General features: G+C 58.1%; 92 protein-coding genes and 6 pseudogenes. 40 read left to right on the forward strand and 58 right to left on the reverse strand.

The features are described from left to right. The first annotated feature begins 93 nt into the window (after positions 1 to 93). Positions 94 to 1,176: an aldo/keto reductase gene (locus FBZ97_RS31775; protein WP_145323936.1), complete on the forward strand. Its 1,083-nt coding sequence runs from the start codon at positions 94 to 96 to the stop codon at positions 1,174 to 1,176. A 40-nt stretch (positions 1,177 to 1,216) separates the two neighbouring features. Then, a complete protein-coding gene (locus FBZ97_RS31780) occupies positions 1,217 to 1,801 on the forward strand; it encodes an intradiol ring-cleavage dioxygenase (protein ID WP_145323938.1) in 585 nt (194 codons plus the stop codon). A 96-nt stretch (positions 1,802 to 1,897) separates the two neighbouring features. Here the strand turns inward: FBZ97_RS31780 and FBZ97_RS31785 are convergent, their stop codons facing one another. Beyond that, on the reverse strand, positions 1,898 to 2,635 hold the full coding sequence (locus tag FBZ97_RS31785; protein WP_145323940.1) for an SDR family oxidoreductase: 738 nt from the start codon (positions 2,633 to 2,635) through the stop codon (positions 1,898 to 1,900). A gap of 81 nt (positions 2,636 to 2,716) precedes the next feature. Here FBZ97_RS31785 and FBZ97_RS31790 point away from each other — a divergent pair, with 81 nt between their 5' ends. Further along, positions 2,717 to 3,397 (forward strand): TetR/AcrR family transcriptional regulator, encoded by a 681-nt coding sequence (locus FBZ97_RS31790; RefSeq protein ID WP_246661921.1) that lies wholly within the window; start codon positions 2,717 to 2,719, stop codon positions 3,395 to 3,397. Between the two features lie 44 nt (positions 3,398 to 3,441). On the opposite strand, the gene FBZ97_RS31795 is transcribed toward FBZ97_RS31790, so the two are convergent. Then, positions 3,442 to 4,380, reverse strand: coding sequence for an AraC family transcriptional regulator (locus tag FBZ97_RS31795; protein ID WP_145323944.1), 939 nt, complete (start codon positions 4,378 to 4,380; stop codon positions 3,442 to 3,444). 122 nt (positions 4,381 to 4,502) lie between these two features. On the opposite strand from FBZ97_RS31795, the gene FBZ97_RS31800 reads away from it, so the two are divergent. Then, positions 4,503 to 4,868 (forward strand): DUF1330 domain-containing protein, encoded by a 366-nt coding sequence (locus FBZ97_RS31800; RefSeq protein ID WP_145324099.1) that lies wholly within the window; start codon positions 4,503 to 4,505, stop codon positions 4,866 to 4,868. 29 nt (positions 4,869 to 4,897) lie between these two features. Here FBZ97_RS31800 and FBZ97_RS31805 read toward each other — a convergent pair whose 3' ends face one another. From FBZ97_RS31805 to FBZ97_RS31825, 5 genes are all read right to left on the reverse strand, one after another. Next, complete coding sequence (locus FBZ97_RS31805) at positions 4,898 to 5,545, reverse strand: rRNA adenine N-6-methyltransferase family protein (protein ID WP_145323946.1); 648 nt, start codon at positions 5,543 to 5,545, stop codon at positions 4,898 to 4,900. After that, positions 5,542 to 6,180 (reverse strand): VTT domain-containing protein, encoded by a 639-nt coding sequence (locus FBZ97_RS31810; protein WP_145323948.1) that lies wholly within the window; start codon positions 6,178 to 6,180, stop codon positions 5,542 to 5,544. Before FBZ97_RS31810 ends, FBZ97_RS31805 begins: the two co-directional genes overlap by 4 nt. A gap of 3 nt (positions 6,181 to 6,183) precedes the next feature. Beyond that, positions 6,184 to 7,167, reverse strand: coding sequence for an oxidoreductase (locus FBZ97_RS31815; RefSeq protein WP_145323950.1), 984 nt, complete (start codon positions 7,165 to 7,167; stop codon positions 6,184 to 6,186). A gap of 225 nt (positions 7,168 to 7,392) precedes the next feature. Next, positions 7,393 to 8,244 carry an SDR family oxidoreductase gene (locus FBZ97_RS31820; protein ID WP_145323952.1) on the reverse strand — a complete coding sequence of 284 codons (852 nt, stop codon included), beginning with the start codon at positions 8,242 to 8,244 and terminating at the stop codon, positions 7,393 to 7,395. Between the two features lie 64 nt (positions 8,245 to 8,308). Then, on the reverse strand, positions 8,309 to 9,532 hold the full coding sequence (locus FBZ97_RS31825) for an MFS transporter (protein ID WP_246661922.1): 1,224 nt from the start codon (positions 9,530 to 9,532) through the stop codon (positions 8,309 to 8,311). Positions 9,533 to 9,784: 252 nt separating this feature from the next. On the opposite strand from FBZ97_RS31825, the gene FBZ97_RS31830 reads away from it, so the two are divergent. After that, positions 9,785 to 10,708, forward strand: coding sequence for an AraC family transcriptional regulator (locus FBZ97_RS31830; RefSeq protein WP_145324101.1), 924 nt, complete (start codon positions 9,785 to 9,787; stop codon positions 10,706 to 10,708). Positions 10,709 to 10,985: 277 nt separating this feature from the next. On the opposite strand, the gene tehA is transcribed toward FBZ97_RS31830, so the two are convergent. Beyond that, positions 10,986 to 11,978 carry a dicarboxylate transporter/tellurite-resistance protein TehA gene (gene tehA / locus FBZ97_RS31835; RefSeq protein WP_145323956.1) on the reverse strand — a complete coding sequence of 331 codons (993 nt, stop codon included), beginning with the start codon at positions 11,976 to 11,978 and terminating at the stop codon, positions 10,986 to 10,988. A 159-nt stretch (positions 11,979 to 12,137) separates the two neighbouring features. Beyond that, positions 12,138 to 13,037, reverse strand: a complete 900-nt coding sequence (locus FBZ97_RS31840; RefSeq protein ID WP_145323958.1) for a LysR family transcriptional regulator — start codon at positions 13,035 to 13,037, stop codon at positions 12,138 to 12,140. 96 nt (positions 13,038 to 13,133) lie between these two features. Here FBZ97_RS31840 and FBZ97_RS31845 point away from each other — a divergent pair, with 96 nt between their 5' ends. After that, positions 13,134 to 13,970: an SDR family oxidoreductase gene (locus FBZ97_RS31845; RefSeq protein WP_145323960.1), complete on the forward strand. Its 837-nt coding sequence runs from the start codon at positions 13,134 to 13,136 to the stop codon at positions 13,968 to 13,970. Positions 13,971 to 14,071: 101 nt separating this feature from the next. Here the strand turns inward: FBZ97_RS31845 and FBZ97_RS31850 are convergent, their stop codons facing one another. The 5 genes from FBZ97_RS31850 to FBZ97_RS31870 all read right to left on the reverse strand — a co-directional run bounded on the left by FBZ97_RS31850 (position 14,072) and on the right by FBZ97_RS31870 (position 18,359). Continuing rightward, entirely contained in the window at positions 14,072 to 15,304 is a 1,233-nt protein-coding gene (locus FBZ97_RS31850) for an MFS transporter (RefSeq protein ID WP_145323962.1), read from the reverse strand. A 60-nt stretch (positions 15,305 to 15,364) separates the two neighbouring features. After that, positions 15,365 to 16,123: an SDR family NAD(P)-dependent oxidoreductase gene (locus tag FBZ97_RS31855; RefSeq protein WP_145323964.1), complete on the reverse strand. Its 759-nt coding sequence runs from the start codon at positions 16,121 to 16,123 to the stop codon at positions 15,365 to 15,367. Between the two features lie 139 nt (positions 16,124 to 16,262). Continuing rightward, positions 16,263 to 16,802, reverse strand: a complete 540-nt coding sequence (locus tag FBZ97_RS31860) for a carboxymuconolactone decarboxylase family protein (RefSeq protein ID WP_145323966.1) — start codon at positions 16,800 to 16,802, stop codon at positions 16,263 to 16,265. Positions 16,803 to 16,941: 139 nt separating this feature from the next. After that, positions 16,942 to 17,904 carry a GlxA family transcriptional regulator gene (locus tag FBZ97_RS31865; protein ID WP_145323968.1) on the reverse strand — a complete coding sequence of 321 codons (963 nt, stop codon included), beginning with the start codon at positions 17,902 to 17,904 and terminating at the stop codon, positions 16,942 to 16,944. 53 nt (positions 17,905 to 17,957) lie between these two features. Then, positions 17,958 to 18,359, reverse strand: a complete 402-nt coding sequence (locus FBZ97_RS31870) for a helix-turn-helix domain-containing protein (RefSeq protein WP_145323970.1) — start codon at positions 18,357 to 18,359, stop codon at positions 17,958 to 17,960. Between the two features lie 116 nt (positions 18,360 to 18,475). Between FBZ97_RS31870 and FBZ97_RS31875 the strand changes: the two genes are divergently transcribed. The 4 genes from FBZ97_RS31875 to FBZ97_RS31890 all read left to right on the forward strand — a co-directional run bounded on the left by FBZ97_RS31875 (position 18,476) and on the right by FBZ97_RS31890 (position 21,922). Beyond that, positions 18,476 to 19,489, forward strand: a complete 1,014-nt coding sequence (locus FBZ97_RS31875; RefSeq protein WP_145323972.1) for a zinc-binding alcohol dehydrogenase family protein — start codon at positions 18,476 to 18,478, stop codon at positions 19,487 to 19,489. Between the two features lie 84 nt (positions 19,490 to 19,573). Then, positions 19,574 to 19,882 carry a putative quinol monooxygenase gene (locus FBZ97_RS31880; protein ID WP_112345312.1) on the forward strand — a complete coding sequence of 103 codons (309 nt, stop codon included), beginning with the start codon at positions 19,574 to 19,576 and terminating at the stop codon, positions 19,880 to 19,882. A gap of 50 nt (positions 19,883 to 19,932) precedes the next feature. Further along, on the forward strand, positions 19,933 to 20,646 hold the full coding sequence (locus FBZ97_RS31885; RefSeq protein ID WP_145323973.1) for an SDR family oxidoreductase: 714 nt from the start codon (positions 19,933 to 19,935) through the stop codon (positions 20,644 to 20,646). A gap of 127 nt (positions 20,647 to 20,773) precedes the next feature. Continuing rightward, positions 20,774 to 21,922 carry an L-dopachrome tautomerase-related protein gene (locus tag FBZ97_RS31890; RefSeq protein ID WP_197044232.1) on the forward strand — a complete coding sequence of 383 codons (1,149 nt, stop codon included), beginning with the start codon at positions 20,774 to 20,776 and terminating at the stop codon, positions 21,920 to 21,922. 75 nt (positions 21,923 to 21,997) lie between these two features. On the opposite strand, the gene FBZ97_RS31895 is transcribed toward FBZ97_RS31890, so the two are convergent. Next, positions 21,998 to 24,547, reverse strand: a complete 2,550-nt coding sequence (locus FBZ97_RS31895; RefSeq protein WP_145323977.1) for an MFS transporter — start codon at positions 24,545 to 24,547, stop codon at positions 21,998 to 22,000. 195 nt (positions 24,548 to 24,742) lie between these two features. Here FBZ97_RS31895 and FBZ97_RS31900 point away from each other — a divergent pair, with 195 nt between their 5' ends. Then, positions 24,743 to 25,357, forward strand: coding sequence for a response regulator transcription factor (locus tag FBZ97_RS31900; RefSeq protein ID WP_145323980.1), 615 nt, complete (start codon positions 24,743 to 24,745; stop codon positions 25,355 to 25,357). 127 nt (positions 25,358 to 25,484) lie between these two features. Beyond that, positions 25,485 to 25,880, forward strand: a complete 396-nt coding sequence (locus FBZ97_RS31905) for a response regulator (RefSeq protein WP_245430497.1) — start codon at positions 25,485 to 25,487, stop codon at positions 25,878 to 25,880. Positions 25,881 to 26,057: 177 nt separating this feature from the next. Here FBZ97_RS31905 and FBZ97_RS31910 read toward each other — a convergent pair whose 3' ends face one another. Next, a complete protein-coding gene (locus tag FBZ97_RS31910) occupies positions 26,058 to 26,558 on the reverse strand; it encodes an AraC family transcriptional regulator (RefSeq protein WP_069610725.1) in 501 nt (166 codons plus the stop codon). Between the two features lie 444 nt (positions 26,559 to 27,002). On the opposite strand from FBZ97_RS31910, the gene FBZ97_RS31915 reads away from it, so the two are divergent. Further along, positions 27,003 to 27,812: an SDR family oxidoreductase gene (locus FBZ97_RS31915; RefSeq protein WP_145323982.1), complete on the forward strand. Its 810-nt coding sequence runs from the start codon at positions 27,003 to 27,005 to the stop codon at positions 27,810 to 27,812. 10 nt (positions 27,813 to 27,822) lie between these two features. After that, complete coding sequence (locus tag FBZ97_RS31920) at positions 27,823 to 28,257, forward strand: cupin domain-containing protein (protein ID WP_145323984.1); 435 nt, start codon at positions 27,823 to 27,825, stop codon at positions 28,255 to 28,257. Positions 28,258 to 29,165: 908 nt separating this feature from the next. Here the strand turns inward: FBZ97_RS31920 and FBZ97_RS31930 are convergent. From FBZ97_RS31930 to FBZ97_RS31940, 3 genes are all read right to left on the reverse strand, one after another. Next, positions 29,166 to 30,053 (reverse strand): N-acyl homoserine lactonase family protein, encoded by an 888-nt coding sequence (locus FBZ97_RS31930; RefSeq protein ID WP_145323986.1) that lies wholly within the window; start codon positions 30,051 to 30,053, stop codon positions 29,166 to 29,168. A gap of 113 nt (positions 30,054 to 30,166) precedes the next feature. Then, positions 30,167 to 31,390, reverse strand: a complete 1,224-nt coding sequence (locus tag FBZ97_RS31935; RefSeq protein WP_145323988.1) for an MFS transporter — start codon at positions 31,388 to 31,390, stop codon at positions 30,167 to 30,169. Between the two features lie 371 nt (positions 31,391 to 31,761). Next, positions 31,762 to 32,340, reverse strand: a complete 579-nt coding sequence (locus FBZ97_RS31940) for a TetR/AcrR family transcriptional regulator (protein WP_145323990.1) — start codon at positions 32,338 to 32,340, stop codon at positions 31,762 to 31,764. 427 nt (positions 32,341 to 32,767) lie between these two features. Between FBZ97_RS31940 and FBZ97_RS31945 the strand changes: the two genes are divergently transcribed. The 4 genes from FBZ97_RS31945 to FBZ97_RS31960 all read left to right on the forward strand — a co-directional run bounded on the left by FBZ97_RS31945 (position 32,768) and on the right by FBZ97_RS31960 (position 46,431). Then, positions 32,768 to 33,580, forward strand: a complete 813-nt coding sequence (locus FBZ97_RS31945; protein ID WP_145323992.1) for a LuxR family transcriptional regulator — start codon at positions 32,768 to 32,770, stop codon at positions 33,578 to 33,580. A 769-nt stretch (positions 33,581 to 34,349) separates the two neighbouring features. Further along, positions 34,350 to 43,361, forward strand: coding sequence for a calcium-binding protein (locus FBZ97_RS31950; RefSeq protein WP_145323994.1), 9,012 nt, complete (start codon positions 34,350 to 34,352; stop codon positions 43,359 to 43,361). A 5-nt stretch (positions 43,362 to 43,366) separates the two neighbouring features. Beyond that, entirely contained in the window at positions 43,367 to 45,121 is a 1,755-nt protein-coding gene (locus FBZ97_RS31955) for a type I secretion system permease/ATPase (protein WP_145323996.1), read from the forward strand. Continuing rightward, positions 45,121 to 46,431 carry an HlyD family type I secretion periplasmic adaptor subunit gene (locus tag FBZ97_RS31960; RefSeq protein ID WP_145323998.1) on the forward strand — a complete coding sequence of 437 codons (1,311 nt, stop codon included), beginning with the start codon at positions 45,121 to 45,123 and terminating at the stop codon, positions 46,429 to 46,431. Before FBZ97_RS31955 ends, FBZ97_RS31960 begins: the two co-directional genes overlap by 1 nt. 180 nt (positions 46,432 to 46,611) lie before the next feature. Here FBZ97_RS31960 and FBZ97_RS31965 read toward each other — a convergent pair whose 3' ends face one another. The 6 genes from FBZ97_RS31965 to FBZ97_RS31990 form a co-directional block, all read right to left on the reverse strand. Further along, a complete protein-coding gene (locus FBZ97_RS31965) occupies positions 46,612 to 46,911 on the reverse strand; it encodes a hypothetical protein (protein ID WP_113389690.1) in 300 nt (99 codons plus the stop codon). Beyond that, a complete protein-coding gene (locus FBZ97_RS31970; protein ID WP_145324000.1) occupies positions 46,911 to 48,542 on the reverse strand; it encodes an IS66 family transposase in 1,632 nt (543 codons plus the stop codon). Before FBZ97_RS31970 ends, FBZ97_RS31965 begins: the two co-directional genes overlap by 1 nt. Before the next feature lie 59 nt (positions 48,543 to 48,601). Further along, positions 48,602 to 48,952, reverse strand: a complete 351-nt coding sequence (gene tnpB, locus FBZ97_RS31975) for an IS66 family insertion sequence element accessory protein TnpB (RefSeq protein WP_145324002.1) — start codon at positions 48,950 to 48,952, stop codon at positions 48,602 to 48,604. Continuing rightward, the gene (locus tag FBZ97_RS31980; protein ID WP_233788628.1) at positions 48,949 to 49,338 is read right to left on the reverse strand and encodes a transposase; all 390 of its coding nucleotides are present in this window, start codon (positions 49,336 to 49,338) and stop codon (positions 48,949 to 48,951) included. Before FBZ97_RS31980 ends, tnpB begins: the two co-directional genes overlap by 4 nt. Further along, positions 49,322 to 49,831 carry a hypothetical protein gene (locus tag FBZ97_RS31985; protein WP_145324004.1) on the reverse strand — a complete coding sequence of 170 codons (510 nt, stop codon included), beginning with the start codon at positions 49,829 to 49,831 and terminating at the stop codon, positions 49,322 to 49,324. Before FBZ97_RS31985 ends, FBZ97_RS31980 begins: the two co-directional genes overlap by 17 nt. A gap of 75 nt (positions 49,832 to 49,906) precedes the next feature. Next, a complete protein-coding gene (locus FBZ97_RS31990) occupies positions 49,907 to 50,332 on the reverse strand; it encodes a PHB depolymerase family esterase (RefSeq protein ID WP_186449580.1) in 426 nt (141 codons plus the stop codon). A gap of 101 nt (positions 50,333 to 50,433) precedes the next feature. Between FBZ97_RS31990 and FBZ97_RS31995 the strand changes: the two genes are divergently transcribed. The 3 genes from FBZ97_RS31995 (at position 50,434) to FBZ97_RS32005 (ending at position 53,257) form a co-directional block, all read left to right on the forward strand. Next, a complete protein-coding gene (locus FBZ97_RS31995) occupies positions 50,434 to 50,751 on the forward strand; it encodes a hypothetical protein (protein WP_145324009.1) in 318 nt (105 codons plus the stop codon). A 66-nt stretch (positions 50,752 to 50,817) separates the two neighbouring features. After that, positions 50,818 to 51,801 (forward strand): alpha/beta hydrolase, encoded by a 984-nt coding sequence (locus tag FBZ97_RS32000; RefSeq protein ID WP_197044233.1) that lies wholly within the window; start codon positions 50,818 to 50,820, stop codon positions 51,799 to 51,801. A 100-nt stretch (positions 51,802 to 51,901) separates the two neighbouring features. Further along, the gene (locus FBZ97_RS32005) at positions 51,902 to 53,257 is read left to right on the forward strand and encodes a serine hydrolase (RefSeq protein ID WP_145324011.1); all 1,356 of its coding nucleotides are present in this window, start codon (positions 51,902 to 51,904) and stop codon (positions 53,255 to 53,257) included. A 171-nt stretch (positions 53,258 to 53,428) separates the two neighbouring features. Here FBZ97_RS32005 and FBZ97_RS32010 read toward each other — a convergent pair. Both FBZ97_RS32010 and FBZ97_RS32015 read right to left on the reverse strand, forming a co-directional pair. Beyond that, positions 53,429 to 54,040, reverse strand: a pseudogene (locus FBZ97_RS32010) (3'-5' exonuclease); the annotation flags it as partial. 393 nt (positions 54,041 to 54,433) lie between these two features. After that, a complete protein-coding gene (locus tag FBZ97_RS32015; RefSeq protein ID WP_145324015.1) occupies positions 54,434 to 54,700 on the reverse strand; it encodes a helix-turn-helix transcriptional regulator in 267 nt (88 codons plus the stop codon). 215 nt (positions 54,701 to 54,915) lie between these two features. Between FBZ97_RS32015 and FBZ97_RS32020 the strand changes: the two genes are divergently transcribed. Then, the gene (locus FBZ97_RS32020; protein WP_145324017.1) at positions 54,916 to 55,275 is read left to right on the forward strand and encodes a hypothetical protein; all 360 of its coding nucleotides are present in this window, start codon (positions 54,916 to 54,918) and stop codon (positions 55,273 to 55,275) included. 119 nt (positions 55,276 to 55,394) lie between these two features. On the opposite strand, the pseudogene FBZ97_RS34910 reads toward FBZ97_RS32020, so the two are convergent. Beyond that, positions 55,395 to 55,525 (reverse strand): annotated as a pseudogene (locus FBZ97_RS34910) (SOS response-associated peptidase); the annotation flags it as partial. A 437-nt stretch (positions 55,526 to 55,962) separates the two neighbouring features. Further along, a complete protein-coding gene (locus tag FBZ97_RS32030) occupies positions 55,963 to 56,166 on the reverse strand; it encodes a CsbD family protein (RefSeq protein WP_145324019.1) in 204 nt (67 codons plus the stop codon). A 189-nt stretch (positions 56,167 to 56,355) separates the two neighbouring features. Between FBZ97_RS32030 and FBZ97_RS32035 the strand changes: the two genes are divergently transcribed. Both FBZ97_RS32035 and FBZ97_RS32040 read left to right on the forward strand, forming a co-directional pair. Continuing rightward, a complete protein-coding gene (locus FBZ97_RS32035) occupies positions 56,356 to 56,556 on the forward strand; it encodes a hypothetical protein (protein ID WP_145324021.1) in 201 nt (66 codons plus the stop codon). A 38-nt stretch (positions 56,557 to 56,594) separates the two neighbouring features. Continuing rightward, positions 56,595 to 56,921, forward strand: a complete 327-nt coding sequence (locus FBZ97_RS32040) for a LysR substrate-binding domain-containing protein (protein ID WP_186449581.1) — start codon at positions 56,595 to 56,597, stop codon at positions 56,919 to 56,921. 131 nt (positions 56,922 to 57,052) lie between these two features. On the opposite strand, the gene FBZ97_RS32045 is transcribed toward FBZ97_RS32040, so the two are convergent. Then, entirely contained in the window at positions 57,053 to 57,946 is an 894-nt protein-coding gene (locus FBZ97_RS32045; protein ID WP_145324025.1) for a LysR family transcriptional regulator, read from the reverse strand. A 105-nt stretch (positions 57,947 to 58,051) separates the two neighbouring features. Here FBZ97_RS32045 and FBZ97_RS32050 point away from each other — a divergent pair, with 105 nt between their 5' ends. Together FBZ97_RS32050 and FBZ97_RS32055 are read left to right on the forward strand one after the other, a co-directional pair. Next, positions 58,052 to 58,897, forward strand: coding sequence for an oxidoreductase (locus tag FBZ97_RS32050; protein ID WP_145324027.1), 846 nt, complete (start codon positions 58,052 to 58,054; stop codon positions 58,895 to 58,897). Positions 58,898 to 59,094: 197 nt separating this feature from the next. Next, on the forward strand, positions 59,095 to 60,150 hold the full coding sequence (locus FBZ97_RS32055; protein ID WP_145324029.1) for a Gfo/Idh/MocA family oxidoreductase: 1,056 nt from the start codon (positions 59,095 to 59,097) through the stop codon (positions 60,148 to 60,150). Positions 60,151 to 60,472: 322 nt separating this feature from the next. Here the strand turns inward: FBZ97_RS32055 and FBZ97_RS32060 are convergent, their stop codons facing one another. After that, positions 60,473 to 61,396, reverse strand: coding sequence for a LysR family transcriptional regulator (locus tag FBZ97_RS32060; protein ID WP_145324031.1), 924 nt, complete (start codon positions 61,394 to 61,396; stop codon positions 60,473 to 60,475). Between the two features lie 137 nt (positions 61,397 to 61,533). On the opposite strand from FBZ97_RS32060, the gene FBZ97_RS32065 reads away from it, so the two are divergent. The 4 genes from FBZ97_RS32065 to FBZ97_RS32080 all read left to right on the forward strand — a co-directional run bounded on the left by FBZ97_RS32065 (position 61,534) and on the right by FBZ97_RS32080 (position 66,007). Continuing rightward, a complete protein-coding gene (locus FBZ97_RS32065) occupies positions 61,534 to 62,265 on the forward strand; it encodes a tripartite tricarboxylate transporter substrate binding protein (RefSeq protein WP_145324032.1) in 732 nt (243 codons plus the stop codon). Between the two features lie 268 nt (positions 62,266 to 62,533). Next, positions 62,534 to 64,246: a CocE/NonD family hydrolase gene (locus tag FBZ97_RS32070; RefSeq protein ID WP_145324034.1), complete on the forward strand. Its 1,713-nt coding sequence runs from the start codon at positions 62,534 to 62,536 to the stop codon at positions 64,244 to 64,246. A 25-nt stretch (positions 64,247 to 64,271) separates the two neighbouring features. Continuing rightward, on the forward strand, positions 64,272 to 65,213 hold the full coding sequence (locus FBZ97_RS32075) for a fumarylacetoacetate hydrolase family protein (RefSeq protein WP_145324036.1): 942 nt from the start codon (positions 64,272 to 64,274) through the stop codon (positions 65,211 to 65,213). A 23-nt stretch (positions 65,214 to 65,236) separates the two neighbouring features. Beyond that, positions 65,237 to 66,007 (forward strand): cyclase family protein, encoded by a 771-nt coding sequence (locus FBZ97_RS32080; protein WP_145324038.1) that lies wholly within the window; start codon positions 65,237 to 65,239, stop codon positions 66,005 to 66,007. A 36-nt stretch (positions 66,008 to 66,043) separates the two neighbouring features. Here FBZ97_RS32080 and FBZ97_RS32085 read toward each other — a convergent pair whose 3' ends face one another. The 3 genes from FBZ97_RS32085 to FBZ97_RS32095 all read right to left on the reverse strand — a co-directional run bounded on the left by FBZ97_RS32085 (position 66,044) and on the right by FBZ97_RS32095 (position 70,856). Then, a complete protein-coding gene (locus tag FBZ97_RS32085; RefSeq protein ID WP_145324040.1) occupies positions 66,044 to 66,361 on the reverse strand; it encodes a hypothetical protein in 318 nt (105 codons plus the stop codon). Positions 66,362 to 66,548: 187 nt separating this feature from the next. Further along, on the reverse strand, positions 66,549 to 67,634 hold the full coding sequence (locus FBZ97_RS32090; protein ID WP_145324042.1) for an alpha/beta fold hydrolase: 1,086 nt from the start codon (positions 67,632 to 67,634) through the stop codon (positions 66,549 to 66,551). A 39-nt stretch (positions 67,635 to 67,673) separates the two neighbouring features. After that, positions 67,674 to 70,856 (reverse strand): cytochrome P450, encoded by a 3,183-nt coding sequence (locus FBZ97_RS32095; protein WP_348642392.1) that lies wholly within the window; start codon positions 70,854 to 70,856, stop codon positions 67,674 to 67,676. 151 nt (positions 70,857 to 71,007) lie between these two features. On the opposite strand from FBZ97_RS32095, the gene FBZ97_RS32100 reads away from it, so the two are divergent. Then, a complete protein-coding gene (locus FBZ97_RS32100) occupies positions 71,008 to 71,628 on the forward strand; it encodes a TetR/AcrR family transcriptional regulator (RefSeq protein ID WP_145324046.1) in 621 nt (206 codons plus the stop codon). 649 nt (positions 71,629 to 72,277) lie between these two features. On the opposite strand, the gene FBZ97_RS32105 is transcribed toward FBZ97_RS32100, so the two are convergent. Continuing rightward, a complete protein-coding gene (locus FBZ97_RS32105; protein ID WP_186449582.1) occupies positions 72,278 to 72,490 on the reverse strand; it encodes a hypothetical protein in 213 nt (70 codons plus the stop codon). A 60-nt stretch (positions 72,491 to 72,550) separates the two neighbouring features. Between FBZ97_RS32105 and FBZ97_RS34915 the strand changes: the two are divergent. Then, a pseudogene (locus FBZ97_RS34915) lies at positions 72,551 to 72,697 on the forward strand (integrase); the annotation flags it as partial. Here the strand turns inward: FBZ97_RS34915 and FBZ97_RS32115 are convergent. The 3 genes from FBZ97_RS32115 to FBZ97_RS32125 form a co-directional block, all read right to left on the reverse strand. Beyond that, positions 72,696 to 73,481, reverse strand: a complete 786-nt coding sequence (locus FBZ97_RS32115) for a cyclase family protein (RefSeq protein ID WP_145324048.1) — start codon at positions 73,479 to 73,481, stop codon at positions 72,696 to 72,698. The pseudogene FBZ97_RS34915 and the gene FBZ97_RS32115 overlap by 2 nt on opposite strands. A 9-nt stretch (positions 73,482 to 73,490) precedes the next feature. Continuing rightward, a complete protein-coding gene (locus FBZ97_RS32120; RefSeq protein WP_246661923.1) occupies positions 73,491 to 74,195 on the reverse strand; it encodes a fumarylacetoacetate hydrolase family protein in 705 nt (234 codons plus the stop codon). A gap of 418 nt (positions 74,196 to 74,613) precedes the next feature. Continuing rightward, positions 74,614 to 75,222 (reverse strand): TetR/AcrR family transcriptional regulator, encoded by a 609-nt coding sequence (locus tag FBZ97_RS32125; RefSeq protein ID WP_145324052.1) that lies wholly within the window; start codon positions 75,220 to 75,222, stop codon positions 74,614 to 74,616. Positions 75,223 to 75,450: 228 nt separating this feature from the next. Between FBZ97_RS32125 and FBZ97_RS32130 the strand changes: the two genes are divergently transcribed. After that, entirely contained in the window at positions 75,451 to 76,773 is a 1,323-nt protein-coding gene (locus tag FBZ97_RS32130) for an alpha/beta hydrolase (RefSeq protein WP_145324054.1), read from the forward strand. A gap of 301 nt (positions 76,774 to 77,074) precedes the next feature. Here the strand turns inward: FBZ97_RS32130 and FBZ97_RS32135 are convergent, their stop codons facing one another. Then, positions 77,075 to 77,965 carry a LysR family transcriptional regulator gene (locus tag FBZ97_RS32135; protein ID WP_145324056.1) on the reverse strand — a complete coding sequence of 297 codons (891 nt, stop codon included), beginning with the start codon at positions 77,963 to 77,965 and terminating at the stop codon, positions 77,075 to 77,077. A gap of 67 nt (positions 77,966 to 78,032) precedes the next feature. Between FBZ97_RS32135 and FBZ97_RS32140 the strand changes: the two genes are divergently transcribed. From FBZ97_RS32140 to FBZ97_RS32150, 3 genes are read left to right on the forward strand one after another with little or no spacing between them, the layout of a single operon-like run. Beyond that, positions 78,033 to 79,388, forward strand: a complete 1,356-nt coding sequence (locus FBZ97_RS32140) for an MFS transporter (protein ID WP_145324058.1) — start codon at positions 78,033 to 78,035, stop codon at positions 79,386 to 79,388. Next, positions 79,375 to 80,520 carry a mandelate racemase/muconate lactonizing enzyme family protein gene (locus FBZ97_RS32145; protein WP_145324060.1) on the forward strand — a complete coding sequence of 382 codons (1,146 nt, stop codon included), beginning with the start codon at positions 79,375 to 79,377 and terminating at the stop codon, positions 80,518 to 80,520. The genes FBZ97_RS32140 and FBZ97_RS32145 overlap by 14 nt, the downstream gene beginning before the upstream one ends. Before the next feature lie 32 nt (positions 80,521 to 80,552). Further along, positions 80,553 to 81,272, forward strand: coding sequence for a ribonuclease activity regulator RraA (locus tag FBZ97_RS32150; RefSeq protein WP_145324062.1), 720 nt, complete (start codon positions 80,553 to 80,555; stop codon positions 81,270 to 81,272). Between the two features lie 414 nt (positions 81,273 to 81,686). Here the strand turns inward: FBZ97_RS32150 and FBZ97_RS32155 are convergent, their stop codons facing one another. The 3 genes from FBZ97_RS32155 to FBZ97_RS32165 form a co-directional block, all read right to left on the reverse strand. Next, complete coding sequence (locus FBZ97_RS32155) at positions 81,687 to 83,138, reverse strand: DHA2 family efflux MFS transporter permease subunit (protein WP_145324064.1); 1,452 nt, start codon at positions 83,136 to 83,138, stop codon at positions 81,687 to 81,689. A gap of 37 nt (positions 83,139 to 83,175) precedes the next feature. Further along, positions 83,176 to 83,676, reverse strand: a complete 501-nt coding sequence (locus FBZ97_RS32160; RefSeq protein WP_145324066.1) for an isochorismatase family cysteine hydrolase — start codon at positions 83,674 to 83,676, stop codon at positions 83,176 to 83,178. 88 nt (positions 83,677 to 83,764) lie between these two features. Beyond that, positions 83,765 to 84,202, reverse strand: coding sequence for a MarR family transcriptional regulator (locus FBZ97_RS32165; protein WP_145324068.1), 438 nt, complete (start codon positions 84,200 to 84,202; stop codon positions 83,765 to 83,767). A 221-nt stretch (positions 84,203 to 84,423) separates the two neighbouring features. On the opposite strand from FBZ97_RS32165, the pseudogene FBZ97_RS34920 reads away from it, so the two are divergent. Continuing rightward, positions 84,424 to 84,556, forward strand: a pseudogene (locus FBZ97_RS34920) (CopG family transcriptional regulator); the annotation flags it as partial. A gap of 25 nt (positions 84,557 to 84,581) precedes the next feature. On the opposite strand, the gene FBZ97_RS32175 reads toward FBZ97_RS34920, so the two are convergent. From FBZ97_RS32175 to FBZ97_RS32185, 3 genes are all read right to left on the reverse strand, one after another. Then, positions 84,582 to 85,817: a beta-propeller fold lactonase family protein gene (locus FBZ97_RS32175; protein ID WP_186449583.1), complete on the reverse strand. Its 1,236-nt coding sequence runs from the start codon at positions 85,815 to 85,817 to the stop codon at positions 84,582 to 84,584. A 59-nt stretch (positions 85,818 to 85,876) separates the two neighbouring features. Then, on the reverse strand, positions 85,877 to 87,190 hold the full coding sequence (locus FBZ97_RS32180; RefSeq protein ID WP_246661924.1) for an MFS transporter: 1,314 nt from the start codon (positions 87,188 to 87,190) through the stop codon (positions 85,877 to 85,879). Positions 87,191 to 87,273: 83 nt separating this feature from the next. Beyond that, a complete protein-coding gene (locus tag FBZ97_RS32185) occupies positions 87,274 to 88,323 on the reverse strand; it encodes an Ldh family oxidoreductase (protein WP_145324072.1) in 1,050 nt (349 codons plus the stop codon). A 136-nt stretch (positions 88,324 to 88,459) separates the two neighbouring features. Here FBZ97_RS32185 and FBZ97_RS32190 point away from each other — a divergent pair, with 136 nt between their 5' ends. Continuing rightward, positions 88,460 to 89,380 carry a LysR family transcriptional regulator gene (locus FBZ97_RS32190; RefSeq protein WP_145324074.1) on the forward strand — a complete coding sequence of 307 codons (921 nt, stop codon included), beginning with the start codon at positions 88,460 to 88,462 and terminating at the stop codon, positions 89,378 to 89,380. Between the two features lie 459 nt (positions 89,381 to 89,839). Here FBZ97_RS32190 and FBZ97_RS32195 read toward each other — a convergent pair whose 3' ends face one another. From FBZ97_RS32195 to FBZ97_RS32250, 12 genes are all read right to left on the reverse strand, one after another. After that, positions 89,840 to 90,562 (reverse strand): ParA family protein, encoded by a 723-nt coding sequence (locus FBZ97_RS32195; protein ID WP_145324076.1) that lies wholly within the window; start codon positions 90,560 to 90,562, stop codon positions 89,840 to 89,842. A 139-nt stretch (positions 90,563 to 90,701) separates the two neighbouring features. Further along, entirely contained in the window at positions 90,702 to 91,784 is a 1,083-nt protein-coding gene (locus FBZ97_RS32200; RefSeq protein WP_145324078.1) for a chemotaxis response regulator protein-glutamate methylesterase, read from the reverse strand. Between the two features lie 5 nt (positions 91,785 to 91,789). Beyond that, positions 91,790 to 92,641: a CheR family methyltransferase gene (locus FBZ97_RS32205; RefSeq protein WP_233788724.1), complete on the reverse strand. Its 852-nt coding sequence runs from the start codon at positions 92,639 to 92,641 to the stop codon at positions 91,790 to 91,792. Positions 92,642 to 92,653: 12 nt separating this feature from the next. Further along, positions 92,654 to 93,163, reverse strand: a complete 510-nt coding sequence (locus FBZ97_RS32210; protein WP_145324080.1) for a chemotaxis protein CheW — start codon at positions 93,161 to 93,163, stop codon at positions 92,654 to 92,656. After that, complete coding sequence (locus FBZ97_RS32215; RefSeq protein ID WP_145324082.1) at positions 93,164 to 94,993, reverse strand: methyl-accepting chemotaxis protein; 1,830 nt, start codon at positions 94,991 to 94,993, stop codon at positions 93,164 to 93,166. It abuts the gene before it with no gap. A gap of 190 nt (positions 94,994 to 95,183) precedes the next feature. Continuing rightward, positions 95,184 to 96,893, reverse strand: coding sequence for a methyl-accepting chemotaxis protein (locus tag FBZ97_RS32220; RefSeq protein WP_145324084.1), 1,710 nt, complete (start codon positions 96,891 to 96,893; stop codon positions 95,184 to 95,186). A gap of 25 nt (positions 96,894 to 96,918) precedes the next feature. Continuing rightward, the gene (locus tag FBZ97_RS32225; RefSeq protein ID WP_145324086.1) at positions 96,919 to 97,431 is read right to left on the reverse strand and encodes a chemotaxis protein CheW; all 513 of its coding nucleotides are present in this window, start codon (positions 97,429 to 97,431) and stop codon (positions 96,919 to 96,921) included. Further along, a complete protein-coding gene (locus FBZ97_RS32230) occupies positions 97,428 to 99,452 on the reverse strand; it encodes a chemotaxis protein CheA (RefSeq protein WP_145324087.1) in 2,025 nt (674 codons plus the stop codon). Before FBZ97_RS32230 ends, FBZ97_RS32225 begins: the two co-directional genes overlap by 4 nt. Then, on the reverse strand, positions 99,449 to 99,817 hold the full coding sequence (locus tag FBZ97_RS32235; RefSeq protein ID WP_145324089.1) for a response regulator: 369 nt from the start codon (positions 99,815 to 99,817) through the stop codon (positions 99,449 to 99,451). The genes FBZ97_RS32230 and FBZ97_RS32235 overlap by 4 nt, the downstream gene beginning before the upstream one ends. Beyond that, a complete protein-coding gene (locus tag FBZ97_RS32240) occupies positions 99,814 to 100,140 on the reverse strand; it encodes a hypothetical protein (RefSeq protein ID WP_145324091.1) in 327 nt (108 codons plus the stop codon). The genes FBZ97_RS32235 and FBZ97_RS32240 overlap by 4 nt, the downstream gene beginning before the upstream one ends. After that, the gene (locus tag FBZ97_RS32245; RefSeq protein WP_145324093.1) at positions 100,137 to 101,219 is read right to left on the reverse strand and encodes an HD domain-containing phosphohydrolase; all 1,083 of its coding nucleotides are present in this window, start codon (positions 101,217 to 101,219) and stop codon (positions 100,137 to 100,139) included. The genes FBZ97_RS32240 and FBZ97_RS32245 overlap by 4 nt, the downstream gene beginning before the upstream one ends. Positions 101,220 to 101,444: 225 nt before the next feature. Beyond that, on the reverse strand, positions 101,445 to 102,446 hold the full coding sequence (locus FBZ97_RS32250; RefSeq protein WP_145324095.1) for a helix-turn-helix transcriptional regulator: 1,002 nt from the start codon (positions 102,444 to 102,446) through the stop codon (positions 101,445 to 101,447). Positions 102,447 to 102,748: 302 nt separating this feature from the next. On the opposite strand from FBZ97_RS32250, the gene FBZ97_RS32255 reads away from it, so the two are divergent. Continuing rightward, a complete protein-coding gene (locus FBZ97_RS32255) occupies positions 102,749 to 104,407 on the forward strand; it encodes a hypothetical protein (RefSeq protein ID WP_145324097.1) in 1,659 nt (552 codons plus the stop codon). Between the two features lie 90 nt (positions 104,408 to 104,497). On the opposite strand, the pseudogene FBZ97_RS32260 reads toward FBZ97_RS32255, so the two are convergent. Beyond that, positions 104,498 to 105,051: pseudogene (locus tag FBZ97_RS32260) on the reverse strand (DDE-type integrase/transposase/recombinase); the annotation flags it as partial. On the opposite strand from FBZ97_RS32260, the pseudogene FBZ97_RS32265 reads away from it, so the two are divergent. Then, a pseudogene (locus FBZ97_RS32265) lies at positions 105,036 to 105,136 on the forward strand (SDR family oxidoreductase); the annotation flags it as partial. The pseudogenes FBZ97_RS32260 and FBZ97_RS32265 sit on opposite strands and share 16 nt — an antisense overlap.

Consider the following 105,136-nt stretch of genomic DNA (forward strand, 5'->3'; position numbering starts at 1 on the left):
CCCGGCCTCGGACGGATGCTAAAGACGGATGGCGGCTACGCCTGGGTACCCGCCAACTGGCAGTTCTGACGGCTGAGGAAAAGGAGAGATCGCATGGACCAGTCGAAGATTAACAGACGCGGTTTTCTCGGCACGATGGGCGCGGCCGCTACAGGACTGGCGCTTGCCACTCAGGCTACAGCGCAGACCCAGGAAACGAATGCTGCATCTCGAACCCCAGAATCAAGCCAGAATATAGTAACTCGCACTTTGCCGCGCACCGGCGAGAAGGTCACAGCCCTGGGCCTCGGCACCTTCCTGACCTTTGACCTCAAGCCCGGGGATCGGCGCGACGCGCTCCGGCAGGTCTTCGAACGGTACGTCGCCGCAGGCGGTCGCGTCGTGGACACGTCGCCCCTCTACGGCTCGGCCGAAGTCAGTGTCGGCCAGTTCATGGGCGAGTTCGAAGGATCCTCCGAAATGTTCCTCGCCAACAAGGTCTGGTCGACGGGAGAATATCTCGGGGACGAAAGCCACGCCGTTGAAAGCTTTCGCCAGTCGCGCCTGCGGACATGGCGTGACACGATCAATCTGATGCAATGCCACAGCATCACCAATGCGCCGGTCGTCATTCCGCTGATGAAGGCATGGAAGAAGGAAGGTCTCATACGCCACGTCGGCGTGACCCACCACGAGTCGGCTGCGCAGGACCAGTTGCTGGCGATCGTTCAACGCGATGATGTCGATTTCATCCAGACGAACTACTCGATCTTCAACCGCGACGCCGAGCGCCGCCTGCTGCCCGCCGCCGCCGACAAGGGCGTCGGAGTCCTCATTAATCTGCCGCTGGAAAAGGCGCGGCTCATGAAGGTGGTCGAGGGGCAGCCGCTTCCCGGCTTCGCGCAGGAGTTCGGGGCCAACAGCTGGGCGCAGTTCTTCTTAAAATGGGTCATGGCACATCCGGCCGTCACGAGCGTGCTCTGCGGCACATCTAATCCTGATCACATGAGTGATAATGTGCAGGCGATGACAGGCCCGCTTCCGGACGAGCGCATGCGTGCGCGCATGGTTGTGCATATGGAAACCATCCCGGGTTTCGGCTCCATCGGCACGATGCCGTGGTATCCCGGCAAGGAGAATATGTATTCCGGCCTGATCCGAGAGGCACAGGCAAACGCCGCGCAGCGCCTGCAGTAACGGCGCGTCGATAACCCGCTATCACACTGGGAGACCGGCCTTGTCCTCTACCAGACGCTCGCTTCTGACGGCCTTTCTGACGCTGCCTCTCCTCGAGGCGGCGAGAACGAGAGCGTTTGCGCAGGCCGCTCCCGAACTGCCGCTCACCCCCGCATGTGACGATGGAGACGAACCGACCCTGGAACGGGAAGCCGGCCCCTTCTTCAAGCCGAACTCGCCGCTCAAACGCGATCTCTATCCAGATTCACCCCACGGCGAACGGATAACCGTCGCAGGGTTCGTACTCGACACGCGCTGCCGGCCACTCAGCGGTAGCCTCGTCGAGATCTGGCAAGCCGATGAGAACGGCGACTATGACAGCGTGGGGTTCCGCCTGCGCGGACACCAGTTCACCGACACGCAGGGACGCTGGTGGTTCAACACCATCGTGCCCGCACTTTATCCCGGTCGAACGCGCCATTTTCATTTCAGGGTCCAGCGTCCCGGGGGGCGCCTCCTGACCACCCAACTCTATTTTCCCGCTGAGGCCAGAAACGCCGGAGACAGGCTGTTCCACGAGACATTGCTCCTCGACATGAAGCAAACCGGCGACGGAGGGTTCGGACGATTTGATTTCGTGACGTAACGAACGAAGGCCGCCGGACAGGGTAGGGCTCCGTCGCGCTCCAATTTGAAATCCGGACGCCATGAAACACGACGTCCGGACGATGCGAGGCAAAAATTAGGCGTTAAAGCCTGCATCGACACTGAGAACTGCGCCCGTAATTAGATTCGCGCCCGGACCTGCCAGAAACGCGACGGCACTGGCCACTTCGCGGGGCTCGCCAAAACGACCGAGCGAGGTGAGGCTGCGCTGATAATCCGCATTCTCGCCATCGGCCGGATTCATTTCGGTGTCGGTCGATCCCGGGAGAACGAGATTGACGGTGATGCCTTGAGGGCCGAGTTCGCGTGAAAGGCCACGTGTAAATGACAGAAGTGCCGACTTCGACATGGCATAAGCCGTAACCCCGGGGAAGGGGACACGCTCCGCCAGGGAGGAGCCGAGAGAGATGATCCGGCCACCGGATGACAGATGCGGGATGGCAGCCTGCGCAAAAAGAACGGGAGCGCGAACGTTCACATCTAGCATGGCCTGCAGGTCGGCGAGGGCCAGATCCGCGGTCATGCCGGCGGTCCCAATACCTGCGCTGTTGACCAGGATATCAAGCCCTCCAAGCGCGTCGACCGTTTGGCTGACGGCGCGCCGAATGGCCTCGGGGTCGGCGCTGTCGGCCTGAATGGCAAGCCCGCGTCGGCCTTTTTCCTCGATAGTCTTGACCACCGATGCGGCCCTCTCTGCCGAACGCTGATAAGTGAAAGCTACGTCCGCCCCCTTCTCAGCAAGGGCGATCGCGATTGCTGCCCCTATTCCTCGCGAGCCGCCATTTATCAAGGCACGTTTTCCAGATAGTTCCATGACTTTCCCTTTATGCAGTGATCGATGCATAAATACGTAACGAGGTTGCAAACTTCGGTCAAGTGATTTATGCAGTGGTCGATGCACAATAAACTTTTGAGACCTCCACACAGTCCACCACCGCCTCGCGCTCCACGCGGACGGCCGCGGGAGTTCGATCGCCAGGCCGCGCTTGCCACCGCCACAAGACTGTTCTGGATCAAGGGATATGAGGCGACTTCGATCTCTGATCTGACGGAAGCGATGGGGATAGGTACGAAGAGCCTTTATGCTGCCTTTGGTTCGAAGGATGAGCTCTATGCCGAGGCGCTTAAATATTATTACACGACCTATGAAGGGTTGGTCTGGACGCGCTTCCGGAAGGCGTCAACCGCGAGAGAGGCGGCGTTGGCATTCCTCGAGGATTCCGCGATCGCCATGACTGGCGGAGATTGCGGCCTGCCGCACGGGTGCATGGCGACACTCGCGTCGGTGGGCAGCGAAGGACACGACGAACTAGCCGAACTCATGCGAGCGACTCGCGCAGGTGGTTTCGATCTCCTGAAGACGCGCTTCGACGCCGCGAAGAGCGACGGTGATCTTGAGCCCACGGTAGACACGACCAAACTGGCGAGGTTCGTGCAGATCGTCCAGAGTGGCATGGCGATCCGCGCCCGCGACGGAGCCGATCGCGCCGAACTGCATGCCGCGGCGGAATTTGCGCTTTCCGGCTGGGACAACATCACCGGTACCGTCGGTCAAGGCATGCAGCGCAAGGCTTGATCCCTTTGACGGTGATGGTCCCCTGCAAACTTTGAGGCTACTCCCTATTCAGAGCGAGACGAGCTTTCTGCGAAGCGGCTTGGTGAGCATCCGACGGAATGCGTGAAGGCGGTGCTGAACGCACTCGCCGACTTATAGCCGATCGAAAGGGCGATCTCCTCAATCTTTGCCGTACCAGATTTAAGTGCCTCCTTGGCAAGCGCCATGCGCCACCGCAACAGGTACGACATCGGGCCGATTCCGACGACGGCACGAAAGCGCGTGGCAAATGCGGATCGCGAGACACCGCAAAGCCTCGCCAGAGACTCGACCGTCCATTCCTGCCCGGCATTCTCGTGCATGGCACGAATGGCTTTAGAAGTAACGTGATCGCAAAGGCCGGCTAGCAGGCCCGAACTGGCGGCTCCAAGAGTATACTCCGGAAAATCCGCGGCCGGCATCCTGAGAATCTCGACGAGCGCCAACTCGACGAGACGGAGGATGATGAACTCGCTTGCTGGTCCGGGATCGCGGCCTTCGGTTTCCATTAGCGTGAGCAGGTTTTGGAGCCGATGAAGTCTAGGCGAACGAGAGGGGATATGAACGATAGGTGGGAGGAGCCCCGCCACGAGGTCCTCGTTGGCGGTGGAGAACAGAAATTTGCCCATTTGAAGCGAAATCGGTCTTTCCTGACCTGAGCCCAGCTTCAACCGCCCCTTCCGCTTGGCGGCCACGGCCGCAACGCTATCCAACGGCTCTTCTTCCTGACTTGAGGCCAGCGTAAAAGGCAGCGTTGTCCGCAGCAGCACGAAGTCGCCCTTTTTCAGCAACAGCGGAGCGCAGCCAGGTCGTATTAGCAGGCAATCGCCCTCTTCCAGCCAGAAAAACAAAAGATCTCCAAGCGCTGGAAAGCTCAGGCCCCAGTCGCCTGCGGCGTCCATGCCGCGACCGAGAAGAGCGGCACGCGGCCGCAGCAGTCGAATTAGATCAAGAAAGGGATCCATTTTTGGGCTTTACATAAAGTCTTCTGGGGTCTGCATTATGGAGCGTGCGGAAGCGATAGCATAGATTGCCGGAGGATTTCACGAGACCCCTATACCTCGGGGCCATTCACCGGAGATTGATGATGATCAAAGTCGCCCCTGCGGATACTGACGTTTTTCTGGCCGAAGATGATGGCCAGCCTGTCGTCATGCTGAACTTGCTTCGGTTCAAAGTTGATGGCGGAAGGCAGCGTTATCTCGACTACCTTGCCATGGCCGGTCCGATCGTTGCCCGCTATGGCGCGGAAATCCTTTTCGCCGGCGACGGGGCGACGGCACTTTGCGCCGAACCCGGCCAATCCTGGGATGCGGTGGCGCTGGTGCGCTACCCAAAACGGTCAACTTTCGTCGAGATGATCGCCGACCCGGCCTACGCCGTTGCCGATCCAATCCGGATGTCGGCCCTGGAAGAAGCGGTGCTGCAGCCGATTAGCGCGATGAAGCTTTGAGGCAAATGGCGCTCCGGCATCCGGAAGGCTCAGGATCGTGCCGCTAAGTCCTCCGACCATGAGGTAACAGATCCAGATGCGTCCGATCGCACGCCCTGTCGCGGTCTTCGTCGCGTGATGCGATAGACGGCCGCGGGCGGTATATTGGCTAGGGTGCAGCCGACATACGTTGCTTTCAGGCCCAGGCGGTCGAGCAAGGGTCTGGCGATCGGACATCGCGGTCCGTAGGTGAATTGGTAGAATGCTCCACCATGGCGAAGATGCGAGAATACTCCCTCCAGGATCGCAAGCACTTTGCGCAACGGCATCGATAGAAGAGGAAGGCCACTGACGACAGCGCCCACGGGCACTGAGGCGTGAAGCCGCAACTTGCGCAACTGAGAGGCATCCATCCGGACGGTTTTTGCGGCTGGAAAACGGTCGCTGAGCTGGTTCGCGAATTCCACACCGTATTCGACCAGCACGAGATTTTCTTCGGCGACACCCCGTTGCAGCAATGCCTCGGTAAAGACCCCGGTTCCAGGACCCAACTCGATAACCGCGCCTGTCTCCGCGGATATCTCAGCGGTCATAAGGGAAGACAACGCGCGCCCCGATGGAGTGATGGAGGCAACGCGAAGGGGAGCGGAAAGCCACGCCCGAAAAAACAAAAATGCATCTGCGGTTCGGTTCGTCATCGTTTGCTTGCTCCAAAAACTGGGGGCGTCCGAAATCGCCGCTGAAGCCGCCATACCAAGGCAATGATCAGTTCCGCGGAAACAAGCAGGACCAGTATTTTCAGCGCGAGTGCGGATGAATTAACGCCGGGGACGGCCAGCACGGCGAGGTAACCGGCGGCAATAAACAGCCCGTTCCACAGAACAATGCCGACCGATACGCCAGCGATAAATCGCAGCGTACTGGTACCTAAAAGTCCTGCCGCCACAGGCGAGATCAACCGCACGGTGGGAATGAGTTGCGACATGATCGTGAGCGCACGTTCCCGTTCACGCAGGGAGGACAGTGTCCAGTCGATACGCGGTCGTGGTAACCCTACCCAGCGGCCGACAGAGTATAGAAGGGATGTCGTCCGTTTTTTTCCGATTAAACGCACAAGAAGATAGAGACCGAGAGCTCCGATCGAGCTTCCAACCGTCGTGCCGATAACGGCAGTGTGGAGCGACCAGACCTCATCGTCGGCCGCAATCCCAATGGCGACGAGAACTCCGTAGGAGGGCAGGGCAGGCAGGAAACGCTCCGCAAGCCCGATCGCGAAGAGACCAAATATGCCGTATATCGCAATCCATTCGACAAGATGTCCGAGCGGGTCCATCTCTCACCCCTCTCGCGCGAGCGTTGCTTCGCCCGGGCCAGAGAGTTCAAATGTCGGAGCCCGCGCGGCGAACGACACCCCGGTCAGCTTTTCCGAGATTTCCCACAGCTTGTGCGCCACATGCTTCTCCATCGCTTGCTTCGGAACTTGTGCCTCGGTGGGGTGGCCACGGGTTTCCCCGAACCTATCAGGGCCGTAATAGCGTCCACCTTTGGCCTTTGGAGAGGTGGCCGCGAACAAGGTAGGCAGCGCGCCTTGTGCAACGGGCTGGAACAGGAACCACATCAGCGACCTGAGAAGGCCTTGGGCGCTGCGGCGACCAGGGCCGTTGTGAAGCAGCTCGGTGCGAGATATTCCGGGATGTGCCGCGATACTGGTGACACCCCATCCCGCTTCTTCGCTTCGTCGCTGCAGTTCGAAAGCAAACATTAGACATGCCAGTTTCGACTGCGTGTAGACCGGCATCGGTTTGTAATGCCGTTCCGCCTGCAGATCGTCGAAGTTAATTGCGGCGCTTGCGCTCCGAACAGCGATGCTGGATAGCGTCACGACGCGCGGATGTTGCGCTCGCATGAGCAGCGGCAGGAGTTGGCCCGTCAGCGCAAAGTGACCGAGGTAGTTGGTGCCGAACTGCAGTTCGAAACCGTCGCTCGTTGTCTGACGTGCCGGCGGCGTCATCACGCCGGCGTTGTTGATGAGAACATCGATGTGATCGCGCGTTTCGTTGAGCCTTTTTGCGAGAGCCTCGATCGAGGCGAGGTTGCCCAAATCAACAATCTCGAAAGCGACCGATGCGTGGGGTACCTTTTCCTTAATGCTCCGGATAGCCTCGGCGCCCTTCGTCGGATTGCGTCCTGCGACAATAACGTCGCCACCGGCTCTGGCCAGCGCAAGCGCGTCTTCGAAACCCAGGCCACCGGTTCCGGTGATTAAGATCGTCCGGTCCGTTTGGGACGGCATGTCGTCAAGTGTCCATGAATTTGGCATTGTCGGTTCCTTTTTTGGGGCAAGTTTGTCCGCCGAAGACGCAAAGTTCGGGGGCGCGTCTCCGGCGGACAGAAGGTCGCCGTGAGTAGAGCGACCTTTCACGGATCCGGCACGGGGCGGTTCCGGGTCCGAGCCAATTCAATGGCATCGACCGGCCCGCCGGGGGCGCCTGATCCAGGCCGGATGGCCGACGTCATCGCCACTGGACGCTGCGGCGGTCATCCATCAGGCGATGCCACCATTCGCGAAGACGTTTTGGCCATTGATCCACGCCCCGTCCTGCGAGCAGAGAAGGCCTATGACATTGGCGATATCTTCTGGTTGGCCCAACCGACGAAGCGGGGTCGCTTCCGGTATGCCGCGAAGTGCCTCTTTCCCATGCTGGCGCAGGAGTTGGGTATCGACGGCGCCGGGCGATATCGCGTTAACTGAGATGTTGCGACCGCCCAGCTCCTTGGCAAGGACGTTTGAGTAGATCTCCTGCGCAGCCTTGGTCGCGGCGTAGGCTGCCGTGGAGGGAGGGCTCATTTTGATGATACTTGAGCTGAGGCTGATGATCCGTCCGCCATCGCGGACCCGTCGTGACGCCTCGCGCAACACGTTGAAACTTCCTTTGACGTTGGTGGCTATCATCCGGTCAAACGCCTCGTCGGTCATCTGAGCGAAAGGACCAACGTTCATGATACCGGCATTGTTGACGACGATGTCGACGCCGCCGAAGGCTTCGTCATTGGCGTCGAAAAGAGCTTTCACCGCAGCAGGATCCGCAACGTCCCCTTGCCGAACAATGGCGCGACCGCCGGCCGCCTCAATGTCGCGAACGACGGCGTCGGCAAGATCTCGGTTTGTCAGATAGTTCACTGTCACAGCATACCCGTCCCGCGCCAGGCGTCGGGCTGTCGCGGCGCCAATGCCGCGCGAAGAGCCGGTGACCACCGCGCCACGCTTGTCATTTGGTTGCGCGATAGCGCTAGTATCGGACGATTGGGCCGATGCAACGCGCGTCATGGCGAGAGCTGAAGGAACAGCGGCGGCCATGGCCAGGAATGCGCGGCGAGAGTTATCGGTGTCGGACATCTTGGTATCTCCTTTGAGAAAGTTTCTAGGTGCTGCAGACGTCGCCCGCAGCCGCGCTTCGCGCTCAGCGCTGGCGAAGGAAATTCGCGATCTGCTGGTTTGCGATCAGGTAGACAATCCCCGCCACGACGCTCGCCAGGGGTACGATGAGTAAACCGAGCGCAAGGCCATTGGGAATGTCGGCTGCTGTGGCCGCATCGCTGACGATGCCGACGATCAGGGGGCCAAGTGCCGGACCGGCAAGACCGGAACCGATCATGACAAGGCTGGTAGCCTGTGCCTGGCGCCCAGGACCGGCAATAAGATGCGCGGCGCCGAAACCCCACGGCAACATGAACGAAAATGACAGCATCCCGGGCACAAAGAGTGCGATGGACATCCAGCCGGTCGGTGCAAACAGCGCCGCAGTCGTCGTCATACTCGCGATCAGGAACAAAATTGCCGGGGGGGCGAGCACCTTACCGGTGCCTGAGCGGACAGCGCGATCAAACCAGCGTCCGCCGCCCAATGTCCCGATAATCCCCATCAACCCTTGCAACATGCCGAACGAAACGCCGACCTCGGTCGCGGTAAAGCCATGGGTGCGGATCAGAAACGGAATCGAAAAAGCATAGAAAGGGGCTCCCGCAAACCCTAGGAAAACAGCGCCCGTGAACAGCCAGCGAAACGCCGGGGACGATAACAGGTCGAGACTGGTTCGCAGAAAAGGTTCGTCGCGAGAGGCTGTCGTCGGAGGAGAGGGCGTCGGACCGGCAACAAGAATGGTCAACAGACCGATCAAAACGCCGATGGCTCCAGCTCCGATCAAAACGACGCGCCAGCCGAAGACATCGGCAATCGCGCCGCCTCCGGCAAAGCCCACCATCGTGCCCAACGGAATGCCCATTGCAAAAAGGCCGATCGCAAGACCGCGCCGTTCAGGAATGACTTTTCGGACGATAAGAGCATGGCCGGCCGGAACCGCGCCGGCTTCCCCAAATGCCACGCCGAAACGTGTAAGGGCGAGGAACATGAAACTCGCGGCGAAACCACCGAGCGTCGTCATGGCACTCCAGATCAGGACGCACGAAACCAATACGAGCCGGGGCGATCCCCGATCTGCCGCACGGGCAAGCGGTAATGAGAGAAGTGTGTAGCAGACCGCAAAGGCAAGGCCGGTGAGCAGGCCCATCTCGGTGTCGGTCAGCCGCAGCTCTGCCTTAATCTTTTCCGCCAGGATGAACGGAAGTATCCGATCGATCTGCGAGAACGCGTTGATCAGCAAAAGTACAATGCATATGGCCGCCATTCGCAGACCTTTGACAAAGTCCGGGCTGGAGGCAGCAGGCGGTCCTTGTGTCTCCAAAGGGTCTATTGACCGAACGACAATTTCTGTCATCTTGAGGTCACTCCTCGCTTGGTTGCACCCTTAAGCTAGATGGAGTGACCAATGACCAGAATGCCCGAACCCTCAAGAAACTTGCCTATTCCTACAAGGGAGGCGATAGTGCCGGCGAGGAGCCACGTAGTGCCGTGGCCTCTGAAGCAACCGGAGCCCCGCTTGAACACCCCATTGCTCTCGGCCGTTACCGCCTACATCGAAGACCAGGGCGGTGGGCAAGGCCTGTTCCCGACGGCCATCGAAGGCTTCAATATCGTCCGCTCGTTTCAGTCGATGATGCCGATGCGAAACATCTATCGGCCCTCGCTATGCGTGGTGCTGGAGGGCGCCAAGGAGTTGCAGTTCGGCGACGAGCATCTCAACTATCGCAGCATGGAGTGCCTCGTTGTCAGCGTCGGCGTCCCGGCGACCGGAAGGATCGTTGAGGCCAGTGCTGAGACACCCTATGTCGGCGTCATGATCGACTTCGACGTAGCAACTGTGCGCGAAGTTCTCGAACAGCTGGACGCACCACCAGCGCAACCTGAAACGACGGGTCCTTGCGCTTTTGTCGCCAAAGTCGATCAACCGCTGGCCGACTGTATCCTCCGCCTGGTTCGGTTGCTGGAGACGCCAAAGGCAATCCCGATCCTGGCGCCTTCGATCGTGCGCGAGATTTGCTATTGGCTGTTGAGTGGCCCACATGGCGGAGAAATCTGCAAACTTGCCTGCCCGGAATCAAACATCGAGCGTGTTGTAAGAGCCGTAGCCCATTTGCACACCAACTTCGCTGATACTCTACGCGTTGAGCAGTTGGCCGATGTGGCGCGAATGAGCCCATCGTCGTTTCACCAGCATTTCAAGGCGTTGACCTCAATGACGCCGCTGCAGTTTCAGAAGCAACTCCGGCTTCTTGAGGCTCGACGCCTCATGGTGACGAAAGCTGCCAATGTTGCCGAAGCAGCTTACAAGGTTGGGTACGAGAGCGTGTCTCAGTTCAGCCGAGAGTATTCAAGGACCTTCGGCGTCGCGCCTAAACAGGATGCTTTGAACCAACAGCGCCTCCACAACGAATATGCGAGCCGCACTGTCAGATCCGCGTAATCTCTTCCGGAAGAGCTGCAGCTCGGCGCGCAAAGGTCTCAAGCATAGCAATGAGCCTGCTTTCCGGCTCCGATTGGTCATTCCAAATGGGCGAGGTTGATGTCCACTACGAAGGAAATTTCAATTGGATACTCTATGACAACTGGGCCGGTGGTTCGCATCCCTTCAAGAGCGAGAAAATTTACAAGTCTCTGTGCTTTCAGGTCCCGGAGTTCACTGGCAATCCACGTGCAGCGATCGCTAAGCCGCTTGGATATTGTCCCGGAGTATCGAAGGCTCACCGCGGGAAGAGCTTGTGCCGGAAAAGCGCGACAATGCTGAGGATGACCAGAAGCGCAATCGCAGCATTGACCAGGATGAAGATCGGCAGCGCGAGGCTTAAGACAATTCCCGTGTCGCCGCGATCCGCCATGCGAATGGTGGCTGTCGCCAGCGCCGTCAACCCGAAGGAATAGGCCCAGTAGGACGCCGTGAAAGGCTGCTTCAGCACCCAGGGCAGGGTGCGGACCATCAGCAGCAATTGGAGAAGCGCATAGCCCAGCATCGCGTGAGCCAGCATGTCGGGCAGACCCGTTGTCGCGCTGAGATAGGCCACCGAACCTACGGCCGGAGGTGCAAGCTGGATGCCGGTGGTGGGGCGCAGCGCTTCAACCAACGTCGGTGCTGTCAGCAGTCGGTTCAACAGTACGGATTCGATAGCAAGCCAGGAGAAGAAGCCGGCACCAAATGCAAGCTGGGCGATATCAGGATAGCCGAGCGGTGCGGCAACAATGGCGACCACATAGGAACCGGCAACCGTCGGCAGATAGAGAACCGCCGTCGTCGTGGCCGGCTCTCTCCCGCCGGCCCATAGGCCACCGGTGCGCCACACCGCAAAGGCCACCGTCCACAAGGCACCGAGCCAGAAGAGCAACTGTGCGGCCGTTGCGGAATAGGTCAGGCTCAGACCGCCGACCAGCATGGTCGAGACGCCGATGAGGCCCACGAAACAGCATTGAACTGGATGCTCGACCTCCTGCAGCGCCTTATCGCGCAGGTAGACCCACTTCGAGAGGTAGCCCACCAGCAGCAGAGCCCAGATGATGATCGCGAAGACGGAGATCGCTTGTCCGGCAATTGGCGAGACATGCCACAAGCGTTCCGCAGCCCGCCAGGCATTGGCCATTCCGCCGAGCCCGAGGACGATGCCGAAGGCAGCTGCCGGAATGACCGGCAGGGGTGATGCTGCAATCGGTTCCGGTGCTTTGGTATTGGAGGGGATTGCATTCATGGCGGCTCTCCAGTGTATTGCAGCCTTCGTAACAAAGCCTAACAAGACCCGATTGGACGATTGCGCCGCGTTCGAGCGCAGCGCCGGTTGCCCGCTGCAAAAGAGCGTATTCGACAATCCGGCAGGGGCGCTTCCAGTCCCTTCAAGAGCGTAAGCCTCTCAGGCTAACTCGCTCCTTTTCACCACATCGATGAACGCTCTGAGCGCGGGTGGGACGAGCCGGTGGCCCGGATAATAGAGGCACAGACCGTCGTATGATGAGGACCAGTCGTCTAACAGCGACACAAGGGCGCCGGTCTCGAGATGAGTTCGGCAAAGTCGCTCCGGAAGGCAGGAAACCCCCAAGCCGCGGATAGCAGCTCGGAGAGCAAGCTCCGATCGATTGACAGTGAATGGGCCCTTAGGCTCGACAGAAATCTTCTCGCCTCCCCTCTCGAATTCCCAACGATAGGGAACACCGGTCGCCGGCCTGGACCGAACACAGTCTAAAAGGTCCAATTCTCCCGGAGAGGCAGGAAGATGACGGCCTTTCAAGTATGCTGGCGATCCAACCACCTTCATGCGCGACGTCGCCCCGAACTTCAGAGCGATCATGTCCTTGGGAATATCATCGCCCAACCGAAAGGCCGCATCGAACCCCTCGGCAACGATGTCGACAAAAGCGGAGTTCGCAACCAGTTCAAGCTGTACGTGGGGATACTCGCTGAGAAATGTCGGTACAACGTCGTCCATCAGCAGGGTTGCCACAACGTCAGACGCCAGCACACGAAGAACGCCTCGCGGGCTGTTCCTTGAATTCGATGCCTCCACCAGCGCTTCATCCAGATCGTGGATCAGCGGGGACAGTCGGCTGGCAAGCGCTTCTCCGGCCGCGGTAAGCGAAACACTTCGTGTGCTTCTGTGAAGGAGACGTGTCTCAAGGCGGCCCTCAAGTCGCCGGATAAAATGGCTGAGGGTCGACGGCGCGATATCCAGTTCGTCGGCTGCTTTGCGAAAGTTCCGATGGCGCGCGACAGCGAGGAACGCGCCCAGTTCAGCGAAGGTCGGCTTCTCATTCATGGCCAGGTTGCTAACAGTCCATCCAACATTGTGCAATTCTCCTTCGTAAACTTACTCGCTATTTGAGGGGACGTTACAAATGTGAGGGCCTTTAATATGCATAAAGTCTGGTTCATAACTGGAATTGGTCGCGGGCTGGGACGCGAACTGGCCGAGCAACTCCTTGCGGCAGGGCACTTTGTTTTCGGTACTGCCCGCGACCCGTCGGATCTGCGGGGGCTGATTGCGAAATATTCTGATGCCCTTGCGATTGAGCCGCTGGACCTTGCCGATGATGCGCCGAGATTTGCCGCTGTCGTTGAAGCCGCCGCTAAGCGGTTCGGCGGGATTGACGTCCTCGTCAATAACGCAGGCTATGGCCTCTTTGGTGCGGCCGAGGGCATAGAGGAAGGGCAGTTGCGACGGCAACTCGAGGTCAATTTGATCGCCCCCATGCTCCTCACCAAGTATGCCCTCCCGCATATGCGCGCACGAGGGAAAGGGACCATCATTGCGATTTCGAGTTACGGTGGCCAGGCCACACATCCCGGGGCATCCGCGTATCATGCGAGTAAATGGGGCGTCGAAGGCTACTTTGAATCACTTTCGAAGGAGATCGGCTATTTTGGGCTCCGGGTATTGATCGTAGAACCTGGTGCGGCGCGAACATCCTTCCGTGGCGCGGCAGCCGAGCATCTGTCGAACACGCCTCCGGGATATGATCAAACTCCCATCGCCTCTCTCGGATCGGTGCTGCGAGATCCTGCTCGCAACCCAATCGGAGACCCAACAAAGATGGCCGCCGCTATCATCGAAGCAACCGACAATTCCACTGACGCGCTACGGCTGGTTCTGGGTAGCGATGCTTATACCAATATCACGACCGCGCTGTCCCAGAGGCTGAACCAGGTCGAGGACCAGCGGCTCTCGGCCGCGTGGACGGATTTTACGTAAATCCCCAGCGGATATGCGAGCTTTTGCGGTCTCTTCACTGATGGCGCCCCCACAGACATCTGCGGTGACGCCATCTCTGATCCTGTTTCACGTCGTTCCCGTCAGGTTTGTCTTCGTCTCCAGATTTCGTCGAGAGCCAAGGCAACGATTTCCATCGAGGCAGCCGCCGCACCGATCATCCAGACATTGCCAATCGCGATGATCCCGGCGCCGGTAGCGCTGCCGATGGAAAAGCCGAGATACATGGTGGATGTGTTGAGGGAGAGTGCGACCGAGGCGTGGCTCTGTCCTCCGGCACCAATCAGACGTGCCATTTGAGCGGGGAAGAAGGACCAGACGCTAAAGCCCCATCCGGCAACGGCGAGAAGTGCCACGACAACGGCAGCCGACCCCGATAGCGTCGTGGCAATCGCCAGCGCAGCGAATGACAGGGCGAGTGCGACAAGTGAGAAGCTCGCGACCTTGAGCGATCCGAACCGATCGTTCAGTGCGCCGCCGCTGAAGACGCCGAGCGCTGCGAATACGCCCCACAGCGTGACGGTTGCCGCAATGCCCCAGTCGGCAAATGCGAGCGTCCGCGATAGATAGGGTGCAATATAGGGATAGGCGGTATAGGCGCCCATCGACCAGAACAGCGTCACCGACAGCAGTTTCAACACGGGTGCCTGACGGATCACGTCGATACGCTCGCCAAGGCTCGCAATGGCCATATGAGCACCGGCGTTGCGTCCGACACCTGCCAGGATGCCGATGATCGCAGCAGCCCCCATCGCGGCGACCATCAGAAATGTCGAGCGCCAGCCAAATGCATGGCCGATAATCGAACCAAGCGGCAGGCCGAGTGCGATCGCGATCGTCATACCGCCGCTGACGATGGCAAGCGCGCGTCCCCGCTTTTGTGTTGGCACGATCATTCCGGCAAGCGCGTTGGCGTTCGGCGCATAGAGACCGGCGGCGACCGCCATCAAGATGCGGGCAAATATCAGCGTGCCGAACCCGGGAGCGAAGGCCGCGATCAGATTGCCACCCGTGAAGAGCGTCATGGCAAGTAGCAATGTGTCCCGACGACGCAGGCCGCCGGTGATGACCGTTGCGATCGGCGAACTGAGGGCCAGTACCAGGGTGAATACCACAACCAGCATGGCCGTCGCCGACAGGCTCATGCCGAGATCGGCTGAGATAGTCGGCAATAATGGGGCGATCATGAAACCTTCGGTGCCGATTGCGAAGGTCCCGAGGGCCAGGAACCAAGCCGGCAATATGGATGGCTCGGGCCGGCGCATTTCTGGGCCGCTTACAGGTATGGCGGACTTCAGGTCATGTTTCTGTAGCATGGTAACCTCCAGCCGAATGGCCCGGCTGCCTTTCGGGCAACCGGGTCTTAGGCCGTTGCGTCAGACGGGGATGGGGTTGGTGACCAGTGATTCGTTGAAGGCGTTGAAGAGCGCGTGCTCTCCGCTGCCGGGATTGTCGCGGATCGCCTTGATCTCCTCGACATAGATCTCCTCGGCGTCGGTACCGAGACCCTTCATCGTCTTCTCGATAAAGATGTCAAGCGGCATTGCGCGCGGATCTCCGCTCTTCTTGATCAGATCGGTATCGACCCACGGCGGCGCGATTTCCTGTACCCTGACATTGGTGCCTCGCAGCTGGAAACGCTGCGACAGTGCATAGGAATGCAGCGCCGCCTTTGTGGCGGAATAGACCGCGGTGGATGCGAGTGGCAGATAGGCCAGGACCGACGTATTGTGGATGATCGTAGCTTTCGGCTGAGCCTTGAGATGGTCGATCAGCGCCGACGTCAGACGGATCGGGCCAAGCAGATTGGTGTCGATGATCCGCCGCGATTGCGCGTCATCAATCTTTCCGCCAGCATCGTCGAAAGGCATGATGCCGGCATTGTTGACGAGGACATTGAGCGCGGGATAGTCGCGGATCAAACGGGCTGCGACGCGCTCGATATCTGCGGGATCGGCGATGTCGAGTTCGATGCCATCCATGCCCGGATTGCCAGCGGTCACCTCATCGAGTAGCGCCTTGCGGCGGCCGGCGATGATGACCTTGTTGCCGAGCCTGTAAAACGATTCCGCCAACGCCCGGCCAATGCCGGATGTGCCGCCCGTGATGAAGATCGTATTGTTCTGAAGCTGCATGAAAGCTCTCCTTGGATTGTGGGTTTGCGGAAGAAGCGGTGCTTCGATGGGATGATCATGCCTCAGCGCCTCGATGTCTAAAATGACAACTAAACGTCATTTCAGGACATCAGCTTCGCATGATCGGAATGGACCGGTGTCAAGTGGCGCGCTCAACCTTCGGAAAATCGAGGACTGTGCCGACTGTGTTGTTGACGCTGTTGGTGAGGACGTTGACCGCGACGTGAGCGATCGTCTCGAGGATTTCCGCGTCGGTCAGACCATAAGCTCGGGCTGCCTCAAGAGCTGTAGCCGCTCCCTGCCCGTGGGTCGCATTGATTGCGAGAGCGAGTTCGAGAATGGCCTGGATCTTTGGATCAGACGCGCGTCCCTTTTGAGCATTGGCCCGGTCTTCGGCACTGACCCCAGCTGCGCGTGCTCCGCCAGTATGTGCGGCGAGGCAATAGTCACACCCGTTTGCGGTTGCGATAGCGATAGCGATCTGCTCCTGCGCCGCGGGGGAAAGGACGCCATCGCGCAGAAATGCCCTACTTCCGGTATAGACGTCGAGTGCTGCCGGTGCATGGGCAAGAATGCGATAGAGGTTGGGGATTTTCCCCATGGCTGCCTTTGCCGAGGCAAAGACGTCTGCCACATGCGGTGTTACTTCGTTGTCTGAAAGTGTTGAAATTGCTGACACGGTTGATCTCCTTCAAGCGCTGCAATGATGCGCCGCAGGAGAGCGTCAAGCTTGTAACTTCGTGCTATCGATGGTCACGACAGATCGCTATTGGCAGTCTATGCCCATCGTATGATCGGATCGGACAATTCGAGGAACTTCAGGCGGCAAATTCCTCGGCACGTTCGCCTTCGATCAGCCGCAAGCTGCGCCGAAGGCTTTGCGGCGGCTGGCCGAAAGAGCGCAAGAACGCGCGGCGCATGCGGTTCCGATCCGCGAAACCTGTATCCCTTGCCACAATATCGATCGGGTGGCGACCGTCTTCCAGCATGGCCTTGGCTGCCTCCAGCCGCAGCCGCTCGACTGCCTTTGCCGGCGATTGCCCGGTTTCGTCACGAAACAGACGGCTGAACTGGCGCGGGCTGAGGCTTGCGGCTTCAGCGAGTTCCTCCACGGTCAGGGGATTGCGAAGGTTCTCCTTGGCATAGACAAGGGCCCGGCGGACCCGATCCGAACGCGGCTCAAGTTCGAGCAAGGCGGAAAACTGTGATTGGCCGCCGGGCCGGCGGTGGTAGACGACCATCTTGCGGGCGATAAGGCGGGAGAGTTCGGCACCGTGATCATCCTCGATCATGGCGAGCGTCAAGTCGATGGCAGCACTCATGCCGGCGGAGGTCCAGATATTATCGTCATGGACGAAGATCCTATCCTCGTCGACTGCGATTGCCGGATACCGCTCGCGCAACGTCCGGGCATGGGCCCAGTGTGTGGTCGCGGTACGACCATCCAATAAGCCGGCTTCGGCCAAAAGGAAGGCTCCGGTACAGACACCAGCGACGCGTCGCGACTGGATCGCGGCATCGCGGATATAGGCAAGCAGTTTTGCCGACGCAGGCTTGGGAACGAGCTCTCCAACCACCATCAGCGTATCGGGAAAATCGCCGAGCGGTTCGGTCTCGATACGGATGCCGAGTGACGAGCGGACCGTACCACCCTTTTCGGACATGACCGTCAGGCGGTACATCTCCTCGCCAAGTGCATCATTGGCGAATTCGAAGGCGGTGAGAGCGGCCATGCCCATGACCTGGAAGCCATCTTCCATAATGAAACCAACGCGTCGCATATCGACTTCCCCCTCGGGTCCGTAATTGACGGACACGCTAGATCATGGACTTCTCAGGCGTGGGCTTCGCCACGCTCCGCAACTTTCGCCTCTCGCGGATCAACGCCGCGCGGCTTGCCGTAGAGGCTAATATTGGCATCGCCCCAATATTTCAGTGCAAGCAGTATCGGCTCCATGCTGCGGCCGAGTTCCGAAAGGCTGTATTCGACCTTCGGTGGGACCTGCGCATAGACTTTCCGCTCGATCAGGCCATCATCCTCGAGCTCACGCAACTGATTGGTCAGCATGCGCGGAGTGACATTGGCGATATGCTTGCGGAGTTCGTTAAACCTCAACGTGCCCGACAGGAGATGGAAAAGGACCACCGACTTCCATTTTCCATCGATGAGACCGATCGCTGCCTCGACCGAGCAGCCGGGAGAACAATCGAAACGGGAGTGTCTGGCTTTTGCCATAACAGTATCCTTTTTGATACTACGTGCGCTCTTTGTGCGTATTGCGCTCCTGTGAATATAGACCATTTTGGATCCATATCAATCAGCAATCCCTCATTGATCAAAGGAGCAACACCATGAAAGCAATCGGTTACAAGGCAGCAGGCGCGATTGAACGGGACGACGCCTTGCAGGATATCGAACTTCCCCGACCGACACCGGCGGGTCGCGACATTCTCGTGGAGGTCAAGGCGATTTCGGTCAATCCGGTCGATACAAAGGTTCGCAAAAACGCCAATCCGGAAGCAGGTCAATGGAAGGTCCTCGGCTGGGATGCCGTCGGCAAAGTGGTCGAAGCCGGGTCTGACGTGAAAGGCTTCAAGGTAGGCGATGAGGTGTTTTATGCCGGCTCCCTGATCCGTCCCGGCGCCAACAGCCAGTTTCATCTGGTTGACGAGCGTATCGTTGGAAACAAACCGAAGACCCTCTCCAATGCGGAAGCTGCGGCCTTGCCGCTGACGGCGATTACCGCCTGGGAAATGCTGTTTGACCGGCTGGATATCCGCAAGCCCGTGCCAGGTGCGGCAAACGCGATCGTCATTATCGGCGGTGCGGGTGGCGTCGGCTCGATCGCAATTCAGCTCGTACGAGCGCTTACCAATGTAACGGTCATTGCCACGGCGTCGCGTCCGGAAACGCAAGAATGGGTCAAGAGCCTTGGCGCCCACCACGTCATCGACCATTCTAAGCCGCTTGCCGAACAGGTCGCCGCCCTTGGGATTGGCGCGCCGGCTTTTGTCTTCTCCACGACCGAGACCCATCGTCATCTGAAGGACATCATCGAGCTGATCGCGCCGCAGGGCCGCTTCGGGCTGATCGACGACCCGGAAAGCCTCGATGTCCTTGGCTTCAAGCGCAAGGCTGCATCGATCCACTGGGAGCTGATGTTCACGCGTTCGATCTTCGAGACCGCCGACATTGCCGAACAGGGCAAGCTGCTGAATGAAGTCGCCAGGCTGATCGACGAGGGGAAGATCTATACAACCGTGACTGAGACGATTTCTCCCATAAACGCCGCGAACTTGAAAAAAGCCCATGCCGCGATCGAAAGTGGAAAGACCAAAGGCAAGCTCGTGCTGGAAGGTTTCTGAGCCAATCGAAGACCCAGAGGGCGGAAGATTGATTATCTTGCCGCCCGATCTTCGGGTGATGGCCACTTAAAGAAGGACAGGACAATGGACGAGAATGCGTCGGAGGTTATTCACCTCGTTGCAAGGTTAAAGGCGAAGCCGGAGCAGCGGTCTGCGCTCTTTGATGCATTGAAGGCAATCGTGCCGGAGGTGCGAAAGGAGGATGGCTGCCTGCTCTACGATCTTACCGTGGACCGCGACGACCCTGATTCAGCTGTGATGCTGGAAAGCTGGCGCGATGGCTCCGCTCTCGAAGCTCATGCGCAGGCGGCCCCGTTCCGATCGCTGGAGGCTCGTCTCAATGAGCTTCTTGCGGAACCGTTGCACCTGCAACGTCTTCAGCAACTCCTCTGAAACCAGATATTGCCGAGCTCGCGACTGAGTGAGGCAGGAAGGGTAATATCATGACATCTCTAGCAAACAGCCGCGTTCTCGTTGTTGGCGGCAGTTCGGGCATCGGCTTGGCCGTGGGAGAAGCGGCCATCGCCGTCGGTGCTGCTGTCACGATCGCCTCGCGGTCACGTCCCAAGCTTGATGAGGCGTTGAAGTTGTTGGGACCTCAGGCTCGATCCGCAGTTCTCGATACAGCGGACGAAAACGCGCTCGAAGCGTTTTTCGGCGCAAACGATCCTTTCGACCATATCGTTGTGTCAGCGGCACAGACGCCCACGGGACCTGTGCGCAAGCTTGCGCTTGCCGAAGCGCAGCAGGCGATGGAGAGCAAATTCTGGGGCGCCTATCGCGTTGCTCGATTTGCCCGTTTCAGCGAACGTGGGAGTTTGACACTCATCTCGGGCTTTCTAAGTGAACGGCCGTCAGCCACCTCGGTGCTGCAGGGCGCCATCAATGCCGCGCTCGAGGGCTTGGCGCGGGGCCTTGCACTGGAACTTTCCCCCGTCCGGGTGAACACGGTGTCGCCAGGCCTGATCGATACGCCCCTCTGGTCGAAAATGGATCAGGACGCGAAAGACGCAATGTTCGCCAAGGTCACCGCCAACCTGCCGGCAAAGACGGTCGGGAAGTCGACTGACATCGCCAATGCGGTGCTTTTCCTCATGGCCACCCCCTTTGCGACCGGCTCCAATGTCCGCGTCGATGGCGGCGGCGCCATCGCATAAAACCTACCTCTTATTGAAAGCAAATTTTGCACCGGCCTTGTCCGTGCAACTGTCTCGAAACTTGCCCCTCTGGCTCAGCGGCTCTCCGCCCGGCCGGATCGATGGGCTGTGCTCTATGGAGATCTCAATGATAAAGAAAACGCTCTTGTTGCTGGCCACCACTGGCTTGATGCTGGCAGTACCCGTTGGCCGGTCTTTTGCTGAAGATAAAGCGCCGAAGCTTGAAACCGTCGCAACTTTCAACGACGCAATGCCGACCGGGGTTACCGTCGCGCGTGACGGCCGCATCTTCATCAACTACCCACGTTGGGGCGACGACGTTCCTTTCACTGTGGCGGAATTGATCAACGGCAAGGCGGTGGCCTATCCGGATGCAGAAATCAATAAAGCGGACCCGGCCAATCCGGCCAAGAGCCTGATCAGCGTCCAGAGCGTCGTCGTAGATCCGGCCAACCGTCTGTGGATCCTCGACACCGCGGCACCCGGTTTCAAGCCGCCGCTTAAAGGGGGTGCCAAGTTGGTTGCCGTCGATCTCGCGACCAACAAGGTAGTCAAGACGATCGTCTTTCCTGCGGATGTCATCCTCAACACGACTTATGTGAACGATATCCGTTTTGACCTGACCAAGGGTTCGGAGGGTGTCGCCTATGTGACCGACAGCTCTCTGACCGGTCCAGGAGGCATCATCGTTGTCGATCTTGCATCTGGAAAGGCCTTCCGTCGCCTGACGGGCGACCCAAGCACATCGGCTGACAAGGATTTCATCGCTGTCATCGACGGCCAGAAGTTCATGAACCGTCCGAAGGACGGAAAACCGTCCAAGATTCAGATCGCCAGCGATGGGATTGCCATCTCTCCGGACGGCGAGACGCTCTATTACTCGGCGGTATCTGGCCGGCATCTCTATTCGGTACCCACGGCGGCACTTCTCGATCAGAACGTCAGCGAAAAGCAGCTTGCCGCCAAGGTCAAGGATCTTGGCTTAAAAGGTGCTTCCGATGGGCTAGAAACGGATGACAAGGGCCGTGTCTATGGCGGTGACTACGAGCACGACAGTATCCGCGTCCTCGACAAGGGCAAGTGGTCGACGCTGATCCATTCCCGCGTGATCGAATGGCCGGATACCCTGTCAATCGCAGCCGACGGCTACCTTTATTTTACCGCCAACCAACTCGACAAGCAGGCTGGTTTTCACCAAGGCGCCGATATGCGCAAGAAGCCCTACAAGCTGCTTCGCATCAAGATCGATGCCGGCCCGGTTCTGTTGAACAAGTAAAAGGTCCGATTGGTTTCGGCATGCAATCAGCGGCGATGATGGCCTCCATCGCCGCTGAATTGGCGGGCAAGTCAACTATACGGCGGGTATGCTGGCGGCGCCATGGCTGGGCGTCGCTGCCTGAGGCAAGATCATCTCGAATATGGCACCGCCATCGGGATGGTTGCGAGCGGTCAGCGAGCCGCCGTGTGCGTCAACGATCGTCTTGCAGATCGAAAGGCCAACGCCCATGCCTTCGGATTTTGTTGTGAAGAATGGGTCGAACAGCTTCGCCAGATTGTCCGGTCGAATTCCGGTCCCGTTGTCGCGGACCGTCAGCCTTATGGTTTCGTCTGAAACTTGATCGGTAACCAACTTGACTTCCCGCCTCTCCAACGAGGTTTCGGTCATCGCGTGGATGGCGTTCGTGACGATATTTGCGACCACCTGCTGCATTTCTACCCGATTGGCAAGAACCACGTGGTCGAGCTCCGCAAAGACGGATTTGATGCGTGTCGCGGAGGAAACGACCTCTCGCTCCAGCAGTCCGATGACCTCCAGGACGAGCTCCTTGAGATCGACAAGCTCAGGGCTGGGCTGGTTTCCCTTGATCTGTTCGCGCGTGCGCTGAATGATTTGACTGGCACGCATGCTATGCTGTACCACCTTCTCGGCCGCGTTGTGCGCTGCCCGTATGTCCGGCGTTTCAGACTTCAGCCAACGGATACAAGCCTGCGCGAACATGACCGCGGCGCCAATCGGCTGATTGACCTCATGAGCGATGGTGGCGGAAACCGCTCCCACTGTTGCCACGCGACCAGCTCGAGCAAGCTGCACTTGGGCGGCGAGGAGAGCCTCCTTTGCTTGCTCACGCTCGGTGACATCGATCATTGCGCAAGCAACACGATCAAGGGCGTCTCGGTCCGGTGTCAGTGCTGCAATGAACAAAACCGTTACCGCTTTGCCGTCAAGGGTCAGCAGATGCAGCTCCTTCTCGTATCGTTCAGCGCCGTCCTCCATTGCCAGGATAAGCGAAAGAAACGTGTCCGCATTGCTTGGTAAAAAGCGGCGCACTGGCCCGAGGAGCACTTCCGGGGAGCGGCAAGCAAATAGCTTTACCGTTGCGTCGTTGACGTCAACAAAGTGTATGAGGTCCGCGCACTCGTCGGCGCAACCGGGATGATTTTCGAAGAAGTCTCGAACGTTGCCATTTGCAGCAGCTATTTCATCGAGTCTCTCGCGCAATCTTGAAAGGTCGAGTTCACAAAGGGAAACGTGGTTTTGCTCAAAAATAGCGCGGTAGCGTTTCTCGCTTTGCGTGAGCGCATACATGGTTCGGGCGCGGGCGCTCGCGTCGAATGCGACGAGGCTTAGTCCACCGGTGATCGCAAGATAGAAACCTACCGCGAGGAGGCCGCTGGTGGAAGCCAGTGTCTGAGCGATGACGGGAGAGAAGGCGCCACCCACAATGCCGCCAATGTTGAAAGCCAGCGACGTGCCGGAATATCGGACACGGGCGGGAAACAAGCTCGGTAGCCAGGCGCCGAGTGGTCCGTTGACGAAGCCCATGGCACAGAGAGAAAGAGCCAGATAGAGGAAGATCGCCGACAGTGATCCACTGCTCATCATAGGCGATATCGCGATGCCTGATAGGATTGTGCCGACGCAGCCCCAGATCAATACCCGCTCGTGGCTTAGCCGATCGGCAAGCCAGCTGGCGACGATAATCGAGCCGGCCATGAACAAGATAGCAATTAGCTGCACTCCGAGAAATTCAGCCCTTGTATAGCCGAGGCTTGTCGTGCCGTAGCCGAGCGCAAATGCGGTCACAACGTAATAAAGAGAAAAACATGCAACGACACCGAAGGCACCGATGACAAGCTGGGAGGAGTGATCTCGCACGACCTCAACAAGGGGAACGCGTGCGGGCTTCGTCTCCGCGACCGCCTCGGTGAATTCGGGAGTTTCGACGAGGTTGAAGCGCAGCCAGAGGCCAAAGCCCACAAGTGGAAGGCTGACGAGAAAGGGAATGCGCCATCCCCAACTGGCGAACTCCGCCGGGGTCAGCGAAACCGTTAGCAATAGAAATAATCCGTTGGCCAGGAGGAAGCCGATCGGCGCACCGAGCGGCGCGAACATCGCAAATCGGGCCCGCCATCCAGGAGGTGCATTTTCCAGCGCCAGCAGGACCGCCCCTGTCCACTCTCCACCGAGGGCCAAGCCTTGGCCGAAACGCAACAGACAGAGAAGGGCGGGGGCCAGCCAACCCGCGACCGCATAGCTTGGAAGGAGACCGATCGCAGCCGTTGAGAGGCCCATCAATAATAGCGACGCTACGAGGGTGGCCTTGCGACCCACCCGATCTCCAAAATGCCCGAAGACAACGCCTCCAATCGGCCTCGCCATGAATGCGATGCCGAAGCTTGCATAGGCTCCGATCAGCTCCAGCGACGAGACGGAAGCCGGAAAAAAGAGTGGCCCGAATATCAAGCTTGCGGCAGTGGCATAGATGTAGAAATCATAGAATTCGACGGACGTCCCGATGAGGCTCGACACGAGAATTCGAGAGGTTATCGCATTCGGTCTGATTGTTCCTCCACCCGTCAAACGGAAGGTGGAGGTCTCGGTCGGCAGGGCATCGGCCATGAAATGTGTCGCTGAAAGAATTGATCGGATTTGGTTGGTTTTCTGTTAGCACTTCGCCGACCCGTCTGCACCTCTACGCTGCAAATCTCGCGTGGAGTAGGTGTTGTTTCTATGGCGCAAAGGGCCGAAGCCCTGTAGGAAGACGTGACGACGACGTTTCATATATCCGCAAGCCGGGTTGCCTGGAGAGAACGCATGACCGACGCAACACCCCTTGTTACCATCGTTGATGACGACGAAGGGATGCGGGAAAGCGTCGGCGAAATCCTCCGATCCGTTGGGATAGATTCGGTTGGATTTGGCTCTACGGCCGAACTCTTGGCCGCAACTCTACCCGATCGACCGGGATGCTTAATCCTCGACGTGCGGCTCCCTGGGCTCAGCGGGTTGGAGCTACAAGCCAAACTCACGGCTGCCGGCAATCGAAAGCCGATCATTTTCATGACCGGATATGGGGACGTCCCGATGACTGTCCGAGCGATGAAAGCGGGAGCGCTTGATTTTCTGCAAAAGCCATTCCGGGATCAGGATATCATTGATGCCGTGACTGTTGCGATCGAGAAAGACCGCGAGCAACGTTCGCAATGGACCGCAACGGTGGAAATAGCCGAGCTTGCCGCCACACTCACGCCGCGCGAGACTCAGGTCATGAATGCCGTTGTGCGAGGTCTACTAAACAAACAAATCGCCCATGAGCTGCAACTGAGCGAAATCACCGTCAAAATCCACCGCGGCAACGTCATGCGCAAGATGAAGTCGGGCTCGGTCGCAGACCTGGTCCGTAAGGCGGAGCTGCTGAGAGCCGGCTGACGCAACCAAATCTCACCAGAGACATTCGTACCTTTAGCCTGCTGGTCGGGCCTGTTTATGATCGTTTCGGCATATGGCCATACGATTGTATAACTATCGCGAGGCCACCGACGGGCTATTTACAGCTATGACTGAACGTGTTGCGGAAAGGACGGCGCCGGTGTACCTCGGCAAAAAAACCATTGCTATCGTTGATGACGACGAGGCGCTGCTTGAGGCCACGTCCGGGTTCCTCGAGGCAATGGGTTACGATGTCCTTGCCTTTGGATCTGGAGAGGCGTTTTTGGAATCTCCCGACATGGAGCGCGTTGATGTCCTCTTAACCGACATCAATATGCCTGGCATGAGTGGTCTTGATCTGCAGAATGTTGTTCGCGCCCAGCATCCCCGAATTCCGGTCGTCATGATGACAGCATTACGGGACGATATGTTGCGGCAACGCGCTATAACGAGCGGAGCCAGGGAGCTCCTTCAAAAACCAATTCTCGCCGATGATCTCATTCGCTGCCTTGAGGGCGCCTGAGAGGCAGCGCGCCCCTAGCTCCAGTCCTTGGGTCGAGAACAAGTCCCTGTAGACCACGCCCATCTATAACAAAAAACCTGTAAGCGCCGGCATAGGCGATTACAGGTTTGTCGGTCGTTCAGCCGTGAGACCAAGCGTCGCCGCGGACACGCCGGCAGCGACGGCTGTCGATATGTTTCAGTGAAGGGTGTGGTTCGCTTCCGCCCGCTGAGGCTTTCGCCATGCGTTTGGCGTCGTCCCGAAGGTGCGGCGAAAAACCTTGCAAAGATGAGCTTGATCCGACATTCCGCAATCCAGGGCAATCTGGCTGAGGGAAGCGTCTGTCTGCGCCATTAATTGCTTAGCGAAAGCCATCCGGCGACCGAGAACATAGTCGTAAGGCGACTGGCCGGCCGTTGCCCGAAAAGCACGAGAAAAGTGACTGCAGCTCAAGCGGGCAAGACCCGCGAGTTCCTCGATCCGGATCGTTTCAGAAAGATTCTCTTCGATGAACTTCAACACCTTCTTGTACTGCCACGGGGCGAGCCCGCCACGAACAACTTCGGTGCTCGCATCTGGGAAGAAGGCGGGCATCTTGGCGATGTCGGCATCCACAGCCGATGGGTGAACACCGGTGGCGATGCTGGGGCGCACGGCGTCGGCATTGATTGTCCAAGATATGTTTGCGGCAGCGATCATCTCGTTAACTCCTTGGTTAAGCTCAATGATCTCACCTTGCCGAATGCACCTTGATTTGGCGATTGAACTCAGGTTGGCGCGACCCCAAACCTTTGGATGGGGTGCCGCTGCCAAGGATGTTAGTCACTATTTTCGATAGGTTGAATCAGCCCAATCGAACCGGGAGACCGCGAATTCTGAGGCAATGCAATATCTCCTTGGGCTGACAGGAATATCTCCGACCGAAGCAACTTTGACGACGACAACAATATGGCTCACGGGCGCCCGGATGATGCGGGTGTGCCTAAAAGTGGGAACCCTGCTTGACGATCAATTCGATGATTGTGCTCGCCAAGGCGGTCCATCTGCGCCTTACGAGCAATGAATGTATCGTCAAATATCAAGAACTGCGTCCGCTCTAGCTTTCCGGTGACATTTCTTATCGCCCCTGAAAGGAGTTTAAACATGAGCACTGAAAGCACGACCGCCATCATCACTGGCGCATCGTCTGGTATCGGCGCGACCTATGCGGAGCGGCTGGCGAGGCGTGGATACGACGTCATCCTAGTCGCGCGAAGCAAACAAAAGCTCGAGGCCGTCACCGAGCGTATCCGCAAGTCTCACGATGTAAGGGTAACTGTTTTGACCGCCGATCTTACCAAGGACGCTGATCTCGCTGCGCTCGAGGCGCGCTTCTCAGGCGACGAGAGCATTTCTGTTCTTGTCAACAATGCCGGTTTCGGTGGCGCCGGCACGCTTCTAGAAAGCGACATCGGCAAAATGGCCGAAATGATTGCCACTAACGTCACGGCCCCAACGCGGCTGACGTATGCAGTCGTGCCTGGCATGGTCAAGCGAGGTGGCGGCGTGATCATCAATATCGCATCCATTGTGGCGATCGCTCCGGAGCTCCTCAACGGCGTCTATGGCGGCACCAAGGCATATATGCTCGCCTTCACCCAGTCGCTGCAGCATGAGCTTTCCTCCAAGGGCATCCATGCTCAGGCGGTATTGCCGGGCGCCACATCGACCGAATTCTGGGATATTGCGGGCGTTGGCGTGGGCAACCTTCCGAGCGAGTGGCTGATGAGCACGACGGATCTGGTCGATTCCGCCCTTCTCGGCCTCGACCGGCAGGAAAAGGTGACCATTCCTTCGCTGCAGGACGGCGCGGAATGGGAGGCATATGAGGCCGCTCGTCAGGTCATGCTGCCGCATCTTTCAAACGTTCATCCGGCTCCGCGCTATGCCGGCGCATCCGAACTGGCCGCGTGAGGAGTTTGCCATGACAACGAAGGCAAGCGCCCGCTCGGCCCGTTTCGATCTCGCATCGATTATCGCGAAATTCCCGCAGACGGCCGATACGCTTCTGATAGACGAGTATCTGACCGACACAGCCGCGGCGAGTTCGCGCATATTTCGTGTCTACACGGGAACGCATCCGCATTTTCACCGCAGCTGTGACGAGTATCTCTACGTGCTCTCCGGCCAGGGAACTTTCTGGATGGAAGATCCTGCAACTGAGGCGGAATTCAAACCGGGAGATTTGCTCTTCTTCGAAAAAGGCACGGTTCATGCGTTGCCGAAGATCATTGAGGAGCCGGTCGTATTTCTGTCCGTTGACACGCCACGCCGCGACCCGAAGGATATCGTCTTCGTCAACAGCGAGGACGGAACACCCGAAACCTTCATTGCGCAACGGCAGCGCTCGGGGGTCTGAGGCCATGCCGCCCATTTGCATCTGCCTCGGTTGACGCTGGCTCAAATGCTGTCTGAAGACCCGCCTCGCTCGCCGCGCGGGTCCAAATCGGTCGACCCGCCAAGTGTTCAGGACATCAAGTCCCCCAACCGTGAGCAGTGACGACAGCGTCGGCAAACTGCTGTGGCGCTTCCCACGGCAAATTATGCCCGCACTCGACAACGCGATGCTCGTGGCGGCTTTTGAACATGGGGGCATGATCGGCCGTTCCGCCTGGTTTCAGCGGGTCCTGCGTCCCGTCAATGGTGATCGAAGGAACGGTGATGGGTGGTCTGCCGGCGAGTTGTGTTTCCTGATCAGCTAGCGCGGGATCTCAGGCGGTTTTCCCGACGTCGAAGCGATAAAAGTGAATGACGACATCAACGAAACCAGCATTGTCGAACGAGGTCGCGGCCCGGTCGAACGTATCATGGTCGAAAGCCCACGTCGGTGACCACGTTTTCATAGGATCTTTACTCAAATCGCGGCGGTGGTGAGGCAAGTATTCCCGGTCGCGCTAGCGCAGAGATAGATGTTGGTACCAGACAGCCTGTTCCAGGCTCGACTGATGGGCATGGCCGTCAGGCGATCTCGCCGGGCCAGGGCTGGCCGATCAGGACAACCCGGTCCGATCTGCCGACCGGTAGGAGGCGCATGGGCCTGCCTTTGTGGACATACACACGTTTCAGCCCGACGCGACTACCTTCCCGCGCGAAATCTTCACGTCAGATCGCAAATAAATGTATTTAGGTCTGCTAACCGCGCGGATCCTTACACTCTAGAATCTCGGCCAGCCCAGGCGGAAACGAACTCATAATCCCATTGGACTGCCGTCAAATGTTTCCGTTGCACGCCCAGTAAGGGCGCGCAACTGTAAAGTCAGCGCTTTATCACGCGGCCTCAATTTCATCAGCGAGCTGCGGGCGCGCCAGAAGGTCGTAGTTGGCAGCCGTTGTGACGTCAGCCTTAGGGTTATCGATTGCGCCTTCGAAGCGACCAACAACCTTGCCGCCACTGATAAGAGCCGGGGAGTCATGGCTAATAAGAAGGAAGCGAGTGCCGGACAGCGCACGCTTGATTGCTTTCTTCTCCTGCAACGTAGACATAGCGTGGTTGCCCGTGATTGTCGGCTCATGCGCTGCCTGATCTAGGATTGGGGTGATCAACTGGTCTCCCAGATGGTAGGCGATGTCACCTGCGATGTTCGCCAGACCCTCGTCAGTCTCGACGAGAATTGAGATGGAACCCGGCGTATGCCCACCCGAGAGGCGTACCGCGACGCCCGGAATGATTTCCTCTTCGAAGGTGCCATCGACGTCAAAGAGACGAAGCGCGCCGCGGGTATGCAGCCTATCGATAAGATGCTTCGTCTCGATCGCAGTGTACATGCCGGGACCCATCAGACCAGAAGCGGCGAACTCGAGTTCCCGCCGCGACATCATAACGGTCGTTGACATCGGGAAGAGGTAGTCCTGACCCGAATGATCGATATGCACGTGCGTGTGGATCACGTGACGAATGTCCTTCATCTTCAAACCGTGTTGGGCGAGATGATGTTCGATGGTCATCTGCTTAGTTCTTTCGTGAACCATGCCGAAGGCCGCATACTGCTCTGAGTTCCTCGATCCGGTATCGACGAGAAGTGGCTCCTCGCCGCCGGTGATCAAAAACCCTAAGGTGGGGATCGTCGTTAGAACTCCGGGGTTTCGAAACAGCACGAGACCGCTCGAGTCCATGGTGATGTTGCCGTAGTTGATTGGATGAATCTTGAGGGGCATAGCATTCTCCTTCGGTTGCGAGATATTTTGAACCAAATGGTTCAATATGGTCGTACGTTTCACGGAAAGCAGGATGAGGTTTTCCGATGGGACACGGCCTAAGGCCGTCACGTTCAGGCCCGTTGAGAGTTTAAGGACTTGATCTGGACAGCCGGGGTCCGAGGAAGTCTGACGACCAGGACGATGACAATCGCGCACAGTCCGACCATGACCGCGGCTCCGATTAGGGCGGCCACCGCCATGCTGAGCTCGGTGGCCACTTTGCCCAGCGCGACTGCCAGAAGTCCGGTAAACAGATAGGCGAACTGATAAAGGGCCGACATAACGCCACCTCGAACATTTTCCGGGGTCACCGGGTTGATGATGGCGAGACCGCCGTAGACCATCAAGGCGTAGCCCACGCCGGAAATGGACGTCGCGGGGATGAAGAAGACGAGCGTGTGTTGAGCAATCGCCGCCGAGAGAAACAACATCCCGACGATCGACGCCACCGAACCCCAGACCACAGCCTTGATTCCGGTCAGACGGCGAGCAAACAGACCTGCGATACCCAAAGAAATCGCAAAAAGTGCGAGAACGGATCCGTTGACGAATATATTCGACGACTGGACGAGTTCCTTGGCGATCTGGGCTCCAAGCGAGGTGATGATGACACCATGGGTATAAGCGGTCATGACGGCGAGGGAAGAAGCCATGAACGCGGTTCGGATTTCCGGCTGGATGCCCGGAATTTTGGGGTGCCAGCGGCCGGTGTTTGCGCGTCGGTTTTCCGGCAGAAACCAGCTAACCGCAAAAAGTGCGAGCAGTAGAACAAAAAGGACTATGAAAGTCAGGCGGCTCGGAAGCGGAGCATACTGCACCAGGAAGCCGCCCACGATGAGTGCACAGGAAAAGCCGATGGCCTGAGCAATGATTGTGGTCGAGCTAGCCCTTGTTACTCCACCGGAGCCCGCGAATTCCTGGAGAGCCGCAGTAGAAGGTCCAGCCGAAAGCCCAACGCCGATGCCCATGAAAACGCGGCCGATGAAGAGCGCCGCAACATTCGGTGCGATCACAAAGAGGAACACTCCGATGATGGACGACCCGAGACCGAGCAGCATCGTGGTCCGTCTTCCAATGAAATCGGACAGGTCGCCAAATAGGACCAGCATCGCGACGACCACTATAGGGTAGATTGCGAAGATCGCGGTCGTCACCGTAGGCGTGAGATTCCACTCATGAGCGTACAGTGGATAGACCATGGCAGGGGCCGCGCTCGTCCAAAGGGTGTGCGCGACAATGCCCGCGGAAACCCAAAAGCTCAAAGGTGTTGAAAGACTTCGCGGCATCTCACGCATTCCTGCCTCTTAACGGTCACCAGTTTTGAACCGAACAGTTCAAAACTAAGTTTCGCTACCTGCTCCGTCAAGGGGTTTTGAACCGTTTGGTTCTTTTTCTTCCGTGCTGAAGAGGTTTGGGTTCTGTGCTAGGCAATCTGGCTGGCTAAGCCAATTGGAGATTGTACAATGGAACCATGGCCTTCAGCTGCCCGCAACGCGTTAAGGGGGAAGCAGGCCCATAGACGGGCGAGAAGGCGAGACGCACAAAGTCTTTTGAGAAGGCAGGTTGGAAGTGCCGTGGAATGGCGGCACAAGGATCGACGGCCCGCCAATCAGGCCCGTGCAGGCGCGGTCCGTGGAGCGACGATTCTCGCAAGAAATCCGCGCTGTCAGGCCGCGGTGCGACTGCTGGAGGCGCTGCTTCGAAGAAGCCGCATAAACGCTTGGACACGATTGCGGTGAGCCCCGACGTCGGCGTTAAGGTTCGCGTCGATGCAGATTCCAGAAAAGAAGGTCCAGATCAGATCGCAGACGTCGTCCACTTGATCTTGGGGAAGCTCCGCTTCCACGTTGTTGCGGATAGCAGCCATACGCGTTTCGTTGAAATCTGAAATCAATCGAACCGCAGCATCCGGTAGCAAGGCAATATCGCGTGTTGAATTAACCGAAAGGCATCCGGCGTAGTTCCCAGAGAAGGACGGCGCCAACGAAAGAAATTGCTCGATGTTGCCCAGTCCAAGTGGCGTCTTCGCAAGGATGCGCAAAGCGGGCCCCGTCTCAAGATATCGCCTCAGGGCTTCAACGAACATGTCGTCCTTATTCTCGAACTCGGAATAGATGCCGGATTTGTTCACCCCAGTCGCAGCTTCTAGCTGCTGAACATTCGTTCCAGCGAGTCCATAACGCCAGAAAACGGGTATCGCTTTATCGAGAACTGTCTCCCGATTGAATTTTTTAGGTCTAGCCATGCTCGAAATATGGCATTATGAACCGAACAGTTCAATACCCATTTAGACCAGCGCGGTTGCTTGGCTCATAAACTTCAGTCGCTCTCGACTGGAACAGCCAGTCCACCGCCATTCTGCACCGCTCTTGATGTTTGGATACCATCTCCGGTGGCCGAGGGTTCAATATGGTTCAAGAGCAAGTAATGTCCGAAGTCCAGTGCCCCCGAGCTCAGCGTCTTCGTGTCACATGGAAGACTTTACCGCAATTTCCCAACGCCTGTTTAGCGAGAGGTTGAGGTTCCCTACGTGAAATTGTATTGCATCGACCTCATCTCACGCGAAGATAGCGGGATTGAAGGTGGCCGCTTTTTAGACGCATATGATAACGTGTTCAAGGCTTTCCTCGCGTAATTAAAGCATGATTACTTTCGACAGACGGATATAGATTATGAACGATAGTGCTTTTCTGATGTACGGCCGCTCTGCAATTGAACGTGCGCAAACGTATGACGAAATTTCTCGCTTCCTTTGCGAGCTTCGCGAGCGTTATCAAACTGCGAATATAATCTACAATACGTCGAGATCTATCCCATTCCCAGGCGGTTCCCCTCTTATGCTTGGAACCTGCGACCTTTTCTGGATAAGGCAATATAATGAGGAACGATTAGTCGAGATTGATCCGATCGTGCTCGCAGCTCGTTATTCCATGTTGCCGGTCGAATGGAAGGATGTCGACCAAACCGGTCGCGCCAATCGCTACTTCTTTTCACAGCTGCGTCGATTCAACGTCGGCCGCTATGGAGTTACAATTCCTCTTGAAGGCCATGGTGGGGAACGTGGATTCCTGGCAATGAGCCATGACGGGAATGAAGATGAATGGTACACTTGTTATCATCAGCACATTGCTGAGTTCACCTATCTTGGTCGGTACATCCATGACCGGATGCTTGCAATACGTGGGGGGGGCCAAAGGCAATGGGCGCCCAGGCTATCTAGGAAAAGCGCCATATGCCTTGAACTTTTAGCGCATGGAAGCGATCCCGCAGAAATCGCGCACATGCTGGGCTTGTCAATTCATACAGTCCGTAAGCACCTCGATCGAGCAGTGACCGCGCTTGACTGCAAAACAAAAATGGAAGCTGTGCTGAAAGCGGCAAGGCTCGGCTTCTTGCCAAATGCAGCCTATTTCCTCAGTACCATACTCGCGTCAAGCACTATGCTGGACGATCTCTTCATTGATCACATGATTATGTGGATTTAATTGAGCACTTACGATCCAATTACCAAAATACAACGCTAATAAATTTGCGATTTCAATAACTTATACGAAGAAATGGTCAATTTTAGTATCTTGCGCAAGTTGTAACAACGCGTATCCTACAGCACATGTTCCCCTAAGAGGTTGTGTTATAGATGTTGCCACAAGTGCCCAGCCTTAAGCCCCTCCCAATGAAGCTTGAAGTTGACTCGGTTAGATCCGATAAACTTGGAATATTTCGGAAGATGACTCTTAACATTGCTTGTTTCCGTCGCGCTTTGGCGCGGTAAACGGCGAGCTCTTCTTGCTACGATCTCGCGGATAAAGAAGCGTTGGATCAACGCCGATGGCTCCTGCATTTCAGGCCTATCGGCGAAAACAATCTACCAATCTGCTGGATGAGGGCCACGGAATTCTAGCCTTCATATTAGATGGCGTATCTTTGTATAAACTGCTGCGTCAAGAATAACATTGCTAACGCCATAGATATCGAATGTCGATACCAGAGAAGCGACGCAATTATATCTTAGAGAGGGTTTCCTTAAGGTGTGGTTATTTAAGAGATTTCTCTGGTTATTTACGTGGAATATGCTTACGGGTCGGGCATCATTTCTGTTTATGACATCAGTTGCTTTGGGGTTAACTGCAATTTCTTTGAGGTACTTCGGGCTTCCGGGTATCGTTACCTTGCCGTTGTTCATAGCGGCCTTCTACGCCTTTAGCGTACGACGGAGACTGAACGCACTAAAGGACCGTTTTGAGGGGAAAAATTATGACCTATAATCAGCTAATTACTCACTCACAAATTGATAAACTGATCCTTGGGATCGGAGAGAGCATTACCCCTTCGGTTAAGGGGTTGGTTGAAGCTGGAAAGTCGGTCGGTGAAAACCTGCAGACAGTGGGTGATGCATTACAAGCGGGTGGAAATTCTCGGGCTGCGGCTGTAGGCGAGGTCTTGTCGGCTGTTGGTCAGGCAATGGAGCATGGCTCTACCGCGTATCTGGATGGCATCTCTGCAAACACGCTTGCAAAGATCGCGACAGACGCCGCTGTGGGCGCCGCGACAAGTGCAGCACTCATCGCTGCCACGGGAGCAGTCGCTGTTATAGCTGCTGAGCTTCTAGGTATTCCTGCGTCGGCGACGCTTATGGCCGCATTAGTGGTGGCAACGCCAGTTGGACAGGTATTCCTCTTCGGCGCGGTGATGGCAGCACTTTTCTTCTACGACGATGCGGTTACAGGCCCACTGAGCGACTTTATTTTCGCGAATCTGGTTTCTCCACTCACAAATTGGATCTTTGATCCGCTTGTTTTAGACCTTGATGGCGATGGCATTGAACTCACGCCGCTGGCGGATTCAACGGTTCATTTCGACTATAACAACGACGGATTTGCAGAACGAACCGGATGGGTATCTCCTGAGGACGGTATTTTGGTTCGTGACATCAATCAAAATGGCGTCGCCGACGGAATCGGAGAACTTTTTGGATCATCAACTCAAGATGGATTTGCTGTCCTCGAGATGATGGATACCAACGGCGATGGAAAGATCGATCAGACAGACGAGAACTTTGGACAACTGTTGATCTGGCGCGACTTAAATCAAGACGGTGTCTCCACGGCTAATGAACTGCAGAATTTACAGACCGCGGGCATTACATCGATCTCATTAGCTCGCACGAATGTGTCGCAAACTAATCAAGGTCATACAATTGGATTTAGTGGCTCATTTCAAAGAGCGGACGGAACCACATCCACAGCACAGTCTATATATTTCCAGACGGACTTAAGAAATACCGTCGCAAATAACACCCCGGAATTCACGCCTGCCGTTGGTATCGACAAGTTACCGCTATTGCCAGGTTCCGGCCAGATCAATTCGATCGCTTGGAAGATGACACAGGATGTGAGTTTCAGAGCGGATTGGACCGCATTGACTGACGCCGCCGCAACGATGTCGCCTGGGCAATTGCGTGCTACGTTTGAGAATTTGTTGCTGCGCTGGGCTTCGGTGAATAGTGTCGAGCCAGCGTCTCGCGGACAATTTGTCGATGCCCAACATCTGGCTTTCGTCGAGAAGTTCTTCGGCGTTACCTATCAAGAGATTTACGCGGGTCAACAACTGACGACATCGCCGTCGACGGAACGGTTCGGTGCCAACATCGAGGTAAGCTTCGAGCAAATTGTTGATGCGATGCTGACCGTGTTCTTGGCTCAGACCGCAGGCAGCACGATCGCCAGGGACGGCGATCATCTCGCGGCTCTGGAAAGCCCATACTTCTTTTATTCGCTGCTCGATTTTCGCCATGAGTGGCCCACTGGCACCACACGACCGGAGACACCAGGCAATGTCGGCCTGGTGCTCAACATTATCAAGAGTATGATGCCCGAGAGCTTGGGTGCTTCCGCGACATATCTGGCTAAAGCGATCGCCGGCCTGGATGGAATCGTGTCAGTGGCCTTTGAGGGCAATCGCGCAGCTTATATAGCCACTGCCAGCGTTGTGCTTTCTACGATCGCCGATCACAATCTCCGCTTGCTAGCCACCGAGATCGCGGGTGGCACAGCCGCACTTGGTACTGATGGTGCCGATGGTATGGTGCGGGCCGAAGGGGACAACGTTTTCATCGGTGGCAAGGGCGACGACCTGTTGATTTCGGGCGCGGGTAGCGACCTATTCGTCTATGCGCGTGGCGATGGCTCTGACTACATTCGTGACTCCTCGATTTCGGTTGTTGAGGAGGATCGGTTGCTGCTCACCGATCTCTTGGTTGGTGATGTCGCGTTCGAGCGTGTGGGCAATAACCTGCGGATAAAGATCGCCGGCAACTCCGACGCTATCGTTTCGGAGGATTTTTTTCGCGAGTGGGGCAAGGAAAATCGAGGCATCGACTCGATCATCCTATCCGACGGATCTGTGCTCAGCCGCGAAGATATACGCAGCCGCACCACGACGATCGGCAGCCCCTCTGCCGAGATCAATGATACCGTGCAGAATGACATCATCCGGGGTACGAACGATCATGAGCAGATTAATATCAGCGGCGGCGACGACACTATCCTATATTCGGCTGGTGATGGCTTCGATGTCATCACGGACAAATCGGGTAACGTGGCCGAGCGCGACAAGCTGGTTCTAGGCGACCTGAAGCCTTCCGACGTGGAGCTTACAAGGTCGGGGAATGCGCTGATCATTAAAATATTGTCCTCGGGCGAGTATCTTACGGACCAGTCCTTCTTCTCCAATTCGTCCGATGCGTCGACGGCAGGCGGCTGGGGGATCGATCTTATTCAGTTTGCCAATGGCGTTACCTGGAACCGCGATGCGATCAAGGCTGCAGCACTCATTCGCGGCAGTGAATTTGGGAACAGCCTTCCAGCCTATAACACTAGTGACAGGTATGACGCCGGTAAAGGCAATGACCAGATTTCGGGAGGGGCAGGCTCCGATACCTATGTCTGGCGGAAGGGTGACGGAAGCGATACGATCATCGACAATGACAATAACGTTGTCTCTTCGGATCGGCTCGTTCTCGAAGATGTCGGCCCTGGCGATGTGAGATTTACCCGTTCCGGTTCGAATCTGCTGATCACAATTCGCTCCACCGGTGAAGTCATGACTGTTGCAAGCCAGTTTAATGGCATCGACAATATCGTTGATGACTGGAACACCACGAAATACGGGATCGAAACGATCCAGTTTTCGTCAGGTGTCGTTTGGGGCCGTCAGAAAATCATGTCGGCGATATCCAATCTGGGTTTGGACGTCAGGAATAAGGTTTACGTCGATCCGAAGACGGGGATTAAATATCCCTATTTCGAGGATGAGCTCGGCCACACCGGCACCGGGTACGATCGTGAGCTTGGTAGCCCAGGCCCGACCGCAATTGGCGTATTCGATACTATCCTTGGCACCAGTGGCGCCGATCAGATCGACGGCTCGATCGCGGCGAACTCACTCGACGGGTCGTCTGGCGGAAATTATTTCGACGGTCGTGGCGGCGACGACGTGATAGTGGGCGGCATAGGTAGCGACAGTCTGCGTGGGGGTGACGGAAATGACATCCTCTATGGAGACTTCCCCAATTTTGATCATGAGAACTATGGTCATGACAGCCTCGAGGGGAACAAAGGCAATGACATCCTGCATGGGGGCGCTGGAAACGACTATCTATCTGGGGGCGAAGGTGCCGATAGCCTCTACGGTGAAGCGGGTGCGGACTATTTGCTCGATGATGCAGGAGCCAGCGACGGCATAAGTGCGGACGACTATTTTGATGGAGGGCAGGGTGATGATACGATCGTGTCCGGCGCCGGCAGCGACACGTTTGTCTACCGCAGAAGTGACGGCAATGATGTCATTTCTGATGGCTCCGGATCCGCTACCGATCTGGACAAACTGATCCTTCACGATATTCGAAGCGATGAGGTCGAGCTCACGAGGGCGGGTAATGATCTTATCATCATGATCCGATCCACCAACAAGATGATCGTGGACACGGGGTTCTTTTGGAGTGCAGGGTCCGCAGGCCAGGGCCTTGAGCAGATCATCTTCGACGATGGCGCGATCTGGGACCGCGGTTACATCCGGGAGCATCTTGTTTTCAGGGGAACAGACTTACGCGAGGTTCTCCAGAGCAACGATGCCAATCCGAACACCTTCATCTCGCAGAAGGGCGACGACATCATTATTTCCGCACCGGTAAGAGGAGCGGCCAACGGCGGCGGGATGAATGGCAATGATCGGTTCATCTATAGCCGTGGCGATGGCAACGATCTTATTTTTGACGGATCGCATTCTCGAGCCGAGACAGATACGCTCATCCTTACTGATGTTAAATCGACGGAAGTTGCAGGCTATCGCTCGGGGCTGGACTTCGTTTTAAAGGACTTGGTAACTGGCTCGATCCTGATCAACGAAGGTTTTTTCTGGAACTGGGAAACGACGGGCCAGGGGATCGATGTCATACAGTTTGCTGACGGAATATCCTGGGATCGAACCCAAATGCGTGACAATGCCTGGTACCGCGGCAGCGTCACGAACGATTTGCTGCAGGGCTCTGAGGGAAACAACAATGTTTTCTTCGGCGATCTAGGCGATGACATCATCGTGTCCGCCACTACCCGAGGCGGTGCGAATGGCGGGGGTGCCAATGGCAACGATCTCTTTATCTATAATCTCGGTGACGGCAACGACCTGATATTTGACGGTTCACATTCCAAAACCGAGACGGACCGATTGCAACTGAACGGCATCAATGTTTCGGATGTGCTGCTGAGCATCAGCGGTCTGGATCTTGTCATCAAGATCACGACCAGCGGTCAACAGATCATTGATGAAGGCGCCTTTTGGAATCGCTCCACGACCGGTCAGGGCCTGGATGAAATCTTATTCCAAGACGGTACCGTCTGGAATCGTGAAGATATCCGCTATTGGGCTCAAGAGGGATCGATCTTTTACGGGGGCAATTCATCAAACGAGACATTGATCGGCTCTCATTTCAATCAAAGCTTGAGCGGCAATAGCGGAAACGACTATATCGACGGAAAGGGCGGCTCAGATTCGATCCATGGTGATCAGGGCAACGATACATTGGCGATGACTGTTGCCAACATCGGCGACCTCGACCAACTCGACGGTGGAGCTGGCACCGACACGGTAACTTTCGCCGGGTTTGGCGGCTCCGTCCATGTCGATCTCGTTGCAAATAACGGCGAGGCAAGGACGAGTGACGGTTCTGTTCGCGCGACAGCTACCGATCGCTTGATCGCCACCATTGTAAATACCGAAAACATAATCGGGAGCGGTTTCTCCGACGTGCTTCTTGGTGACGCTGGCAACAACACCCTCGATGGCGGCGACGGTGACGACGTCATGGACGGCCGATCAGGCAATGACAATCTGATTGGAGGCGCCGGGAATGATATTCTCGATGGCTATCTCGGGGACGATCAGCTCGATGGCGGAACTGGTTCAGACACGTTGCGCGGCGGCTTGGGCAACGACACCTATATTTATCGTGCAGGTTATGGTGCGGACACCATAATCGAGGCACCGAGTGAAGGCGCGACTGATACCTTGAAGTTGTTTGGCATTGCGCCCTCGGATGTCACCTTCGTCCGTGATGGCAGCAATCTCAAAATTGCGTTCAATGGACGTCCCGGCGACCAACTGACTTTCGTGAATGCGACGACTTCTCCCCTCGAGTTCGACCAATACGGAATCGAAAGGATCCAGTTTGAGGATGGAACGGTCTGGGATGCAAACATCCTCAGGCAAAAATCCATTTACGCCAAGGCCACTGACGGTAATGATGTGCTGACCGGAAGCGCTGGCTCGTCCGAGTTTGGCGGCGGTAAGGGTGATGACGTCCTGAATGCGGCCGGTGGTAACGACAGCTATGTCTACGCCCGCGGCGACGGCAACGATACGATCATTGAGGATACCTGGAGCGGTAGCAACGACACGCTGCGCTTCACCAACGTCAATCCGACAGACGTGAGGCTTGCTCGTGACGGCAACGACCTCACGGTTCTAATCGCTGAAAGCGCGCCCGGCGCTGGAGATGCTGGTTCGATCCTAATTAAGAACACAATCAATGAAAATTCCGAACAAGGTGTCGAAAAGATCACCTTCGCCGATGGTGCGGTGTGGACCATTACTCAAATCCGGGCGATGGTGATTGATCAGGCCGGCACGGCCGGCAACGATACGATCGCCGGCACCAATACTGCCGACCTCCTGACGGGCCGTGCCGGAGATGACACTCTGAACGGTGGCGGCAGAGACGACAGCTATGTCTACGCCCGCGGCGACGGCAACGACACGATCATCGAAGACGCCTGGAGCGGTGGCAATGACACGTTGCGCTTCACCAACGTCAATCCGACCGATGTGAAGTTTGTTCGTAACGGCAACGACCTGATGGTTGCTATTGCCGAGAGTGCGGCCGGCGCAGGCAATTCCGGTTCAATCCTGATCAAGAACACACTCAACGACAATTCCGAACAAGGTATTGAAAAGATCGTTTTTGCCGACGGCACGGCTTGGAGTAGGGCTGAATTCCGGGCGAAAATTATCGACGAAGCCGGCACGGCCGGCAATGATGCGATCGTCGGGACGAATGTCTCTGACGTGCTAACGGGCCGCGCCGGGGATGACACTCTGAATGGTGGTGGCCGAGACGATACCTATGTCTACGCCCGCGGCGACGGCAACGATACGATCGTTGAGGATACATGGAGCGGCGCCAACGATGCGCTCAACCTTTCGAATCTCAATCCGGCTGACGTCAAGCTTGTCCGCAATGGCAACGATCTGAGAGTTGATATTGCCGAGAGTGCGCCAGGTGCGGGCGACGCTGGTTCCGTTCTGCTCAAGAACACGCTGAATGACAATTCCGAACAGGGTGTCGAAAAGATCACCTTCGCCGATGGCACGATCTGGACCCGGGCCCAGTTCCGAGCAATGGTGATCGATCAGGCGGGCACGGCCGACAATGACACGATCGCCGGTACGAACGTTGCCGACATCCTGACGGGTCGCGGCGGAGACGACAGCCTGAATGCGGCTGGTGGAAACGACACCTATGTCTACGCTCGTGGCGACGGCAACGACACGATCGTCGAGGATACATGGAGCGGCACCGCCGATACGCTCAACCTTTCGAATCTCAAACCGGCCGACGTCAGACTTGTCCGTAATGGCAACGATATGAGAGTTGATATTGCCGAGAGTGCGCCAGGTGCTGGTGACGCCGGTTCCGTTCTACTCAAGAACACGCTGAACGACAATTCCGAACAGGGTGTCGAAAAGATCACCTTCGCCGATGGCACGATCTGGACCCGGGCCCAGTTCCGGGTGATGCTCCTGGAGCAGTCTGCGACCGTCGCCAATGACATGATCAACGGCTTCAATGTCGCCGACACGATCTCCGGCGGCCGAGGTGACGATACGTTGAACGGCGGAACTGGCAACGACACTTATGTCTATGCCCGAGGCGACGGCAACGACACGATCATCGAGGATGTGAGGAGTGGTGGTAACGACACTCTGCGCTTCTCCAACATCAATGCGGCGGACGTGAAGCTTGTTCGCAACGGGAATGACCTAACCGTCGTCGTTGCAGAGAGCGCGCCAGGCGCCGGCGACGGGGGGGCGATTCTGGTTAAGAACACGCTCAACGATTATGCAGAGCAGGGACTTGAGACGATCGTCTTCTCCGATGGCACGACGTGGAGCCGCGCTCAGATGAATGCCAACGTCCTGTACGTTGCCGGAACCTCTGGCAATGATACGATCGTCGGGAGCAACGGGGCAGATCTCATTTTTGCCGGTGCCGGCAACGATACACTGCAAGGGCTTCAGGGGAACGATACCTATATCTACGCTTTGGGTGACGGGAACGACATTATTGATGAACAGACGTCGGGTTCTGATGTCGACGTCCTGAGACTGACAGATTTCGTGCGCACGGATGTCCGGTTTGAGCGGCCGTCCAACGCAATCAACGACATCGTCGTTCGCGTACTGGCGACTGGGGAAACTATAACACTTAAAAACCAGCTCAATCCCGCGGGGGGTGTGGAGACAATCCTTTTCAAGGACGGTGCCTCGATAGGCGGTGCCGCAGGAGTGCTCGACACGCTCTTGAAGGCGGAAAGTGCAATTTATGGCACGAATGGCAATGAAACGATTTCTGGGACGGCTGAAAGCGATACGATTGTCGCTGGGCTTGGTGACGATCGTATCAATAGTGGCGGCGGTGGTGACGTCGTGATCTATGCCAAGGGTGACGGGAGCGACTATCTTGACGACGAATCCGGCTCGATGGTCGACGTCGACGTGCTGCGGTTCAGTGACCTGAATGCGAGCGATATCACCGTCAGCCGATCGGGCGCGCATGTCAAAATTCTTGTCAATGAAACTGGGCACACTCTAACACTTGATGAGCAGTTTTATTCGGCGACCGCCAATTGGGGCTTTGAACGCATTGAATTTGCGGACGGAACCGTTTGGGACCGCGCAGCAATTCAGTCGGCTGCCTGGATCAGGGGCACGGCTGGAAACGATACTCTCACGGGCTTCAACGGCGACGACATTTTCCAGGGTGGAGCAGGAAACGACCGTATCAACAGCGGTGCGGGCAGTGACACCTATGTTTACGCAAAAGGCGACGGCAACGACTATATCAATGACGACTCCGGCTCGACTTCCGAAACCGATACACTTCGCCTTACCAATCTGAATGCCTCTGATGTGTTTCTAACCCGGTCAGGCGCGCATTCAATTTTGACCGTAAAGGAAACCGGCGAGACGATTACGCTCGATGAGCAGTTTTACTCGGCGACGGCAAATTGGGGCATTGAGAAGATCCAGTTTGCAGACGGAACTGCATGGGATCGAGCAGCAATCCAATCGGCGTCCTGGATCAGAGGAACTGCCTCGAGCGACACGCTTTCGGGCACGACCGGCAACGACACTATCGATGGAGGGGGCGGCAACGACACGTTAAATGGTCTTGCTGGAGACGATGCCTTTGTCTTTAAGGCAAACTTCGGCCGCGATACTATTACCGATTTCACGGCCGGAGCGACTACTGTCGACGTCCTGCACTTTGAAGACAATCTGTTTGTCGATTTCCAATCGGCCATGGCAGCCGCAGCACAGGTCGGCAACGATACCGTCATCACCGTCGACAGTAACAACAGCGTTACGTTGAAAAATGTGAAACTGGCTACACTGCACGAGGATGATTTCCGGTTTATCGCAGCAGCATGAGCGGCATGAAGGCGTCTGACAGCACCACTAGACCGCCGCAAGTTTTCCTTGTGGCGGTTCTCTCTTCGTTGCGAAAGGCCTCCCTTGGCATCGGAACGACCAGCGCCACGATCAATCTCCTGGCATTGACCGGCTCGCTCTTCATGCTGCAGGTCTATGATCGTGTCATACCCGGACGCAGCCTGCCAACGCTTGTCGGCCTGGCGATCATCGCTGCGACGCTCTACGCTTTTCTTGGAATCCTCGAGTTCATCCGGTCGATGCTTCTCGCGCGCATCGGTATGTCGGTCGACGAGCGCTTCAGCAACACGGTTCATGAGTCACTCGTGTTGCTCCCGTCGCGTATGCAGATGCCAGGGGACGGCCTGCAGTCGGTTCGCGATCTCGATACTGTTCGGAGTTTCCTCTCAGGAACAGGGCCTACCGCACTCTTCGATCTGCCGTGGATGCCGTTCTATATCGGCCTGTGTTTCCTTTTCCATTTCTGGATAGGGGTAGCGGCGCTCGCCGGGGCGATCCTGTTGATAGGCCTGACAATTCTCACGGAATACAAGTCGCGAGCGCCGGCAAAGGAGGCTGCAAAGATAGCAGGTGAACGCACCGCATTGGCAGAGGCCACGCGCCGGAACTCCGAAGCGGTTTTAGCAATGGGCTTCGGACATTTTCTGAGTGATCGATGGAGTAACGTGAACCGGCAATATCTGACCAACCACCTGCACGCGACAAGAATGACGGGGGGCTTGGCGACCCTATCCAAAATCTTGCGAATGATGTTGCAGTCGGCTGTGCTGGCTGTGGGCGCCATATTGGTTATCCGCCAGGAGGCCACTGGCGGGATCATGATTGCAAGTTCCATTCTTGTCAGCCGCGCATTGGCACCGGTCGAACTGGCGATCGGTCATTGGAAGGGATTTCAGGCGGCCCGAGACAGTTGGTCCCGCCTGATAAAGCTGGTGGCGATCATGCCTGCCGTCCAACGCGAGGTTTCGCTTCCGAAACCGACGAGCTTGCTCAAGGTGGAGGCTTTGCATCTTGCGGCCCCAGGCTCGAAGTCGGTTTTTATTCGCGGCATTTCCTTTGATCTTCATGCTGGCGAGGCCGTCGGTGTCATCGGCTCAAGTGCCTCTGGGAAATCGTCGTTGGCGCGTGGCTTGGTCGGACTCTGGCCGCCAATCAGTGGCGCTGTTCGCCTAGACGGGGCATCGCTTTCGCAGTGGGAGCCAAGAGCACTCGGCAGGCATATTGGATATCTGCCACAGGATGTTTCGTTGATAGGCGGATCCATTGCGGAAAATATCGCGCGGTTCGACCCAGCAGCCTCGTCCGATAAGATCATCGCGGCTGCAAACGCTGCCGGTGTTTATGAGATGATCGTGCAATTCCCAGACGGTTTCGATACCAGGATTGGTGAGCAGGGTGCGTCTCTCTCGGGCGGTCAGCGTCAGCGAATAGCATTGGCGCGGGCTTTATATGATGATCCCTTCTTGGTGGTGCTGGACGAGCCAAATTCGAACCTGGACGCTGAGGGTGACGCAGCGCTGTCGAAGGCAATTCAGGGAATCCGCGCACGCGGTGGGGTTGCCGTCGTCATCGCACATCGGCCGAGCGCCCTAGCCGCGGTCGATAAAGTTCTGGTCCTCGCAAATGGTCAAATGCAGGCGTTCGGTTCAAAGGACGAAGTCCTTAGAAAGACCACACAGCCAATGCCGCCGACACCTCAGCCCATCAGACTGATGACCACTGATGGGGAGATGGCCTAATGGTAGCGAATCATGCCCCGAATGCAGAACGGGCGATCGGTCGGCTGACATTGCTCGCCCTTGCGACAATATTGCTCCTCGTTGGCGTTCTGGGAGGTCTTGCGGCGGCTATTCACCTGCAGGGGGCGGTCATCGCCGCCGGCACATTGGTGGTGGATAGCTACGTAAAGCCGGTTCAGCATCAGAAGGGTGGAACCGTTGCGCTCATCTTCGTCAAGAACGGCGATCGTGTCGAAGCAGGCCAATCTCTCGTGCGTCTTGATGCCACGCAGATCCAGGCCAATCTTGCGATCGTTTCAAAACGGCTGAAGGAGCTTGCAGCAAGAACCGCGCGCTTATCGGCTGAGCGAGACGGGCAAGAAACGATAAGCTTCCCCAAGAAACTTTTAGACGAGCGTGGTAACCCGGAAGTTGCGGCGATGATCGACGGCGAACAGCGACTTTTTGACGATAGACGCTCATCGCGGACTGGCCGGAAGGCGCAGTTGGCAGAACGCGCTCGCCAGTTGGCCAAGGAGACGGAAGGATTGACAGCCCAGCAGGATGGCAAGCGTCAGGCTCTCGCCATCCTCAATAAGGAATTGGTCAGCCTGCAATCGCTACTGGACCAAGGCATCATTCCCGCGACGAGGGTCTACGCCCTACAAAGAGATGCTGCCGATCTGACCGGTGCTCTTGGCAGCTTGATTGCCTCCGAGGCCGAAACAAACGGCAAGATTGCCGAGACAAAACTGCAAGCCATTCAGATCGATGACGACCATCGTGCGGAAGTGTCGGACCAACTGCGCCAGGCCGAAAGCGAGACTGGCGAATATGCGGAACGCTTGATTGCTGCGGAAGACGACCTGAAACGCATCGATATTCGTGCCCCTCAATCCGGTATCGTACATCAACTTTCCGTTCATTCTTCCGGCGCCGTCGTAACCGCTGGGACAGATATATTGCAGATCGTACCTAACGACGATGTCCTCATGCCTGAGCTCAAGCTATCTCCTCAGGACATTGATCAGGTGGTGATCGGCCAGGACGTCGCGCTTCGGTTTTCAGCATTCAGCCAACGCTCGACGCCCGAATTGTATGGTCGGATCAGCAAGATTGCCGCCGACCTGACCACAGATCAGCGAACGGGTCAGAGCTACTATAGTCTTCGCGTGTCCGTCCCAGAGGAAGAGTGGGCACGCTTGGAGGGATTAACGCCCATTGCCGGTATGCCGGTCGAAGCCTTTGTTCAAACGGGTGAGCGCACTGCGCTTGCCTATCTGACAAAGCCGCTGACAGACCAAATCGCGCGGGCATTCAGGGAAGAGTGATGTCCCGAGGTGGCTATACGTCGAACGTATTCGGTCGCTCACCCACCGCGTCTTCCATATGTGCCTGTTCCTAGAGGCAGAGCAGCGGCTCGGGTACGGTCACTCACTTGCTTGAAGATTGTCAGCACAATTGCGGTCCGTTCCGTTCGCCTAGTAACCGTCCGGGCTAGGCCGCAGACCTTATGAATTTGGCTCATCAGCGATAATGCGTTCGATCTTTTCCGGATCACATTGCTCGTCGATAAGGAACTGCCGAACACCTCCGTCCCAGGTGCGGACATCAGCGAGGAACTCCTGCAAGCTTTCGATTCCCCGGTCCGTTAAGGTCATGATGCCCTCTTCGCTGCCGTCGTGGGCATAAATGATCTCGCCGTAGTCGATGTTGTCCGAGTTGCCGGCGATCTTCCGGATGAGTTCGATGTTCTCGCCGATCAGTGTGGCGACGTAATCGATCGTGTAGACATGGGTCGGGCGCGCCATCAGGCAGCCACCTGCCGGGTGTGGCCGTTGGCGGGCCAGTTCCATGGCAATAGTTCGGGCAGCCGTGACACGGGAAGGTTGGGCATGCGGGCGAGCACGTCGGCCAGCCATGCCTGCGGATCGATATCGTTCATCTTAGCTGTGACGATCAGGGAATACATGAAGGCAGCACGCTCGCCGCCGCGCTGGGAGCCAGCGAATAGCCATGCCTTTCTTCCCAGAGCGATCCCGCGCAAGGCACGCTCTGCCGCATTGTTCGACATGCAGAGCCTGCCATCGTCGAGGAACCGGGTGAAGGCTTCCCAGCGCCCGTCCTTCTCGAACATATAGTTGATCGCTTTGGCGACGGGATTGTGCTTCGACATCTGGGAGCGCTGGACTATCAGCCAGTCGCGCAGGTCCTCGACAAGCGGACGAGTGTGCTGTTGTCGGGCAGCTAATCGTTCCTCTGCGGATTTACCGTTTATGTTACGCTCGATCTCGAAGAGCGCATCGATGCGGGCCACTGCTTCAAGCGCGACAGGCGATATCTCATGGGCCGGTTTGCCTTTGCGCACGTTACCGGCGATATCGGCCAGTTCGAAGAACTTGCGCCGCGCATGGCCCCAGCAGAGCGCGCTGATCACCGCCGCGGGGAGGCGGTCGGCGCGATAAAGATCGTTGTAGCCGCCATAGGCATCCGCCTGCAGTATGCCGTCCCATCCGGCAAGATGCGTGTTGGGATGGGCCTTCTCCCGATCGGTCGAGAAGTAGAAGAGTGCCGCAGGAGGCGCACCACCCGCGAAGGGACGATCATCGCGAACATAGGTCCATAACCTTGCCTGCTTCGTTGCGCCCTTGGCCAGCAGCGGCACGGTAGTGTCGTCGCCATGAAGCCGCCCGGCTGCCAGCACATGGGCGCGGACCAGATCATGAATCGGCTGCAGCGCCGTTGCGCAGGCTCCAACCTGGTCGGCCAGTGTAGAGAGGCTGAGATCGACGCCTTCTCTGGCGTAGCGCTCAGCTTGGCGGTTCAATGGTTGATGCTGGCCGAACTTCTCGAACAGGATAGTCGCGAGCAAGGTCGGTCCCGCCCATCCGCGTGGCGTCGCATGGAAAGGTGCCGGTGGCTGGCTGATCTTCTCGCAGTCCCGGCAGGTGAACTTCTCGCGCACCGTCTGGATCACCTTCCACTGGCGCGGGATCACCTCCAGCGTCTCGGTGATATCCTCGCCCATCTTAACGATCCGGGCCGAGCCGCAGCAGGTCGAGGGTGCTTCGATGATTAGCCGTTCGCGCGGCAGGTGCTCGGGAAACGGCTTGCGGACCGGGCGGCGGCGTTCAAAGGCTGGAACTTGCACAACCTCAGCCGCCACGCGTTCCGCGGCGATCTCGTCCTCGGTGGCGTCGGCCTCAAGTTCTTCGAGCTGCAATTCCATCTGGTCGATCAGCCGGGCGCGTCGTTCCGAACTCTGACCGTATTGCTCGCGACGTAACTTGGCGATCTCGAGCTTGAGGTGCCGGATCATCGCCTCGGACGTCGTCACGACAGCTCGCACCTGAGCGAGATCAGCCTCGGCGGATGCGGCACGCGCCTCCGATGCCGCAAGCGCGGCCCGTAACCTGGCTATCTCCGAAGCAGCGTCGTCCATGGCCGAAAGCTACCATGCCGCTTGTCAAAAGCCCAACAAAAACAGAGGAATGTTCGCGATCAGCCTGCCTTTGCAGGTCGCTGCGTCCAGCGTGGATTACGCCAGTCGATCCCTTCCAGAAGATAGCCGAGTTGAGCCGCCGACACCGGCACGGCGGAGCCATTCTGGCTAACCGGCCAGATGAACTTGCCTGCCTCCAGGCGCTTCAGGTAGAGCGACATGCCGACGCCGTCATGCCACAGGACCTTGATCAGGTCACCTTTGCGACCTCGAAAGCAGAAGACCTCGCCGCCATGGGGATCGCGGCCAAGCCCCTGTTGCACCTTCAGCGCCAGGCTATTCATGCCACAACGCATGTCCGTCACACCGCCCGCAATCCAAACCTTCACCCCAGGCGGAAAGGCGATCATGACGCGTCCAGAACCGGCAACAGCCGAGCAAGGATAGTTGGATCAAGCGAAACCGGGATCGTCAGGCGACGACCGTTCGGTAGGCCGATCTCGATCGTCCTGTCGTCTTCAGTCGGCGATGGGGCCATCTCGAAAGATACCGCCGGCGGTGGCGAAATCGAAAGCGGCACGAAGCCCGTTGACCCGGAAACGTTCAGAAGCCCGCTTCGGTATTCCCGACGCCAACGGGTCAACAGTGACCGCGACAATCCATAACGCCGCGCCGTTACCGAGCCCTGCCGAAAGCCTTGCAGGCTTTCCTCGACGATCCGAACCTTCTCTTCGTCCGACCAATCCCGCCGGCGACCAACATCGCCGACAGACAAAAGCTCAATGGGGGAAATCACTGTAGTGCATGACATAAGCCATGGACTTAAAGCCAATCAGCAAATCACAATAGACGGCCTTCGGCGGAGGGGTACGATATTGTTTGAAGAAGTTCCATATCTCCTCGGCCGTTTCGATGTCGCCATTGCGACCGCCGAAGCGCACGCCTTTGATTGGGTCATCGTTACCGGACTCAACCAGCCGCGGCCAGCGATGGCCACCGTTTTCGATTCGATAAAAGCGGACCCCGGTTCCAGCCTTACATCCGGTCCAGTTGAATAGGCTGACACGAGTGCGGTCATGGTCATTGAAATGAGGCAGCGCCTTGACGTCTTCTTCTCCGGTGCATCCATCGGTCCGCCGCCAATATTCCAATGTTTCAGGGACCGAAAGTTGCCGACAATCCTGCGAAAGGAAGCCATCATAAAGCAATGTGTCATCGCTTGTGCCGTTGACCATCATGATCGGCATGGGATGGCCGGGGCGACAATCGTCAATCTGGAACTCATTCATTAAGCCGCTGACGGGGGCAACCGCGGCAAATTTGTCAGGAAGCGCGCAAGCGAGGGTAAAGCTAAACTGCGCGCCTCACGAAAAGCCGGTGACATAGACCCTGTTTGCATCGACGAGCTTGCGCGTTACCAGATCGTCGATAAGCGTGCGAACAAAGCCGATATCGTCAACCTGTTGGCCGTTGAGAAGTGGCATCTTTCTAACCGGCCGACCGTAATTCCAATGCGCGTCACTCGCTTCGGGGTAGGCAACGATGAAGTTTTCCCGGTCCGCGACCGCATCAAAGCCAATCGACGTCTGGAAATGGGCAACGCTATCGCCGGACCCGTGTAGCGCAATGACCAGAGGGGCAGCATGTCCAACCGTTGCGGCAGGTTCGTGCAGGATGGCGGTGCGGGTAGCATTCTGGACTGTATAGGTCACCGTTTCATCGACATGAGCCGCGGTCGAACTCATCAAGATCATTAAAGCAAGTGTCAGCCTGAAAAATGCTTTGACCATTGCGATCCCTTTTGCTGCCGTTGCGCACGCTATTGCCATATCCACCAAAGAAACTAAGCTGCACTTATTATTTCGGTCAAATACTCAATGGATGACGGCCAATGTCTCATGTCGGTGATCTCGTTGTAACCAGCGGTGTAGTAAATGCGAATGACATCCTCGGCGTAACCTACGTTAAAAATGGCGGCAAGCTGGTTTCATCGGGAAGGCTGACAGGCGGTCTGGTTGTTGATGAGGGTGGCAATGCGGTCATTTCCGGCCAGGTCGACAGAAATATCGTCAACAACGGAAGCATGGTGCTGAGTGGCCGTGTTGCTGGCAGAATTCTAGGGTCAGGCAAGCTGGTCCTGGGTTCCAAGGCCCATGTTTCAAACCAGGATCTACCAATTGAGTCTGCGCCGAGCAGCCCGGTGACATAGGGGAGATGTGCCAGCCAGCGTACTGTGTTGAACCTATTCGCGCGATGCTTCTAGCAGAGAAGGCGAATGCTGACGGAATGGAGCGCCATGAAGCGACTAGGCATTGTCTTAGCACTGCTAGCGATAAGAGAAAGCGGCCAGGCCAAGCCGATGATCTGGCAGCCCGCAGAGGGAATTACTCAAATTGCATTATGGCCGGGAGCTGCGCCAGACGCGCAACCTGCACCGGGGCCTGAAGACGTTTCAATAACTGCGGCTGGCATAGCGGGTAAGCCAAATACGAATGTCACGAACGTAACCAATCCAACCATCTCTGTTTACCCGCCCAAAGGGAAGAATACGGGAGCGGCATTGGTCGTGGCCCCAGGAGGAGGGTTCCAGATCCTCGCGATCGATCTGGAGGGTACCGAGGCCTGCGACTGGGCTACCTCGATTGGTATGACATGCGTGCTGCTGAAGTATCGAGTTCCGAGTGCGCCATATGCTTGGCAATGTGATTGCCGCCCAGACAATCAAACAATATCCGAGCCATCTTTGCAGGACCTGCAGCGGGCGATGAGGATGGTACGATATCACGCCGAACAGTGGCACATCGATCCGCATAAGGTTGGTGTCATGGGCTTCTCGGCGGGCGGCTACCTTGTCGCCGAGATCAGCACGCTCTTCGATCGCCCGCTTTATGCAAAAATAGACGAGGCTGACAACGAAAGCGCACGGCCTGATTTCGCCATGCCTATCTATCCTGGGCATCTTGCGAAGTATCCCGGTCATCCTGCGAAAGGGGATGACATGAAGCTGAACCCGAATATTCCCGTATCCAGTCAGACGCCGCCGACATTCCTGGTACAGGCTGAAGACGACGATGAGGACGGCGTAAATCAGTCGCTCGTCTACTACGCTGCGCTGTGGAAGGCGCATGTGCCAGCCGAAATGCATCTCTATGCAAATGGAGGCCATGCATTCGGCTTTCGCCGAACCGAGCTACCCATCACCGGCTGGCCCGCACAGGCTGAGGTCTGGCTGCGGACGATTGGTATAGTACAGAATTGAGCGGCACATGACCGCTGGTCGTGCTATCTGCGCGTCAGGGGTCCCTATGATATTTGTGCAGGGCGCTACACTTGAAGCTTTTTGGTTATAGGCGACATCGATGCGTTTGGCGGTCAAGGTCTTCACAATTCTTGCTTTGATTGTGGTGCTGGTGATGTTGGGCCTGGTCGGCTGGTATGCCGTTTTCCGCCGCGACGCGCTGGAAAACGGCTCGGCCTACGCCGCAAAGACCGTTTGCTCCAACGTATTCATGGCTAACCGCGATGTAGATTCAATTCTACAAAATGACTTATTGGCGATCGGGCATCCGATCTTCCGCCTTATGAAAATCGACGTCAGCCTCGCCGACCATCGGGTCGATGCCAGCTACTTTGGCTTTCTTCTCAAGCGCCACGCCATTTTTATCGAGGGACGAGGCTGTACCAACGTTTTGAATGACGCAGCTTGGAACCGGCCGCCGCCGCTACCTCCCTTTCCGGCTAATGACCCTGATACGCTTTGGCCTGTTGGTGAGAAGGTACAACCCTCTGACAACGCGCGGCTCCTAGCGGCAATAAATAATCCGGTCCTGCAAGGACCGGGCATGCGGGCAATCGTTGTCGTCCATGATGGACGCATCGTCGCCGAAACTTATGGCCCGGGATTCTCAGCCTCGACACCCTTACAGGGGTGGTCGATGACTAAAACGATCACCACCGCCTTGGTCGGTTTGGCCATCAAAGACGGTAAACTCACGCTTGACCAGAAGCATCTATTTCCTCAATGGGTGGGTGACGCCCGCACGGAAATATCAGTCGCCGATCTGATGGCGATGTCAGGCGGTTTGGAGTGGAACGAAGATCAGGGGCTTCCATCTGACGCGGGCCGGATGGAGTACCTCGTCAGGGACGCCGCAGCTTTTGCTCGGGATCGATCGTTAGTCTTCGCGCCGGGAACCAGATTTCATTACTCGTCCGGTGAGTCCGTCCTGCTAAGTCGGATCTGGGAGAATGCCGTTGGCGAGGATGCCATGTCATATTCGCGTGAGCGGTTGTTCAAGCCCCTGGGCATGAGCAGCGCCCTTATCGAAGCCGATGAAACTGGCACATTCCTCGGTGAAGGCTTTCTCTATGCCAATGCGCATGATTGGGCACGCTTCGCCGAGTTTCTGCGGTTGGGCGGAAAATGGAACGGCGAACAGCTTTTGCCGGACGGGTTCGTCGATTATATGCGAACGCCTTTTGCGGCCTCTGACGAGGGCCACGGCCCGGAATACGGCCGTGGCCAGCTTTGGTTGGCGCAGGGTCTTCAATCCGGGTTACCTTCCGATGCTTTCATGCTGAATGGTCACCTCCGCCAGACAATCACGATTATTCCGTCACGGAAGCTGATCATCCTCCGCATGGGAGTGACGCGAGAAGATATAGGCTTCAGCAATGCGCCGCTGTTGCGCGCTATTGTGGCTGCGGAGCGTTGATTTAGTCGGCTGGACCTAAAAGCATGTCGAAGCTTGGCCGATAACGAGACCGACAGCGTCCACAGCACGGAAATGGCCACACCGCTTTATGTCGCGAATGGTGTACGGCTCACTCGGTCGTATAAATCAAAAGAGGTCTTTGGTTCGATCCATTTCCAAGGGTAAAACGAACTACCTTCGCCCCCTGAACCGGTCGAATGCCGTCAGACGCTGAACCGGCGGATCAGGATCCTCCCAGCGGTAGATCTCGATTCGCAGGAAGCGAAGCTCGTCTTCCATCGCCTCCTCGGCGATCTCGATCCACCAGGATTTCGGCCGGCCGTCACTGCCGTCCGACCAGCGGTAGCCCCGCTCCTTCAGCCGGTCCTTCAGATCGAACGGCGAGTTTTCCGCGAAGATGCGCACGCGGGAACGCTGGCTTGCCTGATAAAGCTCGGCAAATGGTGTTTGACCGTTATCGCCCTGAGGAAGTGCCAGGACTTCCAGCAGCGCAAAGCAGTCATCGACGGCCCGGTGCCCGACATGAAAATACCCACTCTGGTTGATGAGGTATCCAAGCTTGGTTCCTTCATAGCCCCTGGCGCTCCAATCAATCTCGGAATTGGAACAAGCCCATGCCTTGCGGGCAAAGATCGGGGAGAAGGCTTCGCAGAACGGTCGATCGAAGCCGGCATTATGGGCAATGACGAGATCGGCGGGCTCGATGAGCGCACGCACCGCCGGCATGTCGATCATCTGGCCATGAACCATGGCGTCCGTGATGCCGGTCAGCCGGATCACGTCGGCCGCGACGCGATCAGCACCGGCAACGGGTTGAGCTACGTTGTTGTCGAAACCGTAGGGCAAGTCGGCGAGTTTCTCGACGATCTCGCCCAGTATGCTGAGCACGATCTCGATTTCCAGAAAGCGCTTGAGGAAAATCGCGCCCGCCGCGCCGCGGTTTTGAACACCGCAAGGGCGCAGTCCAAGGCGGCGAAGTCGGCTTCCGCGCAATCTGCCGCCAAGGCCCCGCGGTCGAAGGTCGGTCCAAAGGCAGGCAAGGCCAAAGCGGACGAATAGTCGGAACGTTTGAAACGTCGCCAGACGCGATACTCAGCCCGCCTCGCGCGAGCTTTGTCTTTGCGACGTTTCGAACCAGTCAAACTTGTGCTGGTGGAACCAAGGGTCGGGCAAATTTCAGCCACGCGAAGACTTCCTCCCGCTCTTCAGCGGCTTCATCGTGGCGACATCATCGGCCACCGGAGCGAAGAACTCGGAAATATCGCAAGCCAGCGCTGCGGCGATCTTCTCCAGGGTCATGACCGTCGGGTTCTTACTGCCGCGCTCGAGATAGCCCACATAGGCGCGCTCGACATTGGCCTCAAGCGCGAGGTTGTCCTGCGAGATCCCCCGCATAACCCGAATCCGCCGAAGGTTTAGTGCCACTCGCTGCCGTGCATCCATGGCGGAAACACAACATTTGACAGTTGATAAAACCACGTATTATAGAACTATGAAATCTAGTGCTGAACGAACCGTAGGTAGCAGGTTTGCCCCCGCGGGCGCGGGGTAAGAGTCAAGGTGCATTTCCCAGTGTTCGATTCTCCGAACGGCGTGGGTCCGGAACCGGAGCCGTATTTCCGTGGGAGATCGCCAAGCGAGTGAAGCGCGGAAGGTATATGGCATTGCTACCCGACGAAACGGCCGATTTGCTGATGGCTTTGCTCTTTGTCGTCAGAAAGATCGTCGAGAGCGGAGCGCAAGGTAAGCGACGCATTGCGAGGACGTACCAGGATGCGCGCTCATTGGTGGCGACGATAGATCGTGATCGCGGTTCGGCTCGCCCGCGTATCGGGGCATGCCTGAACCATTTCAACATCCATAAGAATGCCGATGATGCGGCCGCGGCCGGCTGGATGCTGGCAGCGATCGAGGAGCGGGTGGGCGAGCGTGATCTCTACGGTCGGCGTCGGCTCAAGGAGATCGTTGATACAGCGGTGCATGAACTTCTCCTAGCTGAGCATGCCGCGCTGCATTGAGCCACCGAAACATCGCTTGCTACTGCAAGGCTGATGGGCTGACCAGATCACTTCCTTGGTGATGATCGGCGATCCATAGGGCTCGCGGGCGATCACAGAGAGCGCATTGCCCTTCGCCTGAGTTTTTCGGCCTTGGCCTGGGCTAGCTTCTCAAGGGCGAACCGCGGGGAGGAACGAGCTGCTTGCCTCCATCGGCAGTGCTTCGGACGATCGGCCCCATCTGGTCCGGATTCATCTGATAGGCCGGCATCAGGTTGATCAGGCTCTCCGCGTCCTGAGCCCACCTTGCCGATCGCGATGGGGCTTTCAGGCTACCGACGGGGCGTGGCGATGAGTTCGCGCATGGGACGCCGGACAACCCGGATCCGCGAGAGCTGGCTGTCATCAAGGCGCGGAGATTTATGAGCCGGATCGGCTTATTGAGAGGCTGAAGGTGAGGGTGAGGAGTTTTCAGTAAACATAGGGGTAAGCTATATCGGGATCCTCGCGTCTCAATGTTGTTTTGATTTTCCAGATCTCTACTTGGAAGCAACAAATATCGATCGGGAATCCCGCCACGATCGGCACGTTTCTGTCTGTCTGATGTTCAGCAATTGATGACTGAAGAACCTCTGCTGGCACGGCGGCCTAGTTTTTCGATGTGACTTCCATCGAGAAAGGACCGGCTAGGCCGGCCCTTTCGATCTCTTACCAGGTCTGACGGTCATACCAATCGTCGACGTCGGACTTGGCGCGGTCCTTCGCAAGGCCGTACCGCTCCTGGATCTTGCCTTCGAGCTGATCTCGCCTGCCGGCGATTTGATCAAGATCATCGTCAGTAAGTTTACCCCACTGTTCCTTAATCTTGCCCTTAACCTGTTTCCAGTTGCCTTCGACGCGATTCCAATCCATGACAATTTCTCCTTTTCGGCTTACCAAGGATCAATGCTCGATGGCGCGAATTGTTCAATTCTAAGCCACTGTCAGCGCGGCGCGCGATAATCTTCCGACTTGATTTAGGATGTACCTGCATCGCCGTTGCGAACAGTCAGGCGACTTTGGCCGCAAGCATTTCGTTGATGCAGTCCTCGTTGGATGAACATGCGGATCGTCTCGTCGAGATCGGCACCGGACTGGGGTCCAGCCTGGACCGCAATTGACCTGTTGGCCGGCGAGATCCTCGACTTTGAACAGGCCGCAGGTTTCACCTGTCTCGTCGGCGACGGCAAGGTCGAGCGTACCGAAGTGCCGATGTTCATCATTCCAGTAAACGGCAAGCTGAAGATAAGGTCTGTGGAATAGATGCAGCAATCGATGTCACGAGCCCGCTAGATGTCATTGTGTATGCTGAGCCTTGCGCCTGGCGACGCACTATGTTTGAGAAATTAATGGAAGCCGAACTCGAATTCCGCATTGCTCTGACAAGCCACAACGCTGCAGCCATGACGGCGGCTGTTGAAAACGGGCTTGGCTTAGCATTGCTGACACGCGAAAGCATCAATCCGAAAACGATGCGAGTGGTCTCTTCCATGTTCAAAGGCCTCGCCCCAACGGTGAAGTACGGCCTTTACACGAGCCGCAAACAATCTCAAACGACGAAAAAGTTGATCCATTTGTTGCGGCAAAGCGTTCTTTCGCTTTCCGGTCGGGCTGTAGCGACGGTCTGATACCCTATCCGTTGACGGAGGAACGATGCGCCTCGCGTGCTAGTCTGCAGGCATCTGACGGTGCCGTTCTATTGCACGTCAGCAGAATGAGGCGCGGCCCGCCTGATCGGTGACCGACCTGGCGATCCGTCCTATGCAGCCAGCCGCCGCTGGCGAACCGTCGCCAAAAATGCGCTCAGGACCGGCCGCATCTGCCGTCTCGACGGATAATATAGATGAAAACCAGGAAACGACGGCGTCCAGTCGGCGAGAAGACGGACAAGCTTTCCGCTTTCCAGGTAGGGCGCGACTTCGTGTTCAAGAAGGTAACCAACACCGACCCCGTCCAACGCAGCGCTCAGCATGATCTCAGGCTCGTTGGAGGTTAGCGGCCCGGAAACGCTCACTTCCAATTGCTTCCCATCTTTTTCAAACTCCCACGCATATATCGACCCAGCCGATACCATTTTGTAATTGACGCAGCGGTGGTCCGTGAGATCGGCCGGTTGAGTTATAGCCGGATGGTTTTCAAGGTAGTCTGGTGCCGCCACGACGGCCATGGCCAGATCTGGCCCAACCTTCAAGGCGATCATGTCCTGCTGCAGCTTTTCTCCTAGTCGAATGCCTGCATCGAATTGTTCTGCAACGATGTCCCTATAGGCCGTGTCAATCAACACTTCGATCGTCGCCTGAGGATAGGCTTTGCTGAAGTCGAACAAGACAGGCCTGACGACAGCCTCATACGCTTGGCGTGTTGCGGTCAACCGCAAGATTCCCGATACCAAATCCCGTTTCCGGTCGAGAGATTCCAACGCATCATGGATGCTGGCGAGAGAGGGCTCAAGCGCCTCCAAAAGCGTCAGGCCAGCCTCGGTCACAGAGACGCTTCGGCTATTACGCTGAAGAAGTCGGTAACCCAATGCTGTTTCAAGTCGGCGGATGGTGTGGCTGAGGTTCGAAGTCGACATGCCGAGAGCCATAGCTGCGCGCGTAAAATTTCCCAACTTTGCAACGCGGACAAAGGCTGCCATGTCATCCAGCTTCATCTCCTGATCGTGCAATCTCATTCAACGGGCCTTGCAATTTGTCCCACCTGATCACACGCTTTATCACCTCCTAGATAGCTCTGGTCAATCTACGGAGAAGATAAGATGATTAGCAAAGAAGCCGTATGGCTGATTACGGGATCCTCAAGAGGCCTCGGACGCGCAATTGCCGAGAAAGTGCTTGCCGCCGGCTACCGTGCCGTTTTGACGGCAAGAAACACCGATCAGTTGCAAGACCTTGCTGCCAAACATGGCACAGCTGTGCTTTTGACGCCTTTGGATGTCACAAAACAGGACCAGATTGATGCAGCTTATAAGGCGGCTATCGCCAGATTCGGCCGGGTTGATGTTCTCGTCAACAATGCCGGCTACGGATACCTTGGCGCGATCGAGGAAGGCGAAGACGCCGAAATGCGCGCCGTCTTCGAGACCGATCTCTTCGCGCCCGTGAACCTGATCAAGGCCGTGCTGCCCGGCATGCGGGAACGCCGCCACGGTCACATCGTCAACGTCAGCTCGATCGGTGGCCACGTTACCTATCCGGGCGTTGGCTACTACCATATGGTCAAGTTCGGGCTTGAAGCCATGTCGGATACGCTCGCGAAAGAGGTCGCCGGGCTTGGCATCGGCGTTACGGTCGTCGCGCCTGGGGCGTTCAGGACGGATTTCCGTGGGCCTGATTCGATGAAGTTTTCGCAGATCATCATCGACGACTACAAGGACACTGCGGGGAAATCCCGGCAGGGCACGGCGGCAGGTCACCGCAAACAGGTTGGCGATCCCGCGCGCGGCGCTGAGGCCATCATCAAGGCAGTTGAAGCAGAGCATCCGCCGGTTCACCTGCTGATTGGCGGCGACGCGCTCGACCAACTGCGCAGGAAGCTCGATGAGATCCGCGCAGAAACAGATGCGTGGGAAGAGGTCACACGTAGCACCGACTTCCGTGAATAGGCTGCCATGTTGAATTACGCAGCGCCTCCGGCTGGCGGTGTGTGTTCGCCGCACTGGTTACGCCGCGCGTCGCGCGCACATCATTGCATTTGAAACTTTCGGTTTGGCCTGTCGAACGGCTGAGACGCCTGCTCGACTGACCATCGCGCATTACTTGAACCGCATCTCGAATACGCAATTCATCCTGGAGGTTTGGTATGTCCGCACTTAGAGTAGGCGTCATCGGAGCCAATGCAAAGACTGGATGGGCCCGCGAATCCCACATCCCGGCCATACAAGCATTAGCGGGACTGGAATTGGCGGCGGTTGCCACCAGCACACCAGAAACAGCTGCTCAGGCTGAAAAGGCGTTCGGTGTTCGCTCTTACAGCGATGGCCTTGAACTTGCGAATTCTCCCGACATCGACATCGTTACCGTCGCAACACGTGTTCCCGATCACCGGGAGATGATTCTCGCAGCGCTTGCCAGTGGAAAGCATGTTTACAGCGAATGGCCGCTCGGCCGTGGTTATGACGAGACGAAAGAGCTCCATCTGGCTGCAGAGGCAGCCAATCGCAAAACCGCCATTGGATTGCAGTTGCGCGGGAGCCCAACCGTCAAACGCGCCAAGGAACTTCTCGATGGCGGAGCCATTGGACGCCTACTCAGTGCGAACGTTTATTCGTCGACCGCGGGTTTCGGCCCCATCGTTCCCGAGCCATATCTTTATCTTGAAGACCCGGACAATTTTGCAAATCTCATCACGATCCAAGGCGGCCACACCCTCGATCTGATATTCACCCTGTTCGGTGAGGCGATCGTTTTCAACAGCTTGCCCTCGCGTCAGTACCCAGCAATCGAGGCGGGGCAGGATCGACTCATCCGGAGCCGCACCACTTATGATCATCTGCTGTTCCAATGCCTCACGGGAGACGGCGTGTCGGTCTCGCTCGAAGTCGCCGGAGGTCGATCCCCGGAGGCGCCATTGCGGCTTGAGATCGTCGGCGAAAAGGGCGTTCTTAGCCTCAACGGGGGTGCAGCGCGCGGCTTCCAGGCTGACCGTCTGTCGCTTCTACTCAACAAACAGGAGCAGCACATCGATGACGGCGAATTGAAGGATTTCCCAGCTTCCGCGGTCAATGTCGGTGGGATCTATGCCGCCTTGCGCGATGACATCACCAAATCAAGTTCGACTGTCGCGGGTTTTTCCGAGGCGCTTGTGCTGACGAAAAGAGTCGAAGCCGTGCTTGCCGCCGGGGGCTTTACCGACTGAGGTACACAATGCTGTGGAATGCGCATTCCTACCTGGCTTTCGGATTCTTCGACACGGGCTCGCGAATTCCTGGAGGCTTCATCTTTTTGGGTTGCAGACGCGAAACGCATGGCGGACGGTCCATTTTCGGCTCAAAGGCCGACGTCCGAATTGAGGAATTTCAACCGAGTGGATTTTGTGACACTAGGGTTGGCGGTTCTTATCCTTTCAAGGGCAGTGAGCGGACCGTCCGCGTGATACCCGCTCTCGGGAACACGCCTTCGCTCGAGCTTGACCAACCTTAGTGCAGTATCCCGCCGAATGGCCAAGATTCCCAAAATCGTCAGACGATGTAGTCGTCCCCCAGGACTTCCTGAAACATGTCATTGCGTTGGGCGATGAGCATGGACACCCGCGCCTTCACTTGGTCTTCGACAAGACGCATCGCATTCGAAGTGGTCCGATCCTTCCTGAAAAACAGGCCACGGGATACAGTCAGGCCGGAGATCGGCGCTCCATAAAGCTCACCTCGCTTAAACTCCCTTTCCAGAGCGGAGTAGGGAAATATCCCATAGCCGGCACGTTCGAAAAGGGCTTCCCGAGCAAGAGGAAGAGCATCGACGGCGGCCATCACCCGAAGGGGCATCCTGTTTTCCAGGTGCTGCATTAGAAAGCTCGCAAGCATTACCGGAAGCTCTTGTAGAGCATCCATTGACACAGGTCCGGGAGGCAGCGTCCAAAGGTCGGGAGCCGCGAAAAGCCATAGCTGCTCATGGAACAATGGAACGCATTTCAGGCTCTCATGGCCGGACCTGCAGCTCATGATCGCCATATCCAGGCGGTTGTCGATGAGTGCTTCGCGGACCGCCGGGGAGACATTCTCGACGAGGTGCAACTTCACGCTGGGAAACCGAGATACGCACTCGGCCAAGATCCGTCCGACGAAAAGCATTCCGACCGATGGCGGAAAACCGAACCTCACGAGTCCGGCCGGATGGCCAACCATCGATCGGACCTCGTCAGCAAGTTCCTGTGACATCCGCAGGATCTCCTCGCCGCGCTTTGCCACGATTGCCCCGGTTTCGGTGAGCTCTATGCCCCGTCGATGCCGCGACAGCAGGCGGTCCCCAAAATGCTCTTCAAGAAGCTGTATCCTCCGGGTGAGGGCGGGTTGCGCCAGACCCAATGATCGCGATGCGGATGATATCGATCCGTGGCGGACGGCTTCGAGAAAGCAGTGCAGGGATTCGTTGTCCAGATGTCGCATTCAAATCAGCCATAGAAAACCAGCATGGGAAATATAAAGAACGCATATTATGCAAATGGCAAGGAGCGCCCTAATGTTCATCAGGTCGGCGAGGAGGATGCCGCCGGTGAAATCACCTGAAGATCGGAGGAGAGATCATGGGTATGTTACGACGGACACTTCTATTGGCGGCGGTTTCCGCTTACCTAGCATATCAGCCCGGCCGGGCAACGGCGCAGGAGTTTCCCTCCCGGCCCATCGCTGTGGTGGTTCCAAGCGGCGCTGGCGGCCTGAGTGACACGTTGGCCCGCCCGGTCGTAAATAAGGCCAAGACTTACCTCGACGCCACATACATCGTTGAGAACAAGCCGGGCGCGAGCGGGATCATCGCCGCATTCGCCGTGCAGCGTGCCGAGCCGGATGGCTATACTCTGCTGCTAGCAAACGGAACGTCGAATGGCGCAGCCGAGGCACTCGTCAAGAATCCTCCCTACGCTTCGGCCAAAGACTTCATCCCCGTCGCCTTCGTGGGCGAAACTCAATTTGCGCTCGTGGCCTCGAAGAGCCTGCCGGTCTCCAACGGCACGGAGCTGCTCGAATATGCGCGGAAGAACCCGGGGAAACTCAGCTACGGGACATTCGGGCAAGGCTCCGCTGGCCATTTGTTCGCAGAGATCATGGCGAAGAGCAACGGCGCCCAGATAGTGCACGTGCCGTTCAAGAACGAAGCGGACGTCGCCCAGGCGATCATCGGCGGCGAGATCGAACTCGGTATGCTGGTTTCGTCGAAGACGTTCGTAGACCAAGGACAGGTGAAGCTTATCGGAGTGACAAGTCCAAGTGGAACATCTGCCTATACGGGACGGCCGACCCCAGCTCGCGAGGCCTGACGGGTTCTCGGTTGCGCGCAGCTTCCAGATGTTCCTCGCTCCTGCCGGACACCCGAAGCCATCGTCCGGAAGCTCGGCGACGCTCTGAGCAAGGCGGCTCAGGATCCCGAAGTTGCGGAACGCATCAAGGTGCTTGTCGTCGCCGCCGCAAATGTCGAACGAACTCAGTTGAACAACTTCTACTAGCAACTCGTCGCGCAGTGGCGGGCCCTGGTCAAGGAATCGGGCGTTCAGGTCAACTAACACCGGCGCCAGTTAGGAAGCAGCAATGATAATAGAACGAGATGTGCCCATCGTTGTCGATGATGGGCTTGAGTTGATGGCTGACGTCTTCCGTCCGGACTATCCCCATCCGGTTCCGGTCATCATGACCCTTGGACCATACGGTAAGGGCGTGCGCTACCAGGAAGGCTACAAGGCAAGCTGGGAATGGATGTCGGCACGGCATCCGAATCTCCTGGCACGCTCGGAGAAGCAGTATCTGACCTGGGAGACAGTCGACCCCGAAATATGGGTCGGCTGGGGCTATGCGGTCGTCAGGGTCGACTGCCGCGGTGCAGGCCGAACCTCCGGAAAGCTCGACATCCTCTCGCCCCGCGAGACGCTCGACTATTTTCATGCGATCGAGTGGGCGGGAACGCAGCCCTGGTCGAGCGGCAAAGTGGGTCTGAACGGTATCTCCTACTATGCGATCAACCAATGGCACGTGGCTGCGCTTCAGCCTCCCCATCTCGCAGCGATGATCCCCTGGGAGGGAGCGGCGGATTTCTACCGTGACTTCGCCAGGCACGGCGGGATACTCTCGAACAAGTTTCTCGAGACCTGGTATCCCCGGCAGATCCTGTCAGTGCAGCATGGCAATGCCGCAGCTCCGGTCGATCCATGGACTGGAGAGCGCAGTTCCGGCGGGTTGAAGCAGTCGGACCGCAACCGTGCGGACAACCGCGCCCACACGCTCGACAACGTCAGGGCGCGCGAACTCGACGACGAGTGGTACCGGTCGCGCGCTCCTGACTGGGAAAAGGTGAAGGTTCCGTTCCTGAGCTGCGCCAACTGGGCAGGCTTCGGCCTTCACCCGCGCGGAAACTTTGAGGCCTTCATGAAGGCGGCATCGCAGGAGAAGTGGCTGGAGGCCCACCCGGGTCGCCACGAGGAATGGTTCTACCTTCCATATGGCATGGACCTGCAGAAGCGCTTCTTCGACTGCTACCTAAAGGGTGTCGACAACGGTTGGCGCGAACAGGATCGCGTCATGCTGAATGTCCGGCACCCGTTTACCGACGAAGTCACACTAAGGAGGGAAAGCGAGTGGCCGCTCTCCAGGACGAAGTGGACGCCGGCCTATCTCGACGCGACTGTCATGAGCCTCGGATTCGCGGCGCCGCGCACGTATGGTTCGGCAAGCTTCAGTGCGGAAGGGGAAGGCGTGTGGCTCGAAACCGCTCCGTTACCTGAGGCGACTGAGATCACAGGGCCGCTGTCCCTGAAGCTCTTCTTATCCTCCACGACGTCGGATGCCGACCTTTTCGTGACACTGCAGGCATTCTCCCCGGACGGTCGTGAGGTCGACTTCCAAGGGACGGTGGACCCGCGGACGCCGCTTGCGCAGGGTTGGCTCCGGGCGTCGCACAGGAAGCTTTGCCCGCTCCGGTCGCTTCCATACCGACCCTTCCATACGCATGACGAGAAACTTCCTTTGCTTCCGGGGGAAATCTACGAGGTCGAGGTCGAGATCTGGCCCACCTGCATCGTTCTTCCTGAAGGGTTCCGGCTGCGCCTCGACATCCGCGGCAAGGATTTCGCGCGACCGGCGGATCCGAGTTCCGGAACTCCCCATCGCGGATCCGGTCCCTGGCTGCATGACGACCCGATCGACCGGTGCCCCGCGATCTTCGGCGGCAACACCACGATCCACACAGGCCCTGCCTATCCGAGCAGGCTGCTTCTTCCGATTATTCCGGGCGGGAAGTCTGAGCGATGAAGAACAAACACATCGGAGGTTCGCGATGAAATGGGTCACCTTTTCGAACATGTCCGAGGAGCGGGTGGGGCTGCTCGGCGAAGACATGATCCTTGCCCTTCCGCCGGGAGAGCGACTGATCAACTTGCTCGGTGATGACGGAGAGAGGCTTGCCCGTGCGGCCGAACGGGCGATCAGCGCTCCCGACGCAGTCTTCGCGTTCGAAACGGCAGAACTAATGGCACCGATCCCCCAGCCGCCGTCCATTCGGGACTTCTACGCCTTTGAGCAGCATGCACGTGCGGGTCGGCAAAGCAGAGGTCTGCCAATGGCGGAGGAATGGTTCCAGATACCCGTATTCTACTTCACGAATCCGGCTGCGGTCACCGGGAGCGGGACAAGGATCCTTGGCGCCCCGGGAACCAGAAAGCTCGATTTCGAGGCCGAGGTCGCAGCCGTAGTGGGACTTCCGGCAAGCAACGTCAGTCCTGAGAAGGCGGGGCGGCACATCGTGGGCTTGATGGTCATGAACGACTGGAGCGCCCGGGATCTGCAGAGGCTCGAGACATCCGTCGGCCTCGGACCCGCAAAGGGCAAGGATTTTGCCACAACGCTCGGACCTTGCCTCGTAACGCTCGACGAGCTCGAGCCCTATCGGAAGGGCGCCGGGTTCGACCTCGCCATCACGGCGACGGTGAACGACAAACTCTACACCCAGGGAAACCTCGCGGATATCTACTGGTCATTCGAGGAGATGCTTTCCTTTGCGTCCCGTGGGACAACGGTGCGAACAGGAGACATCCTTGGATCCGGCACATGCGCGACCGGCTGCATCCTCGAACTGGCCCAGACACACGGCGAGGAGAAGTTTTCATGGCTCGTGCCGTCTGATCGTGTCGTGGTCGAAGTCGAGCGACTCGGTCGGCTATCCAACACGGTCGACTTTTCCGACGATCCCGCGCCGCTTCGTCAACCGATCCGCACTTGAACACGCAGGAGTCCCAGGTTCCAATGCGTTTCATTGACATATCTGTCCCGCTCCAGGCTGGAATCGCTTCCGACCCGCCCGGATCCGAGCCCAAGATAGAGTACGTCGACCATACGGTCGGCCTCGAGCGGATGCTCCCTCACTTCCCCGGGCTGACGGCTGACGATTTGCCGGACAGAAGTGGGTGGGCCATCGAGAAGGTTTCAATCACAACGCACAACGGCACGCATCTCGACGCCCCCTGGCACTTCCATCCAACGATGAACGGGGGACAGCGGTCCTGGACTATCGATGAAGTGCCCCTTGAATGGTGTTACGGAAACGGAGTTAAGCTCGACTTCCGCCGCTTTCCAGACGGCTATGTCGCAACTGCCGAAGACGTGAAAGCGGAACTGGAGAGGATCGAGCACGACCTTAAGCCTCTCGATATAGTGATTGTCAACACCAGCGCAGGCCTTCGCTATGGTCAGCCGGATTATTTGCGATCAGGCTGCGGGATGGGGCGAGAGGCAACGCTGTTCCTGCTTGACCAGGGCGTTCGAGTGACAGGAACAGATGGCTGGAGTTGGGACGCCCCGTTCGTCTTCACTGCCCGTCGCTACGCGGAGAGCCGCGACCCAAGCATAATCTGGGAAGGACACAAGGCCGGCATGACGATCGGCTACTGTCATCTCGAAAAGCTTCACAACCTCGAAGTGCTTCCAGCGAGCGGGTTCCGGGTGATCTGCTTTCCGGTCAAGGTCGAGCGAGGCTCGGCTGGTTGGACGCGTGCCGTAGCGATCCTTGATGAATAACGGCATGGCTCGTATCGACTTCATGGCTGATGAAGGTCATGTGCTGCCGCGGTCACCGGTTGCGCCGTCACGCCTAACCGGCGGCAAACTACATGCCGCTTGCGGGACGGCGGCCTGATCGGCGGGGTCGGTAAGCTGGCCGATATACTCGCCGTCCTTACCTGAAAACTGGCCTATTTGCTTCCCCGGAAACTTCCCCCCGATTGCCGTTATGCAATATGCGCTGCCACACTTGGTGATCGCAACCGGCTCGCCCTTCGCAGTCCTCCAGTTGCCCTCGATGGGTTCGGCGGCATGGCCGTTCGTAGTGGCGAGCGCTAATGCCATCGCGATCGTTATTTGTCTCGCCATCATGAACTTGCCTCCTGTTCCCCGCCGTCCTATCGCCGGCCGCGTACATAAGATTTACTCTCTCAACTCCGCGCGGGCCCAGTAACCCAGTCCGTTCAGCATCAACTCGTAATCGAGAGCGTACTCGGACAGGCTTTCTACAACGAGGATGGTCAGTTGCATGTGGTTTGCAGGAGAATCTGTCATGTTGCTAGTCCGTTGATGCCGGGATGACGGCAGCGCCGCCGGTCAGCTGGAAGGAACCCGGTTCGGTCAGCTTGCCCTCTCCAACCCGCCTCGCCATAAGCTCCCGGTAAAGAGGAGCCAAGCCTTCGTATCGGTCGTGGTTGAGCGGATCGATCGACGTGAGCTCAGAAATGTCGATGATCTGGACTCCTTCCTGAATGGCTTGCTGGCGTACCACCGGGCTATCCACGGAAAGCGAACCCACCCTTGGCCTATCGGTCGCGAGAAGCCTCGATATGTCCAACGCGCGGTCGTCCTTCGTAACCAGGATCACTGGAGCGATCGGCAGCTTTCCGATGATTCTCATCTGCTGCCGGAAGACCTCCTCGTCGATATCGGGCGCCGCCAGAACAAGCTGGAGTGGATGAAGAGCGCTGTCGTGTCCGGCGATCTTCAGCTGGCGAACCGCCTCCGTCGCCAACCAAGCTCCCATGCTATGGCCAAGAAGGACAACGTTACCGCGCCGACGGCCATTCGTGACGTCGAGCAGAAGATCGGCGAGATAGTCGCGCGAATAGGTTACGGAGTCCCGGTCAGCGCCATATCCGGCCACCGTCCCGACGGATGGCCAGGAGAACAGGATCGGCACAGCATCGGATCCTGACGCTTCTTTCATCTGGGCCAGACGATAGAGAGACTCAGGGAAGTTATTGTTGAAGCCGTGGACATAGATGCCGATGCTGGGCAGGCCGGCTCGGACCTTGGTCGAAGCGGCTCCTGCGACTTGCTCTAAAAATTCGGCGCGCGTCAGGGGGTTGCGCTCTACGACCGAGAAGCCGGAGAGACTGTAGTCGATCTTCCCTGCCTTCGCCGCGGGCACTGCTACCCTGAACCTGGAGTAGGAGAGCGAGAACGACTTGTCTGCTGTATAGGTGACGCTGCTCTTTTGCTCTTTGACAGATCGCGTTGTCGCGACAAATACGGTGACCGTTCGCCCGGCCCGCTGGTCAGCGACCCCAATCTTGACGATAGGTTGGTCTGGCCCTGAGGCACAGCCGCCCAAGAGGACAAAGAGGAACAGAAGCCAGGCAAATCTAGGATAGAATTGCATTTTTGTTGGGTTCCCAGGCGGCGATGAGTTGTCGGATCTCTAACTGAACACGTCGGCGACGTAACGGATTGCTTCACGCTCGATCTGCTCTGCCCAGCATTGTGCCTCCTCGAGGGAGGCCCCGGTCGCGCTACGATAGATCTTGAGGAATGTCTCCCGCACCGCCGGCGCCATCTTCTCGCCGTCGCCGCAGACATAGACATGCGCGCCTCGCCGGAACAGATCTTCAACATCCTTCCGGTCTTCCCAAATCCGATTTTGGACATATTGAGTCTTAGTGGAAGTCGAGCAGGCGAGCCGTACCGACACGATCCCTTCTTTTTCCCAGGCTTCGAGTTCGTGCCGATGCAAATAGTCGATATCGGGATCACGAATGCCGAAGAACAACAAGGCTGGGCCGGTCTCTGCACCTGCCGCCTTGCGGGCCGCGCGCTCCTGCAGGAAGCCTCGGAATGGCGCAATGCCGCTGCCGGCGCATACCATGACGATCGGCACGGCATTATCTTCCGGCGGCCGGAAACCGCGCTGGCTCGGACGAACTGCCACGGCAACGGGATCGCCCGGCTGTGCCGCTGCGAGAAACGTCGAAGCAACCCCCTTGAACCTGCTATTGCCGTGCAGCGAGGGCAGATCCAGCACCGAGAATGTCAGCGCGCATGTTTCGGACGATACGAGGGGAGACGAGGCGATCGAATAGAGGCGGGCTTTCATGGGGGGCAGGGCGGCGAGGAACATTCCCAGCGAATAGTCGGCCGAAGCGAAACGCTCGACGAGTTCGAGCAGGCTGGCACGCTTGGCCAAGAGTTCCGCCTTATACACGCCGGGATCAATAAGACGTTCCGCATCTCGCCGTTCCGGTGGACAGGAGATGGTTTCGACCAGGGCGCGAACCTGCTGTAGGGTCGCTAGCTGCTGCAACTCCACATAGCCTGCAAACAGCTCCCCTGCCGTGATTGGTTTGTCGACGGGCAGTGCGGACGGAGCCTCGGCTGATGGATGGAGAACGAGTTCGGTATCGTCCTTCAGCCCGTACCGACGCAGGGCCCGCGCCACAACATCCGCAGGATTACGTGCCAGCACCGCCAGGTAGTCACCGGTCTGGTACGACATGCCGCGGGGGAGCTTTATCTCGACAAAACGCTTTGAGCGCCCACCACCCTTTACGTTGACCAGTTCTGTGTTCGACATCACCACGCCCTGCCGCAGTTCTTCCAGGCGCAACAGCCGCTCGCGCTCTCCCGTGCGAACCTCTACGTCGAAGCCCCGCGCGATCGCGGGCCTGTCCGGTGCCTCCTGGCCAAGCGCCGTTGCAAGTGACGACCAGAACCCACTGAGCCATGTGTCATATGCACCGAACAGATCGCCGCCGGCGTCCGCCTCGCCACGCGGGAGAACGGCTCTTGCGCCGGCCCGAAGGAGTGCGGCTTCCACCCGTTTTGGAACTGCCTGCCACGTTCGCGCCCACTGACGGTTTCCGCAGCCAAAGACTGCGAACGGACGGCCCTTCAGCGCCTCAGGCTCAAGGGCTTCCGCCCAGGCCACGAACTGATCAGCATTATCCGGCGGTTGGCCCTCATAGGAAGCCGTGATGACGACGAGCGGGAGGTCGTCAGGAATGCCCGAGGCGTATTCGTTCGCTGTGGCGATGATCGCCTGATATCCCATCGCCTGTGCCGCGCCTGCGAGCTTCTGCGCAAAAGCCTCGCAGGTTCCGGTATTGCTGCCATAGAGGACAAGCAGCGGTCCTCGATCCTCAGACGCGGTTTGCCGAGGTCTGACGAGGGGACGGGTTGAGGGTGTGGGCATTCGGCTTTTTGGCGTGCCTGCGGGTAAGTCGCGGCGGCGAGCGCGGATGAAAAGTCCTTTCGGCTTCAGCGTCAGGGATTCGCTCACGACCAGGCGGTAGCTCCTGTCGATCAAGTCGATGTCGAAGCGCTGCAGCATCATGGCCAGCACCAGGGTGGCTTCCTGCATCGCGAAACCGCGTCCGATGCAGGCTCTCTGACCATTTCCGAACGGTTTCCATGAATGCGGCGGCAGCTTTGCGGCGTGTTCCGGCGCGAAGCGCTCCGGCCGGAACACCTCCGGATCATCCCAGACGTCGGGATCACGGTGCAGGATGGGAGACAGGATAAGAAGAATGTCGTCCGCCTTGACCGCATATCTGCCGCCGATTGTGGTATCCTCCAAGGGGTGAACCGCGAAGGCGGGCGCGGTCGGCCAGAGCCGCAGCGTTTCCATCAGAACCTGTTCGACAAATTTCAGCCCCTCCAAGTGTTGTGCCGTCGGAACATCGCCTCCAAGCACATGATCCACATGGGTCCGAAGCCGGGTCAATACGTCAGGATTTTTCAAGAGCAGGTAGGTCGCGAAGCTCAGGAGGCCGCTCGTCGTCTCGTGACCCGCGACAAGGAAAGGGATCATCTGGTAGCCGATATTCTTACGGCTCAGGGTTTCGCCGGTTTCGTTGTCTCTGGCGGTAAGCATCACATCAAGAAGATCTTCGCGGTCGCCGAGCCGCGGATCCCGCAGACGCTCCTCGATCAGGGCATCCGCGACGTCACTTAAGATCTTTGCGTCGGCATCGAAACGGCGGTTGCGCAGCAACATCAGCTTTGAGGCGCTTCGCGGCAGGCGCGAACGGTTCCCCGCCTCGTCGAGCGCGCCGGTCATCGCCGCCACGAACGGATGCATCTCGTTCTGGTAGAAGCTGTTGAAGCGATAATCGAATGCACACAGAGCAATGGTGTCGAGAGTCAGTCGTGTCATGTTGTCGGCGATATCGATCTCGGCGCTCGCACCGAACCGCTCCCAGCGCACCATCATCTGCTCGGCGACGTCGAGCATCCGGTCGAACATGTTGCGCAATCCCAAGGGGCCAAAGGCGGGCATCAGAAGGCGATGCGCTTTTCCCCAGTTCGGTTCTTCATTATAGGCCGTGAAGAGACCATCCTCGGCCACCTCCCGGAGTTCGCGGAGTGGTGGGTGAAGTGCTTTGCGAAAACGCCGCTCGTCACAGAGCTCTGCCGTCAGAGCCTGGTTGCTGACGACGGTGATTTTTCGTCCGAATGTCTCAAGACGGTAGATGGGGCCGAGATCTCTCGCCAGCCGCATCAGGCTCTGGACGGGAGCATTCGGATCTATCGAGCTCACATGGCCCAAGATGGGGACGCCCCGCGGCTCGGGAATGGAATGAAGTTTGTTCATATGTTCACTCCTCATGTCTGTCACGTCGCAGGAAGCTCGACTGCGTCGTGGCGGCCTGGGCGTCCGAATTGACCCCGCCCCCCATTCCGATTAACTGCGACAGGGATGGACATAGAGAGGAAACCCATGGGTTTCCAGGCAGAGAGTCTATTTTTCGGGGGTACTCGTGGAGGGGAGGGATACAAGATCAAGGTTGATCGAAGCGGCAACGACCGAATTCCTTGCCCATGGGTATGGGGAGGCAAATGTCGGACGCATCGCAAGCGCGGCGGGGATGTCCAAAAAGACAATCTACAAGCACTTTTCTTCCAAGGAGGCTCTCCTTTACGCCGTCATGCAGAAAAAGATCGTCACAAAGCTCGCCGATATTGGCTCGCTTGATCTTAAAAGACATCCCCGCGAAAGGCTCGTTTCCCGGCTGATGGCTTTCGCGGAGCTCGCATTTTCTGCGGACAGTGTCACATCCTACCGGCTGTTCATGAGCGAAGGCTTCCGGTTCGAGGGGATGGCAAAGCTCTATGTCGGCTTCATCTCCTCATTCGGCATTGAGCCACTGGCGCGTGACCTCAAGGCATACGTCGACGCCAGTAAGCTTTCACTGGACGATCCTCACCTTGCTGCCAGAATGCTGATGGCGATGGTCTTTGGAGAGCCGATGCGGGATGCAGGTCTCGGTATAGCCGAACCGCCGACTGTAGATGAGGCGAGGAAGCTGATCGACGGGGCCGTAGCGCTTTTTTTGCGTGGAGCGCTACCCCGGAAAACTGTCGAAAACAACTTTCTATGAAAGCTAAGCGGGGCGCGCTGCCGTGCAAATTTGCGAGAGCCAAAGCCACCGCCTGAGATCAGCTTCGAGCTGCGCGATTAACGCTGCAAGGGCAAATCGACCCCGCTTTCTTCTAGTGACGCCCGCGTTCTGCAGGCCAGCGATGCGGAAGTTTTTCCCACGCATTGGCGGGACCTCGCGCGGCCTCCAGGAAACCATTTCCGACCTGAACCCACGCCGATTCGGTCCAACGGATGTCGCGGATGGACGTTCAGGATGGTCCGGTCGTCTACGATGCATCGACCACGAGACGTGGAACTTGCTGGAGTACTGGAAGTTTACGAACGAAAAATCTGGAGGCTCAGGGTAAGTAATGGCAAAGGATAGCGACCCCTATGGCTCGACTGAGATGTCGACAGAGTACGATGGCCAACGACGACCCGGTCGAGACGGCAACTTCATCAAGTCCGCCTGGATCATTGCGCTGCCGGCTTTGATTGTCGCGTGTATACTTGGTTACGTCGTATTCGGTCCGAAAACGACTACTGATCCCGCTCCGAGCGGGTCTGCAGCATCAGGAATAGTCGAACAGCCGCCTCCAGCAAGCAACAAGCGATAGCGTTCGTTTTTTTGTGCGGGAACGACGAGTCGGCGGTCGCTAAAGCCAGGCTCATCGAGCCGGCTGCAGCGTCGAGATACAGCGCTCCGGGCGGGTGCCCGGCAGCGGCCACGCGGCGGCACTGCGCCATGTGGCTCCGTCCGGGCGGCGAGCCTGCGCCGCGACAGGCGGCTCCTTCTCCCGTCCGTTGTTGCTACCCTTGAGGAAGCGATCGAAGAAGCGCTTCTGCAACGCGAGCGACTTCTCCCAATATAAAGGCGTCACGTGATCGCCGGTCTGGATGCGCAGCCATTACTGCTTGCTGGCGACGGAGCGAAACCGCGCCGTGCTCTCGGCCGTTCGCGCCGCTACGCGATTGGCCTGCACGGAGTTTGGACAGCGGAAGGCGCGCGTCAGGAAGCGAAGGTCCAGTTGGGCCGCGTTGCGCATGCAGACAACCCGGCGGAGGAACGGCAGCTCGACCACTTTGCTAGTCGTAGAGGAAAGCAACCACCCGGGCAGGCGCTGCCGACGCATCCTTCAGTCGCAATGGGAAAACTGCCACGTCAAATCCGTGCGCAGGCAATTGATCCAAGCCGCGTAGCTGCTCCATCTGCCAATAGGGTTTCTTGCGACCAACCAGATGACCTTGCCAGAACAAGGACGCATCGTTGTTTTTGCGAGCCTGATCGATCTGCATGTGGAAGGGAAGATCCCAGCCCCACTGGTCGATCCCCATCACCAACACGCCATGATCGATCAGCCACTCGGTTGCCGGACTACTCATGCCGGTCCCGACCTTCCAGTATTGTCGGGTGCCCTGATAGCGGTCGCGCCCCGTGCGGATGAGGGCGATGCAGCCGGGCCCAAGCGTAGCTCCACTTTCCTGCAGGGATTTCTCCAGGTCCTGTACGACGATCTCATCCCCTTCCGCCTTGTGTGTCATGTCGAAAACGACGCCCGGCCCAAAGCACAGGTCCAGAGGAATTTCGTGGATGGCGGGGAGGAGCTTCCCCTTAGCATCCGTGGGGCCGTAGTGCCAGGGTGCATCGATATGGGTTGTCGAGTGCACCCCCATTTTCGTGATGGTGTCGTCCGCCCATCCGGCAAATGCTTTTGGAAAGAGGCGAAACGGCAAACCGAGCGCGCGGACCATCCAACGCGCCCTCGCGTGGGCGTGATGCTTGATGCGCACCCGCATGAAGAACGGATCCTCGGGATTGTAGGCGATCTCCTTGGAAATATCGATAATGCGCGCAGGTTTGATGCCGGCCATCGGTATTCCTCAGATGATGCTGTGACGGATCTCGCCGATACGATCGATGCGAAGGAGCAACTCGTCGCCGGGCTGCAGCCAGCGGCCGCATTCCATCCCACTGCCGCCGGGCAAGGTTCCCGTCCCGAACAGTTCTCCAGGAAAGAGTTGCTCGTCTCGCGAGGCGTGGGCAAGAGCCTCACCGAGCGAATAGCGCATCCCGGACGTCCACATCGAAGCGATCTGCTCGCCGTTGATGGTGACGCTGGCGCGAAGGCTATCGACCTCGCTCAGCACCTCGTCGGCTGTGACGACGACCTCGGACATCGAACTCAGGAAATGCTTCGATTTCTGTGGACCGAAGCCGCTCGACATCTCGTCCCGCTGGACATCTCGAGCACTCAGATCGTTCAGCACGACGAACCCGCCGATCGCTCGCATCGCGTCCTCGGGCGTCGCGTCGCGCAAAGGGCGCGCCAGCACAAATCCCAGCTCCAACTCATAGTCCAGCGCGTGGCTATAGGAGGGGCTATGCACCGGAGATCCGCTGGGAACGAAGGTCAGGTGATTGCCGAGATAGTAGATCGGCTGTCGGTACCAGAGAGGTCGAGGACGGAAGGCGGGAAACGGACGCCTGGCGAGGCCCTCGAACAGCGCGGCAAACCTATACGCGCCCGGCATGAAACGACGGGCGTAGCCGCGGCTCGCATCGATGACATGCTTTTCATAGAGCATGAAATCCCGAAACGATATCGGCTGGAATGGAAGCTCGGTACCGCCGCTCCCCGCATCGCGTCGTATGCCGGATCCCCGATAGCAGAACTCAGGAGGATCAGAGATATCCACCCAGACGCCGTTGTTCAACGATTGGACAACGGGCGACTCGGAATCAGGTCGGCGGATGCGGCGAATCTTCATGTGAGAGATGAACCCAAAAGGCGCGGTGACTTTCCAGACCCGACCGCGACGGCTTCGAACTTCGGGCTCGCCGGCACACCGACATTATGAGTGTGACCGCGTCATCCGGACGCCGTTCAAATCAACGGCTGCCTCCGGGGCGAGACCTCCCAATAGCCCGAAACACTAATGCAACTCTAGTTGCCTTAGTAACTGCTGTCAAGGTTTAAAACGGTATATCCCCTTGCGCTACGGCTCATGTCCTGAAGGCAGCAACAACCCGCCGCGCGATCACGTCGATGTCACTCTCTGCTATGGGACGCGCCATGATCAGCGACTGAAAAAATAGTGGGGCCACGGCCATTTCAAGCAGCTGGCGGGCGTCGGTATCAGGCGAAATTTCCCCGCGCTCGATTGCTCGTTCGACGACCGCTGCATTATCAACAAAGCGTTGAACCCAGAATCGCTCGGGTTGAACAAGCGCTGCTTCCCTTGGTGGCAGGCTGATCATGGCGCGAAGTAGACCTTGCGAGAATGGCGTGGCAAGGGCGGTGGCAATCGACTTCAGGAGCATGGTTAGATCCCTAGTGAGCTCGCCGGTGTCGGGCAAGGGGACGCTGGCGCGCATCTGCGTCACAGCGACATCCAGAACAAGTTCAGCCTTGGTCGGCCAGCGGCGATAGATCGTCGTCTTGTTGACGCCCGCACGTTCCGCGATATCGGGAATTTCCAACTGCTCATACTTTTTCTCATCGAGAAGCGCACGGGTGGCCGCATGCACGGCTGCGACCACTTGCGCCGACCGACCGCCAGGTCGGCCGCGCTTGCTGGACTGACGCACCTGGCGCTCCTTTTCGAAAACCATCGATGACCTCTAGCTCCACCGCTTGACCAAGTTCCCTATAGCAACTACAGTTGCTTTAGAAAATGTGCAAGATCGCCGCCCGGTTTTGGCAGGCTAGGAGCCTTGAAACAGTCGGGGCACTTTTCTGGTCCGGCATCTGTTCGTTGGCGCCAGCGGTTTCAGCAAATGCGCCAATACATCGGCACCCATCCTTGCCCTTGAAGTTTCACCGTGAAGAGAGCGGCCGTTATGGGAAAATTGTTCACCTTCTCCCTGAATCTATTTATAACCTTTTGTGCATTTACGCGCACTACTGAGTTCTTCACTCGCTTCACGGGCGTGGGAACGTTTCTGCCAAAGCTCTTCCGGATCCGCTTCGCGAACGTCCTGGGGATCCTGCCGACGGTATTCGAAGAACAGATGCGAGAGTGCAGGTCCTTTGAGGATCGGAAGTGGACGAATTACTGGCGCGGCAAGGCAAATGAACATTTGCGGACTGCTGACGCGATATTAAGCCGAATGGGCGCTCCGTCCTCGGACCAAATGCTGCGCGAGCCGACGGCGGCCTTGCATCAATCCCTCGGCAATGCGCTGAGGTCGGTCTCTGCGGTTTTTTCCGACCGTTCTCCTGACAGCATCGAGGCGCTGCGTGCCTCGTTTGCTGCGGACGCTGAGCGCCGAGACGCCGCACAGGCACTGGATGGGCTGGTGCTCGCGATGGGCTACCTGACGATCGCCTCATGGCCCGGCTGGACGGCAGAGAGGCTGAAAGCCTATTGGGAAGCGCAGAAGCTGTTTGAAGTGCTGCTGTTTGCGATAGCGCCCAGCGTCAATCTGATTGCGGAGAAGATTCGGATCGACGTGCCTGGCGACGTTGTCAATGCCTTCGCGGTGTTTCCCGAAGGCTCCGGAAAGGAACCCGCGGTTCTGATGACCAACGGTCTGGAAGGCTCCATCCAAGAACTGCTGCTCCCCACTTTGAATTACCGGAATATGGGAATAGCTGTAATCGCGATCGAGATGCCGGGAACTTTCTCCTATAGCCGACCGATGTCGTTGGACTCCGAGATCATCTATCGGAAGGTCATCGACCGCCTGGTGGAGCATCCGCGCATCGATAAGGAGCGGTTCGGAATCTTTGGCGTCAGCTTCGGCGCCTATTGGTCGACACGGATGGCGGCGGTGGACAAGCGGCTTCGCGCGGTGGTTTCAAACGGCGGTCCCTATCACCGCAGCTTCAGCGTCAAAACAACGTTCGGACTGCCTGAGATTATTCTCAGTACGATGTCCAGCACCCTGCGGGCGAAAAATAAGCTCGATCTGGGACGAAAGCTTCACGCTCTGTCGATCCGGCATCTCTACAAGCGGATCACACAGCCGCTTCTCGCGATCAATGGCGCCGATGACACGCTCCTCAGCAGCCAAGACACCATTGACCTGGTCCGCGAGGCCAACGGAACACTCCTTCTCTATCCCGGCGACGATCATTGCGCTATGGAGCATTACGTCATCTGGCAACGCCATATGACGGCATGGCTCGAGGATCAGTTGAAACCCCCGATTGCCACTTGATCCGAGCAGACGATGGCAACAGGCCTCGGCAATGAGCAAGTCGAGGTTCAGTTCCGCGTGAAACCACAATTAAGGGCAGTGCGTCGAAATATGTCTGGCTCCCACGGGGAATCGATGAGTGAAACTGCTCCAAATGTCAGAAACACGCAGACGAAGAAATAAGAAAGACCTATCTCCCAAGCCGGACACCGGCAGGCATCGGATGAAATTATCAAATCAGCATAACCATTAGCATCAGTTGAGCTTTCCGCGCTTGCCCGCGCACTCGTATTGTGCCTCCGACAAAATCCGGATTGACGCTCTACTCAGGCTTCAGAGTTGCATCGATTTCGGCCAAGAACGCTTCAGCGAGCAGCGAAAGCGGATGGTGGCGCGGCCAGATCAGCCTTGCTGTGATATGCATGACAGGACGGAAGGGCAGGGCGACGAGGCCTGTGGCCTCAAGGTCGTCCATGGCGAACCCATCGAGAACCGCAACACCGACGCCTGCGCGAACGAGTTCCAAGGCGGCTGTAGATTGAGTTACCTGCACCGCGATGGACAACGGAACTTCGCTGTCCTCGAACGCCCGTCGCGTCAGGGCCCCGACCGGGCGGTCTGGAGCAAGCACGATCAATCTTTCGTTGCGAAGATCATGAGGTCGTGCCGTCTTCGCGCCAGCGAGCCTATGTTTCATTGGAACCACGCATATGAGTTCCGAACTGTAGATGTCTCGCGATAGTGTGTGACTGTCATCGGTGGGCGTCAGGATGAAACCCAGATCCACCTGATTGTCAGCGACAAGCCTGATGACCTCGGTATTTGTGGTCGACAGAAGGGAAACCTCCACGTCTCTTCTCTCTTTGAGAAACCTGCGGACAGCTCTTGGAAGCAGCGTATGGATGATCGAAGGAACCGCGGCAACCGAAAGGCGCCCTGATTGAAGCGTGCGCAGGTTAGCGGCGAAGCGCTCCATCGCGTCGACCGCGGCCAAAGCCTTCAAGATCTCAGGGAGAAGAGCGCGAGCCTCCGGCGTTGGAACGAGCTGTCCCTGCTGCCGTACAAAGCAATCGAAACCCAGTTGGTCCTCGATCTGCTGAAGCGTCTTGCTGATTGCAGGCTGTGTAACATGCAAGCTTTGAGCGGCGTTCGTCACGCTGCCCGTTTCCATGATCGTGCGGAGCACCTCGAGTTCGCGGAGTTTCAACGGCATAACTTTTTCTCATGACGTCTGTCGAAAAGGCGATTTGACTTTATGGCCTCTAAGCCATTTTTTGCCAATGCAATTCAGGGAGGAGGAACCCATTTTGTTGGACTCAGCGATATCAAAAGCCCGGCGGCATCTGCTGCCGATTCTCATGATCTGCTACTTCGCGGCCTTTCTCGATCGCGTTAACGTCGGCTTCGCCGCGCTGGAGATGAACAAGGACCTAGCACTGACCGGAGCCCAATTCGGAATTGGCGCCGGCGCGTTCTTCATCACTTACGTGCTCTGCGAAATTCCCAGCAACATCCTTATGACCAAATTCGGCGCCCGCGTCTGGGTAGCACGAATCCTGCTTACCTGGGGTGTGATCTCCGGTCTGACGGCGTTCATCTGGGATGCGCACAGCTTCTATGTCGCGCGACTTCTTCTGGGCGCTGCGGAAGCCGGTTTCTTTCCCGGCATGATCTACTTCCTGACCCAGTGGTTTCCACGCACACACCGTGCCAGGATGACAGCAACAGTCCAGACAGCGGTTCCGATTTCAACGATTATCGGTGCTCCCTTATCAGTGCTGATCATCACGTCGTTCGAAGGCTGGCTCCAGTTGAAGGGATGGCAATGGCTGTTCATCATCGAAAGTCTTCCGGCCATCGTCATGGCGTTCGTCGTCTTCTTTCTCCTCCCAAGCAATCCTGACGAGGCCCGGTGGCTTTCCGCGAACGAAAAGGCCGCACTGAACGCCGCATTGGAGGCTGACAAGAACGCCCAGGAGCAGGTCGAACGCTTCGACGTCAAGAAGGCGCTGCTCGACAAGCGCGTTCTTCTGATGTGCGTTATCGGCCTCGGAAACGTCGTGGGGACCACCGCCATTGCTCTCTGGATGCCTCAGGTCGTCAAATCGCTGGGCGCGACCACGACCCAATCCGGTCTGCTCACTGCCGTTCCCGCGATCGCGGGTCTCGTCGCCTTGCTCGTGTGCGGATGGAATGCGGACCGGACCCGTGAACGCATCTGGCACGTCGCCGGGCCCTACATCTTCGCTGCGTGTGGCCTAGCCGTTGCCGCAATGGCGTCCTCTCCCGTGTTCGTCATGGTCGGCCTCATAATGGCGGCCGCCGGCATTACCGGAGCATCGCCGTCGGTATGGGCAATCCCGTCCATCCTGTTGACGGGCACGGCCTCTGCCGCAGCAATCGCGCTCATTAACAGCGTCGGAAGCGTCGGCGGCTTCTTCGGTCCAACCCTGATTGGCTGGCTCTACGACCGGACGGGCGCGTTCGCCGCGCCGCTTCTCATGGTGGCGGGCGTCCTTCTCGCGGCGGCGTTCGTCGCGGTCCTGGTCGGCACGATGATGAGAGAAAACCTCCGTATCGCTCAAGGCGAGGCCGATCGGAAACTGAGAAGTGGAGCGCCTCTTGAAAATCGTTGAGATCCGCGGGTTCGATCTGAGCTTTCCGCTCGAAGAGAAAATGGGCAACGCCCTCAATCTATTTGCCAAGCGCGACGCCTTTCTCCTTCAAATCGTAACTGACGAGGGGACGGTAGGCTGGGGCGAGGCGGGCAATTCGCCTCGGGCGGCGAGCGCGCTCATCCGCACGCGGTTCGCATCGAACCTGCTTGGAAAGTCTCCCCTAGACTTTGGACGTCACCACCAGGTGCTTTCGAACATGCTCGGGTACGACCGGCGTGGCGCGGCGATGATGGCGCTCTCGGCAGTCGACATTGCCACGCACGAACTGGCGGCGAAGGCCTATGGAATCAGCGTTGCGAAGCTCTTGGGCGGCGCGGTCCGCGACAGCGTCTTTGCTTATGCCAGCGGCCCTTACCTTCGCGAAGGTTCGGCACCGTATGCGAGCTATGGAGCAGACGTCGAGTCCTACTTGAAGAAGGGATTCAAGGCTATCAAGCCACGAGCAGGTTTTGATCCGAAAGCTGACGGCCTTATGGCGAACGCCTTGAGAAAGCTGGTCGGCAATAACGTCGCGATCATGGTCGACATGAACCAAAGCTACACAGCCCATGCCGCCATTGAGTCCGCAAGGCGCATGCAGGAGGCCGACCTGCTTTGGATCGAGGAGCCCGTGCAACCGGAGGATATCGTGGGCTACCAAACTTTCGCACGATCCGTCCCCATTGCCATCGCTGGAGGCGAAGCACTTGCGGGCGTCGGTGCCTTCAGGGATTTTCTCACAGCAGGAACATTTTCGATCCTTCAGCCTGACCTCTCGATTTGTGGTGGCTATACCACGCTCCGTCAGATCGCAGCCCTGGGCAAAGCGTTCGAACTTCCAGTCATGCCGCATGTCTTTGGGACCGTGGTGAATTTCCTCGCCACTCTGCAGGTCGCAGCGACATTGGAACCCCGCCGCGGCGGTGGGCCGACTGTGTATCCCTATATCGAGTTCGACATGATGAACAATCCGCTCATGGCGCTCAACGGCGAAATTCCGGTGTCAAGCGACAGTACAATCGAAGTTCCCGACGTTCCAGGCACCGGCCTCGATCTTTCGCCGGAGAAGCTCGAGCCTTGGCTCGTCGGGTCGTGGACAGAGAGACTCTGATTTGTTGTCAAACTTAACGCTGGAGAGAGACAATGGCATTAACTGAAGAGACGAGAAACCTTCTCAAAAAGGTGAGCACAGCCACCCTTGCGACTGCACTATATAAACGCGGGTTCCGAAACCAGTTTATCCAAGGCGTACAGCCGGTTTCAAAGCCGAAAGCGGAATCGATGGTAGGCGAGGCATATACCCTGCGTTACATGCCGGCTCGCGAAGATCTTAATAAGCTTGAAGTGTTTCGCGACCACGATCATCCACAGCGCAAGGCGGTGAACGAATGCCCTCCTGGAGCGGTGCTGGTCATGGACAGCCGAAAGGACGCCAGGGCAGCTTCGGCAGGCGGCATTTTGGTCACAAGATTAATGCAACGAGGCGTCTCCGGTGTCGTAACGGATGGCGGATTCAGGGATTCCGCCGAGATCGCGGGCCTCGACATCCCTGCCTATCACTCCCGCCCGAGCGCTCCGACCAATCTGACGCTTCACCAGGCGATCGACATCAACGTTCCGATCGGCTGCGGTGACGCCCCCGTTTTTCCGGGCGATGTAATCGTGGGAGACGCGGACGGCGTCATCGTGATCCCAGCGCATCTTGCTGACGAACTCGCTGTAGAAGCGACAGAAATGACGGCTTATGAGGACTTCGTCACCGAGCGAGTGCGGAGCGGGCAGGATATTCGCGGACTTTATCCTGCGACTGACCCCACCAACCTGGACGATTTCGCTAAGTGGCGAGCAGATCGTGGGCGATAAAAGCGTGGGCTGTGGTTGTATCCCGGCCCTCCTACGAACCGTCGAAGGCATTCGAATGCCGCTGGAGGCGGCATCACATGCAGGGAACATCTTGCGATGCAAGATAATCTGCCGGAGCCGCCTCGGGATAACGCGGATGAGGAGCCCTTTTCTGTTGTCAGATCGACAACAGCCTAGCTCTCGGGCCGCTCATCCGACACGCCCATCGGGGAGGAGATCCAGAAGTGGCCGCGCCAGGTGCAGGATTTCGTAGGCAACGGCGGCGCGATCGTCTTCGCCGGGGACGTCCGTCGAAAGACGGATGCGTGTGAGGCTCGCCAAGAAGCTGAACATCAAGGTCCTGATCGACGACAACAACGTCACCATCGCCGGCCATCTGCAGGACTATCTCGCCGGCATACACGTCGCGCTGGTTTAATCCTTATTGACCCGGCCATCGTCTGCAGGGACACGCTTTTTGAGCCGAACCGGCAATCTGACTGCCGCCAGAAATGTTAAAGCGTGCAGGATGCAAAGGAGCGCAAACCCGCCCGCGAACGCCCGCGAGATCGCGAGCCCACCGCCTTCTGTGCCCAGCTCCCATGAGAGCAGCGTCGCGCACAATGTTGTCATCGTCGGACCGCCGAGACGCTGTACGATATTGGCCGACGTGGTGGCCATCGGCAGATCTTGTCGGCCAACTGATGCATAGGCGGCGGTCATCGAAGGCAGGCCGACGGCTCCCTGGCCCATGCCCCGGAAGAACAACGCTACGACAAGCGTTGCGAGACTGAAACCATGCAATGCAAGATAGAGAAATGGTAGCGTGGCGACGAATGCCAGCAGTGCGCCTCCCGCGGAAACACCCCTGATACCAAATCGTTCCGTTAACGTGCCTATCGACGGATAGGTGATCATCATTCCGAGCCCCAGTGGCGCGAGCATCCAGCCCATTTCTGTCGGAGCGCGACCGCAGGCCTGGATCAGGAAAGCCGGAATGAGCATCTGGCCGGCAAAGAGCGCGCCGTTCGACAAGAACTGCGTGACGGCTGCGGTCGAAAATACCTTGTTACGGAACAGCCTCAGGTCGACCAGCGCATCATTGCCTTTTCGCCGTGCCCACCAGAGGAAGGCGGCGATCATCAGGATACCCGCCAGGAAGACCGAACGACCCACCCCTTGATCGGTTCGCTCCGAACCATAGAGAAACAGAGCCAGCCCCGGAGAGAGAAGCACCAGACCGACCCAGTCCAGGTTCCGGCGCGCGGTTTGCTGTCCATCTCGAGGCAAGAATGCGACCGCCAACAGGAAAGCGAGTACACCAACTGGAAAATTTATGAGAAACAGCCAACGCCAGGATGCGTATTGTAAAATGGCCCCCGTAAGGACTGGCCCGAGGATCGGCGCCAGGAGCACGGGGAGCGAGATATAGCCCGCGACACGCGCCATCTGGTTGCCGGCGGCCCGTGCGACCATCATCTGCGCCATCGGCGCGAGGAGACCCCCGCTCGTGCCTTGCAGCACACGGAATCCGATCAGCGACTTCGCCGACCACGCAAGACCACACAACGTCGAGGACAGGGTGAAGGCCGCGAAGCACCAAAGATACAGCGCCCTCGCTCCGATGCGATCAACGAGCCATCCGTTCAGGGGCAGGACCAGGGTTAGCGCGAGAAGGTAGCCGCTCGTAACCCACTGGATCGTCGAGAAACTCGTGTTCAAGTCGGCGGCCAGGTTCGAAAGAGACACGTTGACGATTGTGGCGTCGAGTTGAGAAAGCAGTCCACCGAACAAGGCAATAACACAGATCTTCCAGACCGAAGGGTCGAGCCGGCCACTATTTGCGTTGCTCTCTCTGGTCGATTTATCTTCATCTTTGATGGACATCGGTTTGCCGTCCAGAGTGGATGAGTTCGACGATCTCCTAGGCAGTTCCGGTTTCACCGAGCCTCGGAAAGATCTGTTCCAGACTATTGGCGCGGGCTTCGGCGCTGACATCGGTCATGGCATCGACGGCGAGCGTGACATTGGTGCCAAGCTCATGCGCCTGTCGCGCAGTCGACTCGACACCGATGCTCGTCGCCACCCCGCAGACAACCACCTGCGTCACGTCGGATGCGCGCAAATAGGCCTGCAGATCGGTCCCGGTGAAGGCGCCCCACATCTGCTTCGACACGAGGTGATCACTCGGCTGGGCATTCAGTTCCGGCATCAACTCTGCGAAATCGGGCGGAAACGCGCCGCTGGGATGCCCATGCTCCGTCCTGCCCGGAGCAACTCCGGTAACGTTGACAAGCACGACAGGAAGTCCGCGACTGCGGAACGCCGTTGCCATGTCGCCAGCCTTCCTCGCCACCGCATCGACCGGGTGCACACAAGGAAACGCCGCAATACCTTTCTGAAAATCGACGACAATGAGTGCCATTCGGGTTCAAGTTTGGTCGCAGGCATCTCTGCCTCCCTTTTGGTTCGAAATTCACCTGTCTCGGCGTCGGATCCGCCGGGGAAGGACTTCAGGCTTCCCCGATCCGACGGATGAGGGGAATCGCTGCGGCTAGTACCCGCAATTCCTCTGGATCGAGTTCGCCGACTGCATTCATCAGCCAGTCATACTTGGCAATCTGACGCCGACGTCGCTCCTCGGTGCCCTTTTCAGTCAACGCAAACAGCACTTGGCGGCCATCGGTCGGATGGGGCTGGCGTTTGACAAAGCCCTCACTTTCCAGGCTCGCCAGCACGCTTCCCATTGATTGGGGCTTCATCGACTCCAGTCGCGCGAGATCGGCGGTCGTCGTGGGGCCGCCTTGTTCGAGCCGAGCGAGAGCGCTCATCTGCGAAAGGTTGAGCTCGCTCGGATTGGCCTCAGTACGCAACCGCCTCAGAAACTGCCCGATAGCAAGCCGAAGGTCCGAGACGACGATTTCTATCGAGGGGTCTGGAGAGTGTTTCATACCGTGGTATATAGATCATAGAAGATAATCTTGCAAGTTTATCTTCCATTATTATTTTTGAGCAAAGGCGTCGATGTCGTCCTCATCTTTGACCAGACGGGGGCGAGTGACAGGACGTGGCCAACACCGAGCTCGTCCAGCAGCTCGCCCCACCGTATGACGTGCATCAGCACGATGTCGGCACACCGATCGAGATTCGCGCAGTCTGAAATCCGCCACAGCCCGAACCGGCGGGCCGCCGCCCTGGCTCACGCGGGCGAGCTCTACGACGCCTTCGTCACGGCGCTGGGGCGCAGACTCGCCAAGGGTCCAAAGCTTCGGCAAGAGTTTTGCGAGGACATCGATGCGCCGTGAAGGCGCGGGAGGGTAGTATGCCCATTCACAGCGCAACCATTCCCATCCAGAACATGGATCTGTCGCCGACATCGATATCGTATTTCCGAACGAAATCGAGCTTACCGTCATCGTTGATGCGGAACGCCGAGAGCCCAGCTGCGATCACCTTCAAGCCATCGCTGTCGCGCACGGTCACAGGCAGGTTGTGCTCTGCCACTAGCATCCGACCAGTCGGGTCGATGTGGAAGGTGCGCGGATGGATCCCGCGCGATTCGATATGCTGGATCGGGGTGAGCTCGCCCGTCGTCTGATCAATTGCGTAGACTGCAATGCCGTTTTCGCCGCCCTTGAAGACTTGAATGCCGTTCAAATCTTCAGTTTGCTCGGCCCGGTTCGCCACGTAAAGAAACCTGCCATTTGGATGCACATGGATCGCGCCCGCGGCTTGGCGCGCGCGCCGCCGATCGGGGTCCGCCAATGTGGTGGTTCGTGACAGCAACTCGGGCTCTATCTTTCCATCCTTCATGCGAAGGAGAGCGACCTGGTTCTGTGTCTCGATTGACAGAAAGATCCAGGGCTGCCTTGGATGAAAATCCAGGTGCCGCGGTCCGAAGTTTCGCCCACCGTCCGGAGCGATCGACACTTCGTTGCTGAGGTGGCCCTGCTCGTAATTGAAAACCTTGATTGCTCCAGGCTCTTCAACGTGCGTGGCAGTGCCTTCGTTGCCGCGGGTGACGAGTAGAGCCAGATTGTTGTCCGGCGTGACGCGCGCCTGATGAGCATAGATGCCGGCATCGACCGGAGTTGATTGCTGGACCTCCTCGCCGACGGTGAAGTCGCTGTTGATCTGGTAGACACGAAAACCGCTCGGCTTGTTGAAGGCAACAAGGATGTTCTCTGACGATACGTCTGTGCTCAGGTGAATTGGTCGCGTGGGAAGGGCTAGAGGCGGGCCGTGCATCGTAAGGATGCCGCTCTCGTCGATTTTGAGTGCCACGAGATGATGCGACTTTCCCGGCGCAGCCCCGTTGCCTGGCGCGGTGTCGCTGGTGGCAACGTAGAGAAAGCGTCGAGACCGATGCGGCCAGGCATATTGCACGCTGTCCGGCAACGTGACCGTCTCCCGTTTCGAGAGAGTAACAACATCGACGTCGACCTCGTATCGGGTGAGGTCTCGACCGACGTTCGCATAGAGTGCTACTGGTCGCTGCGCTTTTTCGCGCGCCGCCCCGGCCGTCGATACGGCGGGAGCAGCAATAGTTGCTCCGATTGCTGTCAAGAAGGTTCTCCGGTCAATCATGCTATTTCATCCCTTTTCGCCGGCTCGCGCGTCGGATCTCACTCATCACGGATGACGAGCTTGAGCAGGAAGGCGACGACGGTCGACACAGCGAGGCATCCGGCCATCGCAAGCAAACCAGCCTCGAAGGAGCCGGTCATGTCCTTCAGCCAGCCCACGATGGTCGGCCCAAAGAAGCCGCCGGTCGTGCCGATCGTGTTGATGAATGCTATGCCACCAGCGGCGGCAACACCTGTCAGGAACCGCGTCGGGATGGACCAGAAGATCGCCCGGGCTGCCGTCACGCCGACAAGCGCACCTGTGAGACCGAGCAGCGACAGGTCGAAGCGACCTGTGGTGATCGCGAGAATAAAGCCTGCCACGGCAAGGAGGCAGCAGGTCGCGAGATTGGCGACTTTTTTACCCCTGCGGTCGGCAAAGCGCGCCCAAAGGATCATTCCGATGCTGGCAGCAAGATAAGGCACCGCAGAGATCCAGCCGACCTGCAGATTGGTGAACTCCTGTTGCTTCAAGATCTGCGGCAGCCAGATCTGAATGCCGTAAGAGCCGACGGTGAAGCCGAGATAGACAATGGTGCAAAGCCACACCCTGATGTCGCGGAGCGCCGTCCCCATCCGGCTAACCGCGCGGTCACGCTTCTCGCCGTCCAGGCTGGCGATAATGACGCGCTTCTCGTCAGGCGTCAGCCAGGCCGCATCTTGCGGACAATCGGCCAACAGCTTCAAAAGGGCAAGGCCGATCAGCACGGCGGGGAGACCCTCGATGATGAAGAGCCATTGCCATCCGGCGAGACCGAGATGACCGTCCATTCCCAGCAGAGCTCCGCCCAAGGGGCCGCCAATGACGGAGGAAACAGGGATAGCCACCAGGAACCATGACAAGATGCGGGCCCGATAGTCTGCCGGAAACCATGCCGACAGGAAAAACGCAATGCCAGGGAAGAAGCCTGCCTCGGCGACCCCCAACGCAAAGCGCATCAGGTAAAAGCTCATCGGGCCTGACACCAGACACATCCCGCAGGACAACAGCCCCCACGAGATCATGATCCGAGAAATCCAGATCCTCGCCCCGAACCGGTAGAGCAACATGTTGCTGGGCACTTCGAAGCCGCAATAGCCGATGAACAGAATGCCGGCGCCCCAGCCAAACTGCGTCGCAGACAAGCCGATATCGCGGTTCATCTGCAAGGCTGCGAAGGCAATATTGGTGCGATCCAGAAAGTTGAAGAGATAGCCCAAGGTAAGGATCGGCAGCATGCGCCAGATCACTTTCCGGAAGGCGGCGCGCCTCAAGGCTTCGACGTCGGCTGCCGGGGCGACATGAATTGAATGGGGGACAGATACTTCGTCCACGGATGGTTCCTCCTCCTCCGTGCCTCCTGTTACGGAAGCTTTTGATAGTGATGCCGAGAGTGCTCGGCCTAGTGCGTCTCCGTTCAGACCGGGACAGGACCTTTCGCGAAAGCCTTCAGCATTGCGATCAGGGACTCATCGAGACTGACGCCGGCCTGCCGAGCGCGCGCGAGGTTCCTGGTTTCGATTTCGCCCGGCACGAGCACTGGAGCATCCGGATCGGCGGGAGGCGTGGAATGCAGAATTTCCGAGAAGTCGTTCATTCGACCTGATAGCCACTGCGCAGGTCCAAGCCGCTTCGCGTCGATGACAAGGAAATAATGGCCGAGATTTTGTGGTTCTTCCGGGGAATCGATCCAGGATTTCACGTGTGTGAGATAGGCCGCTCCCGAAAGCACCCCCGCAAGCAGATCAACAACCAAAGCCAAGCCGTACCCCTTGTGACCACCGATCGGCAGCAGGAATCCGTCCAACGCTTCGTTTGGATCGGTGGTCGCTCGGCCGGATCGGTCCGTCGCCCAAGTATCGGGGATAGGCTGGCCGGCCTTGGCAGCATTACGGATCTTGGCGCGCGCGGCGACACTGATCGCCATGTCGAGGATGATCGGGTCGCCCTCCGGATTGGGAAAACCGAAGCCGCATGGACTGTTGCCAAGGCGCGCTTCGCGACCGCCCCACGGCGCGATGGTGGTGGTCGCGTTGCTACCGATCAGGCTGGCAAAGCCCTCCTGAGCGGCGATGTAGCTGTACGGCGAGACCGGACCGAAATGATTGCTGCCTCTTGCGAGGACAAGCGCGACGCCGGTCGTCGCAGCGGCTTCCATCGCTGCCTCGAGCGCACGGATTCCGACCAGGGGACCCACGCCATTATCGCCGTCGAGCTTCAACAAAGCCGGAGCCACTGTCTCTATTGTAATGGAGGCTTTTGGATTGATGCCATTGATCTGTAGTCGCTCTCCATAGGATTCGATGCGGCCTATTCCGTGCGTACTCAGACCGAACATCTCGGCGAGCACCAGCACCCGCGACGCATCGAGGGCATCCTTCCTGACGAGCCCCAGTCCAACCAGCGCGGCGGTAGCCAACTCTATCAGGTCCGCCTCGGACACGACGCGTTTTGCTTGTTTGTCCATTGAAATTCCTTCCTCCGCAAAGACTGGCATGTCGGGATCTGCTCGTGAGCCACGCTTTATGAGGACAATTATGAAACCGTTGGGAGCACGATAAAACTGTGTAATATATGGGTTCAGACAACAGGAAATCTGAGTAATGGATACGCGCTTTCTCGAATGTTTTCTCGCTGTCACGGAGAGCGGTTCCGTCGCGGAGGCGGCCCGGCGTCTCAATATAGCACCGACCACGCTCGCCCTTCGGATCCGCACGCTGGAGGACGAGCTGGGATTCGCATTGATGACCCGCTCTGGACGCACGGCGAGACCTACACCTGCTGGGGAAGCGGTGGCGCTCCGCGCGGCCAGCATCCTGCGGGAGCTCCGTGACTTGAGAACACTGCAAGATGAGGAGCAGCCACGGGGACAATTGAGGCTTGGTGTTGCGCAGACAGCGATTGCAACGGTACTCTGCGATGTGTTGCCTGCCCTTGCGCAAAAATACCCTCAGCTGGAAATCGCGGTTCAGAAAGGCTCTTCCTCGCATGTATTCGAAAAGATTAACGCCGGGGAGCTCGACGGTGCCTTCATGTTTCATCCGCCGTTCAAGCTACCGAAGAGTTTCTTGTGGCGGCCATTAAGGGCGGAGCCCTATATTGTTATCGCGTCCAGTTCCGAACCAATCACTGAACCGCTCCAACTTCTGCGTGAGAGGCCGCTGGTTCGCTATGACCGCTCATTATGGTCCGGCCAGATCGCTGAGAACTATTTGCGACAGCAACGAATCCGGCCCAACGATCGCATCGAACTCGATGCGCTGGATGCAATCGCTGTACTCGTTGACCGCGGGATTGGTGTCTCGCTCGTCCCGGATCGAGTGCTGCCTTGGCCGGGAGGCTTGTCGATCGCAAGACACCGCCTCCCTGATCCGGCACCCGAACGAGTGCTTGGACTGCTCTGGCCGCAGGCCTCGGCACATGCGCGGCTCATTCAGGCCGTGGAGCGTGAAGCCATCCCGACGCTCGGTGGTGCGGAAGCGACGAACTCTGCTGTGCTTAGCGCAAAAAAGTCATGGCGATAGAGCGACCAAAGCTCGCCGCAGGCACTCTCAGCTCCTAATTCCGACCTGTTTCTTGTTTGGCATACAGGGGTCAGAACAAGATTAGCGCGAAATAGTACGCTTAGCTGGGAAAGTGATGCTGGAGATCGACATTCGTTACCTAAAACGTGCGCTAAGTAGGATTTCACCCTAAAGCTTCATGTTGCAGCACAGGCCGTAAGTTACGGAAAATCTGTACGAATTCTGTTAGCGTACGACTTCGCACTGATCTTGTTCTGGCGCCATCAAGGGAGGCACGGATCAGTCATATCGACACGCCGCCCTGATGTTTTGTTGACCAGGGATCGTGATCTTTAAAAAGTGGCGTTGCAGCTAATCGCGAGATGACTGCTTTGCGTCTTCAAATGAAAAATCTCTTCTCACGGAAATTTTGTAGACCAATACAGCAGTCGTGCAGGCGGCGTCGGCAGACGGGACTTGTCAGGCCGACAGCTTGTATCCATCTGTTTTTGCCTGTGTGATTACGCGCCCGCTATAGGGCAGGATGCGGCGCAGAAGTTCCTGCGCAAGCGTCTGGGCGTTCTGCTGCGCCTTGTCGAGATTGCTCACGGTCTCGGAATCGATCGAATAAAGGGTCTGGCCATAGCCGAAGACTTCGCGATAGGCGGCGCGCTCGATGATCGGCGTGGACATCACATGGACGCGGCGGCTCGACAGCAGCTCCTTTACTGATTGCAGCGCGCGTGTGGTGACCATCGGGTTGACGCGCGTCAAAACCACCGAATGCGGGATGCGGATATCAGCCCGATCCTCCAGATACTGCAGCAGCTCGATGACGTTGGTAGCACCTTCCGCATCCATGGCAGAGCCTTGCACGGGAATGAGCACATAGTTCGAATAGCCGAGTGCCTGCGCCAGCAGCGGGCTGCGGGCGCCGGGCAGGTCTATGAGCAGGAAATCGACCTCGCCGCGAAGCTTGCGCGCATGCTGACCGAGATTGGCCGCTGTCACGTAGGGCACGACGGAAAGCGAAGGAGGCGCCCTTTCGCCCAGCCGCTCATGCCATTTGGAGATCCACAATTGTGGATCGGCATCGAGGACGGCCACCGAAAAGCCCATTCGGGCGAGTTCGCAGGCAATGATGACGACGGCGGTGGTCTTGCCGGCGCCGCCCTTGGTGTTGGCAAAGGTCAAAACGGCCACGGGAGCTCCCTGATCTGATCGTATGGGCAACGCAATGGGTGGGCGTGCAGCTGTGATGGCTTGGCTGAGATCGTTACGCATTTATGGTTAACAAACCATTTGGAACGAGGCCGAGGCTGACGCGGGGACGCTGTAATCGCTAGCGCCGTTTATCGGCCGCCAGGATTTCCCGAGCGATCTGATCCAGCCCGACCGTTCTGTCGACACCGCCATGTGCGATCGCTTCCTTGGGCATGCCGAAGACGACGGAGCTTTCCTCATCCTGCGCCAAGGTGAAGGCGCCGGCATCGTGCATTTCCTTCATACCGCGCGCGCCGTCGTCACCCATGCCGGTCATGATGACGCCCATAGCGTTTCCCGCTGCCGAGCGTGCGGCCGAGCGGAAGAGCACGTCGACCGAGGGGCGATGCCTGGAGACGAGGGGACCATCCTTGATCGCGACGACATAGCGTGCACCTTGGCGCTCCAGCAGCATGTGCTTGCCGCCAGGGGCGATCAACACATGGCCGCGCAGCACCGCATCGCCATGTTCGGCTTCCTTCACTTCCACATCGCAAAGGCTGTTCAGGCGCTTGGCAAAGGCGGCGGTGAATTTCTCCGGCATATGCTGCACGATGACCATGCCCGGCGTATTGGCCGGCAGTGCCGTGAGCATTTCGCGAAGCGCCTCGGTGCCGCCCGTGGAGGCTCCAACACAGACGATCATCTCCGTCGTCTTGGCCATGGCTCTGCCGCTTGGCGGCGGCAGAACAGCATCGGCCGTCAGCTTGGCCGTCGGCTCGGCCGCTGTGACAATGCGGCGCCGAGCGCTGCCGAGCCGTGCTGCGGCGGCACCCTTGACCGCTTCCCGGATCATCGACGCCGTTTCCGCCAGATGGTCGGCGGCGGCGATCTTGGGTTTGAGGATGATATCGACGGCGCCTGCCTCCAGCGCCTGCATCAGGGTTTCCGAACCTGCCTCGGTGAGCGAAGAGCACATGACGACCGGGATCGGCCGCTGCGCCATCAGCTTGCGCAGGAAGGTGATGCCATCCATGCGCGGCATTTCGACATCAAGGGTGATGACGTCGGGGATTTCTTCCTGGATCTTCTTTGCGGCCATGAAGGGGTCGGAGGCGGCGCCCATGACCTCGATGTCAGGGTCAGCAGACAGGACCTGCGTCATGACTTGCCGGACGCTGGCGGAATCGTCGACGATGAGGACACGGATCTTCCTGGCCATGCGCGTCAGACCTTTCTGAAGACCGTGTTGGCGACCTGCTTGACCGGCAGATTGAGGCCGCTGATCGTCTCGGAATGGCCGACATAGAGGAAGCCGCCCGTCACCAGCTTCTCGCAAAGCCTGGAAAGAACCTTCTCCTGTGTCGGCTTGTCGAAATAGATCAGAACGTTGCGGCAGAAGACGATATGAACCTTGTCGCCGATTTCATAGGCGCGATCCATGAGATTGAGACGGCCGAAGCCGATCCTCGCGCGCAGTTTGGGGTGAATGCGAACTTCGCCGCGCTCCGGGTCGCGGGCTTCCATGACATAGCGCAGACGCCGCGGCCGATCGACGGGCTCGATCATTCCGGCGGGATAGACGCCTCTGCGCGCGGCCCGAAGAACATCGGTCGACAGATCGGTCGCAAGGATGCTGTACTCGGGTGCACCGTGGGCTTCGCGATAGTCCTCGAGCACCATTGCGATCGTGTAGGGCTCCGCGCCAATGGAGCAGGCCGCACTCCAGATCCTCAGGCGGCTGTGTCCCGCTGCAAGCAGCTCGGGAACGGCGGCACTTTCGAGATGCTCGAAATGCTTCGGCTCCCGGAAGAAGTCCGTCTTGTTGGTCGTGACCGCATCGATCAGATGGATCGCTTCGCGATCGATGCCGCCGCGTTTGAACAGATAGTCGCAATAATCGTCGAGATCGCCGATTCCGGTTGCCCGCAGCCGACGGCGCAATCGTCCTTCCAGCATAGTGCGCTTGCCCGGAGGCATCTTGATGCCGCTATAGTCGTAGATATAGCGGGCGAGCTGGTCGAAGTTCCGCCGGCTCAGCCCCTGGTCTCCGTAGTCTCTTACATCCTGCAATGCCACTTTACATCCCACTCAAACAGCGGCCAATTCGGAGGCTTTCTCGCCCATCCCCATCCCCATCAGCGACACCTTGTCGGTCGATGAGAAGAGCTTTACGAGATCGATGATGACAACGAACCCGCCATCACGGCGCACGACGCCGGCAATATATTCGGATGGCCAGCGCACTCCGATATCGGGGGCGCTTTCGATTGCCTCATGCTTGAAGGATGTGACCTCGAAGACGCGATCGGCGACGAGACCGAGCGTCAGGATCTTCTCTGCGATCGGGATGTCGATCACGAGGATGCGCGTGTGCGGCGTCTTCGTGGTGGGCGACATGCCGAGCCGCATGCGCAGGTCGATGACCGGCACACCCTGACCCCGCACGTCGCGGAGGCCGAGCAGATAGTCCGGCCCATGCGGAATTCGAAAAGCATCCTGATGATCCAGGATTTCCCGGACCACCGTGACAGGCACGGCGAAGCACTCGTCGCCGAGACCGAACGTCACATATTGCGCTTCGGTGCTGGTCGCAGCCATTTATGCGCTCTCCCTGAAGTCGTTATCATCCGCATCGGGTCCACCCATGGACATATCGAGAGAGAAACCCTTGAGGCGGGCTTGCTGAGCGGCAACACTGTTGTCGGTTCGTGTGGCCGGTGTCCTAGCAGCTGGCGCCTTGGCGGCAGACTTGGACTTGACCGGGGTGGCGGGAGCCTGGACCGGCGGATGCACGGTCTGAGCCTTGCGGGCATTGGCCTGATCGACCTTGAAGAAGGCGATGGAAGCCTGCAGTTCCTCCGCCTGGGCGGCGAGCTCCTCTGATGTTGCCGACATTTCTTCGGAGGCACCGGCATTCTGCTGCGTCACCTTGTCGAGCTGCTGGATCGCCTCGTTGATCTGCGAGGCGCCGATATCTTGTTCGCGGCAGGCAGCCGAAATTTCGGCGACCAGCTCGGCGGTCTTGCGGATATCGGGCACGAGGCGCGAGAGCATGTCGCCGGCTTCGGTTGCGACCGTGACGGTCTCGCCGGACAGGCTGGAGATCTCGGCGGCCGCTGCCTGGCTGCGCTCGGCCAGCTTGCGCACTTCCGAGGCGACGACGGCAAAGCCGCGGCCATGCTCGCCGGCACGGGCCGCCTCGACGGCGGCGTTGAGCGCAAGCAGGTCGGTCTGTCGGGCGATCTCCTGCACGATGGAGATCTTCTCGGCAATGGTGCGCATGGCGTTGACGGCGCGGTCGACGGCCTGGCCGCTGACCTCGGCATCCTTGGCGGACTGGCGGGCGATCTTCTCCGTCTGAGCGGCATTGTCGGCATTCTGCTTGATGTTGGCGGCCATCTCCTCCATCGAGGCGGAAGCTTCTTCGGCCGACGAAGCTTGCTCGGTGGCGCCCTGGGAGAGCTGTTCGGAACCGGCCGACAGCTGCTGACTGCCCGACGAGACATTGTCGGAGGCCGACAGTGCATCGGCGACGACGCCGCGCAGTCGTTCGACCATCGACTGGAGCGAAATGCCCAGAGTATCCTTCTCCGACATCGGCTTCGGCTTGACCGTCAGGTCACCATTGGCGATCTGGTCGGCGATCGTTGCGGTGTTGCGCAGATTGCCGGTCATGACGTTGATGGTGTTAACGAGGTCCTTGATCTCGTCGTTGGTGTTGATCTCGATATTCTGATTGAGGTCGCCAATGGCAACGCCTTCGGCGACCGCCTGGATTTTTTTGAGACCGCGGTTGATGCCGAGCGCTATCCAGATGGCAATCACACTCGACAGTACGAACATGACGGCGAGCGAGGTCAACAGAAGGTTCCGTGCGAAAGCATATTGGTCATTGGTTTGCTGGTCGGTCGCGTGCAGATCCGCAATGATCCGGTCGTTGATTTTGCTCACGATGTCGAGAAGAACGGTCGTCGCCTTCCGTCCTTCGCCCATGGATAGTTCAGCCGCTTTCCGATTGCTGTCTTCGGTATTTTCGACCGCGAGCTTCAAGACCTGGGCGTCGACTTCCTTCCAGGCCGGAAACTGTCTGGAAAACTCCGCGACCTTGTCTGCGATGGCAGAATCTTGCGCTAATTTCTCTACGAGCTGTTCGATCGTCGCCTCATTGGCACGAACTGCATCGACGTAACCGCTGATGGCCTGCGGATCGTTGTTCAGAATTGCATTTTTTTCGTTGCGGATTGCATTCAGGACGGCGTTAGAAAGTTCACCGGAGCTGCGTTGATTTGCGACCGGACCCTGAATGATCTCGGTAATGGCCGAATTCAAGGAGGATAGGCTCACGATCGCCAGGACCGACATGCCCGTGGACATGACAATCAGCAAGCCGAATGCGAGGGCCAATTTGAGTTTGATGGTAAAGCGCATCTCTGAAGCTCCTGGAGATGGAGAGATTTGATGGTTAAGAAAGTCAGACGGGGAGCCGTCTTGATGCGCGAAGACCGATACATTCACCCTTCCGCGAACCGTTTCCGGTTCTTGCGGCCCGCAACAGCATTTGCCGGCCTTTGACCCGGCGCTTTTGGGCGCCGGATCGTGTCGAGATCAGGCCAGCCGCTCAGGCGCTCTGGCGAAAGTCGTTGTCGTCTGCGTCTGGTCCACCCATGGACATATCGAGAGAGAAACCCTTGAGGCGGGCTTGCTGAGCGGCAACGCTGTTGTCGGTTCGTGTGGCCGGTGTCCTAGCAGCTGGCGCCTTGGCGGCAGACTTGGACTTGGCCGGGGTGGCGGGAGCCTGGACCGGCGGATGCACGGTCTGAGCCTTGCGGGCATTGGCCTGATCGACCTTGAAGAAGGCGATGGAAGCCTGCAGTTCCTCCGCCTGGGCGGCGAGCTCCTCTGATGTTGCCGACATTTCTTCGGAGGCACCGGCATTCTGCTGCGTCACCTTGTCGAGCTGCTGGATCGCCTCGTTGATCTGCGAGGCGCCGATATCTTGTTCGCGGCAGGCAGCCGAAATTTCGGCGACCAGCTCGGCGGTCTTGCGGATATCGGGCACGAGGCGCGAGAGCATGTCGCCGGCTTCGGTTGCGACCGTGACGGTCTCGCCGGACAGGCTGGAGATCTCAGCGGCCGCTGCCTGGCTGCGCTCGGCCAGCTTGCGCACTTCCGAGGCGACGACGGCAAAGCCGCGGCCATGCTCGCCGGCACGGGCCGCCTCGACGGCGGCGTTGAGCGCAAGCAGGTCGGTCTGTCGGGCGATCTCCTGCACGATGGAGATCTTCTCGGCGATGGTGCGCATGGCGTTGACGGCGCGGTCGACGGCCTGGCCGCTGGCCTCGGCATCCTTGGCGGACTGACGGGCGATCTTTTCCGTCTGAGCGGCATTGTCGGCATTCTGCTTGATGTTGGCGGCCATCTCCTCCATCGAGGCGGAAGCTTCTTCGGCCGACGAAGCCTGCTCGGTGGCGCCCTGGGAGAGCTGTTCGGAACCGGCCGACAGCTGCTGACTGCCCGACGAGACATTGTCGGAGGCCGACAGTGCATCGGCAACGACACCACGCAGCCGTTCGATCATGGAGTTGACGTGGCCGAGAAGTTCGCCGATCTCGTCCTTCGTCCGTATTTCCGCGAACTCGCTCAGATCACCGTCGGCCACTGTTTGGACCGTCTTGACAGCGCGGCTGATACCCTTGTTGATCGAAACGATGATCCAGAGAGCCGAGACGAATGCAACGATCGAAGCGGTAGCGGCGATAATGATGAGAATGAAGCGTGCATTGGCGTAGTCGGTGTCCGAATCCTGATCCGCTTGTTTCAGCCTCGCACGTTCGGTATCGAAGATCTGAGCCAGAACACCGTCGATCTTGGTGCTGATGTCACGTCCTTCCGTCGACGAAATTTCAAGCGCACCGTTGCCGTTACCGGCAAGTGCCATGCTGCGAATGCGGTCGTCGGCATTTCGCCAGGCAGCAGACAGATCCTTGATCTGCGACCAATAGGCCATGTCCTGATCGGTGGTGTTGGACAAGATTTTTGCGAAATCCGCATCGAATGCGGAACGCGCTGCGTCGCTCTTGGCGATATAGCCTTTTGTCTCGTCGGCGGACGTGGAGGACAGCATGTTCTTTTGCTGCCGCAGCTGCTGCAGAACGGCTATGTCGAGATTCTGCGCAAGTCGCAGGCGTTCGGCAGGCCCTGACAATGTATCGGACCAATTGTCGTTCACCTGGCCGAGGGTTTTGATGCTGTAGACGGCCGTGCCAAGAAGCATGGCGATCACGACAGCAAACGTTAGAAGCAGCTTGAGCTTGATCGTAAAACGCATCTGATGGCCTCCTTGTCCTAAAAATTCACGCTGTTGCTCGAAGTGTAGCCGCCCGCTGCGACGAGAAGATCGCCTGCAAATTCGGGAGGATGATGAATTCGCCATCGCGCTTCACGAGGGCGTGGATGTAATCGGCGCGCCAGCGCATGCCGATGACGGGCGGCGGCTCGCTTGCCGCCTGTGAAAACTGGGTGACTTCATGCACCTTGTCGGTGCGAATGCCGATCAGGGTCGACTCGCCATCGAGCTCGAGTTCGGTGACGACGATGCGGCTGTCGATGGTGACATTGGCGGCCTCCATACCGAAGGCGATGCGGATGTCGGCAAGGGGAATGACCTTGCCGCGGAAGTTGATGACGCTGCCGACGAAGGGCAGGCTGCCGGGAACGCTGGTTTCGGGCAGAAGATCAAGGATTTCCTGTACGACGACCGCTTCGATGGCGAAGGTCTCGCCATTGAGGCTGAAGGTCAGCACGGAAAGCTCGTCAGCACCCTTCCATATGGCGCGATGGTCCGATTTTACCTCTGCTTCGATCATCCTGCTGCTCGCAATTGCGCCTCCTGATGTTGTCCGGCGGCGATGAGATGGACGACGTCGAGGATCAGGGCCACGTTGCCGTCGCCGAGAATGGTCGCGCCGGAGAAGGTGGAGACGTGGTCGTGAAGCTTCGACATCGACTTGATGACGGTCTGGTGGTCGCCGATGATCTGGTCGACGACAAGGCCGACGCGCTCGCTGCCGGTCGAGATCACCACCACCTTCTGGTAGGGATCGGGTTCGGTGCCGGTGCGGAAGAGCTCGCGCAGGCGCAGGAACGGCACCAGATCGTCGCGCAGCGAGATGAAGCTGCGGCCGCGCGAGCGCAGATCCTGCTCCACCGAGAGCTCCAGGCACTCCTCGACGGCGGCGAGGGGGATCACGTAGCGCCCGTTGCCGACACGAACCAGAAGGCCGTCGATGATGGCGAGCGTCAGGGGAATGCGCAGAGCGATCTCTGAGCCCTTGCCGAATTCGCTGGTAATATCGATCGCCCCGCGCAGCGTCTCGATCGTCTTCTTGACCACGTCCATGCCGACGCCGCGGCCGGAAAGGTTGGTGACCTTTTCCGCCGTCGAAAAGCCCGGCTGGAAGATCAGCTGCAGCAGTTCCTTGTCGCTAAGTTGAGCGCCGGGCTGGATCAGACCGTTGGCTTCCGCCTTGGCCCGCACCCTCTGGCGATCGATACCGCGCCCGTCGTCCTTGATGGAGATGACGACCTCGCTGCCGGTCTGGTGTGCGGAGAGGAAGACGCGTCCCGTCACCGGCTTGCCGGCCGCAATACGATCCTCCGGGCTTTCCAGGCCGTGATCGATCGAGTTTCGGACGAGGTGAACGAGCGGATCGGCGAGCCGATCGATGACCGTCTTGTCGACCTCGGTGCTCTCGCCCTCGGTGACGAGTTCTATATCCTTGCCGGTTTCGCGGGCGAGATCATGGACCAGCCGACGAAAGCGGCTGAAGAGGCTCGCTACCGGCATCATGCGCAGGACCATCATCGTGTCCCGCAATTCGCCGGCGAGGCGCTCTATTTCTTCCGAAACCGATCGAAGGCCGAGATCGGCGACGGAATTCGCCATCTGGCTCAGCCGCGATTGGGCGATGACCAATTCCCCAACCCTGTCCATCATCTCATCGAGACGGAGGGCAGGCACGCGAACATTGTCGGCCTGCTTCTGCGATTTGGCATCGACAGGCTGAGCCTTGCCCGCATCGATCGGCGGGGTGACGATCCTGGACGCCTCACCTTCTGCAGGCTGCTCCATCCCGGCGGCGACGAGCGTGGGAGCCTGTTCCTTTGCTGTCTGAAGTTCTTTCAGCTCCATCGTCATGTCGTCCATAACGAAGATGAAAACGTCTTCGATATCCGAGCGCGGCTTTTCCGACGTCAGGTGAACCGTCCAGCCGATGTGGAGATCGCGGGGCTCAAGGTCCGCCAGCAGCGGGATGGTTTCGATGTCGGCTTCGACGCGGCATTTGCCGAGTTCGCGCAACTCGTCCAGCAGCCCGAGCGGATTGGTGCCGTTGACCATCGAATTGGCCGGCAGGCTGAATTTCAAATGCCAGGTCGTTGCGCCACCGGCATTTATTGCAGGAGTCGCGACAGGTTGAAGGGTGGCAGGGGCTACCGACGAAGCGTGCGATCCGGCCGCACCGACGGCTTGTCGCAATTTTTCCAGGAGAACGGAACTCATGGTCTCGTGATTGCCGTTCGGGTTTTCCAGCAGCGCCTGCATGTGGCCCTGCGCATCGAGAACGGCGCCTACCAGTTCCTTCGTGGCTGGCGCTTCGCCCTTGCGAACCCGATCGAACGCGGTCTCGCAATGATGGGTGAAGGCGGCCAGCTGATCGAAGCCGAACATCGAGCCCGATCCCTTGAGGGTATGGAGGCCGCGGAAGACCGCATCGATCTGAGCGCGGTCGCTCAGATCGCGCATCAGATCGAGGAGGCCGGCCTCGATCAGCTCCAGCTGTTCGGTGGCCTCCGTCCTGAAGACGGCGATCGGATCGAGCTCGCTCATTTGCCGAGAACCTTGCGCGCGATCTTGATGAGGGTTTCGGGATCGAAGGGTTTCGTCAGCCATCCCGTCGCGCCGGCAGCCTTCGCCTGCTGCTTGAGATCGCCGTCCGACTCCGTGGTCAGGAAGATGACCGGCGTTCCCATGTAGGCCGGCAGCTGCCGCAGGCTGCGGATCATGGTCAGGCCGTCCATGTTCGGCATGTTGAGATCGGTGACGATGAGATCGAAATTGCCCGATTTCAGTTTGGTGAGGCCGTCGGCGCCATCGATCGCTTCGGTGACGGAATAGCCAGCATTGGTCAGAGCAATGCGCGTGGTCAGACGAATGCTGGCGGAGTCATCGACGGTGAGAATATTGGCGCTCATGCTGCTTTTCCTTCTAACCAGAAACTGTCTTTTTGCCGGTCTCCGCCAAGGAGGCCAGCACGTTGCAGGACGGTCAGAAAATTGCCGTCCGCTGGTTTGCTCAAAGTGACTGCAATGCCGGCATGAGCGGCTGTTTGCCGCGCGGACAAAAGCAGTTGCGGTAGGGTGAGGTCGATCTCTTCGCCGCTGTCGATATCGATGATCAAGGCATGATTGCGCAAAGCTGCTTCCTGCAGATAGACCTGAACGATGTCTCTGACATCGGTGATCGTCTTGATCGTCAGCGGCCCATGCAGGTGGAGAATTTCAGACTGGTGGCTCATGCGGAACCTCGGGATAATTGAAGTGTGGGAATCTGCGTTGCGTCGTCGTCGCTGTTCTGGGCCTCGAAGAGAGCCTTGATATCCGTCCACCGGCGACAGAAGGCGGCAACGCAGGCCGGATCGAAATGGGTGCCGCTGCTGTTGACGATCTCGCGGAATGCGTCGGCGATCGGCCAAGCGGCCTTGTATGCCCGCTTCGAGCAGAGGGCATCGAAGACATCGGCTACGGCGACGATGCGAGCTTCGATCGGGATGGCGGCAGCCGAAAGGCCTTTCGGATAGCCCGCACCGTCCCATCTTTCGTGATGGCTCTCGGCGATTTTGCGCGCGATCTGGATGAGCTCGCTGGAGCTGTCGCTGAGAATCTCCGCCCCGAAATCCGCATGCTGCTGCATTTGCCGGCGCTCGTCCGGGCTCAAGGTACCCGGTTTGGAAAGAATAGTGTCCGGCAGGCCGATCTTGCCGACATCGTGCAGTGCGCTTGCCAGAAAGATCATGCGGCACTGGCCGGCATCCAGGCCCACCTCTTCGGCGATCATGCGCGTGACAATCGCGACACGGTCCAGATGATCGGCCGTTTCGCCATGGCGGCAAGCGATCGCCTTGGAGAGACGCCAGATGATCTCTTCCTCGTGCCGTTCGATCCTTTGCATCGCGGCGTCGAAATCGCGCTGCAGCGTCGCGGCCTTGGCGGCCAGCGCCAGCCGCGCCTCTTCGATGTCCAGAATGTTGCGGACGCGCAGCGTCAGTTCCATCTCATCGATCGGCTTGTTCAGGAATTCGGTGGCACCCGCTTTCATGGCAGCCAAACGGATATCGGTCTCCCTGCGAGAGGTGATCATGATGGTTGGCACATGGGCGGTAAGTGCGTTCTTGCGCACATGGCTGATCACTTCGATGCCGTTCATGTCGGGCATCATATAGTCGACAAGAATGAGGTCCGGCGTCTGGTCGTCGAGCCGCTTGAGGGCAACGCTCGGATGAAGGAACGACAATACCTCGCTGCCCTTGATAGCTTCGACCACGCGGCGAAGCGTGGCCACAACGGAAGGACTGTCATCGATTACGAAGACGCGCATAGCTACCCCGCGGAGCGCCCGCGGTATGCCCGCGGATCTACTCACGATTTTGGCTGGAAGATTGTTGGAGGCCTTTCTCACGAAAGGGCCGCGTCACAATGATTGTGAAACTTGGCTGAGGTAACGAAATCGTTAAATGGCTAACGGTGTGTTAAACTCGTGCGCAACCTGTAGCTGATTTCATAATTAGCTGCGATTAAGTGATAAGATTGCGTTTTTCTGATATCAAATCTTGCCAGCCGCATCGAAGTCGCAACGGCTGGTGCGTGTCGATGACGGGGATACGCCATACATGGCACGATAGCGTGCTGCGAAATATCCCATGTGAGTAAATCCCCAGCGCGTGGCGATCTCGGATATGTTTTCGTCCGCATCGCCGTGAAGCAGATCGTGATGGATTTGCTGCAGGCGGAGGCGCTGCACGTAATTCAGAGGATTCATGCCCATGTTCTGCTGGAAGGAAATCTGCAGGCTGCGCACGCTCTGGCCGGCATTTCTGGCAATATCGAGTATCGTGAACTCGTCGCCCAAATGGGTCTGAATCCAGTCCAGCGCCCGCTTCAGATTACGTGGTCGCGCGCTCTGGATCACGGTCTTTCGTATGGATTGCGGCCATGATTGCATAAAGGCGGTGATCAACGCCTCCTTGAAAAGGGAGGCACCCAATGGCGAGCCGGCGAAGGGATGCTCATCCGCCTCGAGCAGCAAGGCCGCCATGCGGTGAACCGTTCTTATTCCGGTTTCATCAATGTCGGCCACTAAAGTGAAGCGTCGAAAAAATAACTCAGGATCGTCCTTTCCGATATCGATCAGTGGCAGGCAACGAATGCGAGGTATGGCAAGCGCAACCTTACGGGCATTCGCGGACGCCCTGATTTTCGTCGAGCCGGGAGAAAGCAGCATGAATGCGGCTCCCGCGGTGGCCGTGAATTCCTGGTCCTCAGTTTCAACCTGAAATTCGCCGTTTTCGACGAAGTGCAGCTCAATCCGATCAGCAGGATCAAACAGATAGAGGATTTCGTAACCCGTTTTTGAAAAAATCTTCCAAGCCGCCATCTTTCGGATCGTGGCCAGTGTCACATCGATGTGGAAGTTCAGATTGCCCGGCCTTCGTTCGAGGGCGACCGATACATCCGCGCTCTTCAATCTCTCCTGTAAGTCGGCAGGTTCGCAGGATGACCAGGCGTATTTCTCGGTAGCTATCTTCATCTTGTCTTCAATCAGCATGAGCTGGCTCGCTTGCGCGCCGAATTGCGAGCAGAGGCCGCCGGTGGCCTGCACAATGACGAAGCGTGCTGATTGCCGGTTATAAGACGTGAGTCTTGCCCAAGGCTTTCCCGGCGGCGCAAGAGTGACGGCCGCAAGCAGTCCGCGCCTTTCGTCCCTGCGTTAACTCCATGTTTTTTTGTTCGCTTTAGTTTGCCGGGGATAGTCTTGGGCGGGGTCCGAATAGTATGGCGTATGCAGCGACAAGCCGGCAATTTATCCCATCGACGGATAATTTCGTCGATCGCTTGGAGGGCGCCCGATTGCAGATCGAACAGCGCTTCCTGGATGGTGGCGCGGTGCTCATCACGGTCACCGAAGCGCTTGCCAAGCTCGTCAGCCTGCTGGAGCATATCGGCAATTCGCTGAAGGAGGAGAATGCGACCGAAGCCACGGCGCGGCTGGTTCAGACGGTGGATCTTTTAAATAAGCTGCCGCCCGCCGAAGCGCGGCGCCGGGAGAACGTCGCCGCCATCGGGCAGACTGGACGGCAGCTTGCCGAACACGTCCTCTCGATGGAGGAAACTCTGCGCTATCTCAGGACCTTTGCCGCAACGGCGAAGATCGCGGGCGCGCGCATTCCCGACTTTTCGAGCTTCGCTAGCGAGATCGTCGAGCGCATCGAATTCGCCGCCAAGGAAGTCAAGGCGCTGTCCTTGCAGATCCGCTCGCTGGAAGGGCAGATCGAATCCGCCACGGCAAATGAGGACGGTTCCCTGGGGCAGCATCTGAACGGCATCCCCTCCATTGCCCAGCGTCTCATGTCGAACGCCGAGGAAATCCAGCTTCAGCGCCGCAATCTTTCCGAGTTGGCGGATAGCGTCGCCGGCCTGGCGCGCAAGATCCAGAACAAGGTTGCCCACACGCTGTCGGCCATGCAGATCGGCGACATCACAAGGCAAAGGGTCGAGCACTGCCAGACGGCACATGCGATCGCGGAGGCCTATCTCGCCTCGGAGGTTCCCGCTAGCCTCTCCGCCACCGATCGCCAGCGCCTGTCGCAACTGGCCATGACACTGGTCTTCGAGCTGCTTGGCGAAACGACCAAGGGTTTCGACCGCGAGACCGCCAAGATTGTCGACAACATCCGCAGTTTCAGTGACGATATCGGCACTTTGCTCGATCTTTATCGGACAATGATGTCGCAGAGCGGGCAGGATGGCAAAAGCTCGATCAATTCGCTGGGGGGCGATCTTGCCGCGGCACGGATCGTTGTCGATCGCATCGACGTCGCCGCAGCCGGCGCGAATCGGCTTAGCGAAAAGACCTCCGAAATGATCAAGGAGCTGACCACGAGCATCCTGACCATCCAGCTCGTGCGCCGCGACATTCAATACATGGCCCTCAATACTAATCTGCGCTGCGGCAAGCTCGGTGAGGAAGGGCGGGCGATCAATGTGGTTGCCGGCGAGCTGCGCTCGTTCGCAACACTGCTGGATGAAGATGCCGAGAAGATCCTCGTCGGCCTCGGGAGGCTCGAGACACAGGCGACCGGCCTTAAGGATCGGCGACAGGCCGGCGAAGAAGAATCTTCCAGTCTCGGCGTACATATAGACGCGGCGCTCGCCCATATCGGCGAAGCCGGCGCGGCGATGGATCTCAATGTACAGGAGCTGCGCCGTTGCGGCGAGGCCATGACCTCGCAAGTGGCCGATGTGATCAAGGGTTTGGATTTCCGCGCCGGGATCGGAGAGACCTTGGCGTCATGCACGAAGGAAGCCGGACTGATGCGGAGCGTATATGTCGATGCGACCGGGCTCGAAGCTCCCGTGGCGGCGATTTCCGAGCGCATTTTTAAGATCTACACCATGGCGGCCGAACGCGAGATTCATGCTGCCATTTTCGGTGCGGTGAACTCCCCGGCCGAAAGCGCAACGGCGCCGGCCAGTGACGAGGATCTTTTTGCGGATGCTCTCTTCTAATCATCTGGCAGCTTGGTGCGGCGGCAATATCCCATCGCCGGAATGGTCACGTTATCGAGTGGTGATTGAACTGCGTCCGGCTTTCTGAGATCAGGCACCCCCCCGCGTTACCGCCTTCCAATGCGCCATCGCGCGGATGCGGTGAACGTGTGTGGCCGGGGCGGAACGTTTGGGATGCGGGATTACGAAGAGATTTCGCAGCGCCGAGAAGATCGAGATGAAGCGCTGCAAGCTACAGGCCGATCGGAAGCCCTGCATTGTGCGTTCTCGTTTTTGCAGCGGCAGATGGGAATATTCCGCTCGATTGTCGAGACCCTTGTGGGATCTGTGATCGACAGCCGGCATAATCTCACGCTTGACTGCGCGATAGGAGCGGAGTTTGTCGCTGATGATCCGCTTGGGCGGCATGCCTTGCCTTTTCAGCAGCCAGATCAGCAGTCGCCTCGCAGCTTTCGTATCGCGCCGGCTTTGAACGATCTCATCGAGAACATAGCCGCCCTAGTCAGCGGCACGCCAAAGCCAGTGTTTGCGGCCAGCGATGGAAACCACCAGCTCGTCCAGATGCCAGACCTCCCGGATCGACGACCACGACGGATTTGCCTCGCGTAGGCCGGCCCTATTTTCCGACCCCAAACTCGTGGACTACGCGATGACCAAGGCGGCAATGATGAACTTTACCAAATCGATGGCGAAGCAGCTCGGTCCGAAGGGCATTCGCGTGAACGGCGT

It is taken from the genome of Rhizobium sp. ERR 942 (genome assembly GCF_007828395.1).
In the GTDB taxonomy this organism is placed as follows: domain Bacteria; phylum Pseudomonadota; class Alphaproteobacteria; order Rhizobiales; family Rhizobiaceae; genus Rhizobium; species Rhizobium dioscoreae.

Excerpts from the sequence above, each read along its gene's own strand:
- FBZ97_RS31855 (WP_145323964.1), bottom strand. The coding sequence starts at position 16,123 with ATGCAGCTTCAGAACAATACGATCTTCATCACGGGCGGCACATCCGGC.
- FBZ97_RS32210 (WP_145324080.1), bottom strand. The coding sequence starts at position 93,163 with ATGGCTGCGACCAGCACCGAAGCGCAATATGTGACGTTCGGTCTCGGC.
- FBZ97_RS32250 (WP_145324095.1), bottom strand. The coding sequence starts at position 102,446 with ATGCTGATTGAAGACAAGATGAAGATAGCTACCGAGAAATACGCCTGG.
- FBZ97_RS31990 (WP_186449580.1), bottom strand. The coding sequence starts at position 50,332 with ATGGTCAAAGCATTTTTCAGGCTGACACTTGCTTTAATGATCTTGATG.
- FBZ97_RS31985 (WP_145324004.1), bottom strand. The coding sequence starts at position 49,831 with ATGAATGAGTTCCAGATTGACGATTGTCGCCCCGGCCATCCCATGCCG.
- FBZ97_RS31915 (WP_145323982.1), top strand. The coding sequence starts at position 27,003 with ATGAGCACTGAAAGCACGACCGCCATCATCACTGGCGCATCGTCTGGT.
- FBZ97_RS31930 (WP_145323986.1), bottom strand. The coding sequence starts at position 30,053 with ATGCCCCTCAAGATTCATCCAATCAACTACGGCAACATCACCATGGAC.
- FBZ97_RS32125 (WP_145324052.1), bottom strand. The coding sequence starts at position 75,222 with ATGGTTTTCGAAAAGGAGCGCCAGGTGCGTCAGTCCAGCAAGCGCGGC.
- FBZ97_RS32165 (WP_145324068.1), bottom strand. The coding sequence starts at position 84,202 with ATGAAACACTCTCCAGACCCCTCGATAGAAATCGTCGTCTCGGACCTT.
- FBZ97_RS31900 (WP_145323980.1), top strand. The coding sequence starts at position 24,743 with ATGACCGACGCAACACCCCTTGTTACCATCGTTGATGACGACGAAGGG.
- FBZ97_RS32030 (WP_145324019.1), bottom strand. The coding sequence starts at position 56,166 with ATGGATTGGAATCGCGTCGAAGGCAACTGGAAACAGGTTAAGGGCAAG.
- FBZ97_RS32085 (WP_145324040.1), bottom strand. The coding sequence starts at position 66,361 with ATGATGGCGAGACAAATAACGATCGCGATGGCATTAGCGCTCGCCACT.
- FBZ97_RS31960 (WP_145323998.1), top strand. The coding sequence starts at position 45,121 with ATGGTAGCGAATCATGCCCCGAATGCAGAACGGGCGATCGGTCGGCTG.
- FBZ97_RS32130 (WP_145324054.1), top strand. The coding sequence starts at position 75,451 with ATGGGAAAATTGTTCACCTTCTCCCTGAATCTATTTATAACCTTTTGT.
- FBZ97_RS31895 (WP_145323977.1), bottom strand. The coding sequence starts at position 24,547 with ATGGCCGATGCCCTGCCGACCGAGACCTCCACCTTCCGTTTGACGGGT.
- FBZ97_RS32070 (WP_145324034.1), top strand. The coding sequence starts at position 62,534 with ATGATAATAGAACGAGATGTGCCCATCGTTGTCGATGATGGGCTTGAG.
- FBZ97_RS31775 (WP_145323936.1), top strand. The coding sequence starts at position 94 with ATGGACCAGTCGAAGATTAACAGACGCGGTTTTCTCGGCACGATGGGC.
- FBZ97_RS31880 (WP_112345312.1), top strand. The coding sequence starts at position 19,574 with ATGGACGAGAATGCGTCGGAGGTTATTCACCTCGTTGCAAGGTTAAAG.
- FBZ97_RS32090 (WP_145324042.1), bottom strand. The coding sequence starts at position 67,634 with ATGCAATTCTATCCTAGATTTGCCTGGCTTCTGTTCCTCTTTGTCCTC.
- tnpB (WP_145324002.1), bottom strand. The coding sequence starts at position 48,952 with ATGATCGCCTTTCCGCCTGGGGTGAAGGTTTGGATTGCGGGCGGTGTG.
- FBZ97_RS32200 (WP_145324078.1), bottom strand. The coding sequence starts at position 91,784 with ATGGCCAGGAAGATCCGTGTCCTCATCGTCGACGATTCCGCCAGCGTC.
- FBZ97_RS32080 (WP_145324038.1), top strand. The coding sequence starts at position 65,237 with ATGCGTTTCATTGACATATCTGTCCCGCTCCAGGCTGGAATCGCTTCC.
- FBZ97_RS32115 (WP_145324048.1), bottom strand. The coding sequence starts at position 73,481 with ATGGCCGGCATCAAACCTGCGCGCATTATCGATATTTCCAAGGAGATC.
- FBZ97_RS32230 (WP_145324087.1), bottom strand. The coding sequence starts at position 99,452 with ATGAGCGAGCTCGATCCGATCGCCGTCTTCAGGACGGAGGCCACCGAA.
- FBZ97_RS32235 (WP_145324089.1), bottom strand. The coding sequence starts at position 99,817 with ATGAGCGCCAATATTCTCACCGTCGATGACTCCGCCAGCATTCGTCTG.
- FBZ97_RS31870 (WP_145323970.1), bottom strand. The coding sequence starts at position 18,359 with ATGGCAAAAGCCAGACACTCCCGTTTCGATTGTTCTCCCGGCTGCTCG.
- FBZ97_RS32000 (WP_197044233.1), top strand. The coding sequence starts at position 50,818 with ATGCTGACGGAATGGAGCGCCATGAAGCGACTAGGCATTGTCTTAGCA.
- FBZ97_RS31955 (WP_145323996.1), top strand. The coding sequence starts at position 43,367 with ATGAAGGCGTCTGACAGCACCACTAGACCGCCGCAAGTTTTCCTTGTG.
- FBZ97_RS32045 (WP_145324025.1), bottom strand. The coding sequence starts at position 57,946 with ATGAAGCTGGATGACATGGCAGCCTTTGTCCGCGTTGCAAAGTTGGGA.
- FBZ97_RS31940 (WP_145323990.1), bottom strand. The coding sequence starts at position 32,340 with ATGGCTAGACCTAAAAAATTCAATCGGGAGACAGTTCTCGATAAAGCG.
- FBZ97_RS31820 (WP_145323952.1), bottom strand. The coding sequence starts at position 8,244 with ATGTCCGACACCGATAACTCTCGCCGCGCATTCCTGGCCATGGCCGCC.
- FBZ97_RS32065 (WP_145324032.1), top strand. The coding sequence starts at position 61,534 with ATGGGTATGTTACGACGGACACTTCTATTGGCGGCGGTTTCCGCTTAC.
- FBZ97_RS31795 (WP_145323944.1), bottom strand. The coding sequence starts at position 4,380 with ATGGATCCCTTTCTTGATCTAATTCGACTGCTGCGGCCGCGTGCCGCT.
- FBZ97_RS31840 (WP_145323958.1), bottom strand. The coding sequence starts at position 13,037 with ATGAATGAGAAGCCGACCTTCGCTGAACTGGGCGCGTTCCTCGCTGTC.
- FBZ97_RS32150 (WP_145324062.1), top strand. The coding sequence starts at position 80,553 with ATGGCATTAACTGAAGAGACGAGAAACCTTCTCAAAAAGGTGAGCACA.
- FBZ97_RS31935 (WP_145323988.1), bottom strand. The coding sequence starts at position 31,390 with ATGCGTGAGATGCCGCGAAGTCTTTCAACACCTTTGAGCTTTTGGGTT.
- FBZ97_RS32220 (WP_145324084.1), bottom strand. The coding sequence starts at position 96,893 with ATGCGTTTTACGATCAAGCTCAAGCTGCTTCTAACGTTTGCTGTCGTG.
- FBZ97_RS31805 (WP_145323946.1), bottom strand. The coding sequence starts at position 5,545 with ATGACGAACCGAACCGCAGATGCATTTTTGTTTTTTCGGGCGTGGCTT.
- FBZ97_RS32005 (WP_145324011.1), top strand. The coding sequence starts at position 51,902 with ATGCGTTTGGCGGTCAAGGTCTTCACAATTCTTGCTTTGATTGTGGTG.
- FBZ97_RS31845 (WP_145323960.1), top strand. The coding sequence starts at position 13,134 with ATGCATAAAGTCTGGTTCATAACTGGAATTGGTCGCGGGCTGGGACGC.
- FBZ97_RS31815 (WP_145323950.1), bottom strand. The coding sequence starts at position 7,167 with ATGCCAAATTCATGGACACTTGACGACATGCCGTCCCAAACGGACCGG.
- FBZ97_RS31865 (WP_145323968.1), bottom strand. The coding sequence starts at position 17,904 with ATGCGACGCGTTGGTTTCATTATGGAAGATGGCTTCCAGGTCATGGGC.
- FBZ97_RS31810 (WP_145323948.1), bottom strand. The coding sequence starts at position 6,180 with ATGGACCCGCTCGGACATCTTGTCGAATGGATTGCGATATACGGCATA.
- FBZ97_RS32240 (WP_145324091.1), bottom strand. The coding sequence starts at position 100,140 with ATGAGCCACCAGTCTGAAATTCTCCACCTGCATGGGCCGCTGACGATC.
- tehA (WP_145323956.1), bottom strand. The coding sequence starts at position 11,978 with ATGAATGCAATCCCCTCCAATACCAAAGCACCGGAACCGATTGCAGCA.
- FBZ97_RS32135 (WP_145324056.1), bottom strand. The coding sequence starts at position 77,965 with ATGCCGTTGAAACTCCGCGAACTCGAGGTGCTCCGCACGATCATGGAA.
- FBZ97_RS32120 (WP_246661923.1), bottom strand. The coding sequence starts at position 74,195 with ATGCTCTATGAAAAGCATGTCATCGATGCGAGCCGCGGCTACGCCCGT.
- FBZ97_RS31850 (WP_145323962.1), bottom strand. The coding sequence starts at position 15,304 with ATGCTACAGAAACATGACCTGAAGTCCGCCATACCTGTAAGCGGCCCA.
- FBZ97_RS32245 (WP_145324093.1), bottom strand. The coding sequence starts at position 101,219 with ATGCGCGTCTTCGTAATCGATGACAGTCCTTCCGTTGTGGCCACGCTT.
- FBZ97_RS31945 (WP_145323992.1), top strand. The coding sequence starts at position 32,768 with ATGAACGATAGTGCTTTTCTGATGTACGGCCGCTCTGCAATTGAACGT.
- FBZ97_RS31885 (WP_145323973.1), top strand. The coding sequence starts at position 19,933 with ATGACATCTCTAGCAAACAGCCGCGTTCTCGTTGTTGGCGGCAGTTCG.
- FBZ97_RS32160 (WP_145324066.1), bottom strand. The coding sequence starts at position 83,676 with ATGGCACTCATTGTCGTCGATTTTCAGAAAGGTATTGCGGCGTTTCCT.
- FBZ97_RS31890 (WP_197044232.1), top strand. The coding sequence starts at position 20,774 with ATGATAAAGAAAACGCTCTTGTTGCTGGCCACCACTGGCTTGATGCTG.
- FBZ97_RS31785 (WP_145323940.1), bottom strand. The coding sequence starts at position 2,635 with ATGGAACTATCTGGAAAACGTGCCTTGATAAATGGCGGCTCGCGAGGA.
- FBZ97_RS32015 (WP_145324015.1), bottom strand. The coding sequence starts at position 54,700 with ATGGATGCACGGCAGCGAGTGGCACTAAACCTTCGGCGGATTCGGGTT.
- FBZ97_RS32060 (WP_145324031.1), bottom strand. The coding sequence starts at position 61,396 with ATGCGACATCTGGACAACGAATCCCTGCACTGCTTTCTCGAAGCCGTC.
- FBZ97_RS31910 (WP_069610725.1), bottom strand. The coding sequence starts at position 26,558 with ATGATCGCTGCCGCAAACATATCTTGGACAATCAATGCCGACGCCGTG.
- FBZ97_RS31825 (WP_246661922.1), bottom strand. The coding sequence starts at position 9,532 with ATGGCGGCCATATGCATTGTACTTTTGCTGATCAACGCGTTCTCGCAG.
- FBZ97_RS32225 (WP_145324086.1), bottom strand. The coding sequence starts at position 97,431 with ATGATCGAAGCAGAGGTAAAATCGGACCATCGCGCCATATGGAAGGGT.
- FBZ97_RS31965 (WP_113389690.1), bottom strand. The coding sequence starts at position 46,911 with ATGGCGCGCCCGACCCATGTCTACACGATCGATTACGTCGCCACACTG.
- FBZ97_RS32140 (WP_145324058.1), top strand. The coding sequence starts at position 78,033 with ATGCAATTCAGGGAGGAGGAACCCATTTTGTTGGACTCAGCGATATCA.
- FBZ97_RS32185 (WP_145324072.1), bottom strand. The coding sequence starts at position 88,323 with ATGGACAAACAAGCAAAACGCGTCGTGTCCGAGGCGGACCTGATAGAG.
- FBZ97_RS31875 (WP_145323972.1), top strand. The coding sequence starts at position 18,476 with ATGAAAGCAATCGGTTACAAGGCAGCAGGCGCGATTGAACGGGACGAC.
- FBZ97_RS31790 (WP_246661921.1), top strand. The coding sequence starts at position 2,717 with ATGCACAATAAACTTTTGAGACCTCCACACAGTCCACCACCGCCTCGC.
- FBZ97_RS31905 (WP_245430497.1), top strand. The coding sequence starts at position 25,485 with ATGACTGAACGTGTTGCGGAAAGGACGGCGCCGGTGTACCTCGGCAAA.
- FBZ97_RS31970 (WP_145324000.1), bottom strand. The coding sequence starts at position 48,542 with ATGGACGACGCTGCTTCGGAGATAGCCAGGTTACGGGCCGCGCTTGCG.
- FBZ97_RS31950 (WP_145323994.1), top strand. The coding sequence starts at position 34,350 with ATGACCTATAATCAGCTAATTACTCACTCACAAATTGATAAACTGATC.
- FBZ97_RS31995 (WP_145324009.1), top strand. The coding sequence starts at position 50,434 with ATGTCTCATGTCGGTGATCTCGTTGTAACCAGCGGTGTAGTAAATGCG.
- FBZ97_RS32190 (WP_145324074.1), top strand. The coding sequence starts at position 88,460 with ATGGATACGCGCTTTCTCGAATGTTTTCTCGCTGTCACGGAGAGCGGT.
- FBZ97_RS32050 (WP_145324027.1), top strand. The coding sequence starts at position 58,052 with ATGATTAGCAAAGAAGCCGTATGGCTGATTACGGGATCCTCAAGAGGC.
- FBZ97_RS32095 (WP_348642392.1), bottom strand. The coding sequence starts at position 70,856 with ATGAGGAGTGAACATATGAACAAACTTCATTCCATTCCCGAGCCGCGG.
- FBZ97_RS32055 (WP_145324029.1), top strand. The coding sequence starts at position 59,095 with ATGTCCGCACTTAGAGTAGGCGTCATCGGAGCCAATGCAAAGACTGGA.
- FBZ97_RS32155 (WP_145324064.1), bottom strand. The coding sequence starts at position 83,138 with ATGTCCATCAAAGATGAAGATAAATCGACCAGAGAGAGCAACGCAAAT.
- FBZ97_RS32075 (WP_145324036.1), top strand. The coding sequence starts at position 64,272 with ATGAAATGGGTCACCTTTTCGAACATGTCCGAGGAGCGGGTGGGGCTG.
- FBZ97_RS31920 (WP_145323984.1), top strand. The coding sequence starts at position 27,823 with ATGACAACGAAGGCAAGCGCCCGCTCGGCCCGTTTCGATCTCGCATCG.
- FBZ97_RS32215 (WP_145324082.1), bottom strand. The coding sequence starts at position 94,993 with ATGCGCTTTACCATCAAACTCAAATTGGCCCTCGCATTCGGCTTGCTG.
- FBZ97_RS31800 (WP_145324099.1), top strand. The coding sequence starts at position 4,503 with ATGATCAAAGTCGCCCCTGCGGATACTGACGTTTTTCTGGCCGAAGAT.
- FBZ97_RS32035 (WP_145324021.1), top strand. The coding sequence starts at position 56,356 with ATGCGGATCGTCTCGTCGAGATCGGCACCGGACTGGGGTCCAGCCTGG.
- FBZ97_RS32020 (WP_145324017.1), top strand. The coding sequence starts at position 54,916 with ATGGCATTGCTACCCGACGAAACGGCCGATTTGCTGATGGCTTTGCTC.